A 113138-nucleotide genomic window follows, 5' to 3' on the forward strand; every position below is an offset into this window, starting at 1 on the left:
CCGAGGCGTCATCCTCGTGCGCTGCGACTGATTATTTGAGCAGGCGGGCAGGTGAGAGCATGGCTTCAGTTAAACCAAACTGGCGCAGGTGCTCGGGCAGTGGCTCGCCACGGGCCAGGGCCGCGCAGGCCATGCCCATGGCGGCGGAGGTCTGAATACCGTAACCGCCTTGGGCAGCCACCCAGAAGAAGCCCGCCACCTTCGGGGCGAAGCCGCCGACCAGATCGCCATCGGCGACAAAGGAGCGCAGACCGGCCCATGTATGTGCGGGGCGGCGAATGCTCAGGCTGGTGTGTTCTTCGATCTGGTAGATGCCGAGGGCGATATCCAATTCTTCCGGCTGTACGTCGTGGGGCTCGACCGGGTCGGCGTTGGCGGGCGAGCCGAGCAGCAGGCCGGCGTCAGGTTTGAAATAGAAGGATTCGTCCAGGCTGACCACGCAGGGCCAGGCATGGCAGTCGAGACCTTCTGGTCCATTAAAGGTAAAGGCGGCGCGGCGTTTGGGAATCAGGCCGATAGGCGCCACGCCCGCCATTGCGGCGATCTGGTCGCACCAGCCGCCGGCTGCATTGATCAGCGTCTTGGCGCGGTATTGCCCGGTGCCGCAATCAATCAGCCAGGCGTCGCCATCGCGCTGGATGCGCAGCACTTCGCAGCTGTTGTGGATTTCCCCGCCCTGCTGGCGAATGCCGCGCAGGTAACCCTGGTGCAGGGCGTCGGTGTCGATGTCGGCGGCTCTGGGGTCGAGCATGGCGGCCTGCACTTTGTCGCGGCGCAGCACCGGCACCAGGGCGCAGGCTTCGTCGGCGCTGAGCAGGCGCATCTCCGGCACGCTGGCTTTGCCGCTGTCGAACTGGCGTTGCAGCTCGGCAGCGTCGCCGGTGAAGTCCACCACCAGCTCACCACGCGGGGTCAGCAGTGGGTGTTCGGCAAAGCCTGCGGGCGGCGCATCGTAGAAGGCGCGGCTGGCGGCGGTCAGGGCGCGCACTTGCGGCGTGCCGTAGGCCACGGTGTAGAGCGCGGCGGAGCGGCCGGTGGAGTGATAACCGGGTAACTGCTCGCGCTCCAGCAGGATGGTTTTGCCATGGGACGCGAGAAAGTAACCGGTGGAGGCACCGGCAATGCCGGCGCCGATGATCAGGTAGTCGGCCTGGTGCATCAGCAGGTCTCCTGCTTGAGCTGGTAGAGCGCGTGGGCCAGGGCGACATCTTCCAGGCCCAGGCCGATGGAGCGGAAAAATACCGAGCGGCGGTAGTCCGGGCGCACGGCTTTACCGCTGACGAGTTCGGCCAGATCACCGAGGATATCTGCGCTGTTCCAGCCTAGGCGGCTGGCCAGGAGCATTTCCCCGGCGCTGTCCGGGGTGGTAGCGCGGTAGTCGCAGTAGACATCCATATTTAGCAGGCTGGCGGGCGTTACTTCATGGGCGCGCGGCGCGTTGGTGCTGATCGAGGTGATCAGCGCCGGTTTATCCAGCTCGACGGGATCGAGTAGTGGTTTCGCCGATGAGGTGCAGAGCATCGCCACGTCGGCATCGCGAATGGCGTCTGCCTGGCTGGCGCACAGCTGGATGCGTGGGTCGAGTTGCTGCAGCTTGAGCAGCTGCGCGCCGGTTTTGCCGGCCAGGCCTGGCGAGTAGAGGCGGATGCTCTGCCAGGGGCGCAGCTGTTTGGCGTAATGCACATGGGCCTGCGCCACGGCGCCGCTGCCGATTACCGCCAGGCGGCTTGCCTTAGGCGCGGCCAGGGCATCTACAGCGACTGCGGTGGTGGCGGCGGTGCGCGCAGTGGTCAGGCTGCCGGCATCGCACAGCAGCAGTGGCTGGCCGGTTTGCATCGACATCAGCAGGGTCCAGGCGGTAATCAGCGGGCCTTGCTCGCGGACGATATAGGGTGAGGTTTTCACCCCGTAAACACCGGCCCCGGCCAGCACGCCGAGGTAGTTGATAAAGTCGCCAGCCCCGTAGGGGAACTCCACCAGCTGCTGCGCGGGCTGCACCGCATGGCCGGCGGCTAGCTCGCGGAACATCGCAACCATGGCCTGGTGTACATCGACCTGGAGCAGCAGCTGTTCGGCTGCGCTTTTATCCAGCACATAAGGGGTGGTCGACATGAGCAGCTCCGTAACGATTTGAACAATTAATTCCATTTTGGACTTTAAGGTATTAATCGACAAGCGTTGGCGCGGCAAGTTGATACGTTGCTGCGACGTTTAGTTCGCTTGGCGTAGGCGCTTGCGGAACGCTCCAGGGCTTTCCCCGCAGAGCTGCTTGAACAGCTTGGCAAAGGTGGCGCGGTCGGCATAACCGACCTGTTCGGCGATCTGCTCCAGTGATGCCGGGCTACGTAGGGCGCGCTGCGCGGCGCTGATGCGCACACGCTGCAGATAATCGTTGGGCGTTAGCCCGGTGCTGGCCTTGAAGCGCCGCAATAGAGTGCGCGATGAGCAGTTGGCTTGGGCGGCCAGGCGATTGAGGTCAATATTTTCGCCATGATGACGCTGCAGCCACTGCAGCACTGGCGTGAGCTGGCAATCACTGCTGGCCGGTGGCAGCAGCGGGGCAAAGCGCGATTGCAGGCCGCGCTGGCTGTCGAACACCAGGGCATTGGCCACCTGTTGCGCCAGGCCGTCGCCGCCATGCTGGGCGATCAGGTGCAGGCACAGGTCGAGCCCGGCATGCGCGCCGCCGGAGCTGAGCAGGTGGCCGTCTTCGCAGATCAGTTGCTCGATCTGCAAATTGACCAGCGGATAACGCTGACGAAACTGGTCGGCCAGCGCCCAATGAGTGGTGGTACGGCGACCGTTGAGCACGCCCGCGGCGGCCAGGAGAAAGGCGCTGCTGCACAGGCTTGCCAGTTGCTGGTGCGGGGGGCGCAGGGCCAGCCAGGGCAGCAGCGCTGCGTTGTCGGCCAAGGTACTGTCGATAGCGCTGCCGCTTGCAGCTAGCAGAATCAGGTCGGCATCCTCGGCCAGGCTTAGGTCGCCATCGACCTGGATCTGCGCAAAGCCCAGATCAACCGCTTGCCCGTCCAGGCTGACGCGCTGCAGCTCGAACAGCCGTTGCTCGGCCAGGCGGTTGGCCAGGACAAAAGCGTCCATGGTCATACTCAGGCTGGAGCACACGGTTTGCGGGCAGACGTACAAGGCAATCTTCAGCATGACTAACTCATCGCTGGGAGGGTTTTGGCGATTATTGACACAAGAGTGTCTTTTACGCCAATCGCGAATAAAGGCTTTAGGGGCAATACTCCTCGCAGTCCCCATACGGAGTTCTGCCCCATGAGCCATTCCAACGCCGCGCTGATCACCCGTTTCTACCAGGCCTTCCAGCAGTTGGATGCCGAGACTATGGCCAGCTGTTACAGCGCGGATGTGCAGTTCAGCGACCCGGTGTTTACCGACCTGCGCGGTGCAGCGGCCGGCGATATGTGGCGCATGCTCTGCGCCAAGGCTCAGGGCTTTTCCCTGACGTTCGAAGGCGTGGCAGCGGATGACCACTCCGGACGGGCGCGTTGGGTGGCGACCTACACCTTTAGCCAGACGGGCAATACCGTGGTCAACCACATCGACGCCAACTTCCGCTTTCGTGACGGCAAAATCTGTGAGCACCACGACCACTTCGACCTGTGGCGCTGGGCACGTCAGGCCTTGGGCGCTAAAGGTTTGTTGCTGGGTTGGGCGCCTTTTGTGCAGAACGCCATTCGCCACCAGGCGGGCAAAGGTTTGGCGGCGTTCCAAAAGAGCCGCTAAGCTCGGCGACCTTGCTCACTGTGTGCCGATTTGTCTGATGCCTGAATCATCCACTGCCATTGTTGAGCCCGCCGCCAAACCCTGGTTTGTCTATCTGGTACGAGCGGCCAACGGCGCGTTGTACTGCGGCATTAGCGACGATCCGCACAAGCGCTTTGTCAAACACCAGAGCGGTAAGGGTGCACGCTTCTTCCACTCAAGCCCGGCGCAAGCTTTGGTGTATATCGAACACTGTGCCGGTAAAGGCGATGCGCTGCGCCGTGAGCGGGCGGTCAAGGCCTTGAGTAAGGCAGCCAAGGAAGCTTTGGTAGCAGCCATGCCTGTTATCGCTGTAACTGATAATGCGCCATCAGGCTAAGCGGGTAGGCCGCCACGGCTTGCGCGGTTAAGCTGCGGGTCTACCTGAATCCTTGCGGAGCCTGTCATGCATGAGTTGATCCTGCACCATTACCCGACCTCGCCCTTTGCCGAAAAGGCGCGGTTGATGCTCGGTTTCAAGCAGCTATCCTGGCGCTCGGTGATGATCCCGCCGGTGATGCCCAAGCCGGATCTGACTGCGCTGACCGGTGGCTACCGTAAAACGCCGGTGCTGCAGGTCGGCGCTGATATCTACTGCGATACAGCATTGATCGCCCGTCGCCTTGAAGCGGAAAAGAATACCCCTGCATTGTTGCCAGAAGGTCAGGAATTCAACGTTGCCTGCTTCGCCCAGTGGGCTGACTCCCAGGTGTTTTTGCATGCCGTGAGCTTGGTGTTCCAGCCAGAATCCATCGCTGCACGCTTCGGTAAACTGCCACCGGAATTCCTCAAAACCTTTATTGCCGACCGTTCGTCCTTGTTCACTGGCGGTCTGGCTGCCCGTGTTCCATTGGAGGTGGCCAAGCACCAGTGGCCGACTTTGATGGCGCGTTTGCAGCAGCAACTTGAGCGCGAGCAGGGCGATTTCCTCTTCGGTGAGCCATCTCTGGCAGATTTTGCCATGGCCCATGCATTGTGGTTCCTGCGCGGCACGCCAGTGACTGCGCCGCTGGTTGATGCCTACCCTGCGGTGGCGACTTGGTTGGCGCGGGTGCTGGATTTCGGCCATGGCTCGTTCAGCGACATGAGCGGTGAAGAGGCCGTAGAAATTGCCCGCAACGCCACTCCGGTGGCCTTGCCGGATGCTGCACTGGTTGATCCAAATGGCTTCACCATTGGCCAGCAGGTGGCGATTTCCGCCGTCGATTATGGCGTGGATGCGGTGGAGGGTGAGCTTGTTTTCAGTGGCACTGAAGAACTGATCCTGCGCCGCGAAGACCCACGCGCCGGCACCGTGCATGTGCACTTCCCGCGTATGGGCTTTGCCATCAAGGCGCTGTAAGGCCGCAACCCCGGCACGCTCTGCTGAAAGAGTGTGCCGAGGTTTCAGTACGCGGCCCGCATTGCCTGTGGGTCGTAGCCGTGAATAAGGGTGCCCTTGATATCCAGCAAGGGTACGCCGCGCCCGCCCAGGGCCTTGAAGGTCACCTGGCCGGCTGGGTCTTTCTCGATATCAATTTCCCGGTAGGCAATCTGATCCTGCGCCAGTTGCTTGCGGGTTTTCGCGCAGTAGCCGCACCATTGCGTGGCATACAACACCACTTCGCCTGGTCGATCAGCCAGCGGTGGCTGTAACCAGCCCTGCACGGTGTCCCAGTGTTGGAAGAGCGCCAGCGCGCTTAGCAACAGGATGATTTTCTTCATAGGGCGTTCCTTTGCCTGGTTAACCGGATGGGGCAGCCGCGCCAGGTTAGCAGTGAGCTAACTGTGCTCCAACTCTTCCAAACTGAATGGCGGCGGCGTATCCGGCCAGTCCAGCTGCAAACGCTCCAGCTCGCGCGCCAGCAAGCTGGCCACCAGCCAGTCGCGTAACCAGCGATGATCGGCTGGGACCACATACCAGGGCGCTGCGTCGCTGTGGCTGGCTGTCAGCTGCTCAGTCCAGCGCTGTTGGCGCAGGTCGAATTCGCGATAGGACTGCAGGTCACTGCTGTGCAGTTTCCAGCGTTTATGCGGTTGTTGTAGGCGCTCTTGCAGGCGGTGCTTTTGTTCATCTCTGGATAGCTGCAAAAAGCATTTCAGCGGCTGAATCGACTGGCTGAGCAACTGCGCCTCGAAGGCTTGAATCGCCTGCTGGCGCGCGGGAAGTTCGGCGGATTTACACAGACCATCCAGTGGGTCGCTGATCAGCCCTTCGTAGTAGCTGCGGTTGAATACCCCAAGCAGGCCCGCCCCGGGCAAGCGCCGCTGGTAGCGCCAGAGAAAGTCATGGCGTTGCTCGCAGGCATCGGGTTTCTGAAAGCTATGGATGCGCAGGCCCTGCGGATCGAAGCTGCTGATTACTCGGCGAATCACGCCATCCTTGCCGGAGCAATCGGTGCCCTGCAGGATCAGCAGCAGGGCGCTACGGCGATTGGCCCAGAGCATGCGTTGCTGCTGGTTGAGCCAGGGCCGAAGTTCGGCCAGGGCCAGTTGAGCGGCCTGCTTGTCCAGACCAAAGTCGCGTGCCGGATCTTGGCCAAACGGTGCGCTGGGATCACAGCAGCAGGCATCCAACAGGCTATCCGGCAGGCGGCTCATGCTTGGTTTTTGCGGCGCTTAAGCTGATCGGTGAGCTGCGTCGGCAGGTTACGGATCACCAGGGTGTCAGTGCTTTCGTCGTACTCGATCTTCGAGCCGAGCAGGTGAGCTTCAAAGCTGATTGAGAGGCCTTCGGCACGCCCGGTAAAGCGCTGAAACTGGCTGAGGATGCGTTTGTCCGCCGGAAATTCCGGAGCCATGCCGTAATCCTTGTTGCGGATATGGTCAAAGAAGGCCTTGGGCCGTTCTTCGTCGATCAGTCCGGATAGCTCATCGAGGGTGATGGGCTCGCCTTGTTTGGCCTGGTTCGCAGCATAGCTGACCAAGGTCTTGGTCTTCTCGCGGGCCTGTTCTTCCGGCAGGTCTTCGCTTTCCACGAAGTCGCTGAAGGCTTTCAGCAGGGTGCGGGTTTCGCCTGGGCCATCGACGCCTTCTTGGCAGCCAATAAAGTCGCGGAAGTATTCCGAGACCTTTTTGCCGTTCTTGCCTTTGATAAACGAGATGTACTGCTTGGAGTTGGCGTTATTGCGCCACTCGGAGATGTTGATCCGTGCTGCGAGGTGCAACTGGCTGAGGTCCAGGTGCTTGGCGGCGGTCACGTCCAGCGCATCATTGACCGCAACGCCTTCACTGTGGTGCAGCAGGGCGATGGCCAGGTAGTCGGTCATGCCTTGCTGGTAGTGGGCGAACAGCACATGGCCGCCGGTGGACAGGTTGGACTCTTCCATCAGCTTTTGCAGCTGTTCCACGGCCTGGCGGCTGAACGCGGCGAAGTCCTGACTTTCATCCAGATAAGCCTTCAACCAGCCGCTGAACGGGTAGGCCCCGGACTCTTCATGAAAAAAGCCCCAGGCTTTGCCCTGCTTGGCGTTATAGCTCTCGTTAAGGTCGGCGAGCATATTCTCGATGGCCTGGGATGCGGCCAGCTCGGTATCGCGGGCATGCAACACGGCGGGGGTGCCATCGGGCTTTTTGTCGATCAAGTGGACGATGCAGTGGCGGATCGGCATGGGCTAGGTCTTCAATTCAGTCGCTGGGTGATGGCTCCTGGGTTGTTGGCGAGGCCAACATGGAGCCGATCTAGAAAATGTGCGCAGAGTTTACCTGAGTACAGGTTTCTCTCCATCTGTCAGCGCGCCCCACCGGGCTGTTAACACCCTGGCGCCAGTTATTGCAGTCCGACGGGCACAGCGTGCGATGCTGGCCAATTGCTCTCATGTTCGTCGATAAGTTCTAATTTTCAAGAAATTTGTAGATATCGGTTCGCGAAGATGAATATCCACGTCTAGGTTATGTAGCGTCCACACGACGCAGTAAAGGGACGTATCGCGGCGGTGTCACAAGCGCTGCCGCACCTAAAAACTCCATATATGGATTGGAGGCAGCATGCATAACAAGATTGTGAAAAGCGGTCTGATTGTTGGAAGCCTACTGGCGGCGATCTCGGGCGAGGTGCTCGCAGAGTCGAACAAAAGTAGCAGCCAACTGTTTAATGCGTTTTGGAGCCCGGCCCGCTTGGGTCCTCTGGAATGTCGTTTTGGCCTGCTCAACAGCACTACATTGGGGTTGCCGCGCTGTATGCAGGCGAGCAATACCTCGATTCACCTGCAGATGTTCAAGGATATTGCCCAAGCCAATGGCGGTAATCGTGCTGCGGGCTTGCCCGGTTATCAGCGCTCGATTGATTACGTGAAATCCACTCTTGAAAGCGCTGGTTATCGTGTAGAGGTACAGCCGTTCCCCTTCACCGCCTACTACCCACAAGGGCCAGGCGAACTGCAGACCTTGGCGCCGACGCCGGCGGTGTATGAGTGGGATGTGGACTTCACCTACCTGTCGCAAACCGAAGACGGTGACGTCAGTGCACCAGTCGCGGCGGTGGATATCGCGCTTGGTGCGGGCAACCTGTCCAGCAGTGGTTGTGAGGCGGAAGACTTTGTCGACTTCCCGTCCGGTTCCATTGCCTTGTTGCAGCGCGGCAGCTGTAACTTCCAGTTGAAAGCGGAGAACGCCGCTGCGGCTGGCGCTTCAGGGGTGATCATCTTCAACCAGGGCGACACCGAGGACCGCAAGGGCTTACTGAATGCCACCCTGGGTGACAGCTATGCCGGCGGTATCCCGGTGTTCTTCGCCACCTACGATGTCGGGGTTGGCCTGGCGCAGAGCACAGAGACACAGGTGCGTATGTTGGCTGACGTGGTGCGTGAGCGCACGCAGACCTTCAACCTTATCGCTGAGAGCCGCCACGGCAATGCCAACAATGTGGTGATGGCCGGGGCTCACCTTGACTCGGTATATGAGGGTGCAGGCATCAACGACAACGCTTCAGGCAGTGCCGCGTTGCTGGAGTTGGCGTTGCAGCTGCAGAAGGTGCGGCCGAAGAACAAGCTGCGCTTCGCCTGGTGGGGTGCCGAGGAGTCTGGCTTGGTTGGTTCGACTTATTACGTCAATCAACTCCCGGCTGAGCAGAAGAGCAAGATCAAGTCGTACTTGAACTTCGACATGATCGCTTCGCCAAACTTCGCCTACTTCATCTATGACGGCGACGGTTCTGCGTTTGGCCTGCAAGGCCCGCCCGGCTCTGCAGCCATCGAAAAACTGTTCGAGGAGTACTACAAGTTGCGCGGTTTACCGTCCGAGGGTGATGAGATCACCTTCCGTTCGGATTACGCGCAATTCTTCCAGGATGGCATCGCCTTTGGCGGGTTGTTCACGGGGGCAGAGGTGTTGAAAACTCCTGAGCAGGCGAACCTTTATGGCGGTACTGCGGGGGTCGCGCTTGATCCGTGCTACCACGCCAGTTGCGATGACCTGAACAACATCGCGCAGCGTGCTCTGGAGATCAATGGCGATGCGATGGCCTTTGTGACCAGCTGGCTGTCGTTCTCCACCAAAGTGGTCGATGATCAGATCGAGGCCGCTAAGGCCGAGAAGAGCGTGGCGCGTAGTGCGCAGAGCTACGACATCACTCACTGGGGTAAACACTGGATCAAGTGATCGGCTGAAATGCAAAACCCCGGCAGAGCTAAGCTCTGCCGGGGTTTTCTTTGTGCGGTCAGTGCGGGCACACTTCTCTAGGAGCGGTTTCGCCGTAGTTGATCACAGCAAATCAAGTGAAGCGTAATTACGTGAAAAATGACCGTTCGTGGCAAAGATGCGTGAAGTGCGGTTCCGGCTTTACCCCTGGCTTGAAACGCTGCAGATTGCTACTTAGAGTGGCGAAAAAGTTTTCTAAGGCCAAGGACGGATCCGATGTCTTCCACTCTTATCAGTACCACCTTTCTTACTCCCGAGCAGCTAGCGCAACTTGAGGCGCTAATTGATCAGGGACTTTTTCAGCAGGCTCATAGGCTTGCAACTCGCCATGGAGACTACCGGCAATGGCGGGGAGCTGCTGCCATGGTCATGGCCTCACGCCTGTCTGCTCATCTTGGCGCACCGCGTTTGGCGGATGCCCTGGCTTATCTGGGCTATCGGCGTTATCCAGAGGCGGCCGAAACACGTCTGCGCTATGCCCGCTTTCTTCTTGCTCGTCGAGGGCAGTTTCGCGCGTGGAGTTTTCTTCAGCAGTTTGGCAGTTGGGTGCCGGAGAACCCGGCGCTACATGCGGAGTGGCTTTCCTTTTCTGCCTATCTATTTGCGTTGTTGCGTGACTTTACTCGCAGTGCCGCATGCAGCGAGCGAGCCCTGGCTCTGGCGCCGCAAGATCCTTGGCTGTTAGTGGAGCGTGCCTATTGTCTTGAGCAGGAGGATCGTTTTTCTGAGGCGCTTGATTGTTGTGAGCAGGCCCTGCGCCTGACGCCAGGCTCGCGGCCTGCGCTGATTCAGGCGGCAATGCTGGAGGTGCAACTCAACCGTGAGAAGCAGGCGCTGGAACGCCTGCGCAGCGGTGCTGCTGCATCGGAAAGCAGTGGCCTGTGCGCTCAGCTGGTGGATCTGCTGATCGAAGTCGATGAGTTGGACGAGGCCGGGCACTGGCTGGCACGTGCCGAGGCATTGTCGCCCTTGCTGGAAAAAGGCCTGGCGCGCTGGTATGCCGGCAGGCGCTGCGATATGGCGAGTCTACGTGGTGCTTATGCAGAGGCCGGGGAACTCGCTGGGCAGGCCGGAGGCCCCTTTTACAGCAAGGTCGCTGAACATTTGCAGGCACCGCAAGGCCAGCGCTGCCTGTTACCTGTGAGTTTTGTCCGGCAGCACCATATGACCTGCGCTCCGGCGACGTTGACAGCGCTTTCTGCATTCTGGGGGCGGCCGGTTGCTCATCTAGAGGTCGCCGAAGAGATCTGTTACGACGGCACCTCATATCAGGCCGAGCGCGCATGGGCTGAGCGCAATGGCTGGCTGGTGCGTGAATTTACCGCTGACTGGGCGACCAGTTGCGCGCTGATTGATCGCGGACTGCCTTTTACCCTTTCCGTGCAATACACCGGCAGCGGCCACCTGCAGGCAGTGGTCGGCTACGACCAGCCGCGCGGTACCTTGTTGATTCGAGATCCTGGCCAGGCGCAGTTTGGTGAGTGCCTGGCAGAGAGCCTGTTTGCTACGCAACGCGCCTCGGGTCCACGTGGCATGGTGTTACTGCCCGCCGATCAGTCCTATCGATTGGAGGGGCTGGAGTTCCCTGAACGCCACCTGTGGGATAACTACTACCGACTGCTCTGTGCATTGGAAGTACATCGACGAGAGGATGCGTTAAGAACATTGGCAGAGTTGCAGGCCACTGCACCAAAGCATCGTCTGTATTTTCAGGCGCAGCGTGCATTGGCTTGGTATGACGGCCGAGAGATGCAGGTACTCGAAGCCACTGAGGCGCTGTTGCAACACTTCCCGGATGATTCCAACCTGATTCTTTCTAAGGCCAGTTCGCTGAGTATGTTGCAGTCGCGCGGGGTGCAACTGGCATGGCTGGAGCAGCACTGTCAGGCGCGCTGGAGTGACCCGTTGATCGTGGTGCGGTATGCCAATTTGCTAGGCGATGGCGGTGGCCAGGGCGCGACCGTGCAGTACTTGCTCAACCAGGCCTTGCGTCAGGCACCGGGGCAGGCCCCAGCATGGAATGCGCTGGCCAGCTTGCGTTGGGGTGAGGGCATGCGTGAGCAATCCTGCGAGCTGTATCGGTTTGCCGCCTGCCTGCATGCCGCCAACGAGGGATACAGCAACCAGTACTTCCGCGCCCTGCGTTGCTTGGGGCGGACTGAAGAGGGGATGCACTTTTTACGTCAGCGTCATCAGCAGTTAGGTGCTCTGGCTGCTGGCCCCAGTATCACGCTCAGCGAATGCCTTGAAGAGGTTGGGGATGCGCATGGCGCTCGTGATGTGCTGGAACAGGCGCTTCAGGTACGTCCGAATGATCCTGAACTGTTGCTTGGATTGGCTGATTTCTATGGGCGTAGTGGTGAGCTTGAGCTGAACTACCAACTGCTACTGCGGGCAGAGACCTTAAGCCGGCGTGGGGCCTGGCTGCGTGCCGCGGTCATCTACAGCCAGCGCAGTGGCGGTGATATTCAACAGGCTCTGCTCTGGTGTAAGGAGGCTGCTGAGCTTGATCCACTAAACCTGTCGCTGCATCGTCTGTATGCACAGTTATTGCGGCAGTCTGCGGGGGAAGAGGCTGTTGATGCTTATGTGGAAACGCTTGCTCAACGTTTTGAGCACCATGCAGGCATCGCCGAGTTCGCTGTCGAGCGGGCGCAGCGGCGCTCCCTCGAAGCCACCGAGGCAGCTTTGCGCCGCCTTCTGCACAGCCACCCACAAAACGCCTGGGCATTACGCGAATTGGCTGTGGTGCTCGCTCGGCTGGGGCGCAGTGAAGAGGCCCTAAGCTTGTGCAGGCAAGTATTGGCGATTGACCCACAAGACACCTACTACCACTCCACGCATGGTTTTGTGCTGCTGCAGGCCGGACAGCGTGAGGAGGCTCAGGAAGCATTCCGCAAGGCGTTGCTGCGCAGTGCTGACAATGAATACGCCAGCAATATGTTGCTCGACACCTGCGCGGGCCAGGATGACGTACTGCAGGCTTTGGATTACGTCCATGCCGAGCTAGTTCGCCAAGTGACTTTTGGGGAAGGCTGGATGGCTTATCAGCAGCAGGCCCAGAAACGCCTTGATCCGCAGGTACTGCTTGAGCAGCTAGGTGAGGCCTTGCGCCAGCGACCTGATCTTTGGCAGTTGTGGGTAGTAGTGGCTCGGCAACAGGCTTTGGACGGGCATGTCGAGCAGGCCGAGGCGCTTTTGCAATCAGCGGTTGAGCGTTTTCCGTTGATGCCTCGTTTGGCCCTGGAGCGCGCCCAGTTGCAGAAAAACCATGGTCAATACAGCGAATGTCGCGCGACGCTGCAAGAAAGCTTCCGCATCAACCCCTTGTGGACGCCGACTGTTCGTCTCTATGTGGAAAGCCTTCTGGATGAGGGCGATAACCTGGCCGAGGCTGAAGCCTTGTTAAGCCGTGTGCTTAGCCGAACACCTGATAACCATGAGTTGCGTGCTTACCTGAGTTATGTGCAGGGCGAGCGCGAGGCATACGATGAGGCTGTTCTGGAAGCCGAACGGATTCTGCGCGATGAACCAGGTAACGCCTGGGTATGGAATCAGTTAGGGCGTTACAGTGTTGCTCTGGATGATGCCGGGCGACCACTGCGTCTGGCTCATGAGTTGGTCAAGTTGCGTGCCGGTGATGCGGATGCCTGGCTGGCGCTGGCTGAGCACGAACAGGACGCTGCTGGGCGTGAAGGCGCCTTGCGTGAGGCGTTGAGATTCAATCCTCGACACCGTGGTGCGCACGAAAAGCTCTTGGATCTGCTGCTGAAGTCCGAGCGTTTTGACGAGTTGCATGAGTTGTTGGCCGCACCATGCTGGGGAGGCGCAACGCCGGTTGAGTTGGCGGTTTTCGGGCCTAGAGCGACCTATAACAGCGGTAAGCACGACGTTGCGATGGAGGCTTTGCGCCAGTTGCTGGTGCGCCACAGGAACAGCTTTGACGCCTGGCGTGAGCTTGCGGACTGGCAAGATAGCGCGGGGCACTACTCGGCCTACGTGGAATCAGCCAGAGAAATGGTGCGTTTGGAGCCAAAGCTGGCGATTTCCCATGGTTTTCTCGGTCATGCGTTATTGCTCAATGAGCAGAGCGAACAGGCGCTACTGTCGTTTTCACAAGCCTTCCGTCTCGATCCCGGTTACACCTTTGCCGGTCTCAATGAGTTCGATCTGCAGCTGAAGTATGGCTGTGTGGATGATTGCCGGGCTGTGTTGGCGCGTCTATTGGAGGCGCCTAATGCTTCTCAGCCTCCGACTCTTATAAGGGCATTGGACTTCGCTCAGGCACACAGTGATAGGCCACTTAAACAGCGGGCGCTTGAGCCTTTATGCCGAAATGACGATAACGCAGGCGTCTGGGCTGATGTACTCAAACGGTTTATCGCGCCAGCACGTGACCCAGAGTTGTGGCCCATTGTAGAAAAGGCTGCTGCTGAGGGCGCGTTACACCATGCCGCTGCGCTTTTCTGGTTAAAGCACGAAGATGCCCGCTGGCTACCCGGTTCACTGTGGAAAGGTTTTAGCAGGCTACTGCTCAATGATCCCAAGCATGCGGCCAAGCATGCCATGTTGGATTTGTTGGCTGAGCGTGAGAATGCCAACAGTCTGCTGATTCGTACGTTGCAAACCTGTCGTGAGGCGATACGCAATGATGGAATGATCTGGGGAATGGCCAGTTATGCATTGGCGAACCAGGGACTGTACTCGTCGATGCTTTATTGGCTTACGGATTGGAAACAGCGTACCGACATCCCTGTCTGGGGGCTGAACAATCTGGCTTTGGGGTTGCGCGCAACGGGTCGTGATGAGTTGGCTGCAGCCGTATCGCACAAGTCGCTTGAACAGATGCCAGAGAATTATGAAGCGATGATCTGGCTTGCCGCAGATGCTGCAAGACAAACAGACATGCAAGCGCTTCGTGTGTGGCAATCACGTTATCAAGAGGCGCAGATACGCCCTTATTTCGCTTGCATGCAGCACATGCTGGATGGTTATGCCGAAGCAGTTGAGCACGGCGATAGCGCGAGAGCTGTGCGCTACTTTTCGACGGCCAAAGCGGTTGCCCGAGGTGGTAGCCACAGCGCTTATCGTCGCTTGCGGCGCGACCTGGCTTACCGCCTGGCATTTGGGCGGTACACCCATGTACTGCTGGCGCCATGGCGCTACCTACAACTCCGTTTCGAATAACGTACTTACTCGGGTGCGGCTTTGTTCTTCGCTTTGAGGCCGTGAAGCCGCTCAACCACATAGCGCAGGTGCATATGCAACTGGTACAGCTCACTGGAGTAGGACAGCGGCACTTCTACCCTTGCCAGCTCATCTTCCAGGCGTTCCAGGCGATTGATTTCGGCGTCCAGGTCGCTGGGCAACTTACCCTTGTAGAGTTGCTGGTCGATCTCGCGCAAGTGTTTGTACCAGCGGTAGATGCGTGCACGGATGCGCCATTGATAGATCGGCCCCACGGCCTTGAACAGTGGGAATAGCAGGACCAGCAGCGGGATGGCCAGGATGATGTAACGGTCAGCCAGCGAGGCGATGCGAAACGGTAGGTAGCGCTGCAGGATTGGCAGGCCCTTGTCGTAGTAGTAATCGGCTTCGCTCAGGGTATTGAGTGATAGCGGTGGTTTGGCCGGGTAGCTACCGGCCGGATCGAGCAGGCTGCCATTTTTCAGCACGGTTTTTGCCGCTTCGAGAATCAGCGGCGTCAGTGACGGGTGAAACTCCTCGCCGGCCACCAGGGTGGCAACTGGGCCGAGGGTGACGATGTCGCGATCCGGGGTGTTGTGCGCCATATCGAGCATGCCTTCGCCTACCTGCAGCTGGCTTAGATATGGCAGGCGAGCCAGGTAGGCCTCCGTACGTCGCAGGGTGACCAGGCGCACCTTAGGCTCTGCCGCTAGGCGCTGAATTAGCGCGTTCTCCGCTGGTCCGACAAAAAAGGCGGCGTCCAGCTTGCCGGCAATCAGGGCATCGGCGGCGCGGCTGCCGCCCAGTTGCTGCCAGCGTTCGGGGTACTGCGCCGGCTCGATTCGATTGGCGGCGAACAGCGCAGCGGTGACCGCCTGGGTGCCGCTGCCCTGCGCGCCGACCGCCAGGCGCAGCTTCATCAGATCGCTCAGGCGCTCGAATTTGACCTTGTCGCCGAGAAACAGCCACAGCGGTTCGCGATACACCACGCCTAGGCCATTGAGCTTGCCGCGCGCCTCGTCACTCAGGGTCAGCTCCTGGCCGCTCTGTACCAGCGCCAGTTCCACTTCACCACTGCCGAGTTTGCCTAGGTTGTCCTCGGAGCCTGCGCTCTCAACCAGCTCCAGGCTAAAGCCTTGCAGTTCCAGCTCCGCCTGCAGGCGCTCGCCAAATGCATGATAGCCACCACCCACGGCACCGGTCGCCATGCGCGCATGCATCGGCGGCGGCGGCGCGGCGAAATAGAACAGCGCGCCAACCAGTCCCGCAATTACCGGCACGATCCACAGGTTGGTGAGAATAAGGATTTTCAGGTCATGAAGAATTCGGCGCATGGTCAGTCCTTGTCGTTAGCTGGGCTCAGAATAGCTGCAATGACTGGCCAAGCTAAATGCCAAGTACGTATCTCAGCCGTTTACGTTAGCCAGATGGACGCTGCGCTGCTCGCGCCAATGGTCCAACAACCCGAGCACCAACAGCAAAACCAAGGCATACCCGGCATCCATGCCCAGCATCAGCAGCACCAGGCCACACAGCAGTGCGCTGAATGCCGCTAGCCAGCGCCAGATGCCGCGCAGGAGTACCCAGCCGGCAGCCATGCTGAGTAGGTAGATGACCACGAAGTTGCCGTTGGCGTAGCGGATCAGGTCATCCACCGTCAGGTTGAGCACACTGGCCAGGCTTGCGCACAGGGCGCAGCTCAGGATCACCAGCAGCAGGGCGCGGGCCGGTACGCCGTGCTGGTTGCGCTGGGCCAGGCTGCTGGGCAGCTTACCTTCGTCGGCCAGGCTCCAGATCAGGCGGGCGAAGCCTTGCATATAGACGTTCATCGAGGCGAAGCAGGCCAGGTAGCCCACCGTTGCAGCGATCCAGCGCGCCTGGTCGCCCAGCAGTAGGTCGAGCATGCGCGGCAAAGAGGCGGCATCTGTCGTCACGTTGCCGTAGCTATGCAGGCTCAGCACCGCCACCGAACAGGCCCAGTACACCAGGCCTGCCAGCAGCACGCCAAACAGTAAGGCCAAGGGGAAGTCGCGCTCGGGGTTCTTGAACTCTTCGCCCATATGGGTAAAGGCCTCGATGCCGACAAAACACCAAAACATTACCCCCAGTGCCGCCGGCAGTAGATGCCAGGAGCCTTGGATGGGCGGCAGCAGCGGCTGGCTGCTGACGGGCAGATCGCCGACCCACCAGATCAGCGCAATCGTCGCAATAATCGCCACGGCAATAGCGCCCTGAATCATCCCGCTGGCCTTGGCCGGACGCTGGCCGAGCAGCAGCATGGCGGCCAGGGTGGCGAGTTGAATGGTCAGGGCTTGGCCACGGCCAAGATCGAACAGCGCCTGCCAGAAGCCGCTGGCGATGTTTAGCGCTGCCGGCAAACCCACCGGCAGCACGGCAAGAAACAGCAGGGCGCTAAGGCGCTCCATTCGTGCACCAAAAGCGCGGCCAATCAGGTGCGGCGCGCCGCCGGCATGGGGGAAGTGACGGCCCAATTGGGCAAAGGTAAAGGCCACCGGCAGCACTAGGGCGATCAGCAGCATCCAGGCCCATAAAGACGCCTCGCCAGCAGCGGTGGCGGCCAGTGCCGGGATCACAAAGATGCCGGTGCCCAGCAGTGAGGTGCTCAGCAGGCCAATCCCTTGCAGTAGGCCCAATTCCTGATTCAGACGACTCATGTTGTATGCTCTGCGGTTTCGTTCGCCATGTTAAATCGTCCACCTGTTGCAGGCTGCTGGCGAAGCGTCGTCTTTGACCGACGTAATGGTGGAATTGACCGTCAAATTGCCTTTCTGAGAGCCCCGCGTGGACAAGTTCGATCAGCAGATACTCGCCCTGTTGCGTGCCGATGCGCGCTTACCTGTCAGCCAGATTGCCCGCGAGGTCAACCTGTCACGTTCGGCGGTGAGTGAGCGAATTCGCCAGCTTGAGCACAGTGGCGTAATTAGCGGTTACCACGCTCAAGTGGCGGTGCCGGGCGAGGCGGCAATCAAGGTCTATTTAGAGCTGTTCTACAGCGGTGGCCGCTGTTCTACAGCGGTGGCCGCTGTGAGCACTATGTCGAGCGGATGCGCGTGTTTCCCGAAGTGCGCCGTTGCAGTGGCATCAGCGGCGAGACCGATATGCTGGTGTATATCGAGGCCCCGTCGATGCTGCGCTTCAGCGAGGTGCGCGGTGAGATCGAGAACTTCCCCGGCATGCAAAAGGTGAAGACCCATATGGTGGTTAAGGACTGGCAGTTTTGACTCAGCCCATACGCATCCTGCACACCTCCGACTGGCACCTCGGTCAGCACTTTATGGGCAAGACCCGCCAGGCCGAGCATCAGGCGTTCTGCGCCTGGCTGATTGAACAGGCGCGCGAGCAGGCGGTCGATGCCGTACTGATCGCCGGCGATATCTTCGATACCGGTGCACCGCCCAGTTATGCCCGTGAGCAGTACAACCGTTTTATCGTCGAATTGCGCGCCACAGGCTGCGAACTGGTGGTGCTCGGCGGTAACCATGATTCGGTGGCCATGCTCGGTGAAAGCAAAACCCTGCTGGCGCAGCTCGGCACGCGGGTGATTCCCGGTGTATGTGAGCCGATTGAAGAGCAGCTGCTGGTGCTGCATCGGCGTGACGGCTCGCCTGGCGCGATCCTTTGTGGCATCCCCTTTATTCGTCCGCGCGATGTGTTGCTCAGCCAGGCCGGGCAGAGCGCCCAGGACAAACAGCAGTCCTTGCAGCAGGCGATCCAGCAGCACTACCAAGACCTCTATGCCCTGGCCGAAACCAAGTGTGCCGAGTTGGGCGGCGATCTGCCGATTATTGCCACCGGCCACCTGACCACTGTTGGTGCCAGCGCCAGCGATTCAGTACGCGAGATTTATGTCGGTAGCCTGGAGGCCTTTCCCACCAGCGCCTTCCCGCCGGCTGCCTATATCGCCTTGGGCCATATCCATCGCCCACAGAAGGTCGGCGGTCTTGAGCATATTCGCTACTGCGGCTCACCGATTGCGCTGAGTTTCGATGAGGCCAAGCAGCAGAAAGAAGTGTTGCTTGTGGCGCTGGATACCAGCGGTTTGCGCCAGATCACCGCGCTGCCGGTGCCGCGCTTTCAGCCGCTGTTGTCCTTGCGTGGCTCGCTTAAAGAACTTGAAACCGCCATTCAGGAAGCAGCCAAGCAGGGCAGTGCCGAGCAGCCGGTTTGGCTGGAAGTGCTGGTCGGCACCGACGACTACTTGAGCGACTTACAGCTGCGGATTGCCGCCCTCTGCGAGGGGCTGCCGGTCGAAGTGCTGCGTATCCGCCGTGAGCGCGGCAATGCCAGTGCCAGCCTGCAAGGCAAGGCTAAGGAAACCCTGGATGAGCTGAGTGTGGAGGATGTATTCGCCCAACGGCTAAGCAGCGAAACCCTCGACGAAACTGAGCAAGCCAAGCTGTTGGGACTCTATCAGCAAGTGGTCAGTGGACTGCGCGAGGGCGAGGCATGAAGATCCTCAGCCTGCGTTTGAAAAACCTCAATTCGCTCAAGGGCGAGTGGAAGATTGACTTCGCCACCGAACCCTTCAAAGACAACGGCCTATTTGCCATTACCGGGCCAACCGGTGCGGGCAAGACCACGCTGCTGGATGCCATCTGCCTGGCCCTGTATCACCGCACCCCGCGCATGAGCACGGTGTCGGCCAGTGCTAACGAGCTGATGAGCCGGCACACCGCGGATTGTTTGGCTGAGGTCGAATTTGAGGTCAAGGGCGTCGGTTACCGCGCCTTCTGGAGCCAGCGCCGCGCCCGCGACAAGGCCGACGGCGCGCTGCAAGCGCCCAAGGTCGAGTTAGCTGCCGCTGACGGGCAGATCATCACCGACAAGATCAATGAGAAGCTGCGCGAAACCGAGCGCCTGACGGGCCTGGATTTCGAGCGCTTTACCAAATCCATGCTGCTGGCTCAGGGCGGGTTTGCCGCATTTCTCGAAGCCAACGCCAACCAGCGTGCCGAGCTGCTGGAAGAGCTGACCGGCACCGATATCTACGGGCAGATTTCTCAGCGCGTATTTGAGCAGACCCGTGAGGCCAAGGTCGGCCTCGATCAGCTACGCGCCCGTGCCGATGGCGTCGAGCTGCTAAGTGAAGAACAACGCGCGGAGTTACAGGCGCAGGCCGAGCAATTGGCTGTTGAAGAAGCCAGCCTGGGCACAGAGCAAACTGAGCTGCAGCGCCAGCGCCGCTGGTGTGAGGACCTGAGCAAGACCCAGGCTCAGTTGCATGCCAACAAGCAGGCCGAGCAGGCCGCGCAGAATGAGTTACAACTGGCCCAGCCGCAGCTGGCGCAATTGGCCGCCAGCGAGCCGGCACTGCGTTTGCAACCGCTGCACCATGACTGGCAGCAGGTCCGCCAGAGCCTGACGCAGACCGAGCAAGGCCTGCAGGACAATTGCGCAGAACAGTGTCAGGTTGAGCAGGCTATTGCCGAGCAGACCTGGCAGGCCCGCGAGCTTAGCGCCTTGCTGCTGGACGATTGCCAAGCGCAACGTCAGCAGCTGGCCGAGCGTTTACAGCAGGTGCAGCAACAACTGGCAGCCCAGCCGCAACATGGTCAACTGGGTGAGCAGCTGGGTAGTTGGAGCGAGCAGCTAAAGGCACGCCAGCAGCTGGCCGAGGAAATCGCCCAGCTGCAACTCAGTCAGCAGCAGCGACAAGACAGTATTGCTGCCCAGCAGGCGCAACTGAGCCAGCAGGCTGAACAGCTCGGCAGCGAACAGCTCCGCCTGCAGCTGGCCCGCGAGCAGGAAGACGTCGCGCAGCAGCAACAGCAGGCGCTGCTGGCCGGGCGCAACGAGGCTATCCTGCGTGAGCGCTGGCAGCAGCTGCATATCCAGGGCGGTTTGCTGACCCAGCTGAGTGAATTGGCAACGGCTCAGCAGCGCCTGACTACTGAGCAAACGCAGTTGGCCAGTGGCCTGACGCTATTGCGCGAGCAACATCAGGCCAAGGGTGCCGAGGTGGTGCAGTTGCGCCTGAGCTACAAGGACCTGCAGCAACAGGTGCAGGCCCAGGAAAAACTGCTGGAGCAGGAGCAGCGTATCCAGGCCCTGGAAGCCCATCGCGCCCAGCTGCAACCCGGCGAGGCCTGCCCACTGTGCGGCTCCGAATCGCATCCGGCGATCAGTGCTTACCAGGCCCTGGATGTTTCGGCGACCAAGGCGCTGCTCACTCGTAAGCGTAGCGAGCTGGAGGCACTGACTGAACAAGGCCGGCAATTGGCGGGCGAGCTGGAGAAACTCGCCGCGCGCCTGGAGCAACAGCAACAGCAGTTTGAGCGTGGTCAGCAGACCCAGGTCGAGCAAAGCGAGCGTTGGCAGACGCTTAGCGCGCAACTGGAAAACCCGTTGGCCGATGCCGATGCCCTGGCTGAGCAGCAGGCGCAACAAAACTGTGAGCTGCAGCAACTGCAGCAACAACTTGAGCAACTGCAACAGCTCAACAGCCACCTTGAACAACGTCAGCAGACGCGGTTGGGTTTGCAGCAACTGTGCAGCGAGCTGGAGCAGCAGCAGGCGCTTAATCGCCTGCAATTGCAGCAACGCCAGGAGCAGAGCGAGCAAGGCCAACTGCGCTTGCAGCAGTTGCTGGAGGTTGCCAGCGAGCGCAGCGCCAGCCTAAGTCAGGTCCTGGCCAGCTTCGGCTATCAGCTGCCGGAGGATGCTAGCGCCTGGCTGGCCGAGCGCCAGGCAGAGTGGCAGCGCTGGCAGCACAATCAGCAGCAAAGCCTGGATTTACAGCGCCAGCTAAGTGAGCTGGACCATGGCCTGCAAAACGCAACTCAGCTGGCTCAGCTCTGGCAGCAACGCTGGACTGCACTGGACCTGGTCGGTCAGCCGGCTTTGGCCAAACCCGCTGATGTGCAGGCGGTCTTGCAGCAGGCGCAGGTTCAGCTGGAGGAACTGCAGCGCCGTCAGCAGCAGCTGGCCGGTAGTCGTCAGGCCCTAGTCGGCCGCTTGCAGGATGAACAGGCGCGACTGCAACAGGCCGAGCAGCAGTGGACGGCTGCGCTAAGCACAAGCCCGTTTAACGATGAGGCGGGTTATCTGGCCGCCTTGCTGGATGAGGCGCAGCGCGGCGCCTTGCAACAATTGCGTCAACGCCTGGATAAATCCCTGAGTGATGCCCAGGCGCTGGCCAGTGCAACCGCACAGCAGTTGGCGACTCTGCAAGCCAGTCCGGCCACCTCGCTCGGTCTTGCGCAACTGGATGAGCAACTGCTCGCCCTTAACGCCCAGCTAAAAGCCCTGAGCGAACGTCAGGGCGAAATCCGCGCCCAACTGCAGGGTGACGATGCGCGCAGGCTCAGCCAGCAAAGCCTGTTTGCCGCGATCAGCGCCAAGCAGGGCGAATACGACCTGTGGCAACAGCTCAACAGCCTGATCGGTTCGGCTGACGGTGCTAAGTACCGCAAGTTCGCCCAGGGTTTGACCCTGGATCATCTGGTCTACCTGGCCAACCAGCAGCTGGAGCGTCTGCACGGCCGTTATCAGTTGGCGCGGCGCAGCAGTGGCGAGTTGGAGCTGGAAGTGATCGACACTTGGCAGGCCGATGCGGCGCGTGACACCAAGACTTTGTCCGGCGGCGAGAGCTTTCTGGTCAGCCTGGCCCTAGCCCTGGCGCTGTCCGATCTGGTCAGCCACAAGACCAGCATCGACTCGCTGTTTCTCGATGAAGGTTTCGGCACCCTCGACGGTGAAACCCTGGAAGTGGCGCTGGATGCGTTGGACAACCTCAACGCCAGCGGCAAGATGATTGGTGTGATCAGCCATGTCGAGGCACTCAAGGAGCGCATTCCGGTGCAGTTGAAAGTGCACAAGGGTGTGGGCATGGGCTACAGCGGCCTGGATAAGCGTTTTGCGGTCAATGCCGGGGGGAATTGATCTACGCCCACGTTGCATTTGCCAGGTCTATCTATACTCAGGCATAGCGCGCAGCAAGACGCGCCCAACAACCGCGAAATCCATTAGGACGTGGCGGTTATTACTGTCTCGGAGCATTGCACTTGGCCAAGCTGTTGATTTGCCTGCTGTGCAGCTGTTGCCTGGTTGTTGATGTGTTCGCCGCCCCGCGCTCAGCTGAGGCTCTGACCCTGTGTTATGAGGATCAGAACTCTTATCCCTGGGTGATGACTGACGGCACCGGGCTCAATCTGCAGCTATTACGCCTGGTCGCTGACGCCTTGCCGGTGCAGTTCAGCTTTGTCGCGGTGCCTTGGAAACGCTGCCTTTCCGGACTGGCCCAGGGTACCTACGACGGCGCATTTGCTTCCAGCTTCAAGACGGAGCGCCTGAGCCTCGGCCGTTATCCGCAAGATGCCGATGGCCGCTTGGATGAGCGCAAGCGCCTGCACACTTCGATCTACGCCCTGTACCGACGCAAAGGCAGTGCGGTGAGCTGGAATGGTGAGGAGTTTCGCCAGTTGCGCGGGCGAGTGGGTTCTTTGAGCGGCTTTTCGATTGTCGACTTTATTCGCGCCCAGGGCGCCGAGGTGGATGAAACCAGCCGTGATCCTTTGGCGCTGTTGCAGATGCTTAGGCATAAACGCATCGCAGCGGCGGCGCTGCAAAGTCTGCGCGGCGACTTTGTGCTGCAGGCTAACCCTGAGCTGGCGGCGCAGTTGGAGAAGGTCAAACTGCCGCTGGAAGAGAAGGCTTACTACCTGATGCTGTCCAATGCCTATGTGGCGACGAATCCCGCGTATGCCGCGCGTATCTGGGATGAAATTGAGCGTCAGCGTGAGTCGGTGACGTATCAGCAACAGGTGCGGGCCTTTCTGGCGCGCTCTCAGCCCTGAGCCGGTAATGCTTGGTGCCTGCCAGACGCAGGCGCATGATCGTGTTTCGCCTCGATGAGTATTGCCGCATGGCCAAGCCACCCGCCGCTCCACCGTCTGCCTCTGCGCTTGGTCGCTTTCTCACGTTGGCAGGCACCGCTACGCGTATCGGCGGCAGCGTGCTGGGGCAGAGCTTGCGACCAGGGCGCAGCGGAATTGACTGGCAGCCGGTAGGCGATCTGCTCTCGGATGTACTGGGCGAGATGAAAGGCCCGGTGCTCAAACTGGGGCAAATGGCCTCGCAGTGGCAGGGTGTACTGCCTGAGCCAGTGGCGCTGGCACTGAGTTCGCTACAGAACCGCGTACCGGCGTTGCCATTCAGCGCGTTGCGCGGGCATCTGCAGCAGGAGTATGGCGCGGATCTTGGGCAGTTCTTTCAGCAGATAGACGAACAACCCTTTGCTGCCGCGTCGCTTGGGCAGGTGCATCGCGCGATAGCGGCCGATGGCCGGGCGCTGGTGCTCAAGGTGCAATATCCGGGTATCGCCGAAATCTGCCAGGCGGATCTGCGTCAGCTACGCCGTTTGCTGCCGCTGGGGCGTTTATTTCGCGCGCCAGCTGAGCAACTGGAGGACCTGTATCAGGAGCTGGCGGCGGTGATCGAGGCTGAGCTGGATTACTCGGCCGAGATGCGTCGCCTACAGGAGTTTCGCTCGCATTTCGCCGACTGGCCGGGCCTGCGTCTGCCGATACCGCAGGAAGACCTTTGCCGGCCTGGAGTACTGGCGCTAAGCGAGGAAGCCGGTTTGCCGTTTGCCGAGGTCAGCCAGGCCAGTGCTGAAGTACGGGAGCGCTTGGCCCTGACCTTGGTGCGTTGGCTGAGTGCCCAGGCCTTCGAGTTGGGCTTGCTGCATGCCGACCCGCATCCCGGTAATTTCGCCTATACCGCAGCCGGTGAGCTGGTGGTGTATGACTTCGGTTGTGTGCAGGCGCTGTCTGCGCCTTTGCTGGCGGCTTATGTGCAAACCTACAAGGCCCTGCAGGCCCGCGACGGCGAGCAGCTGGAAAAGGCCTTCCAGGCGCTCGGTACGCGCCAGCCGCAGTCGACCACCCCCTATGGCTTATACCGTCAGTTACATGGTCTGCTCGGGCCGCTGCTGCAGCCTGGGGTGCATTGGGATTTTGCCGCTACGCCGCTGCATGAGCAGGTGCAACGGCTGCTGCCCGATGTGCTAGGCGCGTTGGGCAGTCTGCAGCCGTCGCCGGCAACCTTGCTGGTCAATCGCACCCTGGAAGGGCATTACTGGAACCTCAGCCGCCTCGGCGTGGCGTTGCCGGTGGCTGATCTGCTCCAGGGGCAGCTAGTCGGACGTTAGCGCATCGTGCTGACGGGGATGGCTTGGCCATTCTCGATGCGGGTCAGGAATACCGCGCTTGAGCCCTGATGCTGGCTGCGTGAAAACGCCACCTTGAAGCCGCCAAGGTCCGTGTTGAGGTGTTCCAGCGCATCGAGAAACGTCTCCCGAGTAGGCTGCGCACCGGCCTTGCGTAGCGCCTGAGTAAACACCGCAGCGCCGATATAACCCTCCAGCGAAGCATGGTCAAAGTCGCTGGCTTGCATATCGGCTTGATAGGCCTGCACCAGTGCGCGTGATGTGTCTTCTGGGGAGGGCACCACCTGAGTGATATAGACCCCATCTCCGTCACTGCCGACCTCGCGGATAAAACCCGCAGTACCGATAAACGACACACTGATAAAACGCGTATTAAAGCCGGTAGCCTTTGCCTGCTTGATCGCTACCGCCAGTTGCCGGTAGGTACCGACAAAGAATACCGCCTCAGGTTGTGTGCGTTGCAGCGACTTGATGGCAGCCTCCACCGCCAGCGAGTTGCGTTGGATACGCGCCTGCGCATAAATCTCCAGGCCGCGCTTGAGCAGGGCGCCGTTAAGGCCGCCCTTGACCGACTCACCGAACGAGTCGTCCTGCATCAGGATGGCGATCTTGCTCAGCTTGAGATCCTTGGTCACGCGCTCGACCAGCTGCTCGGTTTCCTCGATATAGGAGGCACGAATATTAAACACCCCGGGTTTTGGTGGTGTGCGCAGAAATTCGGCGCCGGTAAAGGGGAACAGGTAAGGCACCTGTGCGCGTAGAGCCAGTGGCAGGGCCGCACGCGAGGTGGGCGTGCCGACATAGCCGAACAGGGCGAACACCTGTTGGGTTTTCAGCAGGCTGCGGGTATGTGCGGCAGTACGGCTGGGCTCATAGCCATCGTCCAAGCTGAGCAGGCTGATACGCCGGCCATGTACCCCGCCTTCGGCGTTGACGCGCTTGAAGTAGGCCTGGGCGCCATTGAGCATGCCTAAACCCAGCGCTGCGGCCGGGCCGCTTTGTGCATTGACCATGCCGATACGGATTTCATCCGCGCTCAAGCCGGGTTCCGCAGCAGCAGATAACCCAGGTGCCAGCAGGCAGATGAGGATCAGGCCGCGCAGCAGCTGTCGAGGCGTCATCGATGAGTTCCTTGTCCGGGCCGTTGACGATAGAGGGGCCTGTTCGGGCATTTTTTCTTGTTCTTTAAGTGCATGTGATTCTCTAAGACAACTGTAGCCAGTTGTGCATCAAAGGCCCGGCTTTTACTCGCTTGTGGGGGATGCTGAGGGCTCCGCTTGGTACTTGCCTTGCTTTAGATCATCGAAATATCGCTGGTAACGTCCGCTTTCACGGTAGCGCTGTAGACGCTTGTTGAAGCGCTCAAGCAACGCTGGACTGCCCTCCAGGCTTTTCGGCAGCATCAGATAGCTGAGGTTGACCAGCAGCGGTTTCGGGTGATGAGTGATCTTGGCCTGATCTTCCGGGCTGAAGTGGCTGCGTAAGGCGGCATAACCCACGTTCATCTCCTGCGGGTAGAGCACCACGCGCTCCTTGAGTAGTTTGTCGAAGTTCTGTTGGTCGTTGGAGACGCGTTCCATTTTCACCTTGTTCTCGGCGAGGAAGGCATCAAAGCCCGGGCCGTAGCTGTACTCCAGCCCGCCTCCGAGGGTCATGCCGGTGAGGTCGTCGAAGCGCCGCCAGTCGAAGGGCAGGCTTTTCAGGTGAAAGAACACAAACTGCTCGTCGAGCAGCGGTGCGCTGAACAGAAAGTCAGCTTCGCGTTCGTCCTTGTGCATCCATACCGCGGTGGCGTCAAAGCGGCCGGCTGCGGCGGCAGAATAGGCCCGCGGCCAAGGCAGGAACTGAAAGCTGACGCGATAACCCTCGTCGGCAAATAGATCGCTGATCAGGTGCGCGATGACGCCATTGTGTTTCAAGTCGCTGGACAGGTAAGGCGGCCAATCACCGGCGCTTATCTTCAATTCGGGCTGTTCGCTGGCTTGTGTGGGCAGTCCCAGCAGCAAGCACGCAACCACGAACAGGTTTTTCCACTTCATTGGTGCCCCTTACTGCAACCGATAATGCAGGTGCGTGTTAGCTAGTCGCACAGTAATACCATCGCAGTGCTGTGGATGAAACGCCATTAATGCTTCATTAAAACGTCATCCTGCGGGTGAAGACTGCTGCGGATTTGTTCAATCCCCATGTCTTTGCATAAGGATAGTTGCTGTGCTGCGAATCCCTACATTGTGTGCGCTTTTTGCCTTGGCGCCATTGGCGTCTGCCCTAGAGCTGAAACCCTTGGCGCTGTACCAGAGCGGCTTTGCTGAAGGCACTGAAATTGTCAGCGTGCAGGCGTCAAGCATGCGTGTGGTTGTCTCTAATAGTGCCGAAGGGTTGGTGGATATTCTGCAACTGGACCCAGCCAAGGGCCTCAATCGATTAGCACGCTACAACCTGGTGACCGAAGGGGCAGGGGAGATCACATCGGTGGCCTTCCACCCCAGCGAAGACCTCTTTGCTGCGTGTATCCGCAACAGCGATGGCCTGAAAAGCGGCCGGATCGAGTTGCGCGCGGCGGCCGATGGCAAACTGCTCAATACCCTGGAAATCGGCATTTGGCCGGACAGCGTGGCGTTTTCGCCCACGGGTGATTTCATCGTGGTGGCCAACGAAGGTGAAGGCTATGTGCGCGACGGTGAGGGATTTCGTAGCGGTGAAGGCTCGATCAGCCTGATCGACCTGCGCGGCGGTGTGGCTGCCGCCAAGCACAGCCTGATTGCGCTGCCAGACCTGGCCGGTGTCGAGGGTGCGACCCAGGCTGAGCATCAACGCATGCTGGAGCGGTTGATCGACGGCGAAGAGCTGAAAGTGCCGTTCGGCACCAGCCCGGAGCATATCGAACCGGAATACGTGGCTTTCAGCCCGGACGGTGCACGTGCTTACGTCAGCCTGCAGGAAAACAATGCAGTTGCTGTAATTGATGTTATGCAGGGCAAACTGGGCAAGGTTTTTGGCTTGGGTACGGTGCGCCATGCGGCGGATATTCTGGATGACGGCAAGTACGACCCGAGTGCCGAGTTGTTCGCCCTGCGCGAGCCGGATGCCCTGGCAGTCAGCGCCGATGGCCGTTACCTGATCAGTGCCGATGAAGGCGATACCGATCCGAAAATCGCCAAGACCAAGGCTGGCCTGCCCAGCGGTGGTGGGCGCACGGTCAGCGTGTTTGACGCTATGAGTGGCAAGCTGCTCGGCGATACCGGCAGCCAGCTCGATGATATGGCTGCTCAGGCCGGTGTTTACCCAGATGTGCGCAGCCCCAACAAGGGCAGCGAGCCGGAAGGCGTGGTGAGTTTTGATGCCTTCGGCAAACGCCTGGTGGTGGCTACTCTGGAGCGTGCGGACTCTCTGGCCCTGATCGATCTCGATCAGCCGGAGCAACCCAAGGTGCTGCAGGTAGTCGGTGCTGGCGAAGGCGCCGGTTCCGGCAAGCTGGCGCCGGAAGGTCTGGCGCATGTCGAGCACAACGGTCGGCATTTCCTCGTTACCGGCCTGGAGAAGAGCGGCAACGTCGCGCTGTTCGAACTGCTCAAGTAACGCCTGAATCAAGCGTATGGTGGGTTAGCCGCAGCATATAACCGGCGCGATGTCGCTATAGCGTTGCGGCTAAACCCATCATGGCGCTGTAGGCAGCATGGCTATCACGAGGAACATCCATGTCCCTCGCCCTGCGGGCAGCTAAAGCTGTGTAATACGGCATCCCGTCAGGCTACGCGTCCCGACTCATCCTACGACCAGCGTTCTTTTCGCCAGGCCTGCTGCTGCTCCGGTGTCTGGAAGGTCCAGGCAACAAAACGGCTCTGTTTCTGGCCTTGAGCCATTTCCACGGTTTGTACCTTTAGCGCGCCGGCTTTTTTCAGCGCGCTGTAGACGCCCGGCAGGTTGCCAGCCTTGGAGATCAGGCTGCTAAACCACAGCACCTGCTGGCCGACGTCGATACTTTCCCTGATCAACTGGCTGACAAACGCCGCTTCACCGCCCTTGCACCACAGCTCTGCCGCCTGACCGCCGAAGTTCAGAACCGGCAGTTTGCGCTTGGGGTCGAGTTTGCCCAGGTTGCGCCATTTGCGTTTGCTGCCGCTGCTGGCTTCTTCGGCGCTGGCGTGGAAGGGTGGGTTGCACAGGGTCAGGTCAAAGCGTTCTGCGCTGTGCAGCAGGCCCTGAAAGATATGCGCGCTGTCGCTCTGCAGACGCAGTTCGATGGCGCTGCTCAAGCCCGGGTTGGCCTGCACGATGGCCTTGGCCGAGGCAATGGCGCTGGCGGCGATGTCCGAACCGAGAAACTGCCAGGCATATTCGCGGTTACCCAGCAGCGGGTAAATGCAGTTGGCACCTACGCCGACATCCAGAGCACGCACCATGGCCCCGCGCGGGATCTCGCCGCCATTGCTGGCCGCCAGCAGGTCGGCCAGGTAATGCAAATAATCCGCGCGGCCGGGGATCGGCGGGCACAGGTAGTCCGCTGGAATATCCCAATGCTGGATGCCATAGAACTGCTTGAGCAGCGCCCGGTTGAATACCTTGACCGCCGCCGGGTTGGCGAAGTCGATGCTCTCATTGCCATACGGATTGATGATCACAAAGGCTGTCAGCTCGGGACTGGCCTTGATCAGCGCCGGAAAGTCATAGCGCCCCTGGTGGCGATTGCGTGGGTGCAACTGACCCTTGCTTGCATCCGGCTTGGCCGCAGCAGATTTGCTGGGAGCAGAGCGCGGCGCGGCGGGTTTACGGCTGGGGCGTTTCGGCGGCAGGGACATGGCAGGCAGATCGCAGGCTTGGGGCGCGGGATTTTCCCACAGCTGGGCGCCGCTTGCTTGTCGACCTTATGTAAACGCGCAATGCCAGCTCTAGTGGGCAATATTCAGCAGCATGGCCAGGTAATCGAAGAACACGCAGTACAGGGCAATCGGCAGCGGCAGGCCGAGCAGGGTGCCGAGCAGGTAGGTGCGAAAGCGTACGCCGGACAGGGCCAGCGCATAGTTCAACGCCGGTACGGTCTGAAACAGCATGCGCAAGATAATAATGCTGGCCAGTGGGCGGCGGTCGAGACCACTTAGCAGGCGTTGCGCCAGGGGATTGTTCAGCTCGCGCAGGGCGTTACCGCCCAGATAGCGAATAGTGATGTAGGTGACGATGCAGGACACGCAGGCCGCTACATAGGTGACGATGCCGCCATAAATCCGCCCCAGTGCCAGCACTGCAGCCGCGAGAAATACCCAGCCGGGAATCTGGATCAGATTGCCGAGGGCAAACAGCAGAATAAACAGCAGCAGGCCGGCGACCGGGTGCATAAGAATCAGCGCCTGCAAGGCATCCAGGTTGAACTGTGCGCGGATACCCAGGGTTTCGAACAGCACAAACAAGCCGAGCAGAAACACAATGACCAGCAGTAGGCGGCGGGAGCTGCGCATGGCGGCCTCGGTAGTTTAGGGGTAGCCCAGCACGGTCTTGATCTGCTCGAGATGAGCGGCAATCCACTGGGGGTTGATCGCGCCCCAGTCGCGAATTTCATAGTGGCCAGCGTTGTTTCGTTCGCCGCTTTGTTGGGCGAATGCGCATTCGATATCCAGTTCGGTCAGGGCGCTTAGGGTGTCCTGGGCGGTGCGTCGTGGCATGCCAGTGGCTTCTATCAGCGCCGGGACACTGGTGGCGGTGCCACTGTCGATCAGCCAGGCCACATACAGGCGGCGGTAGAAGCTGGTGCGGGTTTTACTCACGTCCATGGGGCCATGCTCCAGGCTTGATGCCGTGCGCCAGCTCGGCGCACGGTCCGGTTGTGTTCAGCTCAGGGTAGCAATCGCAATATAGGTTGCTGCACCGGCGATATAACCGACAAAGGCCAGCAGGCTGATTTTTTTCAGGTACCAGATGAAGTTGATCTTCTCCATGCCCATTGCCGCTACACCGGCTGCGGAACCGATGATCAAGCAGCTACCGCCAGTGCCGGCGCAATACGCGAGCATTTCCCAGAAGGTGCCGTCGACCTGGAAGTTGCTCAGCCAAGGCGTGTCGGAACCCGCCAGCGCCAAGGCTTCTGGGCTTATCAGGGGGTACATTTTCATAGCGCCGGCAACCAGCGGTACGTTATCAACCACCGATGACAGCAGGCCGATGGCGATGTTGATGGCGTAGACATCACCCAATCCTTCGCGCAGCAAGGTGGCGACCTGGGTCAGGTGGCCAGCAGTGGCCAGGCTGGATACCGCGAGCAGGATGCCGAGGAAGAACAACACGCTGGTGGTGTCGATGCGGCGCAGTACGCCGACCACCGAGAGCGGGTGTTTGTCTTCGTCGTTTTTGCCGCGGTGGATCACTTCAGTGACCACCCAGAGCACGCCCAGGCCGAGCAAGATGCCCATATAAGGTGGCAGGTGGGTCACGGTCTTGAATACGGGGACAAACACCAAGGCGCCGATACCCAGCGTGAATACCAGGTTGCGCTCGAACGGGGTGGTGGGGTCGCGGCGCTCTTCGGCCAAAGGCTTGACCTCGGCGCGTTGGATCTCGCCTTTCATGGTCATGCTGAGAATCAGCAGCGGTACCAGCAGGCAGACCAGGCTCGGGATAAACAGGTTGGTCACGATGCCGCTGGTGGTGACCTGGTTGCCAATCCACAACATGGTTGTGGTCACGTCGCCAATTGGCGACCAGGCCCCGCCGGCGTTGGCTGCGATAACCACGATGCCCGCGTAGAACCAGCGCTCTTTCTGGTCGGAGACCAGTTTGCGCAGCAGCGAGACCATGACGATGGTGGTGGTCAGGTTATCCAGCGCCGCCGAGAGAAAGAAGGTGATCAGCGCAATGGTCCACAGCAGGGTCACGCGTTTGTTGGTACGGATGCGGTCGGTGATGACCTTGAACCCTTCATGGGCGTCGATCAGCTCGACGATGGTCATCGCGCCCATCAGGAAGAACAGAATCTCGGAGATCTCGCCCAAATGGTGGCGCAGCTCCTCGGTGACGTGATGGCCATTGCTGCTTGCGCCGGCCGTGCCTGAACCGATCAGCGGCAGAATACTGTCCGCACCCAGTACCAGCAGGGTCCAGCAGATCACGGCGGTGAGGATTGCCGAAGCGGCTTTATCGATTTTTAGCGGGTGTTCGAGGACGATGCACAGGTAACCGAGAACAAAGATCAATGCCATCAACGCATACATGGTCAGAATTCCATTTGCAGGGCTTTTTTATTGAATTAGAGGTGCCGGGGCTTTTGATGCGTCGACGAAGATGCCTGAATTGCTCAGAAAATGGGAGGGTATTTATTGCGCAGTAAACCCGCCTGGGGCTTGCGCGGTTAGTTCCTGACTGAATGATTAGCCCTGGTACGCCCACACTGCGGGCTTATGCGCAGTGTGGGGAATGTGTGGGATTACGCCTGCGACAGGTCGTCGCGTTCCGCCTCAACCTGCACGGAAGGTTGCGGCGGGAAGATAAACGCCAGGCAGATTGCCAGCAGCGGCATCAACAGGTTGAAGAAGCAGTACGGCAAATAGCTGAGGGTCGCCACGCCGAGGGTCGCGGCCATATAGGCGCCGCAGGTGTTCCATGGAACCAGCACGGAAGTCAGGGTGCCGCCGTCCTCCAGGGCGCGCGACAAGGTTACCGGGGCGAGGCCGCGCTTGGCGTATTCCTCGCGGTACATACGCCCCGGCAGCACGATGGCGATGTATTGGTCAGCGGTGATGATGTTGCTACCTATGGTGGTGGCGATGGTGCTGGCGATCAGGCGGCTGGTGCTTTTGGCCAGGTGCAGGGTGCTTTGTAGCAGACGCTGCAGCAGGCCGAGCTTTTCCAGCACGCCGCCAAAACACATGGCACAGATGATCAGCCACACGGTGGTGAGCATGCTGCCCATGCCGCCCTTGGACAGCAGGCCATCCAGCGCCACGTTGCCGCTATTGGACTCGTAACCGGCGAACAGCGCCGTCCACACCGTTTTCAGTGGCGCCAGCGCGCCGGCAGCGGGGTCTGCCAGGCGTTGCATGACATCCGCCTGAAAGATCAGCGCAAATACGGCGCCGACCAGCGCTGCGAGAAACACCGCAGGAAATGCCGCCCATTGGCGCACCGCCAGAAACAGCAGAAACGCCACGGGCAGGAGCAGGTGCCAGCCGAGGCTGAACTGGCTCTCAAGGGCTTGCAGCACCTCGGCAATGCGCGCGGTGTCATGGCTGCCGCTGGCCTGTTGGCCGAGGATAAAGAAAATCACCAGGGCAATCAGCAGCGCTGGAACGGTGGTCTGCAGCATGTAACGAATGTGCGCGAACAGGTCGGCACCGGCGGCAGCCGGCGCCAGGTTGGTGGTGTCTGACAAGGGCGAGAGCTTGTCGCCAAAGTAGGCGCCGGAAATGATCGCCCCGGCGGTGATGGCCGGGTCCAGGCCCAGGCCGGCGGCTACGCCCATCAAGCCAATACCCAGGGTGCCGGCTACGGTCCAGGAACTGCCGATGGACAGCGCCGTGAGGGCGCAGATCAGACAGCTGGTGACGTAGAAGTATTCCGCCGAAATCAGCTTGAGCCCGAACCAGATCATGGTCGGCACGGTGCCGGCGAGAATCCAGGTGCCGATCAGCGCGCCAACCGCCAGCAGAATCAGATTGGCCTTCATGGCCATGTGGATGCCGGCGAGGATGCCTTCCTCGACCTGCGCCCACTGCAGGCCATTTTTCAGGCCGACCAGACCGGCGACAAAGGCAGCACTCATCAGTGCGATCTGGTTGGGCCCGCTGGAAGAGCTGTCGCCATATAGGTAAACGGAAAGGCCCAGCAGCAGCACCAGCACGCCAATCGGCAGCAGGGCATCGAGTAGGGAAGGGGAGCGTGCATCAGTCATGGGTGTACCGGTCGATCAATAGAGCTGTGGCTGGCTAAAGCCCAGCCCCAGAAAAAACGAAACCCGCGCCGGTAAGGGCGCGGGCTGCGGGTGTTGCCAGTGGATCAGAGTGCGGCGATCTTGCCGCGCTGCTCGACCATCTTGCTCAGGGCTTGCTCAGCCTCGGCCAGTTTGGCGCGCTCTTTATCGAGCACTTCGGCCGGCGCCTTGGCGACGAAGCCTTCGTTGCTCAACTTGCCGCCAACGCGCTGTACTTCACCGCTCAGGCGGGCGATTTCCTTGTCCAGACGCGCCAGTTCAGCGTCCTTGTCGATCAGCCCGGCCATCGGTACCAGTACCTGCATCTCACCCACCAGGGCGGTGGCAGACATCGGTGCTTCTTCGCCGGCTTCGAGTACGCGTACCGACTCCAGCTTGGCCAGCTTGTTCAGCAGCGGCGCGTTATCGGCCAGGCGGCGCAGGTCTTCCGCGCTGGCGTTCTGCAGGATGATGTCGATGCGCTTGGCCATGGAGATTTTCATCTCGCCACGGATCTGGCGCAGGCCGAGCATCAGCTGCTTGACCCACTCGATGTCGCCTTCAGCGGCGGCGTCGATGCGGCTCTCATTAGCCACCGGCCAGGCCTGCAGCATGATGGTGTCGCCGCTGACGCCTGCCTGCGACTTGATCCGCTGCCAGATTTCTTCAGTGATGAACGGCATAAACGGATGCGCCAGGCGCAGCGCCACTTCCAGCACGCGGATCAGCGTGCGACGGGTGCCGCGTTGACGTTCGATCGACGCGTTCTCGTCCCACAGCACCGGCTTAACCAGCTCCAGGTACCAGGCGCAGTACTCGTCCCAGATAAACTCGTACAAAGCATGTGCAGCCAGGTCGAAGCGGAAGGCGTCTAGTTGGCGGGTCACTTCGGCTTCAGTGCGCTGCAAAGCGGAAATGATCCAACGGTCCACCGAGGACAGCTCGACTTCTTCACCGTTGATACCGGTGTCCTGGCCATCGGTGTTCTCGATGACGAAGTTGGCGGCGTTCCAGATCTTGTTGCAGAAGTTGCGGTAACCCTCAACCCGGCCCATGTCGAACTTGATGTCGCGGCCGGTGGAGGCCAGCGCCAGGTTGGTAAAGCGCAGGGCGTCGGTGCCATAGGCGGCGATGCCTTCTGGGAATTCCGCTTTGGTCTGCTTGGCGATTTTTTCGGCGAGCTTAGGCTGCATCAAACCGGTGGTGCGTTTCTCCAGCAGGGCGTCGAGGGTGATGCCATCGACGATATCCAGCGGGTCGAGCACGTTGCCCTTGGACTTGGACATTTTCTGGCCCTGACCGTCGCGCACAAGACCATGCACGTACACGGTCTTGAACGGAATCTGCCCGGTCAGGTGAGTGGACAGCATGATCATCCGGGCGACCCAGAAGAAGATGATGTCGAAACCGGTGACTAGCACGTCGGTCGGGTGGAAGGTTTTCAGAGCGTCGGTCTGCTCAGGCCAGCCGAGGGTGGAGAAGGTCCACAGGCCGGAGCTGAACCAGGTATCGAGGACGTCTTCATCCTGACGCAGGTTGGCGTCGCCAAGGTTGTGTTCAGCACGTACTTCCGCTTCGTCGCGGCCGACATAGACGTTGCCGGCATCGTCGTACCAGGCAGGAATACGGTGGCCCCACCAGAGCTGACGGCTGATGCACCAGTCTTGAATGTCGCGCATCCAGCTGAAGTACATGTTTTCGTACTGCTTGGGCACGAACTGGATTTCACCGCTCTCGACCACGGCGATGGCTTTTTCGGCCAACGGCTTGGTGCTGACGTACCACTGGTCGGTCAGCCAGGGTTCGATGATGGTGCCGGAGCGGTCGCCTTTCGGCACTTTCAGCGCGTGCGGCTCGATGCCTTCAAGCAGGCCAGCAGCCTCGAAGGCGGCAACGATCTGCTTGCGCGCTTCAAAACGGTCGAGGCCGGCAAATTGCGCGGGCAGGCTGCCGTCGATGTCGCTATTGACACTGCCGTCGATATTGAACGCCTGGACTTGCGCCAGTACCGCAGCGTTTTTGTCGAAGATGTTCAGCAGCGGCAGGTTGTGGCGCTTGCCGACTTCATAGTCGTTGAAGTCGTGGGCTGGGGTGATCTTCACGCAGCCGGTGCCGAATTCCGGGTCGCAGTAGTCGTCAGCGATGATCGGGATGCGTCGGCCAACCAAAGGCAGTTCGACGAAGGTGCCGATCAGCGCTTGGTAGCGTTCGTCACTCGGGTTTACCGCTACGGCGCTGTCGCCGAGCATGGTTTCCGGGCGGGTAGTGGCAACGATCAGGTAATCCTTGCCGTCAGCGGTTTTGTTGCCGTCAGCCAGCGGGTAACGCAGGTTCCATAGGCTGCCTTTCTCGTCGTGGTTTTCCACTTCGAGGTCGGAGATGGCGGTGTGGAACTTGGTGTCCCAGTTGACCAGGCGCTTGCCGCGGTAGATCAGACCGTCTTTGTGCAGGCGCACGAAGGCTTCTTTAACCGATTCGGACAGACCGTCGTCCATGGTGAAGCGCTCGCGCGACCAGTCCACCGAGCTGCCCAAACGGCGGATCTGCCGGGTGATGGTGCCGCCGGACTGTTCTTTCCATTCCCAGACTTTTTCCAGGAATTTCTCGCGGCCCAGGTCGTGGCGGCCAATGCCATCGGCGGCCAGTTGGCGCTCAACCACCATCTGGGTAGCGATGCCGGCGTGGTCGGTACCCGGTTGCCACAGGGTATTGCGGCCCTGCATGCGGCGGAAACGGATCAGCGCATCCATGATCGAGTTGTTGAAACCATGGCCCATGTGCAGGCTGCCAGTGACGTTCGGCGGCGGGATCATGATGGTGTACGGCTCGCCTGCACCTTGCGGGGCGAAGTAGTTATTCGCCTCCCAGTTCTGGTACAGGGCGGTTTCAATGGCGTGCGGCTGGTAGGTCTTGTCCATGCGCGGCGGGACCCTTATGACGGCTAGACGGAAAAGCCGGCAAGTATAGCGGGGATGGCCCTTGCGACGTAAGGGCGCGCGTGGTGCGGCTGACTGGTGGGCGTGATGCGCCCGCGCTTATGGCCGGCGTGGCGGCAGTAGGCGCGTCAGACGTGCTTCCAGGCGACGTTTCAGCTCAGCCTCGATCTGCGGCACGAAGTCGTCGATCACGTCCTGCAGGATCAACTGGGCGGCGGCGCGCAATTCGCTATCCAGGCGGTTCATCTCGCTGTTGCGGCTGACGCTTTGGCTCACGGTGTCACGCAGGGTTGACGCGGCTGCCGGCGGTATGGGCTTTGGCGCGACTGCACTGGGCGGCGGGGTAACGATTTCCGAGAGCAGGGGGATGCTATCTGGATCGAGCGAGTCGATCAGCAGCGGTGGTTCGAGGTTTTCATCGCCCAGCAGCTGGCGGATCGACTCCAGGTCGTTCAGCAGTTGAGCGGGTTTTTGCGGAGGCTTTGGGGTGTCCATATGTGCAACTAGCAGGCGGTTGAAAAGCATAGGCGAGGCAGGCAAGACAAGGCGCTACATTAGCAACAGCCTTCGGCTGGTCAAAGCGCCGAGGAAGTGGACTGGGCTCGCACACGAGTTTACGTGTTGTAAATGAGCATTCCGAGGCCGCTTTTATCGCAGTATTGCCAACGCAGGTAGTTTTTCAACGGCCTGCTAGAGTTCGACTCGTTTTGGATCATACCCGCGCTGCCGGTAGCTGCGGAAATTCTCCCGGCAGGCGGTCAGCAGGTCAGGTTCCTGGTTGACGATTTCAATCACCCGGCTAAAGCGCTCGACTTGCGGTGAGAGGGTGCTGCCGAGGTTGATCAGCACGCCCTGAGCGCTGTTGGGCTCTTCGTCTAGACCAATTACCACCGGTGCTTGCGCGTCATCCTGGTAGAGGCTGTGCGGCACAAAGCTTTCGGCCTTGAAACGCCACAACAGTTCATCCGCTTCGGTGCATTGCTGCGCATCGCTGCCGCGCAGAAACACCGGTAGGCCGGCGCGCCAGGCTTTCATCGCCAACTGACAGGCCGCACGCAGGCGTTCGGCCGGCGCGGCGGTGGAGAGTACGTAGAATTCTATTCGGGGCATGGCGGCACGATTTGGCGTTAGTTGCAGGAGCGGCTTGCTGATAGGCGCGCAGCTTACCAGTCAATCGCGGTCAAGACCGCTCCTGTAATACGCCAGAAGCTTAGGCGTTGCTGCGATCCAGCAGGTACTGCGTCAGCATCGGCACCGGCCGGCCAGTTGCGCCTTTGTCCTTGCCGCCACTGATCCAAGCTGTACCGGCGATATCCAAATGCGCCCAGTGGTATTTCTTGGCAAAGCGCGAGAGGAAGCAGCCAGCGGTGATGGTCCCGGCTTTCGGCCCGCCGATATTGGCGATGTCAGCGAACGGGCTATCGAGCTGTTCCTGGTACTCGTCATACAGCGGCAGCTGCCAGGCGCGGTCGTCGGCGGTCAGGCCGGCACTGAGGATCTGCTGCACCAATTCGTCATTATTGCCCATCAGGCCGGAGACATTGCTGCCCAGGGCAACGATGCAGGCGCCGGTGAGGGTGGCGATATCGATCACCGCCTGCGGCTTGAAGCGCTCCGCATACGTCAGGGTATCGCACAGCACCAGGCGGCCTTCGGCGTCGGTATTGAGGATTTCCACGGTCTGCCCGCTCATGGTCGTGACGATGTCGCCAGGGCGCGTGGCGCCGCCGCTTGGCATGTTTTCAGCACAGGCCAGCAGGCATACCAGGTTGATCGGTAGTTGCAGCTCAAGCACGGCCTTGAGGGTGCCGAATACGCTGGCGGCGCCGCACATGTCGTATTTCATCTCATCCATGCCGGCGGCCGGCTTGATGCTGATGCCGCCGGTGTCAAAGGTGATGCCTTTGCCGACCAGGGCGTAGGGCTTCTCAGTCTTTTTGCCGCCCTGGTAGTTGAGCACGATCATGCGGGGCGGCTGGTCGCTGCCCTGGGCCACGGCGAGGAAGGCACCGGCGCCGAGCTCTTTAAGCTTCTTCTCGTCGAGAATCTCAACTTTGAGGTTTTTGTAGGCCTTGCCCAGTGCTTTGGCTTCTTCCGCCAGATAGCTTGGGTGGCAGAGATTGGGCGGCAGGTTACCGAGGTCCTTGGTGAAGGCCATGCCGGTGGCAATTGCCTGGGCGTGGGTGCTGGCGCGCTCGGCATCGGCCAGGTTGGCTTTCTCGGTGAGCAGGGTAAGCTTCTTCAGTACGCCGGCATCGGCCTTCTGGCTCTTGAAACGGTCAAAGCAGTAGCCCGCATCAGCAAGGCTTTCCACCATCAGGCGGGTTTTGCCATAGGTGTCACGGCCTTTTACCTGTACTTCGTCAAGCGCCAGTGCCGCGTCGCTGCCACCGAGGTTTTTCAGGCTGCTATAAACACTGGTGATCAGTTTACGTAGTTGGCGGTCAGACAGTTCGCTGTCCTTGCCGGTACCGACCAGCAGCAGGCGCTCGGCTTTCAGGTTAGGCAGGCTGTGTACCAGCAGGGTCTGGCCAACCTTGCCAGCTAGGTCGCCGCGCTTGAGCAGAGCGCTAATTGCGCCGCCGCTGACAGTGTCGAGAGTTTTGGCACTTTCACCAAGTTTGCAGCCTTCGCCGACAGGGATAACCAAGGTGGCGGTTTTTAGTGTTTCTGGGCGAGCGCTTTTAACAATAAATTCCATTACGTGGTGTCCCCAAGACAACGAGTCGCTATTGCAGGATAATGCCGGCTTAAATTTCGAGGTTCGCCAGTTGAGCGAGCCGGCAAGCAGTGTGGCTAGTTTGAGCTTAGCCAGCTGAGCCTGACAACCCTGGAGTGTCTGGTTTGATCGTCTTCCGTTATCTGTCCCGTGAAGTGTTGCTGACCCTGAGTGCCGTGAGCGCGGTGTTGCTGGTCATCATTATGAGTGGTCGCTTTATTCGTTATCTGGCCCAGGCTGCGCAGGGTGCGCTGGACCCTGGGGTACTGCTGATGATCATGGCGTACCGTATTCCCGGGTTTTTGCAGCTGATTCTGCCGTTGGGGCTGTTTCTCGGCATCCTCCTGGCCTATGGGCGGATGTACCTGGACAGTGAAATGACCGTGCTCTCGGCCACCGGCATGAGTCAGCAGCGCTTGTTTGCCTATAGCCTGGCGCCAGCAACACTGGTGGCGTTGCTGGCCGGCTGGCTCAGCCTGGGCCTGGCCCCGCAGGGCGTTGAGCATGTGACGCGGATACTCAATCAACAGAGCGCCATGACCGAGCTGGATACTCTGGTGCCTGGGCGTTTCCAGTCGATGAGAAATGGTTCGCGGGTAACTTACACCGAGGAGCTTTCCGAGGATCGGGGGGCTCTGTCCGGGGTGTTTATCTCCGAGAAGCAGCTGTCGAGCAAGGGTGATAAAGAGCGTGGTATCTCGGTGCTGGTCGCCGAATCGGGCCGCCAAGAAATTCAGGCAGATGGCAGTCGCTACCTGATTCTTGAAAACGGTTACCGCTACGACGGTAATCCGGGGCAGGCCGATTACCGTGCAATTAAATACGATACTTATGGCGTGCTGCTGCCTAAGCCGGAAGTGGCGACTGAGGTGACAGAGCGTGAGGCGATACCGACGCGCGAGTTGATCGGTAGCGACAAGCCGAGCTTGCAGTCTGAATTGCAATGGCGTTTGTCCATGCCCTTGCTGGTATTTGTGGTGACGCTGCTGGCGGTGCCGTTGTCCCGGGTTAACCCGCGGCAGGGGCGCTTCCTAAAATTATTGCCGGCCATTCTGTTGTACATGGCATACCTGGCAGTGCTCATAGCGGCGCGCGGTGCGTTAGATAAAGAGAAACTGCCTGCGGCACTGGGGCTGTGGTGGGTTCACGGTTTGTTCGCATTGATTGGGTTGTTACTGCTCTATTGGGAGCAGCTGCGCTTGAGCTGGACGTCCCGTCGTGTGGCGCAGGAGGTGCCTCGTGGTTAAGTTGGATCGATATATCGGTACGCAGGTATTCGTCGCCATTCTGGGTGTGCTTGGCATTATTGTCGGCTTGGCGCTGCTGTTTGCCTTTATTGACGAATTAGGTGATGTCGAAGGTAGCTACAACCTGTCGGATGCACTCTGGTATGTCGCACTGACGACGCCGCGGCGGATTTACGACATGTTGCCGATGGCAGCTCTGATCGGTTGCTTGATTGGTCTGGGCTCATTGGCCAGCAACAGCGAGCTGACCATCATGCGTGCCGCGGGCGTTTCGGTTGGGCGCATCGTCTGGGCGGTCATGAAGCCGATGTTGGTGCTGATGCTGGTTGGTGTGCTGATTGGTGAGTATCTCGCGCCTTATAGTGAAAACCAGGCGCAGGCCAGTCGAGCTATGGCGCAGGGTGGTGGTGAGGCGCAGAGTTCCAGACATGGCTTGTGGCACCGCCAAGGTCAGGAGTATGTGCATATCAACGCGGTACAGCCCAATGGCGTGCTGCTCGGTGTGACCCGCTATCGCTTTGATGATCAGCGGCGCATGCAGTCGTCCAGTTTTGCCCGTCGTGCGCACTATCAGAATGACCACTGGCAGCTCGAAGACGTGGCCACCACGCATTTTCTTGAGCGCAGCAGTGAGGTCGTAACGCTCGATAATGAGCGCTGGGATGTTGAGTTGACGCCGCAGTTGCTTGGGACTGTGGTCATGGCTCCTGATGCGCTATCGATGACTGGTTTGTGGCGTTACATCCACTACCTGGCTGAGCAGGGCCTGAATAACAGCCAGTATTGGTTGTCGTTCTGGACCAAGGTTCTACAGCCATTGATAACGGCGGCGCTGGTGCTGATGGCGATCTCCTTTATCTTCGGTCCGCTACGCTCCGTGACCCTTGGGCAGCGGGTCTTTACCGGGGTGCTGGTGGGTTTTGTGTTCAAGATCAGCCAGGACCTGCTCGGCCCGTCGAGTCTGGTGTTTGGCTTCTCGCCGCTGCTGGCTGTGTTGGTTCCCGCGGGCGTCTGCGCGCTTGCAGGTGTTGTGTTGCTGCGTCGCGCGGGTTAACCGAGCGTAAAAAAAGCCGGCGTGCGCATTACTGCGCACGCCGGCTTTTTATGGTCTGCCATTTGTAGTGGGTACTTTTGAGGTTGCCGGGGTGGGGCGTTAAAAATGGCTTCTGGCCATTTTTGTTGCTCTCGATTTACTTCTTATGGATGTTCTTCGGCAGCTGAATCACCTGGCTGTCCGAATAGATGTCATGCCAGCTGCGTTTTTCTTTGTCCCAGAGCACCCAGAGAAAGCCCAGGCCCAGCAGCAGCCAGGAACCGATGGCGACCAGGAAGCGCAGTAGCGCCTGCCACAGGCTGATCGCCGTGCCGTCGGCATTCTGGATGCGCAGGCCCCAGACCTGCATGCCCAGGGTCTGGCCGTTGTGCGTCCAGAACTTGGCGAAGAAGCCAAACAGGCTGAGAAACAGCAGGGTTGAAAGCAGAGGGTCGCCATCCAGTGCGCCGGCGTCGGACATTTGCTTGAGCTGCGCCTCACCGTAGAAGCCCATGAGGATCAGCTTGTAGATGAAGGTCACGACGATCAGCAGTGCGATGCACAGCAGAAAGTCATAAAACATTGCAGCGAAGCGGCGAATCAGTCCGGCGCTGGGGAATTCACCCTGCGGGCGCAGCAGGTGTTTCGGCATGGTCGGCTCTTTACTCAATCGGCTGGCGGAATGGCGGCAACAATACGGCATTCGTGGGAATGCCCGGCCATAAAAAATGCCCGGGAGTCATTTTTAACGTCGCAGAGCGACGGCCCGAAGGGCGCGCGATGGATGGCAGGGCATAAAAAACCCCTGATGTTGCCACCAGGGGTTCTTCAGCGCAGCAGGATTATTCCTGAATTTGTACTTCGTCAGCCTGCATGCCTTTCTGGCCCTGCACCGCAATAAAGCTGACTTTCTGGCCTTCTTTCAAGCTCTTGAAGCCGTTGCTTTGGATCGCGCGGAAGTGCACGAACAGATCCGGACCGCTTTCAGGAGTGATAAAACCAAAACCTTTTTCATCGTTAAACCACTTGACGGTACCGCTCTGACGATTCGACATGGTGTATTTCCTTGAACCTAGAGTTGATGACAGCCGCTACTCGACATGAGGGGCTGGATACTGGTTGCAAGGCGGTGTGCGACGGTCGAGCGGGATGTAGCGGATCTAGATGATCTACTGCACCAGGTCACGATTTTCGGCGACCCATGCAAACACAGTGGGGCAGACTTTACGTCAACTCCCAGGCAAATGCCAAGCCCCTGCAGGGCATGCAGTTACTGGACTGCAGGTGTTTTACGCGCCCCATAGATGCATGATAGTGCGAGCTTTGCACCAGTGCAGCAGATTGGCTTATGAGGTGGTTTAGCGGATAGCCGGTGCTTCACACGCCTATAAGATAACTGTATAAAAAAACAGTATTTGAAGGAGTGTCCGTCAATGGCCACCGCAGTATTCTTTGCCCCCTTGGGCAGCTCGGCTATCGATCTGCCCTTTTTTTCCTTCCGCATTCCTGCTGGCTTCCCAAGCCCGGCGCAGGATCATCTCGAGCAGAAGCTTTCCCTGGATGAGCTGTTGGATATCGACGCGCCGCACACCTACTTGGTACGAGTGATCGGTGACAGCATGACCGGCGTGGGTATCTTTGAGGATGACATTCTCATCGTCAGTAAGGCCCTGCCGGTTCAGCATGGCGATATTGTGGTGGCTGAGCTGAATGGGGAAACCTTCGTCAAGCGTCTCTCGCGGCAGGGCCAGCAGTACGTGCTGTGCTCCGAGAACCCCAAGTACTCGCCGCGCTTTGTTATGGAAGGCGATGAGTTACTGATCTGGGGGGTGGTGACAGACAGCCTGCGGCGGCACCGCCATCATGCTTGAGCCAACTATTGCGTTGATCGACTGCAACAGCTTCTACGCCAGCTGTGAGCGAGTATTTAGGCCGGATCTGCGGCGCACGCCCATTGTTGTGCTTAGCAACAACGACGGCTGTGTGATCGCCCGCTCGGCAGATGCCAAGCCTTTCGTAAAAATGGGGGCGCCCTGGTTTGAGATCAAGAATGATGTGCGCCGTAGGGGGATTGTGCCGTTCTCCAGCAATTACGCGTTGTATGGCGACATCAGCGAGCGCGTGATGACCGTGATTGAAAGTCTGGTGCCTGTGCTGGAGGTGTACAGCATCGATGAGGCCTTTGCCGACCTGGCAGGCATTCCAGGCTCAATGGAAGCAATCGGCCGAGAAATCCGTGCTCAGGTGTTGCAGTGCACCGGCATACCCACTGGGGTGGGTATTGCAAGCACCAAGACGCTAGCCAAGCTGGCGAACCACGCTGCGAAGAAGTGGCAGCGGCAGACAGGTGGCGTGGTGGATATCCGTGACCCTGAGCGGCGCGACAAACTGCTTAAGGTGGTGCCGGTCGAGGAAGTCTGGGGCATTGGTCGGCGCATGGCGGCGCACCTACAGGGTATGAAAATCAAAACTGCCTGGGATTTATCGCAGGCCGCCCCCTGGATTCTGCGCAAACAGTTCAGTGTGGTGATTGAAAAGACTGCCCGTGAGTTGTGCGGAACGCCGTGCCTGACCTTGGAGGAGGCTGCGCCACCAAAGCAGGAAATCTGCTGCAGTCGTGCCTTTGGTAAACGGTTGCGCCATATAGAGCCAATCCGTGAGGCGGTGGCCATCTATGCGGCCAGGGCCTGTGAAAAGCTGCGGGCGCAGCAGTCTCTGGCTAAGCAGGTGCGCGTCAGTATCCGTACCGGCATGTTCAACCCGGATGAGGTTAAGTACGCCAAGGGCATCAACTGCGAACTGCCGTACCCGACCGACGACACCCGCCTGGTCATCCGCGCCGCCTTGGCTGGGCTTGATCATCTGTTCAGGGAGGGCTTCGCTTACGCCAAGGCCGAGATTCTGCTGCTCGATCTTCACCAGCGCGGCGAGTTCACTGACGATATGTTTGCCCAAGTGCAGCCCATGGCGGCTGAACAGGTGATGGGTGTGCTCGATGAGATCAACGCTAAGTGGGGGCGCGGCACGTTGCGTCCGGGCAGAGTGCCGGTAGCGCCGGGCTGGGGAATGAAACGCGAGATGATGAGCCCGAGCTATACCACCAGGTGGGATCAGCTGTGGACGGTAAGAGCGGTTTAGGTTTGATAGGTGCCAGATAAATAAGATCCGATGCTGTGGAAGCTATCCACGGTGCCGGGCCTTTTGTTGTGACTGCGATTCGCAGTCGCGGCTATGCGGTCTTTAAAGGAGTTACGCCAAGATTACTCCAGGCATAAAGAAAGGCCTTGAGTCTCAAGGCCTTTCTTCGAGTTTGTGGTGCCCCGGGGGAGACTCGAACTCCCACTTCTTTCGAAAACGGATTTTGAATCCGCCGCGTCTACCGGTTCCGCCACCGGGGCACAATGGCGGCGCAGTATAGGGATGGTATTGGGGTTGGTCAATGCACTTGCGTGGTCAGAATGCACGATTTCCGGTAAGCTTTGCCGCCCTGCTAGACGACCTCCTTCCTACCATGCGTGTTGCCGACTTCAATTTCGAGCTGCCAGACGCTCTGATTGCCCGCCATCCCCTTGCCGAACGCCGTGCCAGCCGTTTGCTGGTGCTCGACGGGCCGACGGGTGCGCTGGCGCATAAACAATTCAGTGATCTGCTGGATTACCTGCGTCCTGGCGATCTGATGGTGTTTAACAACACTCGTGTGATTCCGGCGCGGTTGTTCGGCCAGAAGGCTTCGGGCGGTAAGCTGGAGATTCTGGTTGAACGGGTTCTAGACAGTCATCGCGTGCTGGCCCATGTGCGTTCGAGCAAGTCGCCGAAGCCGGGATCGACCATCCTGATCGACGGTGGTGGCGAGGCCGAGATGGTTGCCCGTCACGATGCCTTGTTCGAGCTGCGCTTTGGCGAAGAAGTGCTACCGCTGCTGGAGCGGGTCGGGCATATGCCGTTGCCGCCATATATCGATCGGCCGGATGAGCAGGCTGATCGTGAGCGTTACCAGACTGTCTACGCGGATCGTGCCGGTGCTGTCGCAGCGCCCACTGCGGGGCTGCATTTTGACCAGCAGTTGCTCGCGGCGATTGCCGAGAAGGGCGTTGAGCGCGCATTCGTCACCTTGCATGTCGGTGCTGGCACCTTTCAGCCGGTTCGCGTTGAGCGCATCGAAGATCACCATATGCACAGCGAGTGGCTGGAGGTCGGTCAGGATGTGGTCGATGCTGTGGCGGCCTGCCGTGCGCGTGGCGGTCGGGTGATTGCGGTTGGCACCACCAGTGTGCGTTCGCTGGAAAGCGCTGCACGTGATGGCGTGCTCAAGGCCTTCAGCGGTGACACCGATATCTTTATCTACCCAGGCCGGCCGCTACATGTGGTCGATGCACTGGTGACCAACTTCCATTTGCCGGAGTCGACCTTGCTGATGCTGGTGTCGGCGTTTGCCGGTTACCCGGAAACCATGGCGGCCTACCAGGCGGCGATTTCCGGTGAATATCGTTTTTTCAGTTACGGTGATGCCATGTTTATCACCCGCAACCCCGCACCGCGCGGGCCAGAGGAACAGCTATGACGCGCACCTGCCGCATGTCTTTCGAATTGTTGGCGACCGAGGGCAAGGCGCGCCGTGGCCGGCTGACTTTCCCTCGTGGCGTGGTGGAAACTCCGGCGTTTATGCCGGTGGGCACCTATGGCACGGTCAAGGGCATGCTGCCGCGTGATATCGAGGCGATTGGCGCGCAGATCATCCTCGGCAATACCTTCCACCTGTGGCTGCGTCCCGGCACTGAAGTGATCAAGAAGCACGGCGACCTGCATGATTTTATGCAGTGGCAAGGGCCGATCCTCACCGACTCCGGCGGCTTCCAGGTGTTCAGCCTCGGCGCCATGCGCAAGATCAAGGAGGAGGGCGTGTACTTCGCCTCGCCGGTCGATGGCGCCAAGGTGTTTATGGGGCCGGAAGAGTCGATGCAGGTACAGCGCGATCTGGGCTCTGACATTGTGATGATTTTCGACGAATGCACGCCGTACCCGGCCGAGTTCGATGTGGCCAAGCGCTCGATGGAGTTGTCGCTGCGCTGGGCCAAGCGCTCTAAAGAGGCCCACGGCGAAAGCACGGCGGCGCTGTTTGGCATCGTTCAGGGCGGCATGCATGAGGAATTGCGCAAGGTGTCGCTGGATGGCCTGGAACAGATCGGTTTTGACGGTTATGCCATTGGCGGTCTGTCAGTCGGCGAGCCGAAAGACGAGATGATCAAGGTTCTGGATTACCTGCCTGCGCAACTGCCGGCCGACAAGCCGCGTTACCTGATGGGCGTCGGTAAGCCGGAGGATCTGGTTGAGGGCGTGCGCCGTGGCGTGGATATGTTCGATTGCGTGATGCCGACCCGTAACGCGCGCAACGGTCACCTGTTTGTCGATACTGGCGTGCTGAAAATCCGCAATGCCTTCCACAAACAGGATAATTCGCCGCTGGACCCGACCTGCGATTGTTACACCTGTAAACATTTCTCCCGCGCCTATCTGCACCATCTGGATAAATGCGGCGAAATGCTCGGTAGCATGCTCAATACAATCCACAACTTACGGCATTATCAGGTGCTTATGGCTGGTTTGCGCGAGGCTATTCAACAGGGTACATTGGCCGCCTTTGTCGATGCCTTCTATGCCAAGCGCGGGCTGCCAACGCCGCCTCTGGATTGATTCCCAACCTTTTAAAGACCCTTGCAACAGGAGTGTTACATGAGCTTTTTTATCCCCGCTGCTTTCGCTGAAGGCGCCGCACCGGCTGCCGGTCCTGCTGGTAGTGGCTTTGAATGGGTATTTCTGGTCGGCTTTCTGGTCATCTTCTATCTGATGATCTGGCGACCACAGGCCAAACGTGCAAAAGAGCACAAGGGTCTGATCGGTGGCCTGCAGAAAGGTGATGAAGTGGTAACCAGCGGCGGTATCGCTGGCAAGGTGACTAAAGTTTCCGATGACTTCGTGGTGATCGAAGTGTCCGACACCGTTGAGCTGAAGATTCAGAAAGTGGCGATTGCCGCCTCGCTGCCTAAGGGCACGCTGAAAGCGATCTAAGCAACACACCTTTACCATTCGACGGGGCGCTTAATGCGCCCCGCGTCATAACGGGCGGCGTCATGCTCAACAAATTTCCCCTCTGGAAGTACCTGCTGATTCTGGCTGTGCTGGCAATCGGTTTCCTTTATTCCGCGCCCAATCTGTACCCGGATGATCCGGCGATCCAGATCAGTGGCAACAGCTCCGCCATGCGCGTTGAGCAGGCTGATCTGGACCGCGCAAGCCGCGCCCTGGAAGCCGCTGGTATTAGCGTAAAAGCCGTCAGTCTGGCCAATCAGGGCCGTGCCGGTTTGCTGCGTTTGAACAGCGCTGAAGACCAGCTGCCAGCCAAAGAGCTGGTACGCAAGGCCTTGAGCGATGAGTTCGTAGTAGCCCTTAACCTGGCGCAAACCACGCCAGACTGGCTGCGCAACCTGGGCGGTAGCCCGATGAAGCTTGGTCTGGACTTGTCCGGTGGTGTGCACTTCCTGATGGAAGTGGACATGGATAAAGCTCTGGATGCGCGCCGTAAGGTTTACGAAGGCGAGGTCAAGAGCCTGCTGCGTAAAGAGCGCGTGCGTTATCGCAGCCTGCCTGAGCTCAATGGTGCTATCCAGCTGGGCTTTGTCGATGAAGCCGCGTTGGAAAAAGCCCAACAGCTGATTCGCAAAGACTTCAATGATTTCGATATGACTACCGTGCAGCGCAGTGAGCTGCAGGTGCTGCGCCTAAGCCTGAGCCAGGCCAAGCTGGTCGAGATTCGCGAATACTCGATCAAGCAGAACCTGACCACTGTGCGTAACCGGGTCAATGAACTGGGAGTGGCCGAGCCGCTGGTGCAGCGCCAGGGCGCCAACCGCATCGTGGTTGAACTGCCGGGCGTGCAGGACACTGCCGAGGCCAAGCGTATTCTCGGCAAGACTGCCAACCTGGAATTCCGACTGGCTGCCGAGCCGGACGCTGCCAAGGCTGCGACTGAAAGTTTCGAGTTCCGTCAGGAGGGTCGTCCGCCAGCCCAGCTGGAGCGGGATCTGATCATCACCGGTGATCAGGTCACCGATGCCCAGGCCAGCTTCGATGAGAACGGCAGCCCGCAGGTGAACATCCGTCTGGATGGCCGCGGTGGTGACCTGATGAACCGCGCCACCCGCAACAATGTCGGGCGCAGCATGGCAGTGATCTTTATCGAGCAGAAGCCGGTAACCCGCTACGTACGCCAGGTGGTTGATGGCGTCGAGAAGGAGGTCGAGCTGCAGACCTTCGTCGAAGAGAAGAAAATCATCAGCCTAGCCACCATTCAGTCGCCGTTGGGTAGCCAGTTCCGCATCACTGGCCTGGATGGTCAGGGTGAGTCGTCCGAACTGGCCCTGTTGCTGCGTGCCGGTGGTCTGGCGGCGCCGATGTACTTTGCGGAAGAGCGCACCATTGGCCCGAGCCTGGGTGCTGACAACATTACCAAGGGTGTCAATGCGTCGCTGTGGGCAATGTTGTTTGTTTCGCTATTTATCATTGCCATCTACCGCGCCTTTGGTGTGTTGGCGACCATTGCGCTTGGCTTGAACATGGTGCTGCTGCTGGCGCTGATGTCGCTGCTCAGTGCCACTCTGACCCTGCCAGGCATTGCCGGTATCGTGCTGACAATGGGTATGGCGGTGGATGCCAACGTGCTGATCTTCTCGCGTATTCGCGAAGAGATCGCCAATGGCATGTCGATTCAGCGCGCTATCCATGAAGGCTTTGATCGGGCGTACTCGGCAATTGTCGATGCCAACCTGACCACCCTGTTGGTCGGCGGCATCCTGTTCGCCATGGGTACTGGGCCGGTCAAAGGGTTTGCCGTGACGCTGTCGCTGGGCATCATCACGTCGATGTTTACCGCGATTCTGGTGACGCGTTGCATGGTCAACCTGACATGCGGTGGGCGTGACTTTAAGAAGTTGTGGATTTAAGGGGCTGTGATGAATCGTACGATCAACTTCATGGGGGTTCGCAATATTGCGTTCGCCCTCACCGTGGTGCTGACGCTGCTGTCGCTGGCAAGTCTGTTTACCAAAGGTCTGAACCTGGGGTTGGACTTTACCGGTGGTACGCAAATCGAGCTGAGCTACGAGCAGCCGGCGGACCTCGGTAATATCCGGGCGCAGCTGGCCGGTGCCGGTTATGCCGACGCCGTGGTGCAGAGCTTTGGTGCTACCACCGATGTGGTGGTGCGCATGCAGGGCAATGACCCTGACTTGGGCAATAAAGTCGCCACAGCGCTGCGTCAGGCTGGTGAGCAGCTTGAGGTGAAAAAGGTCGAGTTCGTCGGCCCGCAGGTGGGTGAGGAGCTGCGCGATCAGGGTGGCCTTGGTCTGCTGCTGGCGCTTGGCGGGGTGATGCTCTACCTGGCCTTCCGCTTCCAGTGGAAGTTCGGTGCGGGGGCAATTGTCTCGCTGATCCACGACGTGATTGTCACGCTCGGTGTTCTGTCGTTCTTCCAGATTACCTTCGATCTGACTGTGTTGGCGGCATTGCTGGCGATCATCGGCTACTCGCTGAACGACACCATCGTGGTCTTCGACCGGGTGCGTGAGAACTTCCGTGTGCTGCGCAAGGCGACGTTGATCGAGAACATCAACATCTCCACTACGCAGACCCTGCTGCGTACGCTGGCGACGTCCATTTCGACGCTGATGGCGATTGCCGCATTGCTGCTGTTTGCGGGTGACAACCTGTTCGCCTTCTCGGTGGCGCTGTTTATTGGCGTGGCGGCGGGTACTTACTCGTCGGTCTATATCGCTAACGTGGTGCTGGTGTGGCTCGATCTGACCGTCGATGACCTGATTCCGCCGGTGGTTGAAGAAGAGGTCGATGAGCGCCCCTGATTCTGTGCGGCTTATCGCAAATGTTTGAATGAACCGGGCTGGTGTTGAACTTGCCCGGTTTTTTTATGCTCAAAGACTCTGAATGAGGCGCTTAAGTGCCGGATGGCAGGTTGTGGGAGGCATATATGAATAAGTCATTGTTGGTGGGTGCTGTGTTGGGCGCGGTAGGGGTTACGGCCGGTGGGGCTGTGGCCACTTACAATATTGTCAGTGCGCCGAAATACGCTGAAGTACTGGCGGTAAAGCCGGTTAATCAGACGATCAAAACCCCGCGTGAGGTGTGTAAGGATGTAGCTGTCACGCGTCAGGCCCCGGTAAAAGATCAGCACAAGATTGCAGGTACGGCCATTGGTGCTGTGGTTGGCGGTTTGCTGGGTAACCAGGTCGGTGGCGGCAACGGTAAGAAGCTGGCTACGGTCGCAGGTGCAGTGGGTGGTGGTTATGCCGGCAACCAAGTGCAGGGCAGTATGCAGGCTAACGACACCGTTACTACGACTGAGACGCGATGCAGTACGGTGATGGACACCAGCGAAAAGCTGGTGGGTTATGACGTTAAATATGAGCTGGATGGCAAGGTAAGCCAGGTGCGTATGGCCAAAGATCCGGGTCGGCAAATTCCGGTTCGTGATGGTCAGTTAGTGCTAGTTGACTAATTATTGCGGCAACAAAAAAAGCGCCCGAGGGCGCTTTTTTGTTGCCGTGCTGTTAGCGCTTCAGTGAGGCTGACAGGTGTGGCTGGATAGCGGTCAGGACTGCCTTGAAGCACTTGGTGTTGCCGGCAACGATCTGGCCTTTTTCCAGGAAGTCGTGGCCGCCGCTGAAGTCACTGACCAAGCCGCCTGCTTCCTGAATCAGCAGTGCGCCGGCAGCCATGTCCCAGTCGGACAGGCCGAACTCCCAGAATGCATCGAAACGGCCTGCGGCTACGTAGGCCAGATCCAAGCTGGCTGCGCCCGCGCGGCGGATGCCGGCGGTTTGGCCGACCAGGCTGCGGAACATACCGATGTAGTTTTCCAGGTTTTCCATCTGGCTGTCGCGGAACGGGAAGCCGGTGCCGAGCAGTGCGCCTTCCAGGCTCTTGCGATTGCCGACGCGCAGGCGGCGGCCGTTGAGGGCAGCGCCACGGCCGCGGCTGGCAGTGAATTCTTCCTGGCGCACCGGGTCGATGATCACGGCGTGCTCAAGGCGGCCGCGGTATTTGCAGGCAATGCTGACGGCGTAATGCGGAATGCCGCGGATGAAGTTGGTGGTGCCGTCCAGCGGATCGATGATCCACAGGTAATCGGCGCCGTCGCCGCTGCCTTCGCTCAGGCCGCTTTCCTCGCCGAGGATGCCGTGGTTCGGGAAAGCTTTGCGCAGGGCCTGAATGATCAGCTGCTCGGCAGAGCGATCAATTTCAGTCACATAGTCCTTGGCTTCTTTCTCGTCGACCGAGATGACGTCCAAGCGTTCGGTCGAGCGGAAGATCATTTCGCCGGCGCTACGGGCTGCGCGCAGCGCGATATTCAGCATGGGCTGCATGGATGTTCACCTGGGTCGTTAAAGAAAGCCGGCCATTCTAGCAGAAAAGCCCAGCGGTTGAAGTGCAACCTGCGCCTTGCGTGGCGTAAGGCGGGTGGCTTCTGTAAGATTTGCTCCTCTAAGCCTTGTCTGTGAGCGTTTGCGTTGCTGGAAAATATTCGCGTTGTGTTGGTCGGCACCAGTCATCCGGGCAATATCGGTGGCGCGGCGCGGGCCATGAAAAACATGGGGTTGTCGCAGCTGGTGCTGGTTGAACCGCGTGATTTCCCGAGTGAGGAGGCGGTGGCCAGGGCTTCGGGCGCTACAGATGTTCTCGATGCAGCGCAGGTGGTAGCCACGCTTGAAGAGGCGTTGGTTGGCTGTCGTCTGGTGCTGGGCACCAGTGCGCGTGACCGGCATATCCCTTGGCCGATGCTAGAGCCGCGCGAATGTGGCGTGGCGGCGTGTGAGCAGGCGCAGCAGGGCGCGCAGGTCGCCTTGGTCTTTGGTCGTGAATATGCTGGTTTGACTAATGAGGAGCTGCAGCGTTGCCACTATCATGTGCACATTCCCTCTGATCCGGCGTTCAGCTCATTGAACCTGGCGGCTGCAGTGCAGGTGCTGGCCTACGAAGTGCGTATGGCCTGGCTGGCGACTGAAGGGCAGCCGGTCAAGCAGGCGGCGGTCGTTGAGCCGGATGAAGAGCCGGTTGCGGCGGATGAGCTGGAGTCGTTTTATCGTCATCTGGAGCAGGCGCTGGTTGAGATCAGATTTCTTGACCCGGCCAAGCCGCGACATTTGATGAGTCGCCTGCGCCGCTTGTACGGCCGCAGTGCAGTAAGCAAGCTGGAAATGAATATCTTGCGCGGTATCTTGACGGAAACCATCAAGGCGGCGCGTGGCGAGCACCCTGGGCAGGAGAAGGCAGATGTTTGAGCGCATGCAAGAGGATATCCAAAGTGTATTTCATCGCGATCCAGCGGCGCGTAATGCCTTTGAGGTGGTCACTTGCTATCCGGGGTTGCATGCAGTCTGGCTGCATCGCGTGGCGCATGCGCTGTGGGGTAGTGGTTGGAAGTGGTTGGCGCGCGTGGTGTCGAACTTCGGGCGCTGGATGACCGGCATCGAGATCCATCCGGGTGCAAAGATCGGTCGGCGCTTCTTTATCGATCACGGCATGGGCATCGTCATTGGTGAAACTGCCGAAATCGGCAATGACGTCACTCTTTATCAGGGCGTAACCCTGGGTGGCACCAGCTGGAATAAGGGTAAGCGCCATCCGACGCTGGGGGATGGTGTGGTGGTCGGTGCTGGAGCCAAAGTGCTGGGGCCGTTCACTGTTGGCGCGGGGGCCAAGATTGGCTCCAATGCTGTGGTGACCAAGGAGGTGCCTGCAGGTGCTACGGCGGTCGGTATTCCGGGGCGGATTATCGTCAAAACTGACGATGAGCAGGAGGCCAAGCGTCAGGCAATTGCCGAGAAACTCGGTTTTGATGCCTACGGCGTGAGTCAGGACATGCCAGACCCGGTGGCGCGAGCCATTGGTCAGCTGCTCGATCACCTGCACGCGGTGGATGGGCGGTTGGAAGGCATGTGCGGCGCGCTCAAGTCGCTGGGCAGTGACTACTGCGCCAAGGATCTGCCGCAACTGCGTGACGAGGACTTCGCTGGTGTGGTCAAAGATGCAGACAAGCCTGCGGCTTGATGGTGCGAGGGGGCGCACTTTGCTATTATGCGCGCCCTTCATTCTGGCTAATCCCGACTAAAGCGCTAGGTCTTATAGTTGACTTAAATGCTCGGGAATTGCATACTCGCTGCATATTGCGATCACGCGGTAATCCCTTATGCGACTAACCACCAAAGGCCGTTACGCCGTCACCGCCATGCTTGATCTGGCGCTGCACGCTCAGCGTGGGCCGGTGTCTTTGGCTGATATCTCCGAGCGGCAGGGTATTTCCCTTTCCTATCTGGAGCAGCTATTTGCCAAGTTGCGTCGTGGCAATCTGGTCTCCAGTGTGCGCGGCCCAGGCGGTGGTTATCAGCTGTCGCGTGATATGCATGGCATTCAGGTGGCTGAAGTAATTGATGCCGTCAATGAGTCTGTAGATGCCACGCGCTGCCAGGGGCAGGGTGATTGCCATGCGGGTGATACCTGTCTTACCCACCATTTGTGGTGTGACCTCAGTCAGCAGATACACGAATTTTTAAGTGGCATCAGTCTCGCTGACTTGGTGACCCGTCGTGAAGTGCAGGAAGTTGCTCAGCGCCAGGATCAGCGCCGCTGCAATGGCAGGACGCCGTACCTGGATAAGATCGAAACGTCCGCCGTCGATTGAGCGCACAGCGCTGGCTAGCTGGCCTGATACCTGATTAGGAGAGAATTGATGAAGTTGCCGATTTACCTCGATTATTCCGCCACCACGCCGGTTGATCCGCGTGTTGCGCAAAAAATGAGCGAATGCCTGCTGGTCGACGGCAACTTCGGCAATCCGGCGTCGCGCTCCCACGTGTTCGGCTGGAAAGCTGAAGAAGCCGTCGAAAACGCTCGGCGTCAGGTGGCCGAGTTGGTCAATGCCGACCCGCGTGAGATTGTCTGGACCTCCGGTGCTACCGAGTCCAACAACCTGGCGATCAAGGGCATCGCAGATTTCTACAAGAGCAAAGGCAAGCACCTGATAACTTCTAAGATCGAGCACAAAGCTGTGCTCGACACCATGCGCCAGCTTGAGCGCGAAGGCTTTGAAGTCACCTACATCGAGCCTGGTGACGATGGTCTGATTACCCCTGCCATGATTGAGGCGGCGCTGCGCGAGGACACCATTCTGGTGTCGGTCATGCACGTGAACAATGAAATCGGAACCATCAACGACATCGCGGCAATCGGCGAGCTGACCCGCTCGCGCGGCGTGTTCCTGCATGTTGATGCAGCGCAGTCCACCGGTAAAGTGGCGATCGATCTGGAGTCGCTCAAGGTCGATCTGATGTCCTTCTCCGCGCACAAAACTTATGGCCCGAAAGGCGTTGGTGCGCTGTTTGTGCGTCGCAAGCCGCGTGTGCGCCTGGAAGCCCAGACCCATGGTGGTGGTCATGAGCGCGGTATGCGTTCCGGCACCCTGGCGACTCACCAGTGCGTCGGTATGGGTGAAGCGTTCCGTATTGCCAAAGAAGAAATGGCCCAGGAAAACCAGCGCATCCTGGCCCTGCGTGATCGCTTCTTCAAGCAGGTCGATGGCCTGGAAGAGCTGTACATCAATGGCAGCATGACCGCTCGTGTGCCGCACAACCTCAATCTCAGCTTCAACTACGTTGAGGGCGAGTCGCTGATCATGGCGCTCAAGGATCTGGCGGTTTCGTCCGGTTCGGCCTGTACCTCGGCCTCGCTGGAGCCGTCCTACGTATTGCGCGCCCTGGGCCGCAACGACGAGCTGGCGCACAGTTCCATTCGCTTTACCTTCGGCCGCTTCAGCACTGATGAAGAAGTCGATTACGCCGCGCAGAAGGTTTGCGAGGCCGTTACCAAGCTGCGCGAATTGTCGCCGCTGTGGGATATGTACAAAGACGGTGTCGACATCTCCAAGATCGAGTGGGCGGCGCACTAAGTAGTCGCCGAGCAAGAGCGACTCTCTGATGAGGAAGGAATACCAGCATGGCTTACAGTGAAAAGGTCATTGACCATTACGAAAACCCGCGCAACGTCGGCAAGATGGACGCGGAAGACCCAGATGTAGGAACCGGTATGGTCGGTGCTCCTGCTTGCGGTGATGTGATGCGGTTGCAGATCAAGGTCAACGAAGCGGGCGTAATTGAAGACGCCAAGTTTAAGACCTATGGCTGCGGTTCGGCGATTGCCTCCAGTTCCCTCGCTACCGAGTGGATGAAGGGCAAGACCCTGGACGAAGCAGAAACCATCAAAAACACCCAGCTGGCCGAGGAATTGGCTTTGCCGCCGGTGAAAATTCACTGCTCGGTACTCGCCGAAGATGCCATCAAGGCCGCTGTACGCGATTACAAGCAGAAGAAAGGTTTGCTCTAAGGAGGTTTGTCGATGGCTATCAGCATGACCGAAGCTGCCGCTCAGCACGTGCGTCGCTCTCTTGACGGGCGCGGCAAGGGCGAAGGTATTCGCCTGGGTGTGCGCACCACGGGCTGTTCCGGCTTGGCCTATGTGCTGGAGTTTGTCGATGAGGCCGCCAGCGAAGATCAGGTGTTCGAGAACCATGGCGTCAAGGTGATTATTGATCCCAAGAGCTTGGTCTATCTCGATGGCACCGAGCTCGACTTCGTTAAAGAGGGGTTGAACGAAGGCTTCAAGTTCAACAACCCGAACGTGCGCGGCGAATGTGGCTGCGGCGAAAGCTTCAATATCTGAGGCGCGTGTGGGCAGTCCTTGTCACTTTGCTTTATTTGACCTGCAGCCGGGTTTTCGCCTGGATCTTGATCAGCTAGCCGTGCGTTATCGCGAGCTGGCGCGCAATGTTCATCCGGACCGGTTTGCCGATGCTTCCGAGCGTGATCAGCGTCTGGCTCTCGAGCAATCCGCCAGCCTTAACGAAGCTTACAGCACGCTCAAGAGTGCGCCGCAGCGTGCCCGCTATTTGCTGGCCTTAAGCGGCCCCGAACTGCCACTTGAAGTGACGGTGCAGGATCCGGATTTCCTGCTGCAGCAAATGCAGCTGCGCGAAGAACTGGAGGATCTGCATGACAGTGCAGACCTGGCGGGTGTTGCGCAGTTCAAGCAGCGGTTGAAGGTCGCTCAGGATGAGCTCAACGAAAGTTTTGCCGCTTGTTGGGATGATGCCTTGCGACGTGAAGAGGCCGAGCGCCTGATGCGTCGTATGCAGTTTCTCGACAAACTCTCTCACGAGGTCCGCCAGCTGGAAGAGCGCCTCGACGATTAACGCTGGTGCGCCTGTGTGGCGCACCTGATATCTAAGCACTGATTAATCATGGCCCTACTGCAGATCGCTGAGCCCGGACAAAGCCCCCAGCCACACCAGCGCCGACTGGCCGTGGGGATTGATCTGGGTACCACCAATTCGCTGGTCGCCGCTGTGCGTAGCGGCCTTTCCGAGCCGCTGGCCGATGCGGCGGGGCAGGTGATCCTGTCGTCCGCCGTGCGCTATCACGCTGATCGGGTCGAGGTGGGCGACGTCGCCAAGGCGGCCGCTTCGACTGATCCGCTGAATACCGTGCTGTCGGTTAAGCGTCTCATGGGGCGTGGCCTGGCCGACGTCAAGCAGCTTGGCGAGCAGCTGCCATACCGTTTTGTCGGTGGCGAGTCGCATATGCCGTTTATTGAGACTGTGCAGGGGCCGAAAAGCCCCGTCGAAGTCTCGGCGGATATCCTCAAAGTACTTCGTCAGCGCGCTGAGGCGGCCCTCGGTGGTGAGCTGGTCGGTGCGGTGATCACCGTGCCAGCCTATTTTGATGATTCCCAGCGTCAGGCCACCAAGGACGCTGCGCGCCTGGCTGGTTTGAATGTGCTGCGCCTGCTTAACGAGCCGACTGCCGCTGCCGTGGCCTATGGCCTGGATCAGCACGCCGAGGGCGTGGTCGCTATTTATGATCTAGGTGGAGGCACCTTCGATATTTCCGTGCTGCGCCTGACTGGCGGTGTGTTTGAGGTGCTGGCCACTGGCGGCGACAGCGCGCTGGGTGGTGATGACTTCGATCACGCGATTGCCGGCTGGATTGTGCAGCAGGCGGGAATTTCCTCTGATCTCGATCCAACACAGCAGCGCCTGTTGCTGGAGGCTGCCTGCGCCGCCAAAGAAGCGCTGACTGACAGTGCTAGTGCGCTACTCAGTTATGCCGGCTGGTCCGGGCAGTTGACTCGTGAGCAGTTCGACGCGCTGATCGAGCCGATGCTGACACGTAGCCTCAAGGCCTGCCGCCGTGCTGTGCGTGATGCGGGCATTGAGCTGGATGAGGTTGAGGCAGTTGTCATGGTTGGTGGCTCCACCCGCGTACCGCGCGTGCGTCAGGCTGTGGCAGAGCTGTTCGCTCGTGAGCCTTTGACTGATATCGATCCAGATCAGGTGGTGGCCATTGGTGCGGCGATTCAGGCCGATGCCCTGGCGGGCAACAAGCGTGGCGATGGCGAAGAATTGCTGCTGCTGGATGTGATTCCCTTGTCGCTTGGCCTGGAAACCATGGGCGGGCTGATGGAAAAGGTAATTCCGCGCAACACGACGATTCCCGTGGCCCGCGCTCAGGACTTCACCACCTATAAAGATGGCCAGACGGCCATGATGGTGCATGTGCTGCAGGGCGAGCGCGAGCTGATCAGCGATTGCCGGTCGCTGGCGCGTTTTGAATTGCGTGGTATTCCTCCAATGGTTGCCGGTGCGGCGAAGATTCGCGTGACCTTCCAGGTCGACGCCGATGGCCTACTTAGTGTCGCGGCGCGCGAGCTGGCCTCAGGTGTTGAGGCGAGTATTCAGGTCAAGCCGTCCTACGGGCTAACCGATGGCGAAATCGCCCGCATGTTGCAGGACTCCTTCAAGAATGCCGGCGATGACAAAGTTGCCCGCGTGCTGCGTGAGCAACAGGTTGATGCCCAGCGTCTGCTTGAGGCGGTCGAGGCCGCGTTGCTGGTCGATGGCGAGCGCTTGCTAGAGGCCGATGAGCGCCTGGCTATCGATGCGCAGATAGAGCAATTGCGTGACTTGATGGCAGGCAGTGATGGCCTGGCGATTGAGCAGCAAACCAAACGTTTGACCCAGGTGACTGACGCCTTTGCGGCGCGTCGTCTGGATGCCACGGTCAAGGCTGCACTGGCCGGCCGTAGTCTTGATGAGATTGAGGAATAAGCATGCCGCAGATCATTTTTCTGCCCCACGCTGTGTTATGCCCGGATGGTCTGGTGGTCGAGGTTGCGCCGGGCACTTCGGTGCTTGAAGTAGCGCATGAGCATCACATCGAAATCGAAAGTGCTTGCGGCGGTGTCTGCGCATGCACCACCTGCCACTGCATTATTCGTGAAGGCATCGACTCTCTGGCTGAGGCTGATGAGCTGGAAGAGGACATGCTCGATAAGGCTTGGGGGCTTGAGGCGCAGTCGCGTTTGTCCTGCCAGGCAATTGTGGGTGATGAAGATCTGACCGTCGAAATTCCCAAGTACTCGCTCAACCACGCCGCCGAAGCGCCGCACTGATTCAAGGAGTTGTTATGAGTCTGAAGTGGGCTGATGTCCTGGAAATCGCGATTCAGCTGGCTGAGTCCAGGCCTGAGATAGATCCTCGCTACGTAAACTTTGTTGATCTGCACAAGTGGATTCTGGCGTTGCCAGAGTTCAGTGATGATCCGCAGCGCGGCGGTGAGAAGGTACTTGAGGCCGTTCAGGCAGCCTGGATCGAAGAGGCCGATTAATTGGCCCTTTGGCCTGGCCTACGCATTTAACCGGAACCCGCGTATAATTCGCGGGTTTAATTTTTCGCTTTAATCACTGTTTCTGGAGTTTCACATGGCTGTTCAACGCACTTTCTCCATCATCAAACCTGACGCTGTTGCTAAAAACGTTATCGGCGAAATCACTAGCCGTTTCGAAAAAGCCGGCCTGCGCGTCGTTGCTTCGAAGATGGTTCAACTGTCCGAGCGTGAAGCTGCTGGCTTCTACGCTGAGCACAGCGAGCGCGGCTTCTTCAAGGACCTGGTTGCTTTCATGACCTCCGGTCCGGTTATCGTTCAGGTTCTGGAAGGCGAAAATGCTGTTCTGGCTAACCGTGATCTGATGGGCGCAACCAACCCTAAAGAAGCCGCTGCTGGCACCATTCGTGCTGATTTCGCCGTTTCCATCGACGAAAACGCCGTGCACGGTTCCGACTCCGAAGCTTCTGCTGCTCGCGAAATCGCTTACTTCTTCGCTTCCACCGAAGTTTGCGCTCGCATTCGCTAAGCGAATTTGAGTGAGGGTGAAGCCATGATCGCATCGACCGGTAAAACCAATCTGTTGGGTCTGACCCAGGCAGAGATGGAGCAATTCTTCGAACAAATCGGGGAGAAACGTTTCCGCGCCGGTCAGATGATGAAGTGGATTCACCACTTTGGTGTCGATGATTTCGATGCCATGAGTAATGTCAGCAAGGTCTTGCGCGAAAAGCTCAAGGCCTGTGCTGAGATCCGCGGCCCGGAAGTGGTCAGCGAAGATATTTCTACTGATGGCACGCGCAAGTGGGTTGTGCGAGTGGCGTCAGGCAGCTGCGTAGAAACTGTGTATATCCCCCAGGGCGCGCGCGGCACCTTGTGTGTGTCGTCGCAGGCCGGCTGTGCGCTGGATTGCAGTTTCTGCTCGACCGGTAAGCAAGGCTTTAACAGCGACCTCAGCGCCGCTGAGATCATCGGTCAGGTCTGGATTGCCAATAAGTCGTTTGGCACTCAGCCAGCGAAAATTGATCGCGCCGTCACCAACGTGGTGATGATGGGCATGGGTGAACCGCTGCTGAATTTCGACAATGTCGTCGCCGCCATGAAAATCATGATGGACGACCTCGGCTATGGCATCTCCAAGCGCAAGGTGACGTTGTCCACCTCAGGCGTGGTGCCGATGATCGATAAGCTGGCTGAGGTCATCGACGTGTCGCTGGCGTTGTCACTGCATGCACCTAATGATGAGCTGCGCAGCCAGCTGGTACCGATCAATAAGAAGTACCCGCTGGAAATGCTGCTGGCGGCCTGTAAGCGTTATGTCTCGCGTCTTGGCGAGAAGCGCGTACTTACAATCGAATACACCCTGCTTAAGGATGTAAACGATAAGGTTGAACACGCTGAGGAAATGATCGCACTTCTTAAAGATGTGCCTTGCAAGATCAATCTGATTCCGTTTAATCCCTTCCCCCACTCGGGGTACGAGCGACCGAGCAACAACGCTATTCGCCGTTTCCAAGACCTGCTGCACAAAGCCGGGCACAATGTCACCGTACGCACCACGCGAGGCGAGGATATTGATGCAGCCTGTGGCCAGTTGGTCGGCCAGGTTATGGACCGTACCCGCCGTAGTGAGCGCTATATTGCTGTGCGTGAATTGAGTAGCGAGGCCGAAACGCCAAGTTCCGCCGCCAATCGAACCTGAGGGGAGGATACCCATGACCTTGCGTCCCGCGTTATTGCTGTTGGCCGCCAGTCTGTTAGCCGGTTGCGTTACAACCGGTAATGTTGATCCGATGAAAACTGCTAAAGGCCGCGATGAAGCTCGTGATGCATATACGCAGCTAGGAATGGGGTACTTGCAGCAAGGTTCAACTGAGAATGCCAAAGTTCCGCTAAGAAAAGCGCTTGAAATAGATCCTTCAAGTGCAGATGCACATGCTGCGCTCGCGTTGGTCTTTCAGATAGAAATGGAGCCTAAATTAGCGGATGAACATTACCGTATGGCCATTGCTCAGCGGAGCGGTGATGCTAGGTTGCTGAATAATTATGGTAGCTTTTTATTTGAGCAGGAGCGCTATAAGGAAGCGTACGAGTTTTATTTACAGGCATCTCAAGACACGCTCTACACCGAGCGCTCACGGGTATTTATGAATCTAGGGCTGACCTCGCTGCGGTTGAAACAGCGTGAGCAAGCAGCTGCTTATTTTGAGCGATCTCTTAGGCTGAACAGTCGGCAACCTCGCGCTCTTATGGAAATGGCGCAAATGTCATATGAGGATAAGCAATATGTGCCAGCACGTGGATATTACGAGGGCTACATTGCGTTAAGCCAGCATGACGCCCGTAGTCTGTTGCTGGGAACGCGGTTAGCGAGAGTTTTTGATGACCGTAATGCGGCCGCGAGCCTTGGTTTGCAGTTGAAGCGACTTTACCCGGGTACGCCGGAATATCAGCAATACCTGTCGGAGCAATGATGAAAGCGGTGCATCCAGAAGTGCTAGCAGTGCCCCGCGTTAATCCGGGTGAGACTTTGCGCAAGGCTCGTGAGAGCCGTGGTTGGACCATTGCCGAGGTTGCTGCGCAGTTGAATCTGACCCCGCAACGCTTGGGTCAGGTCGAACAAGGTGCATTCGATAAGTTGCCGGGTCATACCTTTGCCCGTGGCTATGTGCGGGCTTACGCTAAATTGCTGGAAGTTGATCAGAACCGCTTGGTACTGGAGTTTGATCAGTTCACTGGCAGCGACGCCGCCGGCAGCAGTGTGCACAGTTTGGGGCGTATCGAGGAACCGGTAAGCTACTCGCAGCGCATTTTGCGGATGGTCAGTTTTGTCTTGTTGCTGGCGCTGGCCGGGTTTAGTTTTTTCTGGTGGCAGGAGCAGGCGGAGCGTCGGGCCGGCGACCTCGCTTCAACCAGCCTTGAGCATGTTGAAGTAGATGGCGCCGACGGCACCACGCAAATTCATCCGTTGGATGAGCCGGAAGACCAGGCGGTAGAAGCTGCCCAGTTGGATACAGAAGTTGCGTTGCCACTCCTATCCGATGCTGCTGCATTACCAAGCGCTATCGGCAGCGAGGCTGCCGCTGCTGCACCGCAACCTGAACAGCCGCAAACACTCGCCGAAACGGCAAGTATGGCGGTCGCGACCGTAGCTTCGGCGAATACTACGCCTGATGTAGCCGAGTCCGTGCCGGCAACGCCAGTTGCAACAGCGCCCGTGCACGCCGCCGCAGGCGAGGCAGTGGTCAGTCTGACCTTTATTGCCGATTGCTGGACGCAACTGACCGATGCCAATGGCAAGGTCCTCTTCAGCGCCCTCAAGCGTAAAGGCGATAGCCTGCAGTTGGCCGGTAAGGCTCCGCTGGAGCTGCGTCTGGGTTATGCCCGTGGTGTGCAGGTCAGTCTCAATGGCAATCCCGTCGATGTGGCGCCCTTTATCTCCGGTGAGACCGCGCGTCTGAAATTGGGTGGGCAGTAACATGCATTGCGAGTCACCGATCAAGCGCCGTATTTCACGCAAAATCTGGGTTGGTTCTGTACCGGTGGGTGGCGATGCGCCTATCGCCGTACAGAGCATGACCAATAGCGATACCAATGATGTAGCCGCCACTGTGGCGCAGATTCGTCGTCTGGAAGAAGCCGGTGCCGATATTGTGCGGGTCTCTGTGCCGGACATGGATGCTGCCGAAGCCTTCGGCAAGATCAAGCAGCAGGTGCGTGTGCCGCTGGTGGCTGATATCCACTTCGATTATCAGATCGCCTTGCGCGTGGCTGAGCTTGGCGTTGACTGCCTGCGTATCAATCCGGGCAACATCGGCCGCGAAGACCGAGTGCGCGCGGTGGTTGAAGCTGCGCGCGATAAAGGCATTCCGATTCGTATCGGGGTAAATGCCGGCTCGCTGGAAAAAGACCTGCAAAAGAAATACGGCGAACCCACGCCTGCTGCGTTGGTAGAGTCAGCGCTGCGCCATGTCGAACACCTGGATCGTCTGAATTTCCCGGACTTCAAGGTCAGTGTAAAAGCCTCCGACGTGTTTATGGCCGTCGAAGCCTATCGCCTGCTGGCCAAGCAGATCGAACAACCTTTGCACCTGGGCATCACCGAAGCAGGCGGTTTGCGCTCCGGTACGGTCAAGTCGGCCGTGGGTCTGGGCATGCTGTTGGCTGAAGGCATCGGCGACACCATTCGTATTTCCTTGGCCGCTGATCCTGTTGAAGAGATCAAGGTTGGCTACGACATCCTCAAATCGCTGCGCCTGCGTTCCCGTGGTATCAACTTTATCGCCTGCCCAAGCTGCTCGCGGCAGAACTTTGATGTGGTGAAAACCATGAACGAGTTGGAGCAGCGTGTCGAAGATCTGCTGGTGCCGCTGGATGTGGCGGTGATCGGTTGTGTGGTCAACGGCCCTGGCGAAGCCAAGGAAGCCCATATTGGCCTGACCGGCGGCTCGCCCAATCTGATCTATATCGATGGCAAGCCGGCACTCAAGCTGGGCAATGACAACCTGGTCGATGAGCTGGAAAAGCTGATCCGCCAGAAAGCGGCCGACAAGGTCGCAGCTGACGCCGCTCTGATTCTGCGCAGCTAACACAGTTAAGGAATTGAATTGAGCAAGTCCCTGCAAGCCATTCGTGGCATGAACGATATCCTGCCCGAGCAGACCCCACTTTGGCGTTATTTTGAAGGCACGGTCGCCAGTCTGCTGGATGGTTACGGCTATCGGCAGATGCGTATGCCTATCGTCGAGTTCACCGAGCTGTTCAAACGCTCGATTGGTGAAGTTACCGATATCGTTGAAAAAGAGATGTACACCTTCGATGACCGTAATGGCGACTCCCTGACCCTGCGCCCGGAAGGCACCGCCGCCTGCGTGCGTGCCGTGCTTGAACATGGGCTGGCGGGTGGTGGACAGACCCAGAAACTCTGGTACATCGGCCCGATGTTCCGTCACGAGCGTCCGCAGAAAGGTCGTTATCGCCAGTTCCACCAGATTGGAGTGGAAGTCTTCAATATCGACGGCCCGGATATCGATGCCGAGCTGATCGTGCTGACCTGGCGCCTGTGGGGCCTGCTGGGTATCCGTGATGCAGTGAAGCTTGAACTCAACAGCCTAGGCACCAGTGCCGCACGTGCGGTGTATCGCGACGCACTGGTTGAGTTTCTGACTGCCCATGCCGATCAGCTGGATGAAGACAGCCGCCGCCGCATGGGCAGTAATCCGCTGCGAGTGCTCGACAGCAAAGTGCCTGAAACCCAGGCTTTGCTGGTCAATGCACCGAAGCTGGCGGATTACCTGGACGAAGAGTCGCGCGTGCATTTCGAGGGGCTCAAGGCCCGTCTGGATGCGGCCGGTGTGCCGTATGTGATTAATCCGAAGTTGGTGCGTGGCCTGGATTACTACAGCAAGACGGTGTTCGAGTGGGTAACCGATCAGCTTGGCTCCCAGGGCACGGTTTGCGCGGGTGGCCGCTATGATGGCCTGGTCGAACAGATGGGCGGCAAGCCGACGCCAGGCGTGGGTTTTGCCATGGGTATCGAACGTTTGGTGCTGTTGCTCGAAACTCTAGGTAAAGTACCGGTTGAAATCGCCCGTACGGTCGATATTTATCTGTGCGCCTTCGGCGAGGCCGCTGAATTGGCGGCGCTGGCTTTGAGCGAGCGTCTGCGTGATCAGCTGCCAAACCTGCGTCTGCAGGTGAATGCCGGGGCGGGTAGCTTCAAAAGTCAGTTCAAGAAGGCCGACAAGAGTGGCGCGTTGTACGCCTTGATCTTGGGTGAAGACGAATTGGCCCAGCAAGTGGTAGGTTGCAAGCCGCTGCGCGGTCAGGGTGAGCAACAAAGTATTGCTTGGTCGGCATTGGCCGATCATCTGGCGACCAGCGCCGATCAGGCCTGAGCGCCTGTTGAGTGATTTAGCGAATAGGAGTGTTGGGGTGGTTTCGCGTACTGATGATGAAGAACTAGCGGTAATCAAGGACTGGTGGCAGCGCAATGGCATGCCATTGCTGACCGGTGTAGCGCTGGCGTTGGTGGTGGTATTCGGCTGGCAGGGCTGGCAGAAATACCAGGCAAATCAGTCCCAGGGCGCTTCGCTGGTGTATCAGCAATTGCTCGAAGCAGCGCTTGATCCGAGCGGCAAGCCTGATGCGAGCAAGGTCGCAGAACTGGCCAACACGCTAAAAAAGGATTTTTCCGGCACCCATTACGCCCAGTACGGTGGCCTGTTTGTGGCCAAGGTTGCGGTTGAGGCGGGCAAACTGGATGACGCTGCTAGCGAACTGCAGGCAATTGTCGACAAGCCGGCTGATGATAGCCTGGCTGAGCTTGCCCGCCAGCGCTTGGCGCGCGTGCTCGCTGCGCAGGACAAGGCAGAAGATGCCCTGAAACTGCTGGATGCCAAGGTTGCGCCGGCCTTTGCCGCCAGCCGTGAAGAACTAAAGGGTGACCTGCTGTTGCAACTCGGCCGTGCCGACGATGCACACGCCGCCTACGAAAAAGCCAAGGCTGCGCTCTCTGAAGATGCCGCTGTCGGTGGTCTGCAAATGAAGCTGGATGATCTGGCAAAAGGGGATGCGTGACGTGATGCGCTGGAAGAATGCCGCACTGCTGGCCCTGGCCGTTCTGGCTGTAGGTTGCAGCAGCAATAGCAAGAAGGAACTGCCACCGGCTGATCTGCCCAAGTTCGACGAAGAGGTGCGCCTGCAGAAGGAATGGAGCCGTTCGATTGGCGACGGCCAGGGCGAATCCTTCAACATGCTGGTGCCTGCGATTGATGGTGAGCAGATCTATGCTGCCGACGTCGAAGGCCTGGTCGTGGCCATGGATCGCATGACTGGTAAGGTCATCTGGAAAGCTGATCTGGAACTGCCGGTTTCTGGCGCAGTCGCCGCTGGTTATGGTTTGGTGGTGGTCGGTACGCTGAAAGGCGAGATCATCGCGCTCGATACCGCTAACGGTGAAGAGAAGTGGCGCGCCCGTGTGACCAGTGAAGTACTGGCCCCGCCAGCGATGAACGGTGACGTGGTGCTGGTGCAGACCCAGGATGACCGCCTGATCGCTCTCGACATGAACACCGGCGAGCAGCGTTGGATCTTTGAAAATACCCCAGCAGTACTGACTCTTCGCGGCACTGGCAGCCCGGTACTGACCAATCGCCTGGCGGTTGCCGGCCTGTCCACCGGTAAGGTGATTGCGCTGGATGCACAGCGCGGTATTCCGGTTTGGGAACAGCGTGTGGCCGTTCCACAGGGTCGCTCCGAGCTGGATCGTGTAGTCGACATCGACGGTGGTCTGCTGCTTTCGGCGGGCACCCTTTACGCTGTCAGCTACCAAGGTCGCGTTGCTGCGATGGATTTGGAAAGCGGCCGTATCCTCTGGCAGCGTGAAGCATCCAGTTCGGTCGGTGTTGCTCAGGGCTACGGCAGTGTTTACGTAAGCTTGGCCAGCGGTACAGTTGAAGGTATCGACGAGCGCTCGGCTTCGGCTTTATGGAGCAACGATGCTCTGGCTCGTCGCCAGTTGTCGGCTCCGGAAGTGTTCTCCAGCTATATCGCTTTTGGTGACCTGGAAGGCTACCTGCACCTGGTCAGCCAGGTGGATGGTCGCTTCGTCGGTCGTACGCGTATCGACAGCGACGGCCTGCGTGCCCGTCCGCTGGTCGTGGGTGATTGGTTGTATGCCTACGGCAACGGCGGCAATCTGGTGGCCCTGACCATCAAGTGATTGCTCGCTGACGCTTTGGCTATGCTGCACAGCACTTAGGGCTGTGTAGCACTGGCCAGCGCAATGAATTCTGGCCGCTGCCCCTGCAGCGGCTTTTGTATTTTCTGAAATAACGAAGTGGAGAGCCTAATGGTTCCCGTAATTGCCCTGGTGGGCCGCCCGAACGTTGGCAAGTCCACCCTGTTTAACCGCTTGACCAAGTCCCGTGACGCGATTGTCGGCGACCTGTCTGGTCTGACCCGTGATCGCCAGTACGGCGAGGCCAAGTGGCAGGGGCGAACCTATATCGTCATCGACACCGGTGGTATTTCCGGTGACGAGGAAGGCATTGACGCGAAGATGGCCGAGCAGTCGCTGCAGGCCATCGAAGAGGCCGATGCCGTACTGTTTCTGGTGGATGCGCGCGCCGGCCTGTCTGCTTCCGATCAGATGATCGGCGAGCACCTACGTCGCCGTAACAAGCGCAGCTTCCTGGTCATCAACAAAGTCGACAACATTGACGCCGACCTGGCCCGCGCCGAGTTTTCCAGCATGGGCATGGGCGAGTCCCTGGCGATTGCCGGTGCTCACGGTCGCGGCATTACCCAGATGCTCGAAGCTGTGCTCGGCTCCTTCCCCAAGGATGCCAGCGAGCTGGAAGAGGGCGAGGAAGAGGAAGTTGTGCTCGAAGGTCAGGAAGCTAAGCGCATCCCCGGCCCGAGCGAAAAGGACGGCATCAAGCTGGCGATCATCGGCCGGCCCAACGTCGGCAAGTCGACTCTGGTCAACCGCATGCTCGGTGAAGAGCGGGTCATCGTTTATGATCAAGCCGGCACCACTCGCGACAGCATCTACATTCCGTTCGAACGGGATGACGAGAAGTACACCCTGATCGACACCGCCGGCGTGCGTCGCCGCGGCAAGATCTTCGAGGCGGTGGAAAAGTTCTCGGTGGTGAAAACCCTGCAGGCGATCCAGGACTCCAACGTCGTGGTGTTCGTCATGGACGCTCGCGAAGGTGTGGTTGATCACGACCTAAACCTGCTCGGCTTCGTATTGGAAAGCGGTCGCGCCCTGGTAATCGCTCTGAACAAATGGGACGGCATGGAGCCGAGCGAGCGCGATTACGTGAAGGTCGAGCTGCAACGCCGGCTGTTCTTCGTCGACTTTGCCGATATCCACTTCATCTCGGCGCTGCACGGCACCGGCGTGGGCAACCTGTACAAGTCGGTGCAGGCTTCGTTCAAGTCAGCGATTACCCGCTGGCCGACCAACCGTCTGACCACGATTCTTGAAGACGCCGTCAGCGATCATGCGCCGCCCATGGTCAACAATCGCCGCATCAAGCTGCGCTATGCCCACTTGGGTGGTGCCAACCCGCCGCTGATCGTGATTCACGGCAACCAGGTCGAGGCGGTGCCCAAGTCCTATATCCGTTACTTGGAAAACACCTATCGCCGTGTGCTCAAACTGGTCGGTACGCCGATCCGTATCGAGTTCAAGGGCGGCGATAACCCCTATGAGGGCAACAAAAACACCCTCACGGATCGCCAAGTGAACAAGAAGCGCCGCTTGATGAGCCACCACAAAAAGGCCGAGAAGAAGCGCAAAGACAAGCGCTAAGCGTGGATTTAAACGCTCTATAAAAGGCACCTGCGGGTGCCTTTTGCCTTTCTGGGGTATCGGCTATCCTGCGCCATCTATCGCGCTCAAGCCGGATGCTGCCTCGATGATTATCAGCAAGCTGCCGAACGTTGGCACCACCATCTTTACCCGCATGTCGCAGCTCGCCGTGGAAACCGGCGCGCTCAATCTGTCTCAAGGGTTTCCTGACTTTGACGGCCCGCAAGCCTTGCGTGATGCGGTCGGCCGGCATATTGCCGCCGGGCATAATCAGTACGCGCCGATGACCGGCTTACCAGCGCTGCGCGAGCAGGTGGCGGCGAAGATTGCCCGCAGTTATGGCCGTATCGTCAGCTCCGATACTGAAATCACCATAGTTCCTGGCGCTACCCAAGGCATCTTCTGCGCTATCCAGGCGCTGATCCAGCCGGGTGACGAAGTCATCGTCTTCGACCCCAGCTACGACAGCTACGAGCCCTCGGTCGAGCTTGCAGGCGGGCGCTGCGTGCATGTGCCGCTGGCCTTGCCGGATTTCGCCATTGACTGGCAGCGTCTGGGCGATGCGCTAAGCGACAAGACCCGTCTGATTATCCTTAACAGCCCGCACAACCCCAGCGGTGCGCTGATTTCCCGTGCCGAGCTGGACCATTTGGCAGCGTTGATCCGCGAGCGCGATATCTACCTGATCAGCGATGAGGTTTACGAGCATCTGGTGTTCGATGGCATTCAGCACGCCAGCATCCTCGCCCATGATGAGTTGTATCAGCGCGCCTTTGTGGTCAGCTCGTTCGGCAAGACCTACCACGTCACCGGCTGGAAAACCGGTTATGTCGTGGCGCCCCCAGCCTTGAGCGCCGAGCTGCGCAAGGTTCACCAATACGTCAGCTTCTGTGGAGTGACACCGCTGCAATGGGCCCTGGCCGACTATATGGCCGAGCATCCCGAGCACGTCGAGGAGTTGCCTGCGTTCTATCAGGCCAAGCGCGATCTGTTTTGCAATCTGCTGGCCGGCTCGCGCTTTACCTTCACCCGCGCCGCCGGCACCTATTTCCAGCTGGTCGATTACTCGGCTATTCGCAGTGATCTGGATGATGTCGCCATGGCCGAATGGCTGACCCGAGAACATGGCGTGGCGGCGATTCCGGTATCGGTGTTCTATCAAAAGCCACCCGAGGATTTACGTCTGGTGCGCTTCTGCTTTGCCAAGCGTGAGGAGACGTTGCGTCAGGCGGCGGAAAAGCTATGCGCGATCTAAGCCAATTGCCCGACCTTCAGCTGGCGCTGATCCAGACCATCCTGGCCTGGCAAGATCCGGCCGCTAATCGTGCGCATTTTGCAGTCTTGCTGGAGCAGGCGCGTGGTGCCGATCTGATCGTGCTGCCGGAGATGTTCAGCACCGGCTTTTCCATGGACTCCGCCGGCCTGGCCGAACCCGAGGATGGCCTGACCAGCCAGTGGTTACGCGAGCAGGCCGAGGGGCTGCAGGCCGTCATCACGGGCAGCCTGATTATCCAGGCAGATGATGGCTCGTACCGCAACCGTCTGCTTTGGGCGCGGCCGGATGGCTCTCTGGCGTACTACGACAAGCGCCACCTGTTTCGCATGGCTGGCGAACACAAGCACTACAGCGCCGGCGATCAGCAGGTGCTGTTGGAGGTCAACGGCTGGCAGGTGCGCCCGCTGATCTGCTACGACCTGCGCTTCCCCGTATGGAGCCGAGATCCACAGACTACCGATCTGCTGCTCTACACCGCCAACTGGCCGGCCGCACGGCGTAATCACTGGAGCCGCCTGCTGCCAGCACGAGCGATTGAAAACCTCTGTTACGTGGCTGCAGTCAACCGCATCGGTGAGGACGGCAAGGGCCACGCCTACAGTGGCGATAGCCAGGTGCTGGATTTTCAGGGCGAGCCGCTACTGGAACCTGGCGCGGCGGATGGCGTATTTCAGGTAACCCTCAAGGCTGCTGAGTTGGCTGCCTACCGCGAGCGTTTCCCGGCTTATCGGGATGCGGATGCTTTTGATCTGGCCGACTGATGGGCGGCTTTTACTGTTTTAGGTAGTGGTCGTAAATCGCCTGGTAACGGCCGCTGGCCTTGAGCTGGGCGAGGCCAGCATTGAAGTCATCGCGGATCTGCGGGTCGCGAAATACCGGGCGGTAATTCTGCGGGTCTTCCTCTACGAACTGGTGCATGGCGATGGTTTTGGCCTTGAACAGCGTGGTGCGTTCGAGTAGCAGTTCGAAGTAGCGATAGATGCTGCGATCACTCAGCACCAGATCGTAGCGGCCCTTGTTCAGGCCCAGCACCTGCAGTTCTTGGTTGTTCTGTTCGAAGTACAAACCATCCCTCTGACTCTCGGCCAGCCATTCGGGATAGCGCTGGGCAGCGCCTTGGAATGCCACCACGCTAAGGCCCTTGATGTCTTCGGGCTTCTGGATGTCGAAGTGCCGGCCTTGCAGGCTGACAAACACGTTGTAGTAGATCACCGCCGGGTTGCCGTAGTGGCCGCCGACTGCGGCAAGGTCTTGTCCGAGGTCGGTCATGGCGGCATCCACTTCACCTTTGCGAAACGCCAGTGGCACGCGGGCCAGGGGAAAGTAGCGGGGTTCGAGTTTGTGGCCGCGAAACGCCAGAGCTTCGCCTATCACCTCCAGCTCAATACCGCTGTCGCTTTCCGGAAAGCAGAAGGGCGGGATTTTTTCACCGAAGGCCATGACCACGGTGGCCGCCAGGCTATGTGGGCTGCAGGCGAGCAGCAGCGGCAGGGTGAGGGTACACATCCAGTGTGTCAGTGAACGCATGGTCAGATGCTCCTGCGATCGTTTTCTTGCAGTGTAGATGTTGTCCGAGTGATCGCCGTGCACTTGGTTTAATAATCGGGCTGATTCAGCGTGTCGCCATGGCCATGTGTATGGACGCTTGCTCGGCTGCGCTGGCCTCCAGGCGCAGCTTCTCGCTGCGCAGAAAGTCGCGCAGCTGCTGCAGGTCGGCAATCTTTTGCTCTACTTCAATCAGTTTACGGCTGACCAGTGCCGCGCCCTGGGCGCAGTCCAGTTGTTGCTCGCGTCGCGCTTTGAGGATTTCGCCGATCTCGCCAAGGGAGAAACCCATGCCCTGCGCCTGTTGGATAAAGCCCAGGTCGGCCAAGGTCTGCGGGCTGTATTCGCGGTAATTGTTGTCGCGCCGCAGGGCGCTTATCAGCCCCAGGCTTTCGTAATAGCGAAGAGTGTGGCGGCTGGCGCCGCTGCGTTTTTCCAGTTCACCAATACGCATGGAAATCCCGCTTGACCATAGAGTGTGCTCGACAGTTTAGCCTGTTCGGGTCATTAACGAGTCGGGTGGATTGATCATGCAAAAACACTGTTTGGTAACCGGTGGCAGCGGCTTTATCGGCCAGCATCTGCTGGCATTACTAACCCGTCAGGGCCACTCGGCGACGCTGCTGATGCGCCAGCCGCAAGCCTTGCCGGCCTTGCGTGCGCAGGTTGAGCAATTGGGCGGTCGGGGCGAGTTGCTGACAGCTGTGGCTGGAGACCTCGCGCGGGCCGATCTGGGGCTGGATGCAGCTGCGCGTGAGCAGGTGCGCCAGGCGGCTGTGGTGTTTCACCTGGGTGCGCAATTTGCCTGGGGGCTGGCTGCCGAGCAGGCGCGTCAGGTCAATGTTGAGGGCGCGTTGGCGGTGGCTGAACTGGCGGCGCAGCAAGGCAGCCGGCTGCTGATGGTAGGCGGTTTTATGCTCGCCAATCACGGGCATCTGCGGCGTATTGGTATTGATCTGCAGCGGCCCGAGCGCACCGATTGGGACAAGGTCTATCAACGTACTGGTGCTTATGAGGGCAGTAAGCTGGAGGCGCATTTTCGTGTGCACGCGCGTATGGCTGAGCTGCAGGCAGCACTGACGGTGGTGCATCCGGCTACCGTGTGCGGCCATAGCCGCAGTGGGCATATTCTGCCGGCACAGCCGTTGGCTGGGCTGATCGGTAACTTGGCCAGCGGTCGGCTCGGGGCGATACCAGGTTCGGCAGCACATTGGCTACCGCTGGTCAGTGTCGATTTTCTTGCTGAGTTGATAGTGGCTGCGGCCTTTGATGAGCAGCAGGTCGGGCAGGAGATTCTGGCGTTGGATGCACGCACGCCAAATTTGCTCGGCATGCTGCAGCCACTGGCCCAGGCACTGGGCGTGTGTGCGCCAGAGCATCATGTGCCGATACCTGTGTTACGTGTGCTGCTGAAAATTCCGGGTTTGCCACGGTTGTTGCGCACCGATGCCGAGTCACTGGATTTTATCCAGACCGCCCGGTTTGATACTGCTGCGACTGAGGCGTTGGCCCAGCGCCATGGGTTGACCTGGCCAGATATGACAGAGGCCTTGCGGGTGACCGCGCGCTATTTAGTGGCTGCGCAGTAAGCCGCTATGGGCGTTCGCGGCGGTTGGGCTTGCATCGATTAGCAAAACGCCGGGCTCTGCCCGGCGTTTTATTACAACAGCGCTGCTTAGCGCAGGGTTGGATAATCGGTATAACCCTCGGCTCCGCCGCCATACAGGGTGTTGCCGTCCAGTGGGTTGAGTTCTGCCCCGGCTTTAAAGCGCGCCAGCAGGTCTGGGTTGGCGATATAGGGGCGGCCGTAGGCGACTAGGTCAGCCAGGTTATTGGCGATGGCCTGCTCACCGCTTTCCGCTGTCTGCCCACCCGCAATAATCAGCGTGCCCTTATAAATGTCGCGAAGGGCGCGCAGCAGATCATCAAACCCCTCGAAGGTGCCCCCCAGCCAATCCGGACGGTTGACGTGCAGGTAGGCCAGGTTGCGGCTATTGAGTTGGCCGACCAGGTAGCTGAAGGTCTCCAATGGGCTGGCATCGTGCACATCGCCAAACGTACCCAAGGGCGAAATACGGATGCCGACCTTGCGGCTGTCACCGACCGCAGCCACCGTGGCGTCCAGTACTTCAAGTACAAAGCGGGCGCGGTTTTCCACCGAGCCGCCATAGGCATCAGTGCGCTGGTTGCTATTGGAACAGAGGAACTGATCCAGCAGGTAGCCGTTAGCGGCATGCACTTCAACACCATCGAAACCGGCCTTGATCGCGTTTTCACTGCCGTAGGCGTAAGCGCTTACAACACCTGGCAGCTCACTCACTTCCAGTGCGCGTGGCATGGCAGTGGCCGCCTTGTGGTGGCTGCCGTCGGCTTCGACTACATAGCACTCGGCCTTAGCCTGGATAGCCGAAGGGGCTACCGGGTCGGCGCCGTTCGGTTGCAGCAGCGGATGTGAGATACGTCCCACATGCCACAGCTGCAGGAAAATGCGTCCGCCGGCTTGATGCACTGCCTGGGTGACTTGCTGCCAGCCGGCCACTTGCGCATCGCTGTGGATGCCCGGTGTCCATGCGTAGCCTTGGCCTTCAGGGCAGACCTGGCTGGCTTCACTGATGATCAGGCCTGCGTTGGCGCGCTGGGCGTAGTAGCTGGCATTCAGCTCGCCTGGGACGTTACCCGGTAGGCTGCGTTGGCGTGTCAAAGGCGCCATCACCAGGCGGTTGGGCAGCGTCAAAGCGCCAAGCTGCAGCGGTGCTTGCAGGTGTTCAATCGTCATAAAGCCTCCATCAAGGTCTTCGAAGTGGCTGTATAAGCCAAGGCGGCCATTATGCGCGTGGCAATCTTTTTAGGAAGTACGTACGATAAAGGCGGTAACTTACTTAAAGGTAACCATTAATGGCTGAGCAACAAACCGGGACGGTTGAAAACAAGCGTCTGATGCAAGGCGATAAGGTCTATAGCACACCGATGGATGTCACCTTGGAGGTGATTGGCGGCAAGTGGAAGGCCCTACTGGTGTATCGCCTGCTCAACGGGCCGCTGCGCTTTTCCGAACTGAAACGGCTGGTGCCGGACATCACCGAGAAGATGCTGACTCAGCAGTTGCGTGAATTGGAGCGCGTCGGCGTGCTAACCCGAACGGTATTTGCCGAGGTGCCGCCGCGAGTGGAATATTGCGTGACTGAACATGGCGCCACGTTGCAGCCGGTGTTGGCTGCCATGTGTGAGTGGGGGCGTAGTCACTGGCAGCAGCAGGGCGAATGAGCTGAGGCGCATGGGGTCTCGCTAGCGGTGAGGGTCCGCTAGCGATCGATGCCCATCAGGCCGCTTGTTCGGCGGCCTGGCCGATGGCCCGATTCAGCGCGCTAAACAGCGCGCGGAAGCTCGCCGTGGTCAGGTTTTCGTCGATGCCCACACCATGCAGGGCGCGGCCGCCGTTAACGCGCAACTCGATATAGGCCGCAGCCTTGGCATTGGTGCCCGCACCGATGGCGTGCTCGGAGTAGTCCATGATCTCCACGGCGACAGGCAGGCCGGCCACCAGCGCTTCCAGCGGGCCTTTACCAATGCCGCGCCAGTGCTGAACTTCACCCTCGCTGACAACCTCCACGTCGACCGCACTGGTGCCGTTCTCTTCCTGTAGGCGATGGCCTTTCAGCGCATAGGGCGTGGTGGCTTGCAGATATTCGCTGTCGAGTAATTTGTAGATTTGCGCGGCAGTCATTTCCAGGCCAAGGCGGTCGGTTTCTCGTTGTACGACTTGGCTGAACTCAATCTGCATGCGGCGTGGCAAGTTAATGCCGTACTCCTGTTCGAGCAGGAAGGTAATGCCGCCTTTGCCGGATTGGCTGTTAACGCGAATCACCGCTTCGTAATCGCGGCCGATATCGGCCGGGTCAATTGGCAGATACGGTACTTCCCAACGTGCGTCGGCTTGTTGCTGGGTGAAGCCCTTGCGGATCGCATCCTGGTGCGAGCCTGAGAATGCGGTGTGGACCAAGTCGCCAGCATACGGATGGCGAGGATGTACCGGGATCTGGTTGCAGTCTTCAACCACCTTGCGCACGGCGTCGATGTCGGAGAAGTCCAGCTCAGGGTTCACGCCCTGGGTGTAGAGGTTCAGTGCGACGGTCACCAGACAGACGTTGCCGGTACGCTCGCCATTGCCGAACAGGCAGCCTTCGACGCGATCCGCGCCGGCCATGACCGCCAACTCGGTGGCCGCGACGCCAGTGCCGCGGTCGTTGTGGGTGTGCACGCTGAGCAGCACGCTGTCGCGCTTATCGATATGCCGGCCAAACCACTCGATCTGATCGGCGTAGTTATTCGGCGTGGCACACTCGATGGTTGCCGGCAGGTTGAGAATCAGCGGGGTGGCCGGGGTGGGTTGGAACACTGCGATTACCGCGTTGCACACCTCGACGGCAAAGTCGGTTTCAGTGCTGCTAAAGACTTCCGGCGAGTACTCGAAGCCCCACTGGGTGTCTGGTGCGGCGTCGGCCAGACGCTTGATGGTCTTGCCGGCAGCCACAGCGATGGCTTTGACGCCTGCCTTGTCCTGATTGAAGACAATCTTGCGGAAGCTCGGTGCGCAGGCGTTGTAGTAATGCACGATGGCTTTCTTCGCGCCTTTGAGCGACTCAAAGGTGCGTTCGATAAGGTCGTCGCGGGCCTGGGTCAGCACTTGAATGGTCACGTCATCCGGGATGTGACCCCCTTCGATCAGCTCGCGAACGAAGTCGAAATCGGTCTGCGAGGCGGACGGAAAGCCTACTTCAATCTCCTTCAAGCCCACAGCCAGCAAGCACTTGAAGAAACGCATCTTCTTTTCGGCGTCCATCGGCTCGATCAACGACTGGTTGCCATCGCGCAGGTCGGTGGACAGCCAGATCGGCGCCTTGTCGATGACCTTGTCCGGCCAGGTGCGATCCGGGATGGCAATCTGGGTGAACGGGCGGTACTTGCGGGATGGGTCTTTAAGCATGCTCATGGGGCAATCCTTTATAGCGCGGCGGCAATCGGCGAGCCGGGCGGAATCTGAAAACAGTGCAGGGCGTTGGCGTCGGGCGTTAGCCACGCAGTCGCTGGCTGACCAGGCAGAGGTTGGCGTGTTGGCGCAGCAGAATAAGGGTGTGGGCAATGTTCATAGCGTAAACCCTACTGATGCGAACAAAACCGTGCAAGCATTCCTGGAAAATTGGCGGTTTCGACCTGCCTGGCAACTTGAGCGAGATTTTATTGCGCAAACATGGTCGTTGTGCGCGGGTAATTGTGCAGCGTTTTGTCCCCGCCTAAGGTCGGCGGGGAGGCTCGCCTGGATTTATCCGTGGGCGTTCTGCGCACTGCGGCTACGTCCCAGCTCACGGATATCCACGCCGCTTGGGTGCTGGAACACACGCAGGCCAAATTCCGGGAGGATGGCCAGGAGGTGGTCGAAAATATCGGACTGGATGCTTTCGTAGCGGCTCCACACCGTGGTGTTGGTGAAACAGTAGATTTGTAGTGGCAGGCCGTCCGCAGTTGGGCTGAGTTGGCGAACCAGCTGGGTCATGTCCTGATGGATATGCGGGTGCTGACGCAGGTAATGCTCCACATAGGCGCGAAACGTGCCGATGTTGGTGAGGCGCCGGGTATTGATGGGCAGGTGGTTAGCCTCACCTAGCGCACTGTTCCAGCTACCCAGTTCACTGTGCTTGTGTTGTAGGTATTGGCCGAGCAGGTCGACGTGTTGCAGGTGAGCAATCTCGTCGGGGTTGAGAAAGCCGATGCTGGTTTGGTCCAGGTACAAGCTGCGCATGATCCTTCGACCGCCACATTCCTGCATGCCGCGCCAGTTCTTGAACGGGTCGGTGATAAAGCGTCGAGTCGGGATGCTGGAGATGGTTTTATCCCAGTTCTGCACCTTGACCGTATGCAGGGCGATATCGATCACATCGCCGTCAGCATTCAGTTGCGGCATTTCGACCCAGTCACCGACGCGGATGATGTCGCTGGAAGTGATCTGCACGCTGGCCACCAGCGACAGCAGAGTGTCCTGAAAAATCAGCATCAGCACAGCGGCCATGGCGCCGAGGCCAGATAGCAGAATCAGCGGCGAGCGATCAATCAGGCTGGCGATCATCAGAATCGCCGCAACGGCGAATACGCTGATTTTCAGAACCTGCAGGTAGCCCTTGACCGGCCGTAGGTGGGCGTCAGGGCGAAGGTTGTAAAGGGTGTTGGCAATATCCAGTACCAGGCTCAAGGCCAGGGCAACAGTCAGTACGATAAAGGCGTTGCAGACGTTGCGCGTCACACTTACCAGGCTTTCCGGCAGGTCTGGGATCAGTCCGACGCCGGCGCTGATCAGCAGTGCGGGAACAACATTGGCCAGGCGCTGGATGAGTTGGTTATCCAGGTTTTGTGCGTTGCGCCCAAGGGCGGTGGCATCGAGCAGGCGACATAACGCTCTGACGAGTATTCGCTTGATCAGCCAATTACTCAGCCAGGCGCTGAGCAGCAGCAGGCTCACGCTGATCAGGGTGAAAAGCTCTGTGTGTTGTTGCAGCCAGTCAAACCATGAGGCCAGCGCTTGCGGCATATCAAGCTCCCAAGTTAGGACAGTTGAGAAGGGTGGGTAACATCGGGTGCGCCTATTTCAGGCGGGCAAACCATAACAAAGCAGAAGCGCTGAACCCAGGCGTAATCGTTTCAGGGCTTGAGGGCAGCGATAAAAATTGACGGAGCAATGTGGGCTTTACTCAGGCGGCCATCAGTTCGGGTGAGTGGATTGCTCGATGTGTTTAGGGGCGTGTGCGAAGCGAGTTAGCCAAGCAGGCTGAGTACGGCTTGAGGGCGTTGGTTGGCTTGTGCAAGCACGCTTTGCGCGGCTTGCTGAATGATCTGGCGAGAAACCAGGTTTGAGGTTTCTGCAGCAAAATCAGTGTCGAGAATCCGGGAGCGGCTGGCTGCAGCGTTTTCGGCAATGCTTTGCAGGTTATTGATCGTGCTTTCCAGGCGGTTTTGCAGTGCGCCCATGTAGCCACGCTGGCGGTCGATATAGGCCAGCGCATCATCAATATCCATCACCGCCAGACCGGGCGTCTTGCTGAGGTCCAGGCGGCTCAGGGCCATTGCGTCGGCACTGAATGAGCTGAAGCCGACTTGGATGGTTTCATACGCTTCGGCCCCGACCTGGAATTGAGTGATGGTATTGCCACCTACGCCCGTGGCGTTAAACAGTTCAGGTTCAACTAGCTTGAAACCTTGTGAGCCAGGGAAGCCTGTGCCTTGGTTAAGCAGTACATTCTCAGCAGTCAAAACATTACCGCCGTCAGCATCGAAACCACCAATCGCACCGGTATCGGCGTTGGTCAGGTCCAGTCCGGCTACGTAGGTCGCCGCATCCGCGTTGAACTGGGTGCTGAAGTCCGCCAAGCTGCTGAATGCGCCTTTACTGGCATTGGTCAACGCCTGATCCAGGGTCGACCCGCTGTTCTGTTTCAGGTAACCCATGATGTCTTTGATGCCCTTGCCGCCCGCCGCCTTGATTTCGTCATGCATGTAACGAATGGCGGCATAGCCGCCGGAATAACCTGCTGAGCCGCTGACATCATCGGCGTTAAATGCCGCCAGAATGGCTGCCGTATTGGTGCCGCCAGCGGTGTCCCCAGCCAGTCGCTCATCAGCCCCCTGGACGGCCTCGGCGCTGCCCTCGATAAACCAGCTGGGCAGTCCGGCAAAGTTCATGGTGCGGCCCATGACCGCATGCGCCATTTCATGGGCAATGACCCGGTCGGTGTATTGTGGCGTACTGCCGCCGTTGGGCAGGGTTGAGGCATCAAAGTAGGCGAGGTTGACGTTGAGAACCTGATTAAAGATCTTCCCGCCAGCGCCCGAACTGCCTGAAACAGAAGCCAATGCTTGGCTGGACGAGTCGTTGGTAAAAGTGATTTTCAGTTCAGCGCCATCCGCGCTCAGCCCAAACGCATCGGCCACCCGCTGCTCACCCTCGCTGATCCAGAAACCTTTCAGGGCATTGAGCACAGCCCTCTGATCGAGATCGCCGAGGACCGAGAAGGTGCCTTGGTCAAACACCTTACGCCCAGCAAAGGTCGTGGTTTCGTTAACGCGGTTGATCTCTTGCAGCAGCTGTTGAGCTTCTTGATCCAAGGCCGTGCGTTCACTGGCTCCGTTGGAGCCGTTCATGGCCTGCAAACCGAGCGCGCGAATGCGCTGCAGGGCATCGGTGACGCTTTGCAACGCGCCTTCACCTACCTGCAGCAGCGATATGCCGTCGTTTGCATTGCGCGTAGCCACATTCAGCCCCCGCAGCTGCGAGGTCAGACGGTTGGAGATTTGCAGCCCAGCGGCATCGTCCTTCGCGCTGTTGATACGTTGTCCCGTGGACAGACGCTGCAGCGAAGTACTCAGGGCCGTGCTGTTGCTCTCCAGTTGGCGACGTGTAAACGACGACGAGATGTTGGTATTAACCGTCAGCATCTTCGTGCATACCCACTCAGCCGGGCGGAAAACCCGGCGTCACAGACGTAATCGGCATGCGCTGAAAGGTCTTGACAGAGTTACGGAACAAGTCGACGAACGGTTATGGCGTAAAAGCGCCGATAAAAATTGCCGGGTCGACGCGGGCGTCGTTCAGGCTGACGTTCCAGTGCAGGTGCGGGCCAGTGGCCCGCCCAGTGGCGCCGACTTTGCCGAGCACGCCGCCGCGCGGCAGCTCATCGCCCACCTTCACGCCAATCACTGACAAATGGCAGAACATGCTGATAAGACCTTGGCCGTGGTCGACGAATACGGTTTTGCCGTTGAAGAAGTAATCGCCCACCAGAATCACTTTTCCCGCAGCTGGCGCTTTGATCGAAGTGCCACGGCTGGCGGCGAAGTCCAGCCCGGAGTGCGGGTTGCGCTCCTCGCCGTTAAAGAAACGGCGTAAACCGAAGGGGCTGGAAAGCGGTCCGTTGACTGGTTTGTCGAGCAGCAGGTTACTCGGCTGGCGCGGGCTGAATTGCTGGTAGGCGTGGGTCTGTTCGGCCAGTTCGCGTTGAATGCGCTTGAGGTTGGTCGCGTTCGGATTGACCTGCTGTTGGTTCTTGATAGTGATGCGTTGCTCGACGTAATGCTTGCTGCCCACCTGAAAGCTCAATGCCTTGCTGCCATTGACGCTGATCTGCTGAGTGCCAGGCTTCACGCTCAGGGGAATGCCGACTATGGCGATCCAGCGCTGCTGGTCTTCTTTGATAACCAATACCGGTTTGCTCTGATAGCGCACATTGGGCGCGGTTTCTCCCGTGCCCAGATCAACTACTGCCACACCGCCGGGCACCGGTTTGTTTAGTAGACGACTGATAAAGCCTTCGGCGTGGACGGGTAGGGCGAGGCAGAACAGGGTGAGCAGAGTAAATAGGCGCATTGAATATCCCTAGGGTGGATAACGCGAAGCTTATCCACCTGCATAAAAGGTCAATCGAGCAGCGAGAGGGTGACCGGCTGCACATGATTGTCTTCGACCCGCACATCCAGCTCGCCGTTGCCCAGGCGCGCTTTTAAGCGTTGGCCTGGCTGGGTGTCAGCAGCGTTGCGGATGGCGCGGCCGCGCTCATCGAGCAAGATGCTGTAGCCGCGACCAAGGGTCGCCAGCGGGCTGACCGCATGCAGCGTTTGCACCTGGCTGTGCAGCTGCAGGTGACGCGCCTTGAGCCCTTCACGCATGCTGCGTTGCAGCCGTTCGCTCAGGGCCTTCAGGCGCTGGTCGAGCAGCTTTAGGTTGCGCTCCGGGTGCAGGCTAAGCAGTCGGGTTTGCAGATGGCTCAGGCGTTCACGGCGGTTCTTCAGTTGGCGCTCAAAGGCGCGGCTGAGGCGCATGTCCAGGTCATCTACGCGCTGGGCGTGCTGGCGCAGGCGTTCACCCGGATGGCGCAATTGTCGCTGCAAACCCTCCAGACGCATGCGTTCACGCTCCAGGCGGTGTTGTATGCGCAGGTTCAGGCGGCGCTTGAGGTTATGCAGGCGCTGCACCAGTTCACTGCTGTCGGGGGCCAGTAACTCAGCGGCGGCCGAGGGCGTTGGCGCGCGCATGTCGGCGACAAAATCGGCGATGGAAACATCGGTTTCATGGCCCACCGCGCTGACGATGGGGGTTTTACAGGCGGCAATGGCGCGAGCCACCGGCTCTTCGTTGAAGCACCAGAGGTCCTCCAGCGAGCCACCGCCACGGGCCAGGATCAGCGCATCGAAGCCTTTTGCATCGGCGATACCGAGGGCGCGAACAATCTGTGCGGTGGCGTCGCGGCCTTGCACAGCGGTAGGGGTCAGGGTCAGTTCGACCTGCGGCGCGCGGCGGCGGAATACGCTGATGATGTCGCGGATTACCGCGCCGGTCGGTGAGCTGATAATGCCGATGCGCTTGGGGTGGGGCGGTAAGGCGATTTTATGCTCGGCCGAGAACAAGCCTTCAGCACTGAGTTTCTCCTTTAATGCCTCGAACGCCAGACGCAGCGCACCGTCGCCGGCAGGCTCCACGGCATCGAGAATCAGCTGGTAATCACCACGGCCTTCAAACAGCGAAACCTTGCCGCGCACTTTCACGGCCAAACCATCACGTAAAGCCTGGCGCACCTTGGCGGCGTTTTGCCGGAACAACGCGCAGCGCACCTGGGCCTGGCTGTCTTTCAGGGTGAAGTAGATATGTCCAGACGCCGGCTTGGCCAGGTTGGATATCTCGCCTTCAACCCAGATACCGCCGAATACATCTTCGAGCAGCAGGCGCGCGCGGTTATTCAGCTGGCTGACGCTGAGCACCTCGCGGTCGAGGTTCAGGCGTTGGAAGGGGTCTTTGATCATGCTCGGCATGATAAAGGCTTTGCCGGATTGGCCATAGTGCAATGGCCTTGACCCGCGCGGTCAGCAGATTAAGCTGCGCCGCTTCAGCACAAGCAGAGTCCCGTTATGAGTGAACAGCAAGCCATCATCGTGCCGCAGATTTCCAGCTTCCCCGGCCACGAGGCGCGGGCGCGGCTGATTGTGCGTTGGCTGGTCAAGCAGAACATCATCGAAGAACAGCTAAGCACCTGTGGGCGTACCTTTAAACACATGGGCTATGGCATTGCCGAGGGTGCGCGGCGCGTAGTCGAACGGCCGGAGTTGTTGCCGTTTGGGCAGGCGGTGCATGGCCTGGAGATTATCTACAAGCGCTGCATCTATACGCCGACCGCTGGCTTTCTGGAGGAAGCGGGCTGCGCGCAGTGCCGTAAGGAAATCGGCGGGCCACTGTTCGACAGCCTGGATGAGTGGATGCCGGGGCATACGGATAACTTCACTTGCCCACGTTGTGGTCATGAAGACGACATCAACGGCTTTTTATTCCTGCAGCCCTGTGGCTTTTCCAACCTGGGTTTTATCTTCAATAACTGGGCTGATGCCGGGTTTAAGCAGAACTTTCTCGATGAGTTTGCTGCGCGTTTGGGTTATGCGGTTTCGTTGGTGCGGGTGGATCTGGATTGAGCCGGCTCATCCCTGAGCCGGGTTGCTGGTTAAAACTCGACGCTGGCTGACAGGCGCAACTCGCGCGGTTCACCCACCGCAACGCGCAGATTGCCGCCGCTGGACGGGTAGTACTCCTGGTTAAACAGGTTGCGGGCGTTCAGTTGCAGGCGGGTTTTGTCGCCCAGTAGCTGGCTTTCCCAGCTGATAAACGCATCGGCCACGGTGTAGCTGTCCAGCCAGAAACTGTTGGCGTTATCGCCCGCGCGCTCGCCGACATAGCGCGCACCGCCGCCAATCCGCCATTGCCCCGCCTCACTGGGCAGGGCCAGGTGATGGGTCAGGTAGAGGCTGGCGGTGTTTTGCGCGGCATTGACCAGTGCATTGCCCTTATCTTTCGGGTCGTCGAGGATTTCCGTGTCGGTGTAGGCGTAAGTGCCGAGCAGCTCCCATCGTTCGGCAAGGCGTCCGCTGACGTCGATTTCCACACCCTGCGAGCCCACCTTGCCGGCCGCTTGCGAGGTGCCGTTGTTGCTCACCACAACGTTTTCTTTCTCGATGTCGAACAGCGCCGCGCTAGCCGTGAGGGCATTGCCCAGGTCGAGCTTGACGCCCACTTCGTAGCTGCGTCCCTCTTCCGGGTCGAATGCTTGACCCGTGTCGGTGTCGGAGGCGTTGGGCGCGAACGAGCGGCTGTAGTTGCCGTACAGCGAAACCTGCTGGTTGAGCTGGTAAACCAAACCGGCAAACGGCAAAAAAGCGTTGTCTTGGCGGTCGGTGGTTTTCGTGTAGCTGTTGCCACGGCCTTGTTCGACCAATTGCTCAAAGTGCTGATAGCGAGCGCCGGCGACCACTATCCATTGCTCGTTGAGGTGCCAGTTGTCTTTCACATACAGCGAGCGTGAGTGCAGTTCATCGCTTCTATCGCTTTGCGCGCTGTTCAGCGCCGATGGCTCGGGGAGGTTGCCGTAGACCGGCTGATAGATATTGAAACCGCCCACTGCCGTGCCGCGATAGGTATCACCACGGAAGTTATCGACGCTCTCGGTATCCATGCCCAGCAGTAGGTCATGCTGCTGGCCGAACACGCTGGCGTTGCCAATCCAGTCCCAAGCCAGGTACTGGGTTTGATTGTCGTGCTCGCTGCCATCGGCGCGGCGGCTGAGTGCGCCGGTGGTTGCGTTGAGCGTGTTGGGACGCGCCTCGGCATAGTCGTAGCGCTCGTTGTTCCAGCCGTAGGTTAGGCGGCTTAGCCAGTCCGGGTTGAGCTGATATTCGACTTTGGCAGTGAATAGCTCATCGGTGCCTTCGGCTTTTGCCCAACGCTCGTTGAAGCGGGCGTTGTACTGAGTATTTGCCGGCTTACCGTTGACGATCACCGTGCCGCGATCCACTGGCGTTGAGTACTCCTTGCGTTCATAAGCCAGGCTGATGCGCAGGTCATCGCCGGTCCAGCTTAAGGACGGGGCGATCAGGGTGTGGTTGTCCGCACCAAAGTTGCGCCAATAGTCCTCGTGCTGTCGTTCAGCAATCAGGCGATAGGCAAAGCCGCTGTCGCCCAGTGGGTCAGTGGTGTCAACGGACAGGCTGCCACCCCCAGCGCTTGAGTGTTCGCCGCTTACCTTGCTGTAACGAAGGTATTCCGGTTGTTTGCTGATGACGTTGATCAGGCCGCCGGGCTCCAGTGCGCCATAAAGCAAGGAGGCCGGCCCTTTGAGTACTTCCACACGCTCAGTAGTGGCGCTGAAGTTGCGCGACAGGCTGGAACGGATGCCGTCACGCAGAATTGAGCCGTCAGCGTTACTGCCGAAACCGCGTTTAACAAAGCCATCCTGGGTGCCGGCCAGGGTATTGCTCTGGGTAATGCCGCTGACGAACTTCATGGCGTCGTCCAACGACTGCACCTGATAGTCCTCGATCACCTGCTCGGTCACCACTTGCACGGCTTGGGCTTCCTGCATGATTGGTACGGCGCTTTTGCTGGCGGTGCTGGCCGTCTTGGTGGCGTAACCCGTTTCGGCTTCACGGGTTGCGGTAACAGCCTGGCTTGGCAGCTCAAGTGGGCTGATGGTTTCGGCGGCGAGGCTGTTTGTAGCTGGTGCCAAAGCGAGGGCGAGCAGGCTGGCACGCCAAGCGTGTGGGCTGTAAGAGAGGCGGCTGTAAGGCATTTACTACTCAGTTGCGGGTGTTTTTGAGAATCATTATTGTATTCGTCTTGTTCCGCGCTTGGATAGCGCTGCGTTAGCGGGTGCAGAGCAATGTGATTGTTTGCGTTGAGTGCAGGGGGGCGTCTGAGTATAATGGCGCGCTTCCAATTTTCCCGTCCGGGAGCCCCCGCCATGCTGCGTATCAGTCAAGAAGCTCTAACCTTCGACGACGTTCTACTTATTCCAGGTTATTCCGAAGTTCTGCCGAAGGATGTCAGCCTCAAAACGCGCCTGACCCGTGGTATCGAGCTGAATATCCCATTGCTCTCTGCTGCCATGGATACCGTGACTGAAGCCCGTTTGGCGATTGCCATGGCTCAGGAAGGCGGCATCGGCATCATCCACAAGAACATGACCGTCGAGCAGCAAGCTGCCGAGGTGCGCAAGGTCAAGCGCTACGAGGCGGGCGTGGTCAAGGACCCGATCACCATCGAAGCCGATGCCACCGTGCGTGACCTGTTCGACCTGACCCGCATGCACAACATCTCCGGTGTGCCGGTGCTGAGCGATGGCGACCTGGTCGGCATCGTCACCTCCCGTGACGTACGTTTCGAGAACCGCCTGGACGCCACCGTGCGTGAAGTGATGACGCCGAAAGAGCGTCTGGTCACCGTCCCGGAAGGTGCCGATAAAGATGTGGTGCGCGAGCTGCTGCACAAGCACCGCATCGAAAAAGTCCTGATCGTCGATGATGCCTTCCACCTGAAGGGCATGATGACCGTCAAGGACATCGAAAAAGCCAAAGCCTACCCGCTGGCCAGCAAAGACGACCAAGGTCGCCTGCGTGTTGGTGCCGCTGTCGGTACCGGTGCCGATACCGCTGATCGCGTCGCTGCACTGGCTAACGCCGGCGTTGACGTGATCATCGTCGACACCGCACACGGTCACTCCAAAGGCGTGATCGACCGCGTGCGTTGGGTCAAGCAGAACTTCCCGGACGTTCAGGTGATCGGCGGCAACATCGCCACCGGCGAGGCCGCCAAGGCCCTGGCCGAAGCGGGCGCTGATGCGGTCAAGGTCGGTATCGGCCCTGGCTCGATCTGCACCACGCGCATCGTCGCAGGTGTCGGCGTGCCGCAAATCTCTGCCGTGGCCAACGTTGCCGCCGCTCTGGCCGGCACCGGTGTACCGCTGATCGCCGATGGTGGTATCCGTTTCTCCGGTGACCTGTCCAAAGCCATCGTTGCCGGTGCGTCCTGCGTGATGATCGGTTCGATGCTCGCCGGTACTGAAGAAGCGCCGGGCGAAGTCGAACTGTTCCAGGGTCGTTCCTACAAGGCTTATCGCGGCATGGGGTCGCTGGGTGCGATGGCGCAGGCGCAGGGCTCCTCGGATCGTTACTTCCAGGATTCCTCGGCCGGTGCCGAGAAGCTGGTACCGGAAGGTATCGAAGGTCGAGTGCCGTATAAGGGCGCCATGGCCGCCATCGTTCATCAGCTGATGGGCGGCCTGCGTGCCTCCATGGGCTATACCGGTTGTGCGACCGTTGAAGAGATGCGCAGCAAGCCTGAGTTCGTGCGCATTACCGGCGCGGGCATGGCCGAGTCGCATGTACACGATGTACAGATCACCAAAGAAGCCCCGAATTACCGCGTGGGCTGATTACTGATCAGTTGATATGAAGCACGGGGCTGTCGCTGTTGGTTTACAGGGCAGCCCCGAGTCATTTGTGAATTCCGCTACGAGAGACGGCCATGGCTCATCAAGACATCCACGCTCACCGCATCCTGATTCTGGATTTCGGTTCCCAGTACACCCAGCTGATCGCCCGCCGCGTGCGCGAGATCGGTGTGTATTGCGAGCTGCACCCGTTCGACATGAGCGACGATGACATCCGTGCTTTCGCACCGCGCGGCATCATCCTCGCCGGTGGCCCGGAGTCGGTGCATGAGGCCAATAGCCCGCGCGCGCCACAAGCAGTATTCGACCTGGGCGTGCCTGTCCTCGGTATCTGCTACGGCATGCAAACCATGGCTGAGCAACTGGGCGGCAAGGTTGAAGGCTCCGAACTGCGTGAGTTCGGTTACGCCCGTGTTGATGTGGTTGGCAAGAGCCGTCTGCTGGATGGTATCGAAGACCACGTCGACGCTGACGGCCTGTTTGGCCTCGACGTATGGATGAGTCATGGTGACAAGGTCACCAAGATGCCGCAGGACTTCCATGTCCTGGCCAGTACCCCGAGCTGCCCGATTGCTGGCATGTTCAACGACGCTCGCGGCTACTACGGCGTGCAATTCCACCCGGAAGTGACCCACACCAAGCAGGGCGGTCGCATCCTGTCGCGCTTTATCCTCGACATCTGCGGTTGTGAAGCGCTGTGGACGCCGTCGAAAATCGCCGAAGACGCCATCGCCACTGTGCGCGCCCAAGTCGGTAGCGCCAACGTGCTGCTAGGTCTCTCCGGCGGTGTTGACTCTTCGGTGGTTGCGGCGCTGCTGCACAAGGCCATTGGTGATCAGCTGACCTGCGTATTCGTCGACAACGGCCTGTTGCGTCTGCACGAAGGTGAGCAGGTGATGGCCATGTTCGCCGAGAACATGGGCGTCAAAGTGATCCGCGCCAACGCCGAAGCGCAGTTCCTCGACAACTTGGCCGGCGAAGCCGACCCGGAGAAGAAGCGCAAAATCATCGGTCGCACCTTTATCGACGTGTTCGATGCCCAGGCTAGCAAGCTAGACAACATCAAGTTCCTCGCCCAAGGCACCATCTACCCGGACGTGATCGAGTCGGCTGGCGCAAAAAGCGGCAAGGCCCACGTGATCAAGTCGCACCACAACGTTGGCGGCCTGCCGGAAGAAATGAACCTGAAACTGGTCGAGCCGCTGCGCGAACTGTTCAAGGACGAAGTGCGTCGCCTCGGTCTCGAACTCGGCCTGCCGTACGACATGGTCTACCGTCACCCATTCCCGGGCCCAGGCCTGGGTGTGCGCATCCTCGGTGAAGTGAAAAAGGAATACGCCGACCTGCTGCGTCGCGCTGACCATATCTTTATTGAAGAGCTGCGCAAGGCCGATTGGTATCACAAGGTCAGCCAGGCCTTCGTGGTGTTCCAGCCGGTGAAATCGGTGGGTGTAGTGGGTGACGGCCGTCGTTACGCCTGGGTTGTCGCCTTGCGCGCGGTGGAGACCATCGACTTTATGACTGCACGTTGGGCGCACCTGCCTTACGAGCTGCTGGAAACCGTCAGCGGCCGCATCATCAATGAAATCGAAGGTATCTCTCGCGTCACCTATGACGTGTCGAGCAAGCCGCCAGCGACTATCGAGTGGGAATGATCCTGCAAGAAGGTTGAACCGCGACAAGGGCAGCGAAAGCTGCCCTTGTCGTTTCTGCTGCGGCATCCTGTCCGTTTTTCAGGGTCGTCAGTTCGATGGTTTAAATGAGAAGATATTGCAATTGGTAACTCGGACTGAATCCGGGTTGGTATCTTCCCGGATTGCATCCGGGCTACGGGAATCTTAATGTCTTTTACCCGCAGGCAAATACTGGTCGGTCTGGCTGGTCTTGGTGTTGTCGGCCTTGGCGCCGGCGGCGTGCGCTACTGGCTGGGGCGCCCGGAGAATGTGGCGACCCACGACTACGAACTGATCGCCGCTCCGCTGGATATCGAGTTGGTGCCGGGGCATATCACGCCGGCCTGGGCTTACGGTGGTCAGGCGCCTGGTCTGGAGTTGCGTTGCCGGCAGGGTGAGCGCTTGCGCGTGCGCTTTATCAATAAGCTGGATGTGCCGACCACCATCCACTGGCACGGCATCCGCCTGCCGCTGGAAATGGATGGTGTGCCTTATGTGTCGCAGGCGCCGGTGCTGCCGGGGGAATACTTCGACTACAACTTCATCACCCCCGATGCCGGCAGCTTCTGGTATCACCCGCACGTCACCAGCAGCGAGCAGCTGGGGCGTGGTTTGGTCGGTGCGCTGATTGTCGAGGAGCGTGAGCCAAGTGGTTTCAAGCATGATCACACGCTCAGCCTGAAAAGCTGGCATGTCGACGAACAGGGCGCGTTTACCGATTTCAGTGTGCCGCGCGAAGCGGCGCGGGGCGGTACGCCGGGGCGTTTGAGTACGGTCAATGGTGTGCATGTGCCCACTCTGGATTTGCCCGCCGGGCAGGTAGTGCGGCTGCGCTTGATCAATCTGGATAACACCCTGACCTATCGCCTCAATCTGCCAGGCGCGGATGCGCGCATTTATGCGCTGGACGGCAATCCAGTCGAGCCGCGCCCATTGGGCAAGGAATATTGGCTGGGGCCGGGCATGCGCATTGAACTGGGGGTGAAGGTGCCAGCGGTGGGTACAGAGCTGCCTCTGCGTAACGGGCCATTACGTTTGGCGACCTTGCGCGCGCAGCCCAGTGCTGAGGGTGCGAGTGAGTGGCCGTCGGCGCTGCCTGCTAACCCGATTGCCGAGCCTGATTTGGCTGCTGCCGAGACGATGCGCTTCAACTTCGAGTGGGCCGGCGCGGTGTCGGTCGGCTTGGCCCAGGGCGCGGCACACAGCTTCTGGCAGATCAATGGCCAGGCTTGGGATATCAATGACAAGACCTGCGCCGATCGGCCTATTGCTCGCCTGCAGCTGGGCAAGAGCTATATCTTTGAGTTGCGCAACCTTAGTCAGTATCAGCATCCGATCCACCTGCACGGCATGACCTTCAAGGTGCTCGCCTCCAATCGCAAGTCGATCATCCCGTATTTCACTGACACCTACCTGCTGGGCAAGAATGAGCGCGCGCGCGTTGCGCTGGTCGCCGATAATCCTGGGGTATGGATGTTCCACTGCCATGTGATCGACCATATGGAAACCGGTCTGATGGCATCAATCGAGGTCGTTTAAGCGTGCGCCAACCCTTGATCATTGATCGCAGTCAGGACCAGCACTTTATGCGCGAGGCCCTGGCCCTGGCTGCCGAAGGCGCTGCCCTTGGCGAGGTGCCGGTCGGCGCAGTGCTGGTGCAGGATGGCCAGATTGTCGGGCGCGGTTTTAATTGCCCGATCTCCACCCATGACCCTAGCGCCCACGCTGAAATGGTGGCGATTCGCGCCGCCGCCCAGGCCGTGGATAACTACCGCCTGCCTGGCAGCACCCTGTATGTCACCTTGGAGCCGTGCAGCATGTGCGCTGGCCTGATTGTGCATGCGCGAGTGCAGCGCGTGGTGTATGGCGCGACTGAACCCAAAGCCGGGGTGGCAATCAGTCGTGGGCAGTTTTTCAATCAAGAGTTTCTCAATCACCGGGTTCTGATCGAGGGTGGCGTGTTGGCAGAGGAGTGTGGGGCAGTGCTGAGTGCCTTCTTTAAAGCTAGGCGCGAGCAGCGTTAAAGCGGCGGGGTTTGCTCATTAGGCTGACGTTTGTCGATGCCCGGCACATGCTGGTTGCTTTCAGCGATTTGCGAGCCTTCCAGCTGTGGCTGGGTTACCCAGGTGAGGATGTCGTAGTAGCGGCGGATGTTGCGCACAAAGTGCACCGGCTCGCCGCCGCGGGCATAGCCATAGCGGGTTTTGCTGTACCACTGCTTTTGCGCCAGGCGCGGCAGAATCTTCTGCACATTCAGCCATTTATTCGGGTCCAGGCCTTCGGCCTCGGTGAGCTTGCGCGCGTCTTCCAGGTGGCCGCCACCGATGTTGTAGGACGCCAGGGCGAACCAGGTGCGATCCGGCTCCTGAATGCTTTCCGGCAGCTGGTTCTTCACATAGACAATGTACTTGGCGCCGCCCTGGATGCTCTGCTTGGGGTTGAGGCGGTCCGACACGCCCATGGCTTGTGCGGTGCGCAGGGTCAGCATCATCAAGCCGCGCACGCCAGTCTTCGAGGTGGCGGTGGGTTGCCAGAGTGATTCCTGATAACCCATGGCGGCGAGCAGGCGCCAGTCGACCTGATTGGCCTGGGCGGCTTCGCGAAAGTGTTTCTCGTAACGTGGCAGGCGTTGCTGCAGGTGTTTGGCGAAGGTGTAAGCGCCGACATAGCCGAGTACGTCGACATGGCCGTAGTAGCGATCCTTCAGTCGCTGCAGGCTGCCATTTTTGTGCGCTCGCTCGATAAAGGCATTCATCTCGTCGAGCAGGCTGTTGTCTTCGCCGGGGGCGGTGGCCCAGGCCAGGCTCTGCGCATCACCTAGGTCAAAAGCTACGCGCACGTTGGAGAAGTACACCTGGTTCATCGCCAGCTCGTTGGAATCGACCAGGGTCAGGTCGATTTGCCCTTCATCGACCATGCGCAGCAGGTCGACTACCTCGACGGCGGCGGACTCTTCGTAGCTCAGTTCTGGCAGCTGCAGTTTGAGGGCGGCCAGCTGTTCGGCATGGCTGCTGCCTTTGAGGACCAGAATACGTTTGCCGAGCAGATCATCGGGTCGGGTCGGGCGTTGCTGGCCATTGCGATAGATCACCTGGGGGGTGACTTCGAGGTAGGGTAGAGAGAAGCGTGCGTGCTGCTGCCGTCCGTCGCTTTCTACCAGGCCGGCGGCGGCCAGTACCGGTCCGTTGGGTTTGTTCAGGCTGGCGAATAGTTCGTCGAGGTTGTCGGCGGTTTCAATTTTCAGCTCGACGCCCAGATCCTCGGCAAAGCGCTTCACCAGCTCGTATTCGAAGCCGGTCTCGCCGTTACGGTCCTGGAAATAGGTGGCCGGGCTGTTACGGGTGATCACCCGCAGTACACCCTCCGCCTGAACGCGCTCGAGTGTGCTGGGTTCTTCAGCACAGCCGCCGAGCACCAGGAGGATTCCGATCACCGAGAGCCAGCAGGCGCGGCGCACACGGAACGCAGATTGGGCAAACATTGGCGCAGTATACGCAAAGCATGGGGCGCGCCATATCTCGACAGCGGGTGGCTTCTCTGCTAGCACAGCCGCTGCGCGTGAATAGGGTCTGCTGCTGTTTCGATGCGGCCGCTAAACGGCAACAGACCCTGGCTGCCACGGGTGCCGTTGGCGGCGCTTTAGGCTAGAATGCACGGCCTCAAAGTACACCCCTTCCCAGAGGCTGTCCCCGATGTTGATCCTGCGCGGCGCTCCCGCCCTTTCTGCTTTCCGTCACGGCAAACTGCTTGAACAACTGACCAGCAAGGTTCCTGCTGTCACCGGCCTGTATGCCGAGTTCGCGCATTTTGCTGAAGTGTCCGGTGTTCTGAATGCCGACGAAGAGCAGGTATTGGCCCGTTTGCTGAAATACGGCCCGAGTGTGCCGGTGCAGGAGCCAAGTGGCCGCCTGTTCCTGAGCATTCCGCGCTTTGGCACCATCTCGCCGTGGTCGAGCAAGGCCAGCGACATCGCCCGCAACTGCGGCCTGGCTAAGATTCAGCGCATCGAGCGCGGTCTGGCCTACTACGTCAGCGGCGAGCTGAATGCCGCCGAGGCGCAGCTGGTTGCCGATCTGCTGCATGACCGCATGACTCAGTTGGTACTGGATAACCTCGAAGGCGCCTCCGCGCTGTTCAGTCACGCACAGCCTAAGCCGCTGACTGCCGTGGACATTCTCGGTGGCGGCCGCGCTGCGCTGGAGAAGGCCAACGTTGAGCTGGGTCTGGCCCTGGCAGAAGACGAAATCGATTACCTGGTGACCAGCTTCAACGGTCTGGGGCGCAACCCCCACGACATCGAACTGATGATGTTTGCCCAGGCCAACTCCGAGCACTGCCGCCACAAGATCTTCAATGCCAGCTGGGATATCGATGGCCAAGCCCAAGAGAAATCCCTGTTCGGCATGATCAAGAACACCTACCAGATGCACAACGAAGGCGTGCTATCAGCTTATAAGGACAACGCCTCGGTGATCGTCGGCAGTGTTGCTGGTCGTTTCTTCCCGGACCCTGAAACTCGCCAATACGGCGCGACCCAGGAACCGGTGCATATTCTGATGAAGGTGGAAACCCACAACCACCCGACGGCTATCTCACCTTTCTCTGGTGCGTCCACCGGTTCTGGTGGCGAGATTCGCGACGAAGGTGCCACCGGCCGTGGTGCCAAGCCGAAGGCTGGCCTTACCGGTTTCACCGTCTCCAACCTGAACATCCCTGGTTTCGAGCAGCCCTGGGAAGTGCCCTATGGCAAGCCCGAGCGCATCGTTACTGCGCTGGACATCATGATCGAAGGCCCGCTGGGCGGCGCGGCGTTCAACAACGAATTCGGTCGTCCGGCCCTGACCGGCTACTTCCGCACCTTCGAGCAGGCGATCCAGACCCCGCGCGGTGAAGAGGTGCGTGGTTATCACAAGCCGATCATGCTCGCCGGTGGCATGGGCAACATCCGTGCAGACCACGTGCAGAAAGCCGAGATTACCGTGGGTGCCAAACTGATCGTGCTCGGTGGCCCGGCCATGCTGATCGGTCTGGGCGGTGGTGCCGCTTCGTCGGTCGCCACCGGCGCCAGTTCGGCTGACCTGGATTTCGCCTCGGTACAGCGCGAGAACCCGGAAATGGAGCGCCGCTGCCAGGAGGTTATCGACCGCTGCTGGCAGCTGGGTGACAACAACCCCATCGCCTTTATCCATGACGTTGGCGCCGGCGGTATTTCCAACGCCTTCCCGGAACTGGTCAACGATGGTGGCCGTGGTGGTCGTTTCGAGTTGCGCAATGTACCCAACGACGAGCCGGGCATGGCCCCGCACGAAATCTGGAGCAACGAGTCCCAGGAGCGTTACGTGCTGGCCGTAAGCGCGGTTGATTTCGAGCGTTTCAAAGCCATCTGTGAACGCGAGCGTTGTCCGTTTGCCGTGGTTGGTGAAGCCACCGAAGAACCCCATCTGACTGTAACCGACAGCCATTTCGCCAATACCCCGGTGGACATGCCGCTGGAAGTGCTGCTGGGCAAGCCGCCGCGCATGCACCGTTCGGCTGCTCGCGAAGCTGAACTGGGCGATGATTTCGATGCCAGCACCCTAGCCATCGACGGAGCTGTGACCCGCGTACTGCATCACCCGGCCGTGGCCAGCAAGAGCTTCCTGATTACCATTGGCGACCGCACCATTACCGGTCTGGTTGCCCGTGACCAGATGGTTGGCCCGTGGCAGGTGCCAGTGGCCGATTGTGCGGTGACCGCCACCAGCTTCGACGTCTACACCGGTGAAGCCATGGCCATGGGCGAGCGCACGCCGCTGGCGTTGCTGGATGCTGCGGCGTCCGGGCGTATGGCGATTGGCGAGACGCTGACCAACCTAGCGGCTTCGCACATCGAGAAAATTTCCGATATCAAACTGTCCGCCAACTGGATGGCCGCTGCTGGCCACCCGGGCGAAGACGCGCGCCTGTACGACACCGTGAAAGCGGTCGGCATGGAGCTGTGCCCGGAGCTGGGCATCACCATTCCGGTCGGCAAGGACTCGATGTCGATGAAAACCCAGTGGCGCGACGAGGGTACGGACAAGAGCGTGACCTCGCCGCTGTCGCTGGTGGTGACCGGTTTTGCCCCGGTCAGCGATATTCGCAAGACCCTGACCCCGCAACTGCGGATGGACAAGGGCGAAACCGACCTGATCCTGATCGACCTGGGTCGTGGGCAGAACCGCCTGGGCGCCTCGATCCTCACTCAGGTGTACGGCAAGCTCGGCAGCCAAGCGCCGGATGTGGATGACGCTGAAGACCTCAAGGCCTTCTTTGCGGTGATCCAGGGCCTGAATGCCGATGGTCATATCCTTTCCTACCATGACCGCTCTGACGGTGGCCTTATGGTTACCGCGCTGGAAATGGCATTTGCCGGCCATTGCGGCCTCAACCTGTTCCTTGACGCCCTGGCCGATGGCCGCTCTGAGCTTGCCGCCGTGCTGTTCAACGAAGAGTTGGGGGCGGTAATCCAGGTGCATCAGGACGCCACTCCGGAAGTGCTGGCGCAGTTCAGCGCCGCCGGCTTGGGTGATTGCGTGGCGGTGATCGGTCAGCCGGTTAACAGCGATGACGTGGCGATCAGCTTCAATGGTCAGCCAGTATTCGGCGGCCAGCGCCGTCTGCTGCAGCGCCAGTGGGCGCAAACCAGCTACCAGATCCAGCGTCTGCGCGACAACGTGCAATGCGCCGAGCAGGAGTTCGACGCGCTGCTGGAAGAAGACAATCCCGGTCTGTCGGCCAAGCTCGGTTTCGACGTCAACCAGGACATCAGCGCGCCGTATATTCGCAAGGGTGTACGTCCGCAGATCGCCGTCCTGCGTGAGCAGGGCGTCAACGGCCAGGTGGAAATGGCTGCGGCCTTCGACCGTGCAGGCTTCAACGCGATCGACGTGCATATGAGCGACATCCTCAGCGGCCGCGTCAGTCTGGACGAGTTCAAGGGGCTGGTCGCCTGCGGCGGCTTCTCCTATGGCGACGTGTTGGGTGCTGGCGAAGGCTGGGCCAAGTCGATCCTGTTCAACAGCCGTGCCCGTGATGGCTTCCTGGCGTTCTTCGAGCGCAAGGACAGCTTTGCCCTTGGCGTGTGCAACGGCTGCCAGATGATGAGCAACCTGCACGAGCTGATCCCTGGCACCGAGTTCTGGCCGCATTTCGTGCGTAACCGCTCTGAGCAGTTCGAAGCGCGTGTGGCGATGGTCCAGGTGCAGGAGTCGGCCTCGATCTTCCTGCAGGGCATGGCCGGTTCGCGCATGCCAATCGCCATTGCTCACGGTGAAGGCCATGCCGAGTTCGAGAATGAGGAAGCACTGCTCGAGGCCGATCTGTCAGGCTGTGTGGCCATGCGCTTTATCGACAACCACGGCAAGGTCACCGAAACCTATCCGGCTAACCCCAACGGCTCGCCGCGCGGGATTACCGGTCTGACCAGTCGCGACGGTCGTGTGACCATCATGATGCCGCACCCGGAGCGGGTATTCCGCGCTGTGCAGAACTCCTGGAAACCGGATGACTGGCAGGAAGATGCCGGCTGGATGCGCATGTTCCGCAACGCCCGCGTGTGGGTGGATTGATCCGGAGGGTACGGGCTTATGTCGAGTAAGCCCGCGCCGATTCTGCCTGAGGTACGCCAGGTTAAGCCTGGCGATACCTTGCTGCTGTGCCGCTGCGGGCATTCGTCCCAGCTTCCCGATTGTGCTTCCGCCTGCCCTGATGTGCTTGAGCTACGGCCTGAGCGCGAGCAATTTCTGCTGCTTTGCCGTTGCGCTCGCTCGCAACGTCTACCTTACTGTGATGGTAGCCATCACCAGCCGGTATCCGGCTTCAAGGCCCGCTGGCGGCGATTCTGGCGCGGCTTGTAGCCTGGCTGAGTGCGCTAATACGTTGAACACACAGCAAATTGTCCGGTCATAGGGTTTAAGTGTGATGGGCTGCGCGAATACCTGATAAGGCATAATGCCATTATCATGTGGCATCATTATCCAACTGTTTTATCAGTCTTGCCGGCGGAGACTTCGATGTACAAGCTGTGTTTTTATGTACCTGAAACGCACCTGGATGCCGTAAAAAACGCGGTATTCGGCGCCGGTGGTGGACGTATTGGTCAGTATGATCAGTGTTGCTGGCAAACACTTGGGCAAGGCCAGTTTCGTGCCTTGGAAGGCAGTCAGCCGTTTCTCGGGCAACCGGGTAGGGTTGAGCAGGTGGCGGAATGGAAGGTCGAGATGGTAGTGGCTGATGAGCTGATTCATGACGCCGTGAAAGCCATGAAGAAGCAGCATCCCTATGAGACGCCGGCTTTTGAAGTCTGGCGGCTGTCAGATATCCAGTTCTAGTTCATAAAAAAGGCACCGCGAGGGTGCCTTTTTTGCGCGTATCGATCAGGGTCTGATTTCGATCAGCGTGCCGTCTTTGACCAGGGTCCAGATCTCGCGCATGTCGATATTGCGCATGGCGATACAGCCTTCGGTCCAGTCCAGTGTGTGAAACATCCACTCTGGGTATTCCTCGTCCAGCGGCGTGCCGTGAACCATGATCATGCCGCCCGCCGACACACCGCTCTTGCGCGCCTGCGCCTGGTCGCGGGCGTTGGGGTAGGAGATGTGCATGGACAGGTTGTACTTGTCGCTGGTCTTGCGCCAGTCAATCCAATAGAAGCCTTCCGGCGTGCGCAGGTCGCCTTCGCGCTGCTTGGCCCCTTTAGGCTGTTTACCCAGAGAGATGCGGTAGGACTTTAGGGTGTTGCCGCGGCTGATCAAATGCAGCTTACGCTCGGATTTAACCACCAGCACTTTATCAATGGTTTTACCGTCAAGGGTTGGTGCGGTACTGGCGTGGCCAGTCAGAGCAACAGTCATGCAGAGTAGGGCAAGCAACCAGCGCATTGTAATTTCCATGGATCAAAAGGCTTTCTTGTAATGTGCGCGCAAGGCTTCGAGCGGCTCGTTGCGGACCGGGTAGTGCTGCTCGCGCCGGTCAGCGAAGTAACATTCTAAGGTACGTCCGATGGTCGGGAAAGCCAGCTCTGACCAGGGGGTGTCCTGCTCGTGAAATAGCTGAACCTCAAGGCTTTCCTCGCCGGGGGAAAAGTCCAGATCGACCAGCTCGGCACGAAACAGCATGTACACCTGATTGATGTGCGGCAGGTCGAACAAGGTATAGAGGCTGAGGCTGCGCACCCGCGCGCAGGCTTCTTCATGGGTTTCACGGGCGGCGGCCTGCTCGAGGGTTTCGCCGTTCTCCATAAAGCCGGCCGGCAGGGTCCAGTAGCCGCGCCGCGGTTCAATGGCGCGGCGGCACAGCAACACCTGTTCGCCCCACACCGGCAGGCAGCCGGCGATGATGCGTGGATTCTGATAGTGCACGGTCTGGCACTGAGCGCAGACGTGGCGCAGGCGGTTGTCGCCTTGCGGGATGATGTGGCTGATCGTGCCGCCACAGTTACTACAGAACTTCATGCCAGGCCCTCGCTGCGTGTTGGCTATCTTGGCGCGCATATCAGCTGCTCGGCAAGCGGCCTGGTGTTGCGGATTATCGAACGTCTGAATGATTACAGCTCGCGCCGCGGGGCTTGGGCCGTACGCTGCTTTCGTGCCATCATCGAAGGCAGAATAAAAGACCGAGAATCCCCATGCTGGACGAGTTGCTCCATCGCATGCGCGGCTACAGCCCGCACATTCTGCAGATCGACAAGCGCTACCCAGAAGCCGCAGTGCTGGTGCCCATTACCCGCAGCGATGAGCCGGAAGTGGTGTTGACTTTGCGCGCCAGCGGTTTGTCCACCCACGGCGGTGAAGTAGCATTTCCCGGTGGTCGGCGTGACCCGGAGGATGCTGATCTGATCGAGACCGCCTTGCGCGAGGCGGAAGAGGAGATCGGCTTGCCGCCTGGCTTGGTCGAGGTTATCGGGCCGCTTAGTACCCTGGTGTCGCGTCACGGTATTCAGGTCACGCCCTATGTGGGTCTGGTGCCGGACTTCGTCGAGTACAAGCCCAATGACGGTGAGATCGCCGCCGTATTTGCCGTGCCGCTGGCGTTCTTTCGTGACGACCCGCGGGAAACTACCCACCGTATCGATTACCTCGGGCGCAGCTGGTATGTACCGAGTTACCGTTATGGCGAATATAAAATCTGGGGGCTGACGGCGATCATGCTGGTCGAGTTGGTCAACCTGGTGTTCGACGATGTGCATATTGATATGCACCAGCCGCCTGAGCACTTTATCAAGCTCACCTGAGCTTATGAGGAAGTATTCATGAAATACCGCCTGGGTTCGTCCCAAGTCGAGGCCCATGCCGAGAGCTGGGTTGCACCTAATGCCACTCTGGTAGGCAAGGTCAAACTGGAACCGGGTGCTAGCGTGTGGTTCAACGCGGTGCTGCGCGGTGATAACGAGCTGATTCATATCGGCGAGAACAGCAACGTGCAGGACGGCACCGTGATGCACACCGATATGGGCTTTCCGCTGAATATTGGCACTGGCGTGACCATCGGCCACAACGCCATGTTGCACGGTTGCACGGTGGGTGATTACAGCCTGATCGGCATTAATGCCGTGATCCTCAATGGCGCGAAAATCGGCAAGTACTGCATCATTGGCGCCAATAGCCTGATCGGTGAAGGTAAGGAAATTCCCGATGGTTCGCTGGTCATGGGCTCGCCCGGCAAGGTGGTACGCGAGCTGACCGAACCGCAAAAGAAGATGCTCGAAGCCAGCGCCGCCCATTACGTGCACAACGCCCAGCGCTACGCCCGTGATCTTCAGGAGCAGGACGATTGATAAGCGGCGAGCGTCCCGTTGCCTCGCCCTGCGTGCATGTGTGCGCGCTGGATGATGAGGATATCTGCATCGGCTGCCAGCGCACGGTCGCCGAAATTACCCGCTGGGGCCTGATGGATAACGGCGAGCGCCGCAAGGTGCTGGTGCAGTGCCATGAGCGGGCCAAGGCCAAAGGCATTCTGCTGTAACTTTCCTGATCAGTTTGAGGACTCCCCATGCCCCGTATTGGAACCCCTTTGTCGCCGAGCGCGACCCGTGTGCTGTTGTGTGGCTCTGGCGAGCTGGGCAAGGAAGTGGTGATCGAATTGCAGCGCCTCGGCGTTGAGGTGATCGCCGTGGATCGTTATGCCAATGCGCCGGCCATGCAGGTGGCGCACCGCAGTCATGTGATCAATATGCTTGACGGTGACGCACTACGGGCGGTGATCGAGTTGGAGCAGCCGCATTACATCGTCCCGGAAATTGAAGCCATCGCCACCGCGACCCTGGTTGAGCTGGAGAATGAGGGCTTTACCGTTATCCCCAGCGCCCGCGCCGCGCAGCTGACTATGAACCGCGAAGGTATTCGCCGTTTGGCCGCCGAAGAGCTGGGGTTACCGACCTCGCCCTATCAGTTTGCCGACTCCTTCGAGCAGTGCCGGGCGGCGGTCGAAAGCATCGGCTTTCCCTGTCTGATCAAGCCGATCATGAGTTCTTCGGGCAAGGGGCAGTCGGTGCTGAAAAGCCTGGATGACCTACAAACCGCCTGGGATTACGCCCAGGCCGGCGGTCGCGCCGGCAAGGGGCGGGTGATCGTCGAAGGCTTTATCGATTTCGATTATGAAATCGCCTTGCTCACCGTGCGCCACAGTGGCGGCACTACCTTCTGTGCGCCGGTGGGGCATCGTCAGGTCAAGGGCGACTATCAGGAGTCCTGGCAGCCGCAGCCGATGAGCGCTAAGGCTCAGGCTGAAGCCGAGCGTATTGCCCTGGCGGTCACCGGCTCGCTGGGAGGGCGCGGGCTGTTTGGCGTCGAGCTGTTCGTCAAAGGTGATCAGGTGTGGTTCTGCGAGATTTCACCGCGTCCGCATGACACCGGCTTGGTCACCCTGATTTCCCAGGATCTGTCCGAGTTTGCCCTGCATGCGCGGGCTATTCTCGGCTTGCCGATTCCAGCTATTCGCCAGTTCGGGCCGTCAGCTTCGGCAGTGATATTGGTCGAGGGCGAATCGCAGCAGGTCAGCTTCGGCAATCTCGGTGCGGCTTTGGCTGAACCGGATACCGCTCTGCGTTTGTTCGGCAAGCCGGAAGTCAGCGGTCAGCGGCGTATGGGTGTGGCGCTGGCGCGAGATGAATCATTAGAAGCTGCGCGGGCCAAGGCCGCGCGTGCGGCGCAGGCGGTTAAGGTCGAGCTGTGAACGCTTGGCGCGCCGGTGCGTGGTGGCTAGGTTTTACGCTGCTGGCGCCGGTGGCGCTGCCGCTGGCTGTATATGCGCGGCGTAATGCGCTGCGTTTACCACCTGCCGCAGGGTTGCTGAGCGGTGTGGCTGGTGCAGACTTACCGGGCGAGCCATTGCGTCTGCTGGTCTTGGGCGAGTCGACCGTAGTGGGCGTGGGTGTCGATGAGCTGCAGGCTGCGTTGGTCGGGCAGTTGGCTACTGCGTTGGCGGCGCGTTATGGGCGGCCGGTTGCCTGGCGTGCCTGTGGCGAAAACGGTATTACCGCTACGCAGGCGCATGCGCGGCTGTTGCCGCAAGTGCTGGATCAGCCCTTTGATCTGGCGTTGCTGGTGTTCGGTGTCAACGACACCACTCATCTGACTTCACTACCGCGCTGGGAAGCTGCGCTCGGCAGCATGGCTAAGGCGTTATCGGCGCGTGGCGCGCAGGTGGCGTTTAGCAGTGTGCCGCCGCTGCAGCATTTCAGGGCCTTGCCTTGGCTGTTACGGCGTTTGCTCGGTATGCGTGCCGGCCTGTTGGACGCGCGCCTGGCGCAGTTGGCGGGTCGTTTGGGGGTTGGGCATCACGCGGTCGAACTGGAGTTTTCCTCCGAGTTTCTGGCGCGTGATGGCTATCACCCTTCAGTTCTTGGCTACCGCGTGTGGGCGCAGGGGCTGGCCGTCAGTCTTGCGCCGGCGGCTCGGTGTGCGCCTTAGGCTTGGCTTGCCAGGCGCGCACGCTTTTTACCCGGTTCTCTGACGATTGCAGAATTTCTAGGCGATAAGGCCCGATCTTCAAGCATACGGCGCTGTCGGGAATGCTTTCCAATGCTTCAGTTACCAGGCCGTTGAGGGTTTTCGGGCCATCGCAGGGCAGGTGCCAATCCAGCGCCTTGTTGATTTCGCGGATATAAGCTGCGCCGTCGATGACCTGGGTGCCATCTTCCTGGGGGTGAATGTCCGGGCTGCGCAGGGTGTCCTGGTTGCTGAAGTCGCCGACGATTTCTTCGAGGATATCTTCCAGGGTGGCGATGCCGATCACGTCGCCGTATTCATCGACGACGATGCCGATCCGGCGTTTTTGCTTCTGAAAATTGATCAATTGGGTCGACAGTGGCGTGCCTTCGGGGACGAAGTACGGCTCGCTGCAGGCCGCCAGTAGCGCCTCTTTGCTCAGCTCATTGTGCGTCAGCAGTCGGGCAATCTGGCGCATATGCACGATGCCTTCGATCTGATTGATGTCGGTACGAAATACCGGCAGGCGTGTGTGGGTGGTGTTGGTCAGCAGGCTGATGATGCTTTCCAGGTCGTCATCGAGGTTGATACCGGTGACTTCGTTGCGCGGAATCATGATGTCATCCACTGTCACCCGTTCAAGATCCAGAATGCCAAGCAGCATATTCTGGCGATTCTTCGGCATGCCGGCGCCGGACTCGCGCACTACGCTGCGCAGCTCTTCGGTGGACAGGCTGTCGCTGGCGCGTTGCGACGGGTCGACGCCGAGTAGGCGCAGCAGTACGTTGCTGATAGCGCTCGTGGCCCAGACCACGGGGTAAAGCAGGCGTTGCAGGAGCAGCAGTACGCGGCTGGCGGGAAAGGCCACCAGTTCCGGGCGCAGGGCTGCCAGGGTTTTCGGGGTGATTTCGCCGAAAATCAGCACCACGATGGTCAGGCCTGCAGTGGCAATCGCGATCCCGGCTTCGCCCCATATGTCGACGGCCAGTACGGTGGCGATGGACGCGGCGAGAATGTTGACCACGTTGTTGCCGACCAGAATCGTACCTAGCAGGCGATCCGGGCGGCTGAGCAAGGTGGTGACGCGCTTGGCCCCCTTATGCCCTTCCTTAGCCATGTGCTTGAGGCGATAGCGGTTGAGGCTAAGCATGCCGGTCTCCGAACTGGAGAAGAATGCCGAGCACATAATCAGAAAAATCAGCAGCCCAAGCAGGTAGCCGGATTGAAGGTCGTCCACGGAAGGGGTCTCAGATATGCAGGATAAATTCGCGAACCAGCTTGCTGCCGAAATAGGCCAGCATCAGCAAGCAGAAGCCCGCCAGGGTCCAGCGAATGGCTTTGTGGCCGCGCCAGCCGAGTTGGTGGCGGCCCCACAACAGCACGGCAAAAACCACCCAGGCAAAGCACGAGAGGATGGTTTTATGTGCCAGATGCTGGGCAAATAGGTCGCTGATAAACAGCGCGCCAGAGAAGAGCGAGAGCGACAGTAGAATCCAGCCGGCCCAGAGAAAGCCGAACAGCAGGCTTTCCATGGTTTGCAGCGGCGGGAAGTTCTTGATCAGCCCGGAGGGGTGCTTGTTTTTCAGTTGATGGTCTTGCAGTAGAACCAGCAGCGACTGGAATACCGCAATGGTGAGCATGCCGTAGGCAATCACCGAGAGTAGGATGTGGATCAGAATGCCGGGCTGTTCGTTGATCAGCTGAGTCGTTCCGCTCGGCATAAATTGCGCGAGTATCACGGTCAGCGCGCCTAGCGGGAACAGCAGCAATAAAAGGTTTTCAACGGGGATGCGGATACAGGCAATCAGGGTCAGCGCGATGACCGCGTAAGCGATCAGGCTGGCGGCATTAAAGAAGTCTAAGGCCAGGCCATCTGAATGATACATCTGCACAAACAAGCTGCCACCGTGGAAGAACAGCGCAAACACGCCCCAAAGGGCTAGCAGGCGTTTGTCGGGAGCGTTGCGCTGGGCAATACGCCAACCTTGATAGGCTGTGGCGCCGGTGTAAAGGCAGGCGGCGGCTAGGCTGGGTAGCAGAGGGTGCATAAATCCTTGTCAGGCAAACCCGGAAGAGCCGCAGTGTGGCATATAACCCGTGCGCCACGAAAGCGTCTGACGGTGTCGGTACCTTGCAGTCTTCGCTATAATCCGCGACCTGTTGCAAGACCACCCTCGGCTCGGTAGAGCCTGAAAGGAACGTGCATGTTCGAAAATCTGACTGACCGCCTCTCGCAGACCCTGCGAAATGTCACCGGCAAAGCCAAGCTGAGCGAAGACAATATCAAGGACACCTTGCGTGAAGTGCGCATGGCCTTGCTTGAGGCTGACGTTGCCTTGCCGGTGGTCAAGGACTTCGTTAATAAGGTCAAGGATCGCGCGGTCGGCACTGAAGTCTCTAAGAGCCTGACCCCAGGCCAGGCGTTCGTGAAGATTGTCCGTGCCGAGCTGGAAGAGCTGATGGGCGCGGCCAACGAAGACTTGGCGCTGAATGCAGTGCCGCCAGCCGTGGTGTTGATGGCCGGCCTGCAGGGCGCAGGTAAGACCACTACCGTCGGCAAGCTGGCGCGCTTCCTTAAAGAGCGCAAGAAGAAGACCGTGATGGTGGTGTCGGCTGACGTTTACCGTCCGGCGGCGATCAAACAGCTGGAAACCCTGGCTAGTGATATTGGCGTGACCTTCTTTCCCTCCGATCTTAGCCAGAAGCCGGTGGATATCGCCGAGGCTGCGATCAAGGAAGCCAAACTCAAGTTTATTGATGTAGTGATCGTCGATACCGCCGGTCGCCTGGCCATCGATGCCGAGATGATGGCTGAGATCCAGGCATTGCACGCGGCGATTAAACCGGTGGAAACCCTGTTCGTGGTCGATGCCATGACCGGTCAGGACGCTGCCAACACCGCCAAGGCCTTTAATGATGCACTGCCGCTGACCGGCGTGGTGCTGACCAAGGTTGACGGTGATGCGCGCGGTGGTGCGGCGTTGTCGGTTCGTGCGATTACCGGCAAGCCGATCAAGTTTATTGGTATGGGTGAGAAGACCGAGGCGCTGGAGCCTTTCCACCCGGATCGAATTGCCTCGCGCATTCTCGGCATGGGCGACGTGCTCAGTCTGATCGAGCAGGCCGAGCAGACCCTGGATCGCGAAAAGGCCGAGAAACTCACCAAGAAGTTGAAGAAGGGCAAGGGCTTCGATCTCGAAGACTTCCGCGATCAGCTGCAACAAATGAAAAGCATGGGTGGCCTTGGTGGCCTGATGGACAAGTTGCCACAGATGGGGGGCGTCAATCTGGCGCAGATGGGCAATGCCCAGGGCGCGGCCGAGAAGCAGTTCAAGCAGATGGAGGCGATCATCAACTCGATGACCCCTCAGGAGCGCCGCGATCCGGAAATCATCAGTGGCTCGCGCAAGCGGCGCATCGCCATGGGCTCTGGCACCCAGGTGCAGGACATCGGTCGCTTGATCAAGCAGCACAAGCAGATGCAGAAGATGATGAAAAAATTCACTGCCAAAGGCGGTATGGCCAAGATGATGCGCGGCATGGGTGGGATGATGCCGGGTGGCCTGCCGAAGATGTAAGGAATTCGCGTCGGCAGTGATGTCGGCGTAGACCCCGCTGAAGGCGGGGATTTACAGTAAACCCGCCTTTTGCGGGAGCTGATTGGCCGGTTTGGACAACGGTCCTCCGGCAAATCTTAACTGCACGGCCCCATGCGCCTGAAAAAGCCATTTGCAAAAGTCCGGATATTCCTTAGAATATGCGGCCTTTCGGGCACCTATGCCCGCCGTGCATTTAGATTTGCAGCACCGACTACAGGAACTATGTTCACATGCTAACGATTCGTCTTGCCCTTGGCGGCTCCAAAAAGCGCCCGTTCTACAAAATCAACGTGACCGACAGCCGTAACCCACGCGACGGTTCGCACAAAGAAGAAATCGGTTTCTTCAACCCGATCGCTCGTGGTCAGGAAGTTCGTCTGTCCGTTAAGCAAGATCGCCTGGCCCATTGGCTGAGCGTTGGCGCACAGCCTTCTGATCGTGTTGCTCAGTTGTTGAAGGACGCTGCTAAGGCTGCGGCCTGAGCAATATGAGCGCGACGCCTGTTTCTACCGATGATTTGATTGTTATCGGCAAGATCTACTCAGTACATGGCGTTCGCGGTGAAGTGAAGGTGTATTCCTTTACTGATCCTGTTGCAAACCTGTTGCAGTACAAGTCCTGGACGCTCAAGCGCGAAGGCAGTGTCAAGCAGGTCGAGCTGGTCAGTGGGCGCGGGAATGATAAATTCCTGGTCGCGAAGCTTAAGGGTCTCGATGATCGTGAAGAAGCACGTCTTCTCGCTGGTTATGAGATCTGTGTTCCGCGCAATCTGTTCCCTGAATTAGCTGATGGCGAGTACTACTGGTACCAGTTGGAAGGTCTAAAGGTTATCGATCAGGTTGGGCAATTGCTCGGCAAGATTGATCACTTGTTAGAAACCGGTGCCAACGATGTGATGGTGGTCAAGCCCTACACCGACAGCCTGGATGATCGTGAACGCCTGTTGCCCTATACCGAGCAATGCGTGTTGTCGATTGACCTGAGTGCTGGCGAAATGCGGGTCGACTGGGATGCGGACTTCTAAGCCTGATGCCAAATCTGCGCGTTGAAGTTATTACGCTGTTTCCAGAGATGTTTGCCGCTATCAGCGAATACGGCATTACCAGTCGAGCGGTGAAGCAGGGATTGTTGCAATTGACCTGCTGGAACCCGCGTAGCTACACCACAGACCGTCACCACACCGTGGATGATCGGCCTTTTGGCGGTGGCCCAGGCATGGTGATGAAGATCAAGCCGCTTGAAGACGCTTTGCTTGACGCGAAGCACGCTACGGGTGGTGCGGCTAAGGTGATTTACCTGTCGCCGCAAGGTCGCCAGCTGACGCAGTCAGCAGTACGCGAACTGGCCAATGTGGATGCGTTAATCCTGATTGCTGGTCGCTACGAAGGCATTGATGAGCGCTTTATTGAGGCGCATGTCGATGAAGAATGGTCGATTGGGGATTACGTCCTGTCTGGCGGTGAGCTGCCGGCCATGGTGCTAATCGACGCGGTGACGCGCCTTTTGCCTGGTGCATTAGGTCATGCAGGTTCGGCCGAGGAAGACTCCTTTACGGATGGCTTACTTGACTGCCCGCACTACACCCGCCCGGAGGTGTATGCGGATAAACGTGTTCCACAGGTTCTGCTTGGCGGTAACCACGAACACATCCGGCGCTGGCGTTTGCAGCAGTCCCTTGGTCGGACGCACGAACGACGCGCTGATCTTCTGGATAGCCGCTCGCTTTCTGGGGAAGAGAAGAAGCTGCTGGAGGAATACATCCGCCAGCGGGACGATAGTTAATGTATCGATGACCGGCCAACGCCAGTCTTAGGAGCGCAGCATGACCAACAAGATTATTCAGCAGATCGAAGCTGAGCAGATGGGCAAAGAGATCCCTACTTTTGCACCGGGCGACACCATCGTCGTTCAGGTAAAAGTAAAGGAAGGCGACCGTCAGCGTCTGCAGGCGTTTGAAGGTGTTGTTATCGCCAAGCGTAACCGTGGTCTGAACAGTGCTTTCACTGTTCGTAAGATCTCCAACGGTGTTGGCGTTGAGCGTACTTTCCAGACCTACAGCCCGCTGGTTGATAGCCTGGCTGTTAAGCGTCGCGGTGACGTGCGTAAAGCCAAGCTTTACTACCTGCGTGACCTGTCCGGTAAAGCAGCGCGCATCAAGGAAAAACTGGGCTAAGTCTCAGCTTTCCAATCAAAAAGCAGCCTTCGGGCTGCTTTTTTCGTTTCTGCGGTCTGAATATCTGGCCGTGGCTAGCGCAGGCTGATCTTTAGCGAGGCTTGCGACAGGTCGATATCATGCAGGCTCAGGCTGCCAAAGCTTTGGCCTTGGGGGGCGCCGGCGACGCGGATATTGTCAAAGCGCAGCTCGCCAATCGAGCTGGGCAGGCGCACGTTTACCGAGCCGTCGGCATTGATCACCGACGTCAGTTTGCTGGTGTCGTACAGCACGTCTTTCATCGAGGTTTCCGCTTCAAGGCTGCTCAGTACCGGCATCACCAGTTTGCTCAGCTGGCCGACGGTGCCCAGACCGTCACCGCTGCCGGCTTGGAGAAACAGGCCTTGCAGAACGTCGTCCAGGCCTTGAGCGCTGACATTGCTCATTTCCATATCGCTCAAGGGGCGAAGGCCGCTCGGTGTTTGCTCCTGACTGATAGCGCTGGGCAGGTTGCGTGGTGCATCGGCGCTGGCGATCTGGAATGGGCTGAGTAGGGCGGCGACCAAGGTGGCGGCCAGGCGCAGGTTGTTCTGCTTGCTGAGGGCTTTTTTCAGCTGACGTTCGGTTAGCCAGCCTTGCTCAATCAGCGTCTCGCCGAGGCGTTTGTGGTTGGTGAGTTGCAGTTGAATGGCAGCATCCAGCTGGCCGCGGTTAATCAGTCCTTTGTTGATCAGAACCTGACCAAGGCGTGAATGCTGTTGGCTGGACATTGCGTAGGCCCATTTGTTGTAGTGGCGTGATGCAATCATGGGCTGCAAATTGATATCTGTCACCCATCCAAGGATAGGGTGACGATATTGCTGCTCTTCCTGTTTGCCGCTACTGACTGGCGATCTGTGGCTCATTAATTAGGGCTACCAGGGTCCAGTCCGGGCCGGGCACGATTTCAAGCGGATGGGTTGCGACATGTATCCAGCCACCAGGGTCGCAAGCAAGCAGAATCACGGCTTGGTCGCCATGCAGATTCTGGTAGGCCTGCCAGTCAAAGGTGTTGGTGAGTGTCGTCGTGCGAACTTCTGCGTCTTTGCTCAAGCGGCTGGCAAACTGCGGGAAACTCAGCGCTTGGCTGCCTAAGGGGCGGCCACGCACGGCGTCGCGGCTGCGATGTTTATCGCTGCGGCGGCTTTCAGTGCCGCTGGGGATGGTAAAGCGGCGGTTTGCGGCAAAGTCGTGGCGAAAGTGCATGCAGGCCAGCGCGTTCAGCTCACTGGATGGGGATAGCGCGAGCAGGTGGCCAAGGCCGACTAGGTCCAGATGGGCTTCAGCATCCTGTGAGGTGGGGTTGCCAAAGTAAGTTGGTAGTTTTTGCATGCGGGCGGTGCTGATATTTTCCCAGCTGGAGTCGCACAGGAGTACGCGATTGCCGAGGTCTTGCAGGGCTTTGCCGAGTGCGCGCGCTACCGGATTGGCGCCGACGATCAGGAAGCCGCTGGGTGCGGGTTCTGCCACTTTAAGCAGCTTGGCGAGTGGGCGTGCGGTCGCGCTCTGCAAAACTACGGTGCCGATAATAACGGCGAAGGTTAGCGGAACTAGCAGTTGGGCGCCTTCATAGCCTAATTCGCCAAGGCGAATGGCAAAAATGGCTGAAACGGCCGCGGCAACGATGCCGCGTGGAGAGATCCAGGCCAGTAGGGCCCGTTCACGCCAGCTGAGGCTGGAGCCGAAGGTGGACAGTGCCACGTTGAGTGGGCGCGCGACAAACTGGACGATTACTAGAAGTACCAATACCGCTGGGCCGAGAGCGAGCAGTGCGCTCAGGTCGAGGCGTGCGGCTAGCAGGATAAATAGCCCGGAAATCAACAGTACGCTGAGATTTTCCTTGAAGTGCAGAATATGCCGAACGTCGACGCCCTTCATATTGGCCAGCCACATGCCCATCAAGGTAACGGCGAGCAGGCCGGACTCATGCATGGCTGCGTTAGAAGCAATAAAAGCACCCAGTACGGTGGCCAATACCGCGAGGTTATGCAGGTAGTCCGGCAGCCATTGGCGCTTTAAGACCTGTCCCAGTGCCCAGCCGCTGGCAATCCCAAAGAGGCTGCCGCAGGCGATAACGCCGGCGAACGTAATCAGACCGTTGTTCCAGCCGTTGCCTTCGTTGTTGGCAATAATAAAGCTGTACACGACAACGGCGAGTAGCGCGCCAATCGGGTCGATAACGATACCTTCCCAGCGCAGGATGTTGGCGATGGAGGCTTTCGGGCGGACGACGCGAAGCATTGGCACGATTACGGTTGGCCCGGTGACCAGGGTCAGCGTGCCGAACAGCAGCGCCATATCCCAACTAAAACCAAGCAGGTAATGCGTGCTTATGGCAATGACAGCCCAGGTGGCCAGCGCGCCCACCGTTACCATGCGCCTGACAACGCTGCCGATCTCACGCCACTCTGATAAGTGCAGGGTTAGACTGCCTTCAAACAGAATCAGCGCCACGGCCATTGATACCAATGGGAATAACAAACTGCCGAACAGGGCGTGCGGGTCAAGCCAGCCCAGTACAGGCCCTGCAAGTATTCCGGCTATAAGCAGGAATAAAATGGCGGGTAGGCGTAGGCGCCAGGCCAGCCACTGGCAGGCGAGGGCGCTTGCGCCGATGGCGGCAAAGGCCAGAAGAATATGCTGTTCGTTCATCGAGAGTCCTTGTGGTGAGCCCTGGCCCTGCATGGCCAAGCTGTGAAAGACTAACCCGCTTTAACCTGCCGCCATAGTTCCCATGCCCGCTATCGACCACCCCCTGATTGATCGTTTCGTGGAGGCCCTGTGGTTGGAAAGAGGGCTTTCGGCGCACACGCGCGCCGCCTATCGCAGTGATTTGGCGCTATTCAACGGGTGGCTGCAGGTGCGCGATGTGCAATTGCCGGCTGCAGGTCGTGAGTTGATCCTTGACCACTTGGCTTGGCGTCTGAATGAAGGCTACAAGGCGCGTTCCACTGCGCGCCTGCTCTCGGGCTTGCGCGGTTTCTACCGCTTTCTCTTGCGTGAGCAGCTGATCAGTCGTGACCCAACCCTGCAAGTGGATTTGCCGCAGTTGGGCCGGCCTCTGCCGAAATCGCTGTCCGAGGCGGATGTCGAGGCCTTGCTGGCCGCTCCCGAGCTGGATGATCCGATTGGTTTGCGCGATCGGGCGATGCTTGAGGTGCTGTATGCCTGCGGTCTGCGTGTCAGTGAGTTGATCGGTTTGACGCTGGAGCAGGTCAACCTGCGCCAGGGTGTACTGCGGGTGTTTGGCAAGGGTAGCAAGGAGCGTCTGGTGCCGCTGGGTGAAGAGGCGATTGCCTGGATCGAGCGTTACAGCAAGGAGGCGCGGCCGTTTCTGCTCGATGGCAAACCCAGCGATGTGCTGTTCCCGAGCCTGCGCGGCGAACAGATGACTCGGCAAACCTTCTGGTATCGCATCAAGCACCAGGCCAAGGTGGCGGGAATTGCCAAGAGTCTGTCGCCGCATACCCTGCGGCATGCCTTTGCCACACACCTGCTCAATCACGGCGCCGATTTACGCGTGGTGCAGATGCTGCTGGGGCACAGCGATCTGTCGACCACGCAAATCTATACCCACGTTGCCCGCGCGCGACTGCAAGAGTTGCATGCGCAGCACCATCCGCGAGGCTGAGAGCGTCGTCTGGCCTGCCGTGATCGGTCTGTTCAGGCTTCTATGGTAGGCTGTGACGATTATTCGTGAGACCGTCCTCGACAGGAGTTTGTATGCGTTTTAATCGCATTGTTGTCGTATTGGCTTTGAGCCTGGCCAGTAGTATTGGTGTGGCTGCTGATCCCGATCAGGCTATTCGTAATACCCTCAAAGCGGTTGATCCTAATTTGCCGATTGAAACGATTGCGGAAAGCCCGATGACTGGCCTTTATCAGGTTCAGCTGCAAGGTGGTCGCCAGTTATATGCCAGTGAAGACGGTCAGTTCCTTCTGCAGGGTTACTTGTTTCAGGTTAAGGATGGCAAGCCGGTTAACCTGACCGAAGCCGCTGAGAGCAAAGGTGTGGTTAAGCTGCTGGAAGCGATTCCTGCTTCGGAAATGGTTGTGTTCGCACCCCAGCAGCCGAAAACCCATATCACCGTATTTACCGATACCGATTGCGGCTATTGCCAGAAGCTGCACAGTGAAGTGCCTGAGCTTAACCGTCTGGGTGTTGAGGTGCGTTACCTGGCCTTCCCACGTCAGGGGCTGGAAAGTGAGGCTGCAAAAGAGCTGTCGAATGTCTGGTGCGCCAAGGACAAGCAGCAGGCCATGAATTTGGCGAAGACCCGTCAGTCGGTACCGAACGCCCAGTGCGATAGCCCGGTTGCCAAACAATATGCGCTGGGGCAGATGATCGGGGTCAGCGGTACCCCGGCTGTCGTTCTGGCCAACGGTAAGATCATTCCCGGCTACCAGCCAGCACCGCAGCTGGCAAAAATTGCCCTGGAATCCGCCCAGTAATCTAAGCGGCTGAGGCGTGTGCCTGATTGACTAATAAACAGCCGCTTCGTATGGTGCGGCTCTTTTTCTACGGCCGGGGCTTGCTCCGGCCGTTTTACGCAGTGCAGATGGGGAGTTCAGTGTGAAACCGGTGAAAGTAGGCATCTGTGGGCTGGGTACCGTCGGTGGCGGTACGTTGAATGTACTCAAGCGAAATGCCGAGGAAATTACCCGGCGCGCAGGGCGCGGTATTGAAGTTGCCCAGATTGCGATTCGCTCGCCCAAGCCGCAGTACGATACGACCGGTATTAGCATGACCAGCGATGTCTTCGAGCTGGTGAACAACCCTGAGATCGATATCGTTATCGAGCTGATTGGCGGTTACACCCTGGCCAAGGAGCTGGTGCTCAAGGCTATCGAGAACGGCAAGCACGTGGTTACCGCCAACAAGGCGTTGATCGCCGTGCACGGCAACGAGATCTTCGCCAAGGCCCGCGAGAAGGGCGTGATAGTCGCCTTCGAAGCGGCCGTTGCCGGTGGTATTCCGGTGATCAAGGCGATTCGCGAAGGCTTGGCGGCCAACCGCATCAACTGGCTGGCCGGGATCATCAACGGCACCGGCAACTTTATCCTCAGTGAAATGCGCGAAAAGGGTCGTACCTTCGAAGACGTGCTGGCCGAGGCGCAGGCGCTGGGTTATGCCGAAGCGGATCCGACCTTCGACGTCGAAGGCATCGATGCTGCGCACAAGCTGACCATTCTTGCTTCTATCGCCTTTGGCATTCCGTTGCAGTTCGACAAGGCCTACACCGAAGGCATCACCAAGTTGACCACTGCTGACGTGAACTACGCCGAAGCGCTGGGCTACCGTATCAAACACCTGGGTGTGGCACGCCGCACTGACGCCGGTATCGAGCTGCGCGTGCACCCGACTCTGATTCCGGCGGATCGTCTAATCGCCAACGTCAACGGCGTGATGAACGCAGTGATGGTCAACGGCGACGCCGCCGGTAGCACGCTGTTCTACGGCGCTGGCGCCGGCATGGAGCCTACCGCGTCCTCGGTTATTGCTGATCTGGTTGATGTGGTTCGCGCCCTGACGGCAGATCCTACCAATCGTGTGCCGCACCTGGCCTTCCAGCCGGACTCGCTGTCCGATCACCCCATTCTGCCGATCGAAGCCTGTGAGAGCGCCTATTACCTACGTATTCAGGCCAAGGATCATCCGGGCGTATTGGCCCAGGTGGCAAGCATTCTGTCGGCGCGCGGCATCAATATCGAGTCGATCATGCAGAAGGAAGTTGAGGAGCAGGATGGCCTGGTGCCAATGATCCTGGTGACTCATCGTGTGGTCGAAGCGCAGATCAACGAGGCGATCAGTGCCCTTGAGGCGCTCGAAGATGTGGTCGGCAGCGTTGTGCGTATCCGCGTCGAGCAGCTGAACTAATCCGCTTTTGGCCGCCGCAGCTTGGCTGCGG

The 113138-nt window shown here is 59.3% G+C and carries 103 protein-coding genes, 1 tRNA gene and 1 pseudogene; 66 read left to right on the forward strand and 39 right to left on the reverse strand.

Going from position 1 to position 113138, the window contains the following annotated elements; all coding sequences use genetic code 11:
- Positions 1-31: 31 nt before the first annotated feature.
- The 3 genes from ACIGEK_RS08755 to ACIGEK_RS08765 all read right to left on the reverse strand — a co-directional run bounded on the left by ACIGEK_RS08755 (position 32) and on the right by ACIGEK_RS08765 (position 3159).
- A complete protein-coding gene (locus tag ACIGEK_RS08755; RefSeq protein WP_397492904.1) occupies positions 32-1159 on the reverse strand; it encodes an NAD(P)/FAD-dependent oxidoreductase in 1128 nt (375 codons plus the stop codon).
- Complete coding sequence (locus ACIGEK_RS08760; RefSeq protein ID WP_397492905.1) at positions 1159-2112, reverse strand: ornithine cyclodeaminase family protein; 954 nt, start codon at positions 2110-2112, stop codon at positions 1159-1161. The genes ACIGEK_RS08755 and ACIGEK_RS08760 overlap by 1 nt, the downstream gene beginning before the upstream one ends.
- 99 nt (positions 2113-2211) lie before the next feature.
- The gene (locus ACIGEK_RS08765) at positions 2212-3159 is read right to left on the reverse strand and encodes a GlxA family transcriptional regulator (RefSeq protein WP_397492906.1); all 948 of its coding nucleotides are present in this window, start codon (positions 3157-3159) and stop codon (positions 2212-2214) included.
- Positions 3160-3279: 120 nt separating this feature from the next.
- On the opposite strand from ACIGEK_RS08765, the gene ACIGEK_RS08770 reads away from it, so the two are divergent.
- From ACIGEK_RS08770 to ACIGEK_RS08780, 3 genes are all read left to right on the forward strand, one after another.
- On the forward strand, positions 3280-3750 hold the full coding sequence (locus ACIGEK_RS08770; protein WP_397492907.1) for a nuclear transport factor 2 family protein: 471 nt from the start codon (positions 3280-3282) through the stop codon (positions 3748-3750).
- Between the two features lie 37 nt (positions 3751-3787).
- Complete coding sequence (locus ACIGEK_RS08775) at positions 3788-4108, forward strand: GIY-YIG nuclease family protein (RefSeq protein ID WP_397492908.1); 321 nt, start codon at positions 3788-3790, stop codon at positions 4106-4108.
- Between the two features lie 66 nt (positions 4109-4174).
- On the forward strand, positions 4175-5110 hold the full coding sequence (locus ACIGEK_RS08780; protein WP_397492909.1) for a glutathione S-transferase family protein: 936 nt from the start codon (positions 4175-4177) through the stop codon (positions 5108-5110).
- A gap of 44 nt (positions 5111-5154) precedes the next feature.
- On the opposite strand, the gene ACIGEK_RS08785 is transcribed toward ACIGEK_RS08780, so the two are convergent.
- From ACIGEK_RS08785 to yejK, 3 genes are read right to left on the reverse strand one after another with little or no spacing between them, the layout of a single operon-like run.
- Positions 5155-5472: a glutaredoxin family protein gene (locus ACIGEK_RS08785; protein WP_397492910.1), complete on the reverse strand. Its 318-nt coding sequence runs from the start codon at positions 5470-5472 to the stop codon at positions 5155-5157.
- Positions 5473-5529: 57 nt separating this feature from the next.
- Positions 5530-6348 carry a polyphosphate kinase 2 family protein gene (locus tag ACIGEK_RS08790; protein ID WP_397492911.1) on the reverse strand — a complete coding sequence of 273 codons (819 nt, stop codon included), beginning with the start codon at positions 6346-6348 and terminating at the stop codon, positions 5530-5532.
- Positions 6345-7358 carry a nucleoid-associated protein YejK gene (yejK, locus tag ACIGEK_RS08795; protein WP_397492912.1) on the reverse strand — a complete coding sequence of 338 codons (1014 nt, stop codon included), beginning with the start codon at positions 7356-7358 and terminating at the stop codon, positions 6345-6347. Before yejK ends, ACIGEK_RS08790 begins: the two co-directional genes overlap by 4 nt.
- A 376-nt stretch (positions 7359-7734) precedes the next feature.
- On the opposite strand from yejK, the gene ACIGEK_RS08800 reads away from it, so the two are divergent.
- Together ACIGEK_RS08800 and ACIGEK_RS08805 are read left to right on the forward strand one after the other, a co-directional pair.
- Entirely contained in the window at positions 7735-9345 is a 1611-nt protein-coding gene (locus ACIGEK_RS08800; RefSeq protein WP_397492913.1) for a M28 family metallopeptidase, read from the forward strand.
- Positions 9346-9747: 402 nt separating this feature from the next.
- The gene (locus tag ACIGEK_RS08805; RefSeq protein WP_397492914.1) at positions 9748-14571 is read left to right on the forward strand and encodes a tetratricopeptide repeat protein; all 4824 of its coding nucleotides are present in this window, start codon (positions 9748-9750) and stop codon (positions 14569-14571) included.
- A gap of 5 nt (positions 14572-14576) precedes the next feature.
- Here ACIGEK_RS08805 and ACIGEK_RS08810 read toward each other — a convergent pair whose 3' ends face one another.
- Together ACIGEK_RS08810 and yjeH are read right to left on the reverse strand one after the other, a co-directional pair.
- The gene (locus ACIGEK_RS08810; protein WP_397492915.1) at positions 14577-15905 is read right to left on the reverse strand and encodes a TAXI family TRAP transporter solute-binding subunit; all 1329 of its coding nucleotides are present in this window, start codon (positions 15903-15905) and stop codon (positions 14577-14579) included.
- 72 nt (positions 15906-15977) lie between these two features.
- Positions 15978-17246 carry an L-methionine/branched-chain amino acid transporter gene (gene yjeH, locus ACIGEK_RS08815; protein WP_397492916.1) on the reverse strand — a complete coding sequence of 423 codons (1269 nt, stop codon included), beginning with the start codon at positions 17244-17246 and terminating at the stop codon, positions 15978-15980.
- A gap of 127 nt (positions 17247-17373) precedes the next feature.
- Here yjeH and ACIGEK_RS08820 point away from each other — a divergent pair.
- The 6 genes and pseudogenes from ACIGEK_RS08820 to ACIGEK_RS08845 form a co-directional block, all read left to right on the forward strand.
- Positions 17374-17460: pseudogene (locus ACIGEK_RS08820) on the forward strand (AsnC family transcriptional regulator); the annotation flags it as partial.
- A 176-nt stretch (positions 17461-17636) separates the two neighbouring features.
- Positions 17637-17813 (forward strand): Lrp/AsnC ligand binding domain-containing protein, encoded by a 177-nt coding sequence (locus ACIGEK_RS08825; protein WP_397492917.1) that lies wholly within the window; start codon positions 17637-17639, stop codon positions 17811-17813.
- 8 nt (positions 17814-17821) lie between these two features.
- Positions 17822-19042, forward strand: coding sequence for an exonuclease subunit SbcD (gene sbcD / locus ACIGEK_RS08830; protein WP_397493116.1), 1221 nt, complete (start codon positions 17822-17824; stop codon positions 19040-19042).
- Positions 19039-22473 (forward strand): SbcC/MukB-like Walker B domain-containing protein, encoded by a 3435-nt coding sequence (locus ACIGEK_RS08835; RefSeq protein WP_397492918.1) that lies wholly within the window; start codon positions 19039-19041, stop codon positions 22471-22473. The genes sbcD and ACIGEK_RS08835 overlap by 4 nt, the downstream gene beginning before the upstream one ends.
- Before the next feature lie 122 nt (positions 22474-22595).
- Complete coding sequence (locus ACIGEK_RS08840) at positions 22596-23387, forward strand: substrate-binding periplasmic protein (protein ID WP_397492919.1); 792 nt, start codon at positions 22596-22598, stop codon at positions 23385-23387.
- Between the two features lie 35 nt (positions 23388-23422).
- Positions 23423-24742, forward strand: a complete 1320-nt coding sequence (locus ACIGEK_RS08845) for an ABC1 kinase family protein (protein WP_397492920.1) — start codon at positions 23423-23425, stop codon at positions 24740-24742.
- Here the strand turns inward: ACIGEK_RS08845 and ACIGEK_RS08850 are convergent.
- A complete protein-coding gene (locus ACIGEK_RS08850; protein ID WP_397492921.1) occupies positions 24739-25881 on the reverse strand; it encodes an ABC transporter substrate-binding protein in 1143 nt (380 codons plus the stop codon). The genes ACIGEK_RS08845 and ACIGEK_RS08850 overlap by 4 nt on opposite strands.
- Positions 25882-26004: 123 nt before the next feature.
- Positions 26005-26799 carry a substrate-binding periplasmic protein gene (locus ACIGEK_RS08855; protein ID WP_397492922.1) on the reverse strand — a complete coding sequence of 265 codons (795 nt, stop codon included), beginning with the start codon at positions 26797-26799 and terminating at the stop codon, positions 26005-26007.
- Between the two features lie 172 nt (positions 26800-26971).
- Here ACIGEK_RS08855 and ACIGEK_RS08860 point away from each other — a divergent pair, with 172 nt between their 5' ends.
- The gene (locus ACIGEK_RS08860; protein WP_397492923.1) at positions 26972-28339 is read left to right on the forward strand and encodes a choice-of-anchor I domain-containing protein; all 1368 of its coding nucleotides are present in this window, start codon (positions 26972-26974) and stop codon (positions 28337-28339) included.
- Positions 28340-28530: 191 nt separating this feature from the next.
- Here the strand turns inward: ACIGEK_RS08860 and rlmF are convergent, their stop codons facing one another.
- From rlmF to ACIGEK_RS08905, 9 genes are all read right to left on the reverse strand, one after another.
- Positions 28531-29559, reverse strand: a complete 1029-nt coding sequence (gene rlmF, locus ACIGEK_RS08865; RefSeq protein ID WP_397492924.1) for a 23S rRNA (adenine(1618)-N(6))-methyltransferase RlmF — start codon at positions 29557-29559, stop codon at positions 28531-28533.
- Positions 29560-29649: 90 nt separating this feature from the next.
- Positions 29650-30213, reverse strand: coding sequence for a VTT domain-containing protein (locus ACIGEK_RS08870; protein ID WP_397492925.1), 564 nt, complete (start codon positions 30211-30213; stop codon positions 29650-29652).
- A 15-nt stretch (positions 30214-30228) separates the two neighbouring features.
- Entirely contained in the window at positions 30229-30525 is a 297-nt protein-coding gene (locus ACIGEK_RS08875; protein ID WP_397492926.1) for a helix-turn-helix domain-containing protein, read from the reverse strand.
- A 57-nt stretch (positions 30526-30582) separates the two neighbouring features.
- Positions 30583-31959, reverse strand: a complete 1377-nt coding sequence (gene nhaD / locus ACIGEK_RS08880; protein WP_397492927.1) for a sodium:proton antiporter NhaD — start codon at positions 31957-31959, stop codon at positions 30583-30585.
- Positions 31960-32171: 212 nt separating this feature from the next.
- A complete protein-coding gene (gene nhaC, locus ACIGEK_RS08885) occupies positions 32172-33635 on the reverse strand; it encodes a Na+/H+ antiporter NhaC (RefSeq protein WP_397492928.1) in 1464 nt (487 codons plus the stop codon).
- 104 nt (positions 33636-33739) lie between these two features.
- Entirely contained in the window at positions 33740-36571 is a 2832-nt protein-coding gene (locus ACIGEK_RS08890; protein ID WP_397492929.1) for a valine--tRNA ligase, read from the reverse strand.
- Between the two features lie 117 nt (positions 36572-36688).
- Positions 36689-37084 (reverse strand): DNA polymerase III subunit chi, encoded by a 396-nt coding sequence (locus ACIGEK_RS08895; protein WP_397492930.1) that lies wholly within the window; start codon positions 37082-37084, stop codon positions 36689-36691.
- Positions 37085-37279: 195 nt separating this feature from the next.
- Positions 37280-37699, reverse strand: a complete 420-nt coding sequence (locus ACIGEK_RS08900) for a DNA polymerase III subunit chi (protein ID WP_397492931.1) — start codon at positions 37697-37699, stop codon at positions 37280-37282.
- 100 nt (positions 37700-37799) lie between these two features.
- Entirely contained in the window at positions 37800-39290 is a 1491-nt protein-coding gene (locus ACIGEK_RS08905; RefSeq protein WP_397492932.1) for a leucyl aminopeptidase, read from the reverse strand.
- 143 nt (positions 39291-39433) lie between these two features.
- On the opposite strand from ACIGEK_RS08905, the gene lptF reads away from it, so the two are divergent.
- On the forward strand, positions 39434-40555 hold the full coding sequence (gene lptF / locus ACIGEK_RS08910; protein WP_397492933.1) for an LPS export ABC transporter permease LptF: 1122 nt from the start codon (positions 39434-39436) through the stop codon (positions 40553-40555).
- On the forward strand, positions 40548-41609 hold the full coding sequence (gene lptG, locus ACIGEK_RS08915) for an LPS export ABC transporter permease LptG (RefSeq protein ID WP_397492934.1): 1062 nt from the start codon (positions 40548-40550) through the stop codon (positions 41607-41609). The genes lptF and lptG overlap by 8 nt, the downstream gene beginning before the upstream one ends.
- A gap of 136 nt (positions 41610-41745) precedes the next feature.
- On the opposite strand, the gene ACIGEK_RS08920 is transcribed toward lptG, so the two are convergent.
- Positions 41746-42240 carry an RDD family protein gene (locus ACIGEK_RS08920; protein WP_397492935.1) on the reverse strand — a complete coding sequence of 165 codons (495 nt, stop codon included), beginning with the start codon at positions 42238-42240 and terminating at the stop codon, positions 41746-41748.
- Positions 42241-42430: 190 nt separating this feature from the next.
- Positions 42431-42643, reverse strand: a complete 213-nt coding sequence (locus tag ACIGEK_RS08925) for a cold-shock protein (RefSeq protein WP_304864699.1) — start codon at positions 42641-42643, stop codon at positions 42431-42433.
- 378 nt (positions 42644-43021) lie between these two features.
- On the opposite strand from ACIGEK_RS08925, the gene ACIGEK_RS08930 reads away from it, so the two are divergent.
- The gene (locus ACIGEK_RS08930) at positions 43022-43459 is read left to right on the forward strand and encodes a LexA family protein (RefSeq protein WP_397492936.1); all 438 of its coding nucleotides are present in this window, start codon (positions 43022-43024) and stop codon (positions 43457-43459) included.
- On the forward strand, positions 43452-44726 hold the full coding sequence (gene umuC, locus ACIGEK_RS08935; RefSeq protein ID WP_397492937.1) for a translesion error-prone DNA polymerase V subunit UmuC: 1275 nt from the start codon (positions 43452-43454) through the stop codon (positions 44724-44726). The genes ACIGEK_RS08930 and umuC overlap by 8 nt, the downstream gene beginning before the upstream one ends.
- A 175-nt stretch (positions 44727-44901) precedes the next feature.
- Here the strand turns inward: umuC and ACIGEK_RS08940 are convergent.
- Positions 44902-44986, reverse strand: a tRNA-Leu gene (locus ACIGEK_RS08940).
- A 113-nt stretch (positions 44987-45099) separates the two neighbouring features.
- Here ACIGEK_RS08940 and queA point away from each other — a divergent pair.
- The 6 genes from queA to ACIGEK_RS08970 all read left to right on the forward strand — a co-directional run bounded on the left by queA (position 45100) and on the right by ACIGEK_RS08970 (position 51153).
- On the forward strand, positions 45100-46149 hold the full coding sequence (queA, locus tag ACIGEK_RS08945) for a tRNA preQ1(34) S-adenosylmethionine ribosyltransferase-isomerase QueA (protein ID WP_397492938.1): 1050 nt from the start codon (positions 45100-45102) through the stop codon (positions 46147-46149).
- Positions 46150-46163: 14 nt separating this feature from the next.
- Entirely contained in the window at positions 46164-47279 is a 1116-nt protein-coding gene (gene tgt / locus ACIGEK_RS08950; protein WP_339523821.1) for a tRNA guanosine(34) transglycosylase Tgt, read from the forward strand.
- Positions 47280-47318: 39 nt separating this feature from the next.
- The gene (gene yajC, locus ACIGEK_RS08955) at positions 47319-47654 is read left to right on the forward strand and encodes a preprotein translocase subunit YajC (RefSeq protein ID WP_304864676.1); all 336 of its coding nucleotides are present in this window, start codon (positions 47319-47321) and stop codon (positions 47652-47654) included.
- Positions 47655-47716: 62 nt separating this feature from the next.
- Complete coding sequence (gene secD, locus ACIGEK_RS08960) at positions 47717-49585, forward strand: protein translocase subunit SecD (RefSeq protein ID WP_397492939.1); 1869 nt, start codon at positions 47717-47719, stop codon at positions 49583-49585.
- Between the two features lie 9 nt (positions 49586-49594).
- On the forward strand, positions 49595-50500 hold the full coding sequence (gene secF / locus ACIGEK_RS08965; RefSeq protein WP_397492940.1) for a protein translocase subunit SecF: 906 nt from the start codon (positions 49595-49597) through the stop codon (positions 50498-50500).
- A gap of 125 nt (positions 50501-50625) precedes the next feature.
- Complete coding sequence (locus ACIGEK_RS08970) at positions 50626-51153, forward strand: glycine zipper 2TM domain-containing protein (RefSeq protein WP_397492941.1); 528 nt, start codon at positions 50626-50628, stop codon at positions 51151-51153.
- A gap of 52 nt (positions 51154-51205) precedes the next feature.
- Here ACIGEK_RS08970 and suhB read toward each other — a convergent pair whose 3' ends face one another.
- Entirely contained in the window at positions 51206-52021 is an 816-nt protein-coding gene (suhB, locus tag ACIGEK_RS08975) for an inositol-phosphate phosphatase (RefSeq protein ID WP_397492942.1), read from the reverse strand.
- Between the two features lie 144 nt (positions 52022-52165).
- Here suhB and trmJ point away from each other — a divergent pair, with 144 nt between their 5' ends.
- From trmJ to ACIGEK_RS09080, 21 genes are all read left to right on the forward strand, one after another.
- The gene (trmJ, locus tag ACIGEK_RS08980) at positions 52166-52936 is read left to right on the forward strand and encodes a tRNA (cytosine(32)/uridine(32)-2'-O)-methyltransferase TrmJ (protein ID WP_397492943.1); all 771 of its coding nucleotides are present in this window, start codon (positions 52166-52168) and stop codon (positions 52934-52936) included.
- On the forward strand, positions 52929-53705 hold the full coding sequence (cysE, locus tag ACIGEK_RS08985; protein ID WP_397492944.1) for a serine O-acetyltransferase: 777 nt from the start codon (positions 52929-52931) through the stop codon (positions 53703-53705). The genes trmJ and cysE overlap by 8 nt, the downstream gene beginning before the upstream one ends.
- 139 nt (positions 53706-53844) lie before the next feature.
- Positions 53845-54336: a Fe-S cluster assembly transcriptional regulator IscR gene (iscR, locus tag ACIGEK_RS08990; protein WP_397492945.1), complete on the forward strand. Its 492-nt coding sequence runs from the start codon at positions 53845-53847 to the stop codon at positions 54334-54336.
- Positions 54337-54384: 48 nt separating this feature from the next.
- Entirely contained in the window at positions 54385-55599 is a 1215-nt protein-coding gene (locus tag ACIGEK_RS08995; RefSeq protein ID WP_397492946.1) for an IscS subfamily cysteine desulfurase, read from the forward strand.
- A gap of 47 nt (positions 55600-55646) precedes the next feature.
- Entirely contained in the window at positions 55647-56033 is a 387-nt protein-coding gene (gene iscU, locus ACIGEK_RS09000; protein WP_192325593.1) for a Fe-S cluster assembly scaffold IscU, read from the forward strand.
- Positions 56034-56045: 12 nt separating this feature from the next.
- Positions 56046-56369, forward strand: a complete 324-nt coding sequence (gene iscA / locus ACIGEK_RS09005; protein ID WP_397492947.1) for an iron-sulfur cluster assembly protein IscA — start codon at positions 56046-56048, stop codon at positions 56367-56369.
- Positions 56370-56376: 7 nt separating this feature from the next.
- Positions 56377-56898 (forward strand): co-chaperone HscB, encoded by a 522-nt coding sequence (hscB, locus tag ACIGEK_RS09010; RefSeq protein WP_397492948.1) that lies wholly within the window; start codon positions 56377-56379, stop codon positions 56896-56898.
- Between the two features lie 48 nt (positions 56899-56946).
- Positions 56947-58812, forward strand: a complete 1866-nt coding sequence (hscA, locus tag ACIGEK_RS09015; RefSeq protein WP_397492949.1) for a Fe-S protein assembly chaperone HscA — start codon at positions 56947-56949, stop codon at positions 58810-58812.
- Between the two features lie 2 nt (positions 58813-58814).
- On the forward strand, positions 58815-59156 hold the full coding sequence (fdx, locus tag ACIGEK_RS09020; RefSeq protein WP_397492950.1) for an ISC system 2Fe-2S type ferredoxin: 342 nt from the start codon (positions 58815-58817) through the stop codon (positions 59154-59156).
- Between the two features lie 14 nt (positions 59157-59170).
- Positions 59171-59371: a Fe-S cluster assembly protein IscX gene (gene iscX, locus ACIGEK_RS09025; protein ID WP_397492951.1), complete on the forward strand. Its 201-nt coding sequence runs from the start codon at positions 59171-59173 to the stop codon at positions 59369-59371.
- A 94-nt stretch (positions 59372-59465) separates the two neighbouring features.
- Positions 59466-59897, forward strand: coding sequence for a nucleoside-diphosphate kinase (gene ndk / locus ACIGEK_RS09030; RefSeq protein ID WP_275961023.1), 432 nt, complete (start codon positions 59466-59468; stop codon positions 59895-59897).
- A 24-nt stretch (positions 59898-59921) separates the two neighbouring features.
- Entirely contained in the window at positions 59922-61070 is a 1149-nt protein-coding gene (gene rlmN, locus ACIGEK_RS09035) for a 23S rRNA (adenine(2503)-C(2))-methyltransferase RlmN (RefSeq protein ID WP_397492952.1), read from the forward strand.
- A 13-nt stretch (positions 61071-61083) separates the two neighbouring features.
- On the forward strand, positions 61084-61842 hold the full coding sequence (pilW, locus tag ACIGEK_RS09040) for a type IV pilus biogenesis/stability protein PilW (RefSeq protein WP_397492954.1): 759 nt from the start codon (positions 61084-61086) through the stop codon (positions 61840-61842).
- A complete protein-coding gene (locus ACIGEK_RS09045; RefSeq protein WP_397492955.1) occupies positions 61842-62846 on the forward strand; it encodes a RodZ domain-containing protein in 1005 nt (334 codons plus the stop codon). The genes pilW and ACIGEK_RS09045 overlap by 1 nt, the downstream gene beginning before the upstream one ends.
- 1 nt (position 62847) lies before the next feature.
- Positions 62848-63957, forward strand: coding sequence for a flavodoxin-dependent (E)-4-hydroxy-3-methylbut-2-enyl-diphosphate synthase (gene ispG / locus ACIGEK_RS09050; protein ID WP_397492956.1), 1110 nt, complete (start codon positions 62848-62850; stop codon positions 63955-63957).
- Between the two features lie 18 nt (positions 63958-63975).
- The gene (gene hisS / locus ACIGEK_RS09055) at positions 63976-65265 is read left to right on the forward strand and encodes a histidine--tRNA ligase (RefSeq protein ID WP_397492957.1); all 1290 of its coding nucleotides are present in this window, start codon (positions 63976-63978) and stop codon (positions 65263-65265) included.
- A 100-nt stretch (positions 65266-65365) separates the two neighbouring features.
- Positions 65366-65947, forward strand: coding sequence for a tetratricopeptide repeat protein (locus ACIGEK_RS09060; RefSeq protein ID WP_397493118.1), 582 nt, complete (start codon positions 65366-65368; stop codon positions 65945-65947).
- Entirely contained in the window at positions 65940-67091 is a 1152-nt protein-coding gene (bamB, locus tag ACIGEK_RS09065; protein ID WP_397493120.1) for an outer membrane protein assembly factor BamB, read from the forward strand. The genes ACIGEK_RS09060 and bamB overlap by 8 nt, the downstream gene beginning before the upstream one ends.
- A 129-nt stretch (positions 67092-67220) precedes the next feature.
- Complete coding sequence (der, locus tag ACIGEK_RS09070) at positions 67221-68693, forward strand: ribosome biogenesis GTPase Der (protein WP_397492958.1); 1473 nt, start codon at positions 67221-67223, stop codon at positions 68691-68693.
- Positions 68694-68799: 106 nt separating this feature from the next.
- Complete coding sequence (locus tag ACIGEK_RS09075; protein WP_397492959.1) at positions 68800-69948, forward strand: pyridoxal phosphate-dependent aminotransferase; 1149 nt, start codon at positions 68800-68802, stop codon at positions 69946-69948.
- Positions 69936-70730, forward strand: a complete 795-nt coding sequence (locus ACIGEK_RS09080; RefSeq protein ID WP_397492960.1) for an amidohydrolase — start codon at positions 69936-69938, stop codon at positions 70728-70730. Before ACIGEK_RS09075 ends, ACIGEK_RS09080 begins: the two co-directional genes overlap by 13 nt.
- Positions 70731-70740: 10 nt before the next feature.
- Here the strand turns inward: ACIGEK_RS09080 and ACIGEK_RS09085 are convergent, their stop codons facing one another.
- Positions 70741-71496, reverse strand: coding sequence for a substrate-binding periplasmic protein (locus ACIGEK_RS09085; protein WP_397492961.1), 756 nt, complete (start codon positions 71494-71496; stop codon positions 70741-70743).
- A gap of 85 nt (positions 71497-71581) precedes the next feature.
- The gene (locus ACIGEK_RS09090) at positions 71582-71968 is read right to left on the reverse strand and encodes a MerR family transcriptional regulator (RefSeq protein WP_397492962.1); all 387 of its coding nucleotides are present in this window, start codon (positions 71966-71968) and stop codon (positions 71582-71584) included.
- Positions 71969-72044: 76 nt separating this feature from the next.
- Between ACIGEK_RS09090 and ACIGEK_RS09095 the strand changes: the two genes are divergently transcribed.
- Positions 72045-73103, forward strand: coding sequence for an SDR family oxidoreductase (locus ACIGEK_RS09095; protein WP_397492963.1), 1059 nt, complete (start codon positions 72045-72047; stop codon positions 73101-73103).
- 86 nt (positions 73104-73189) lie between these two features.
- Here the strand turns inward: ACIGEK_RS09095 and ACIGEK_RS09100 are convergent, their stop codons facing one another.
- Positions 73190-74290 carry an alkene reductase gene (locus tag ACIGEK_RS09100; protein WP_397492964.1) on the reverse strand — a complete coding sequence of 367 codons (1101 nt, stop codon included), beginning with the start codon at positions 74288-74290 and terminating at the stop codon, positions 73190-73192.
- A gap of 119 nt (positions 74291-74409) precedes the next feature.
- Here ACIGEK_RS09100 and ACIGEK_RS09105 point away from each other — a divergent pair, with 119 nt between their 5' ends.
- On the forward strand, positions 74410-74778 hold the full coding sequence (locus ACIGEK_RS09105; protein WP_397492965.1) for a winged helix-turn-helix transcriptional regulator: 369 nt from the start codon (positions 74410-74412) through the stop codon (positions 74776-74778).
- A 55-nt stretch (positions 74779-74833) separates the two neighbouring features.
- Here ACIGEK_RS09105 and leuA read toward each other — a convergent pair whose 3' ends face one another.
- The 5 genes from leuA to xseA all read right to left on the reverse strand — a co-directional run bounded on the left by leuA (position 74834) and on the right by xseA (position 82353).
- Positions 74834-76504, reverse strand: coding sequence for a 2-isopropylmalate synthase (gene leuA, locus ACIGEK_RS09110; RefSeq protein WP_397492966.1), 1671 nt, complete (start codon positions 76502-76504; stop codon positions 74834-74836).
- Positions 76505-76834: 330 nt separating this feature from the next.
- On the reverse strand, positions 76835-78094 hold the full coding sequence (locus tag ACIGEK_RS09115) for a mechanosensitive ion channel family protein (RefSeq protein WP_397492967.1): 1260 nt from the start codon (positions 78092-78094) through the stop codon (positions 76835-76837).
- Between the two features lie 224 nt (positions 78095-78318).
- A complete protein-coding gene (locus ACIGEK_RS09120) occupies positions 78319-79995 on the reverse strand; it encodes a flagellinolysin (RefSeq protein ID WP_397492968.1) in 1677 nt (558 codons plus the stop codon).
- Between the two features lie 103 nt (positions 79996-80098).
- Positions 80099-80923 (reverse strand): peptidoglycan DD-metalloendopeptidase family protein, encoded by an 825-nt coding sequence (locus ACIGEK_RS09125; RefSeq protein ID WP_397492969.1) that lies wholly within the window; start codon positions 80921-80923, stop codon positions 80099-80101.
- A gap of 50 nt (positions 80924-80973) precedes the next feature.
- Complete coding sequence (gene xseA, locus ACIGEK_RS09130) at positions 80974-82353, reverse strand: exodeoxyribonuclease VII large subunit (RefSeq protein WP_397493121.1); 1380 nt, start codon at positions 82351-82353, stop codon at positions 80974-80976.
- A gap of 105 nt (positions 82354-82458) precedes the next feature.
- Here xseA and ACIGEK_RS09135 point away from each other — a divergent pair, with 105 nt between their 5' ends.
- Positions 82459-83013, forward strand: coding sequence for a sugar ABC transporter ATPase (locus ACIGEK_RS09135; RefSeq protein WP_397492970.1), 555 nt, complete (start codon positions 82459-82461; stop codon positions 83011-83013).
- Between the two features lie 29 nt (positions 83014-83042).
- Here the strand turns inward: ACIGEK_RS09135 and ACIGEK_RS09140 are convergent, their stop codons facing one another.
- The gene (locus ACIGEK_RS09140; RefSeq protein WP_397492971.1) at positions 83043-85160 is read right to left on the reverse strand and encodes a TonB-dependent siderophore receptor; all 2118 of its coding nucleotides are present in this window, start codon (positions 85158-85160) and stop codon (positions 83043-83045) included.
- 171 nt (positions 85161-85331) lie between these two features.
- On the opposite strand from ACIGEK_RS09140, the gene guaB reads away from it, so the two are divergent.
- The 4 genes from guaB (at position 85332) to tadA (ending at position 90516) form a co-directional block, all read left to right on the forward strand.
- Complete coding sequence (guaB, locus tag ACIGEK_RS09145; protein WP_397492972.1) at positions 85332-86801, forward strand: IMP dehydrogenase; 1470 nt, start codon at positions 85332-85334, stop codon at positions 86799-86801.
- Positions 86802-86893: 92 nt separating this feature from the next.
- Positions 86894-88474: a glutamine-hydrolyzing GMP synthase gene (guaA, locus tag ACIGEK_RS09150; RefSeq protein WP_397492973.1), complete on the forward strand. Its 1581-nt coding sequence runs from the start codon at positions 86894-86896 to the stop codon at positions 88472-88474.
- Positions 88475-88660: 186 nt separating this feature from the next.
- Positions 88661-90031 (forward strand): multicopper oxidase family protein, encoded by a 1371-nt coding sequence (locus ACIGEK_RS09155; protein WP_397492974.1) that lies wholly within the window; start codon positions 88661-88663, stop codon positions 90029-90031.
- Between the two features lie 2 nt (positions 90032-90033).
- Positions 90034-90516 (forward strand): tRNA adenosine(34) deaminase TadA, encoded by a 483-nt coding sequence (tadA, locus tag ACIGEK_RS09160; RefSeq protein ID WP_397492975.1) that lies wholly within the window; start codon positions 90034-90036, stop codon positions 90514-90516.
- Here tadA and mltF read toward each other — a convergent pair.
- Positions 90513-91973 (reverse strand): membrane-bound lytic murein transglycosylase MltF, encoded by a 1461-nt coding sequence (mltF, locus tag ACIGEK_RS09165; protein ID WP_397492976.1) that lies wholly within the window; start codon positions 91971-91973, stop codon positions 90513-90515. The genes tadA and mltF overlap by 4 nt on opposite strands.
- 211 nt (positions 91974-92184) lie before the next feature.
- Here mltF and purL point away from each other — a divergent pair, with 211 nt between their 5' ends.
- The 3 genes from purL (at position 92185) to ACIGEK_RS09180 (ending at position 96843) form a co-directional block, all read left to right on the forward strand.
- Positions 92185-96081, forward strand: a complete 3897-nt coding sequence (gene purL, locus ACIGEK_RS09170; RefSeq protein WP_397492977.1) for a phosphoribosylformylglycinamidine synthase — start codon at positions 92185-92187, stop codon at positions 96079-96081.
- Between the two features lie 18 nt (positions 96082-96099).
- Complete coding sequence (locus ACIGEK_RS09175; RefSeq protein WP_397492978.1) at positions 96100-96369, forward strand: CDGSH iron-sulfur domain-containing protein; 270 nt, start codon at positions 96100-96102, stop codon at positions 96367-96369.
- A gap of 156 nt (positions 96370-96525) precedes the next feature.
- Positions 96526-96843, forward strand: coding sequence for an NGG1p interacting factor NIF3 (locus ACIGEK_RS09180; protein WP_397492979.1), 318 nt, complete (start codon positions 96526-96528; stop codon positions 96841-96843).
- A 45-nt stretch (positions 96844-96888) separates the two neighbouring features.
- Here ACIGEK_RS09180 and ACIGEK_RS09185 read toward each other — a convergent pair whose 3' ends face one another.
- Positions 96889-97392: a murein L,D-transpeptidase family protein gene (locus tag ACIGEK_RS09185; protein WP_397492980.1), complete on the reverse strand. Its 504-nt coding sequence runs from the start codon at positions 97390-97392 to the stop codon at positions 96889-96891.
- 15 nt (positions 97393-97407) lie between these two features.
- Positions 97408-97965, reverse strand: coding sequence for an NUDIX hydrolase (locus ACIGEK_RS09190; RefSeq protein WP_397492981.1), 558 nt, complete (start codon positions 97963-97965; stop codon positions 97408-97410).
- Positions 97966-98138: 173 nt separating this feature from the next.
- Here ACIGEK_RS09190 and ACIGEK_RS09195 point away from each other — a divergent pair, with 173 nt between their 5' ends.
- The 5 genes from ACIGEK_RS09195 to ACIGEK_RS09215 are packed head-to-tail and all read left to right on the forward strand — an operon-like array spanning position 98139 to position 101421.
- A complete protein-coding gene (locus ACIGEK_RS09195; protein ID WP_397492982.1) occupies positions 98139-98744 on the forward strand; it encodes a CoA pyrophosphatase in 606 nt (201 codons plus the stop codon).
- A gap of 18 nt (positions 98745-98762) precedes the next feature.
- On the forward strand, positions 98763-99287 hold the full coding sequence (locus ACIGEK_RS09200; protein WP_397492983.1) for a gamma carbonic anhydrase family protein: 525 nt from the start codon (positions 98763-98765) through the stop codon (positions 99285-99287).
- Positions 99287-99475 carry a DUF1289 domain-containing protein gene (locus ACIGEK_RS09205; RefSeq protein WP_397493122.1) on the forward strand — a complete coding sequence of 63 codons (189 nt, stop codon included), beginning with the start codon at positions 99287-99289 and terminating at the stop codon, positions 99473-99475. The genes ACIGEK_RS09200 and ACIGEK_RS09205 overlap by 1 nt, the downstream gene beginning before the upstream one ends.
- Positions 99476-99502: 27 nt before the next feature.
- Entirely contained in the window at positions 99503-100684 is a 1182-nt protein-coding gene (gene purT, locus ACIGEK_RS09210) for a formate-dependent phosphoribosylglycinamide formyltransferase (protein WP_397492984.1), read from the forward strand.
- Positions 100681-101421 carry an SGNH/GDSL hydrolase family protein gene (locus tag ACIGEK_RS09215; RefSeq protein ID WP_397492985.1) on the forward strand — a complete coding sequence of 247 codons (741 nt, stop codon included), beginning with the start codon at positions 100681-100683 and terminating at the stop codon, positions 101419-101421. Before purT ends, ACIGEK_RS09215 begins: the two co-directional genes overlap by 4 nt.
- Here ACIGEK_RS09215 and ACIGEK_RS09220 read toward each other — a convergent pair.
- Together ACIGEK_RS09220 and ACIGEK_RS09225 are read right to left on the reverse strand one after the other, a co-directional pair.
- Complete coding sequence (locus ACIGEK_RS09220; RefSeq protein WP_397492986.1) at positions 101387-102676, reverse strand: HlyC/CorC family transporter; 1290 nt, start codon at positions 102674-102676, stop codon at positions 101387-101389. The genes ACIGEK_RS09215 and ACIGEK_RS09220 overlap by 35 nt on opposite strands.
- Positions 102677-102686: 10 nt before the next feature.
- Positions 102687-103487, reverse strand: a complete 801-nt coding sequence (locus ACIGEK_RS09225) for an inner membrane protein YpjD (protein ID WP_397492987.1) — start codon at positions 103485-103487, stop codon at positions 102687-102689.
- A 156-nt stretch (positions 103488-103643) separates the two neighbouring features.
- Here ACIGEK_RS09225 and ffh point away from each other — a divergent pair, with 156 nt between their 5' ends.
- The 5 genes from ffh (at position 103644) to rplS (ending at position 107211) form a co-directional block, all read left to right on the forward strand.
- Positions 103644-105017 carry a signal recognition particle protein gene (ffh, locus tag ACIGEK_RS09230; RefSeq protein WP_397492988.1) on the forward strand — a complete coding sequence of 458 codons (1374 nt, stop codon included), beginning with the start codon at positions 103644-103646 and terminating at the stop codon, positions 105015-105017.
- A gap of 251 nt (positions 105018-105268) precedes the next feature.
- On the forward strand, positions 105269-105520 hold the full coding sequence (gene rpsP / locus ACIGEK_RS09235; RefSeq protein ID WP_090239277.1) for a 30S ribosomal protein S16: 252 nt from the start codon (positions 105269-105271) through the stop codon (positions 105518-105520).
- A 5-nt stretch (positions 105521-105525) separates the two neighbouring features.
- Positions 105526-106062, forward strand: a complete 537-nt coding sequence (gene rimM, locus ACIGEK_RS09240) for a ribosome maturation factor RimM (protein ID WP_397492989.1) — start codon at positions 105526-105528, stop codon at positions 106060-106062.
- 5 nt (positions 106063-106067) lie between these two features.
- Entirely contained in the window at positions 106068-106820 is a 753-nt protein-coding gene (gene trmD / locus ACIGEK_RS09245; RefSeq protein WP_397492990.1) for a tRNA (guanosine(37)-N1)-methyltransferase TrmD, read from the forward strand.
- A gap of 40 nt (positions 106821-106860) precedes the next feature.
- Positions 106861-107211 carry a 50S ribosomal protein L19 gene (rplS, locus tag ACIGEK_RS09250; protein WP_394234202.1) on the forward strand — a complete coding sequence of 117 codons (351 nt, stop codon included), beginning with the start codon at positions 106861-106863 and terminating at the stop codon, positions 107209-107211.
- A gap of 74 nt (positions 107212-107285) precedes the next feature.
- Here the strand turns inward: rplS and ACIGEK_RS09255 are convergent, their stop codons facing one another.
- Positions 107286-107960 (reverse strand): hypothetical protein, encoded by a 675-nt coding sequence (locus ACIGEK_RS09255; protein WP_397492992.1) that lies wholly within the window; start codon positions 107958-107960, stop codon positions 107286-107288.
- 109 nt (positions 107961-108069) lie between these two features.
- On the reverse strand, positions 108070-109881 hold the full coding sequence (locus ACIGEK_RS09260; protein ID WP_397492994.1) for a cation:proton antiporter: 1812 nt from the start codon (positions 109879-109881) through the stop codon (positions 108070-108072).
- An 82-nt stretch (positions 109882-109963) separates the two neighbouring features.
- On the opposite strand from ACIGEK_RS09260, the gene xerD reads away from it, so the two are divergent.
- The 3 genes from xerD (at position 109964) to ACIGEK_RS09275 (ending at position 113107) form a co-directional block, all read left to right on the forward strand.
- Positions 109964-110860 carry a site-specific tyrosine recombinase XerD gene (xerD, locus tag ACIGEK_RS09265; protein WP_397492995.1) on the forward strand — a complete coding sequence of 299 codons (897 nt, stop codon included), beginning with the start codon at positions 109964-109966 and terminating at the stop codon, positions 110858-110860.
- 92 nt (positions 110861-110952) lie between these two features.
- Entirely contained in the window at positions 110953-111681 is a 729-nt protein-coding gene (dsbC, locus tag ACIGEK_RS09270; RefSeq protein WP_397492996.1) for a bifunctional protein-disulfide isomerase/oxidoreductase DsbC, read from the forward strand.
- 121 nt (positions 111682-111802) lie between these two features.
- Complete coding sequence (locus ACIGEK_RS09275) at positions 111803-113107, forward strand: homoserine dehydrogenase (RefSeq protein WP_397492997.1); 1305 nt, start codon at positions 111803-111805, stop codon at positions 113105-113107.
- Positions 113108-113138 lie beyond the last annotated feature (31 nt).

This window comes from Pseudomonas sp. NPDC079086, from assembly GCF_044542155.1.
In the GTDB taxonomy this organism is placed as follows: domain Bacteria; phylum Pseudomonadota; class Gammaproteobacteria; order Pseudomonadales; family Pseudomonadaceae; genus Aquipseudomonas.

Excerpts from the sequence above, each read along its gene's own strand:
- ACIGEK_RS08755 (WP_397492904.1), bottom strand. The coding sequence starts at position 1,159 with ATGCACCAGGCCGACTACCTGATCATCGGCGCCGGCATTGCCGGTGCC.
- ACIGEK_RS08760 (WP_397492905.1), bottom strand. The coding sequence starts at position 2,112 with ATGTCGACCACCCCTTATGTGCTGGATAAAAGCGCAGCCGAACAGCTG.
- ACIGEK_RS08765 (WP_397492906.1), bottom strand. The coding sequence starts at position 3,159 with ATGCTGAAGATTGCCTTGTACGTCTGCCCGCAAACCGTGTGCTCCAGC.
- ACIGEK_RS08770 (WP_397492907.1), top strand. The coding sequence starts at position 3,280 with ATGAGCCATTCCAACGCCGCGCTGATCACCCGTTTCTACCAGGCCTTC.
- ACIGEK_RS08775 (WP_397492908.1), top strand. The coding sequence starts at position 3,788 with ATGCCTGAATCATCCACTGCCATTGTTGAGCCCGCCGCCAAACCCTGG.
- ACIGEK_RS08780 (WP_397492909.1), top strand. The coding sequence starts at position 4,175 with ATGCATGAGTTGATCCTGCACCATTACCCGACCTCGCCCTTTGCCGAA.
- ACIGEK_RS08785 (WP_397492910.1), bottom strand. The coding sequence starts at position 5,472 with ATGAAGAAAATCATCCTGTTGCTAAGCGCGCTGGCGCTCTTCCAACAC.
- ACIGEK_RS08790 (WP_397492911.1), bottom strand. The coding sequence starts at position 6,348 with ATGAGCCGCCTGCCGGATAGCCTGTTGGATGCCTGCTGCTGTGATCCC.
- yejK (WP_397492912.1), bottom strand. The coding sequence starts at position 7,358 with ATGCCGATCCGCCACTGCATCGTCCACTTGATCGACAAAAAGCCCGAT.
- ACIGEK_RS08800 (WP_397492913.1), top strand. The coding sequence starts at position 7,735 with ATGCATAACAAGATTGTGAAAAGCGGTCTGATTGTTGGAAGCCTACTG.
- ACIGEK_RS08805 (WP_397492914.1), top strand. The coding sequence starts at position 9,748 with ATGGTCATGGCCTCACGCCTGTCTGCTCATCTTGGCGCACCGCGTTTG.
- ACIGEK_RS08810 (WP_397492915.1), bottom strand. The coding sequence starts at position 15,905 with ATGCGCCGAATTCTTCATGACCTGAAAATCCTTATTCTCACCAACCTG.
- yjeH (WP_397492916.1), bottom strand. The coding sequence starts at position 17,246 with ATGAGTCGTCTGAATCAGGAATTGGGCCTACTGCAAGGGATTGGCCTG.
- ACIGEK_RS08825 (WP_397492917.1), top strand. The coding sequence starts at position 17,637 with ATGCGCGTGTTTCCCGAAGTGCGCCGTTGCAGTGGCATCAGCGGCGAG.
- ACIGEK_RS08835 (WP_397492918.1), top strand. The coding sequence starts at position 19,039 with ATGAAGATCCTCAGCCTGCGTTTGAAAAACCTCAATTCGCTCAAGGGC.
- ACIGEK_RS08845 (WP_397492920.1), top strand. The coding sequence starts at position 23,423 with ATGATCGTGTTTCGCCTCGATGAGTATTGCCGCATGGCCAAGCCACCC.
- ACIGEK_RS08850 (WP_397492921.1), bottom strand. The coding sequence starts at position 25,881 with ATGACGCCTCGACAGCTGCTGCGCGGCCTGATCCTCATCTGCCTGCTG.
- ACIGEK_RS08855 (WP_397492922.1), bottom strand. The coding sequence starts at position 26,799 with ATGAAGTGGAAAAACCTGTTCGTGGTTGCGTGCTTGCTGCTGGGACTG.
- rlmF (WP_397492924.1), bottom strand. The coding sequence starts at position 29,559 with ATGTCCCTGCCGCCGAAACGCCCCAGCCGTAAACCCGCCGCGCCGCGC.
- ACIGEK_RS08870 (WP_397492925.1), bottom strand. The coding sequence starts at position 30,213 with ATGCGCAGCTCCCGCCGCCTACTGCTGGTCATTGTGTTTCTGCTCGGC.
- ACIGEK_RS08875 (WP_397492926.1), bottom strand. The coding sequence starts at position 30,525 with ATGGACGTGAGTAAAACCCGCACCAGCTTCTACCGCCGCCTGTATGTG.
- nhaD (WP_397492927.1), bottom strand. The coding sequence starts at position 31,959 with ATGTATGCGTTGATGGCATTGATCTTTGTTCTCGGTTACCTGTGCATC.
- nhaC (WP_397492928.1), bottom strand. The coding sequence starts at position 33,635 with ATGACTGATGCACGCTCCCCTTCCCTACTCGATGCCCTGCTGCCGATT.
- ACIGEK_RS08890 (WP_397492929.1), bottom strand. The coding sequence starts at position 36,571 with ATGGACAAGACCTACCAGCCGCACGCCATTGAAACCGCCCTGTACCAG.
- ACIGEK_RS08895 (WP_397492930.1), bottom strand. The coding sequence starts at position 37,084 with ATGGACACCCCAAAGCCTCCGCAAAAACCCGCTCAACTGCTGAACGAC.
- ACIGEK_RS08900 (WP_397492931.1), bottom strand. The coding sequence starts at position 37,699 with ATGCCCCGAATAGAATTCTACGTACTCTCCACCGCCGCGCCGGCCGAA.
- ACIGEK_RS08905 (WP_397492932.1), bottom strand. The coding sequence starts at position 39,290 with ATGGAATTTATTGTTAAAAGCGCTCGCCCAGAAACACTAAAAACCGCC.
- ACIGEK_RS08920 (WP_397492935.1), bottom strand. The coding sequence starts at position 42,240 with ATGCCGAAACACCTGCTGCGCCCGCAGGGTGAATTCCCCAGCGCCGGA.
- ACIGEK_RS08925 (WP_304864699.1), bottom strand. The coding sequence starts at position 42,643 with ATGTCGAATCGTCAGAGCGGTACCGTCAAGTGGTTTAACGATGAAAAA.
- ACIGEK_RS08930 (WP_397492936.1), top strand. The coding sequence starts at position 43,022 with ATGGCCACCGCAGTATTCTTTGCCCCCTTGGGCAGCTCGGCTATCGAT.
- umuC (WP_397492937.1), top strand. The coding sequence starts at position 43,452 with ATGCTTGAGCCAACTATTGCGTTGATCGACTGCAACAGCTTCTACGCC.
- queA (WP_397492938.1), top strand. The coding sequence starts at position 45,100 with ATGCGTGTTGCCGACTTCAATTTCGAGCTGCCAGACGCTCTGATTGCC.
- tgt (WP_339523821.1), top strand. The coding sequence starts at position 46,164 with ATGTCTTTCGAATTGTTGGCGACCGAGGGCAAGGCGCGCCGTGGCCGG.
- yajC (WP_304864676.1), top strand. The coding sequence starts at position 47,319 with ATGAGCTTTTTTATCCCCGCTGCTTTCGCTGAAGGCGCCGCACCGGCT.
- secD (WP_397492939.1), top strand. The coding sequence starts at position 47,717 with ATGCTCAACAAATTTCCCCTCTGGAAGTACCTGCTGATTCTGGCTGTG.
- secF (WP_397492940.1), top strand. The coding sequence starts at position 49,595 with ATGAATCGTACGATCAACTTCATGGGGGTTCGCAATATTGCGTTCGCC.
- ACIGEK_RS08970 (WP_397492941.1), top strand. The coding sequence starts at position 50,626 with ATGAATAAGTCATTGTTGGTGGGTGCTGTGTTGGGCGCGGTAGGGGTT.
- suhB (WP_397492942.1), bottom strand. The coding sequence starts at position 52,021 with ATGCAGCCCATGCTGAATATCGCGCTGCGCGCAGCCCGTAGCGCCGGC.
- cysE (WP_397492944.1), top strand. The coding sequence starts at position 52,929 with ATGTTTGAGCGCATGCAAGAGGATATCCAAAGTGTATTTCATCGCGAT.
- iscR (WP_397492945.1), top strand. The coding sequence starts at position 53,845 with ATGCGACTAACCACCAAAGGCCGTTACGCCGTCACCGCCATGCTTGAT.
- ACIGEK_RS08995 (WP_397492946.1), top strand. The coding sequence starts at position 54,385 with ATGAAGTTGCCGATTTACCTCGATTATTCCGCCACCACGCCGGTTGAT.
- iscU (WP_192325593.1), top strand. The coding sequence starts at position 55,647 with ATGGCTTACAGTGAAAAGGTCATTGACCATTACGAAAACCCGCGCAAC.
- iscA (WP_397492947.1), top strand. The coding sequence starts at position 56,046 with ATGGCTATCAGCATGACCGAAGCTGCCGCTCAGCACGTGCGTCGCTCT.
- hscA (WP_397492949.1), top strand. The coding sequence starts at position 56,947 with ATGGCCCTACTGCAGATCGCTGAGCCCGGACAAAGCCCCCAGCCACAC.
- fdx (WP_397492950.1), top strand. The coding sequence starts at position 58,815 with ATGCCGCAGATCATTTTTCTGCCCCACGCTGTGTTATGCCCGGATGGT.
- iscX (WP_397492951.1), top strand. The coding sequence starts at position 59,171 with ATGAGTCTGAAGTGGGCTGATGTCCTGGAAATCGCGATTCAGCTGGCT.
- ndk (WP_275961023.1), top strand. The coding sequence starts at position 59,466 with ATGGCTGTTCAACGCACTTTCTCCATCATCAAACCTGACGCTGTTGCT.
- rlmN (WP_397492952.1), top strand. The coding sequence starts at position 59,922 with ATGATCGCATCGACCGGTAAAACCAATCTGTTGGGTCTGACCCAGGCA.
- pilW (WP_397492954.1), top strand. The coding sequence starts at position 61,084 with ATGACCTTGCGTCCCGCGTTATTGCTGTTGGCCGCCAGTCTGTTAGCC.
- ACIGEK_RS09045 (WP_397492955.1), top strand. The coding sequence starts at position 61,842 with ATGAAAGCGGTGCATCCAGAAGTGCTAGCAGTGCCCCGCGTTAATCCG.
- ispG (WP_397492956.1), top strand. The coding sequence starts at position 62,848 with ATGCATTGCGAGTCACCGATCAAGCGCCGTATTTCACGCAAAATCTGG.
- ACIGEK_RS09060 (WP_397493118.1), top strand. The coding sequence starts at position 65,366 with ATGCCATTGCTGACCGGTGTAGCGCTGGCGTTGGTGGTGGTATTCGGC.
- bamB (WP_397493120.1), top strand. The coding sequence starts at position 65,940 with ATGCGTGACGTGATGCGCTGGAAGAATGCCGCACTGCTGGCCCTGGCC.
- der (WP_397492958.1), top strand. The coding sequence starts at position 67,221 with ATGGTTCCCGTAATTGCCCTGGTGGGCCGCCCGAACGTTGGCAAGTCC.
- ACIGEK_RS09075 (WP_397492959.1), top strand. The coding sequence starts at position 68,800 with ATGATTATCAGCAAGCTGCCGAACGTTGGCACCACCATCTTTACCCGC.
- ACIGEK_RS09080 (WP_397492960.1), top strand. The coding sequence starts at position 69,936 with ATGCGCGATCTAAGCCAATTGCCCGACCTTCAGCTGGCGCTGATCCAG.
- ACIGEK_RS09085 (WP_397492961.1), bottom strand. The coding sequence starts at position 71,496 with ATGCGTTCACTGACACACTGGATGTGTACCCTCACCCTGCCGCTGCTG.
- ACIGEK_RS09090 (WP_397492962.1), bottom strand. The coding sequence starts at position 71,968 with ATGCGTATTGGTGAACTGGAAAAACGCAGCGGCGCCAGCCGCCACACT.
- ACIGEK_RS09095 (WP_397492963.1), top strand. The coding sequence starts at position 72,045 with ATGCAAAAACACTGTTTGGTAACCGGTGGCAGCGGCTTTATCGGCCAG.
- ACIGEK_RS09100 (WP_397492964.1), bottom strand. The coding sequence starts at position 74,290 with ATGACGATTGAACACCTGCAAGCACCGCTGCAGCTTGGCGCTTTGACG.
- ACIGEK_RS09105 (WP_397492965.1), top strand. The coding sequence starts at position 74,410 with ATGGCTGAGCAACAAACCGGGACGGTTGAAAACAAGCGTCTGATGCAA.
- leuA (WP_397492966.1), bottom strand. The coding sequence starts at position 76,504 with ATGAGCATGCTTAAAGACCCATCCCGCAAGTACCGCCCGTTCACCCAG.
- ACIGEK_RS09115 (WP_397492967.1), bottom strand. The coding sequence starts at position 78,094 with ATGCCGCAAGCGCTGGCCTCATGGTTTGACTGGCTGCAACAACACACA.
- ACIGEK_RS09120 (WP_397492968.1), bottom strand. The coding sequence starts at position 79,995 with ATGCTGACGGTTAATACCAACATCTCGTCGTCGTTTACACGTCGCCAA.
- ACIGEK_RS09125 (WP_397492969.1), bottom strand. The coding sequence starts at position 80,923 with ATGCGCCTATTTACTCTGCTCACCCTGTTCTGCCTCGCCCTACCCGTC.
- xseA (WP_397493121.1), bottom strand. The coding sequence starts at position 82,353 with ATGATCAAAGACCCCTTCCAACGCCTGAACCTCGACCGCGAGGTGCTC.
- ACIGEK_RS09135 (WP_397492970.1), top strand. The coding sequence starts at position 82,459 with ATGAGTGAACAGCAAGCCATCATCGTGCCGCAGATTTCCAGCTTCCCC.
- ACIGEK_RS09140 (WP_397492971.1), bottom strand. The coding sequence starts at position 85,160 with ATGCCTTACAGCCGCCTCTCTTACAGCCCACACGCTTGGCGTGCCAGC.
- guaB (WP_397492972.1), top strand. The coding sequence starts at position 85,332 with ATGCTGCGTATCAGTCAAGAAGCTCTAACCTTCGACGACGTTCTACTT.
- guaA (WP_397492973.1), top strand. The coding sequence starts at position 86,894 with ATGGCTCATCAAGACATCCACGCTCACCGCATCCTGATTCTGGATTTC.
- ACIGEK_RS09155 (WP_397492974.1), top strand. The coding sequence starts at position 88,661 with ATGTCTTTTACCCGCAGGCAAATACTGGTCGGTCTGGCTGGTCTTGGT.
- mltF (WP_397492976.1), bottom strand. The coding sequence starts at position 91,973 with ATGTTTGCCCAATCTGCGTTCCGTGTGCGCCGCGCCTGCTGGCTCTCG.
- purL (WP_397492977.1), top strand. The coding sequence starts at position 92,185 with ATGTTGATCCTGCGCGGCGCTCCCGCCCTTTCTGCTTTCCGTCACGGC.
- ACIGEK_RS09175 (WP_397492978.1), top strand. The coding sequence starts at position 96,100 with ATGTCGAGTAAGCCCGCGCCGATTCTGCCTGAGGTACGCCAGGTTAAG.
- ACIGEK_RS09180 (WP_397492979.1), top strand. The coding sequence starts at position 96,526 with ATGTACAAGCTGTGTTTTTATGTACCTGAAACGCACCTGGATGCCGTA.
- ACIGEK_RS09185 (WP_397492980.1), bottom strand. The coding sequence starts at position 97,392 with ATGCGCTGGTTGCTTGCCCTACTCTGCATGACTGTTGCTCTGACTGGC.
- ACIGEK_RS09190 (WP_397492981.1), bottom strand. The coding sequence starts at position 97,965 with ATGAAGTTCTGTAGTAACTGTGGCGGCACGATCAGCCACATCATCCCG.
- ACIGEK_RS09195 (WP_397492982.1), top strand. The coding sequence starts at position 98,139 with ATGCTGGACGAGTTGCTCCATCGCATGCGCGGCTACAGCCCGCACATT.
- ACIGEK_RS09200 (WP_397492983.1), top strand. The coding sequence starts at position 98,763 with ATGAAATACCGCCTGGGTTCGTCCCAAGTCGAGGCCCATGCCGAGAGC.
- purT (WP_397492984.1), top strand. The coding sequence starts at position 99,503 with ATGCCCCGTATTGGAACCCCTTTGTCGCCGAGCGCGACCCGTGTGCTG.
- ACIGEK_RS09225 (WP_397492987.1), bottom strand. The coding sequence starts at position 103,487 with ATGCACCCTCTGCTACCCAGCCTAGCCGCCGCCTGCCTTTACACCGGC.
- ffh (WP_397492988.1), top strand. The coding sequence starts at position 103,644 with ATGTTCGAAAATCTGACTGACCGCCTCTCGCAGACCCTGCGAAATGTC.
- rpsP (WP_090239277.1), top strand. The coding sequence starts at position 105,269 with ATGCTAACGATTCGTCTTGCCCTTGGCGGCTCCAAAAAGCGCCCGTTC.
- rimM (WP_397492989.1), top strand. The coding sequence starts at position 105,526 with ATGAGCGCGACGCCTGTTTCTACCGATGATTTGATTGTTATCGGCAAG.
- trmD (WP_397492990.1), top strand. The coding sequence starts at position 106,068 with ATGCCAAATCTGCGCGTTGAAGTTATTACGCTGTTTCCAGAGATGTTT.
- rplS (WP_394234202.1), top strand. The coding sequence starts at position 106,861 with ATGACCAACAAGATTATTCAGCAGATCGAAGCTGAGCAGATGGGCAAA.
- ACIGEK_RS09255 (WP_397492992.1), bottom strand. The coding sequence starts at position 107,960 with ATGTCCAGCCAACAGCATTCACGCCTTGGTCAGGTTCTGATCAACAAA.
- ACIGEK_RS09260 (WP_397492994.1), bottom strand. The coding sequence starts at position 109,881 with ATGAACGAACAGCATATTCTTCTGGCCTTTGCCGCCATCGGCGCAAGC.
- xerD (WP_397492995.1), top strand. The coding sequence starts at position 109,964 with ATGCCCGCTATCGACCACCCCCTGATTGATCGTTTCGTGGAGGCCCTG.
- dsbC (WP_397492996.1), top strand. The coding sequence starts at position 110,953 with ATGCGTTTTAATCGCATTGTTGTCGTATTGGCTTTGAGCCTGGCCAGT.